The 115,343-nt window shown below is 33.9% G+C and carries 97 protein-coding genes and 1 pseudogene (2 of these 98 cut by a window edge); 57 read left to right on the plus strand and 41 right to left on the minus strand.

What is annotated here, in order from left to right:
- The 5 genes from mgtA to ACMDB5_RS09520 all read left to right on the plus strand — a co-directional run.
- A protein-coding gene (mgtA, locus tag ACMDB5_RS09500) for a magnesium-translocating P-type ATPase (protein ID WP_413998023.1) crosses the window boundary here: on the plus strand, nt 1–2,083 show its 3' portion. Its footprint begins 470 nt before the window's first position; 2,083 of the gene's 2,553 nt are visible here — the last part of the coding sequence; the start codon falls outside the window, past its left edge; the stop codon is at nt 2,081–2,083.
- A gap of 287 nt (nt 2,084–2,370) precedes the next feature.
- Nucleotides 2,371–3,711 (plus strand): TolC family protein, encoded by a 1,341-nt coding sequence (locus ACMDB5_RS09505; RefSeq protein ID WP_413998024.1) that lies wholly within the window; start codon nt 2,371–2,373, stop codon nt 3,709–3,711.
- 10 nt (nt 3,712–3,721) lie between these two features.
- The gene (locus ACMDB5_RS09510) at nt 3,722–4,984 is read left to right on the plus strand and encodes an efflux RND transporter periplasmic adaptor subunit (RefSeq protein WP_413998025.1); all 1,263 of its coding nucleotides are present in this window, start codon (nt 3,722–3,724) and stop codon (nt 4,982–4,984) included.
- A gap of 26 nt (nt 4,985–5,010) precedes the next feature.
- Nucleotides 5,011–5,772 carry an ABC transporter ATP-binding protein gene (locus ACMDB5_RS09515; protein WP_413998026.1) on the plus strand — a complete coding sequence of 254 codons (762 nt, stop codon included), beginning with the start codon at nt 5,011–5,013 and terminating at the stop codon, nt 5,770–5,772.
- Nucleotides 5,759–6,979 (plus strand): ABC transporter permease, encoded by a 1,221-nt coding sequence (locus tag ACMDB5_RS09520; RefSeq protein ID WP_413998027.1) that lies wholly within the window; start codon nt 5,759–5,761, stop codon nt 6,977–6,979. The genes ACMDB5_RS09515 and ACMDB5_RS09520 overlap by 14 nt, the downstream gene beginning before the upstream one ends.
- A gap of 122 nt (nt 6,980–7,101) precedes the next feature.
- Here ACMDB5_RS09520 and ACMDB5_RS09525 read toward each other — a convergent pair whose 3' ends face one another.
- Nucleotides 7,102–8,004, minus strand: a complete 903-nt coding sequence (locus ACMDB5_RS09525; RefSeq protein WP_413998028.1) for an HPP family protein — start codon at nt 8,002–8,004, stop codon at nt 7,102–7,104.
- A gap of 77 nt (nt 8,005–8,081) precedes the next feature.
- Nucleotides 8,082–9,329, minus strand: coding sequence for a hypothetical protein (locus tag ACMDB5_RS09530; protein WP_413998029.1), 1,248 nt, complete (start codon nt 9,327–9,329; stop codon nt 8,082–8,084).
- Nucleotides 9,330–9,486: 157 nt separating this feature from the next.
- Here ACMDB5_RS09530 and ACMDB5_RS09535 point away from each other — a divergent pair, with 157 nt between their 5' ends.
- The 3 genes from ACMDB5_RS09535 to ACMDB5_RS09545 all read left to right on the plus strand — a co-directional run bounded on the left by ACMDB5_RS09535 (nt 9,487) and on the right by ACMDB5_RS09545 (nt 12,918).
- On the plus strand, nt 9,487–9,840 hold the full coding sequence (locus ACMDB5_RS09535) for a hypothetical protein (RefSeq protein WP_413998030.1): 354 nt from the start codon (nt 9,487–9,489) through the stop codon (nt 9,838–9,840).
- 81 nt (nt 9,841–9,921) lie between these two features.
- Nucleotides 9,922–10,761, plus strand: a complete 840-nt coding sequence (locus ACMDB5_RS09540) for a hypothetical protein (RefSeq protein ID WP_413998031.1) — start codon at nt 9,922–9,924, stop codon at nt 10,759–10,761.
- Between the two features lie 159 nt (nt 10,762–10,920).
- Nucleotides 10,921–12,918 (plus strand): TonB-dependent receptor plug domain-containing protein, encoded by a 1,998-nt coding sequence (locus tag ACMDB5_RS09545; RefSeq protein ID WP_413998032.1) that lies wholly within the window; start codon nt 10,921–10,923, stop codon nt 12,916–12,918.
- Here ACMDB5_RS09545 and nadB read toward each other — a convergent pair.
- The 8 genes from nadB to ric all read right to left on the minus strand — a co-directional run bounded on the left by nadB (nt 12,915) and on the right by ric (nt 20,623).
- The gene (gene nadB, locus ACMDB5_RS09550; RefSeq protein WP_413998033.1) at nt 12,915–14,435 is read right to left on the minus strand and encodes an L-aspartate oxidase; all 1,521 of its coding nucleotides are present in this window, start codon (nt 14,433–14,435) and stop codon (nt 12,915–12,917) included. The genes ACMDB5_RS09545 and nadB overlap by 4 nt on opposite strands.
- The gene (nadA, locus tag ACMDB5_RS09555; protein WP_413998034.1) at nt 14,435–15,364 is read right to left on the minus strand and encodes a quinolinate synthase NadA; all 930 of its coding nucleotides are present in this window, start codon (nt 15,362–15,364) and stop codon (nt 14,435–14,437) included. The genes nadB and nadA overlap by 1 nt, the downstream gene beginning before the upstream one ends.
- 424 nt (nt 15,365–15,788) lie before the next feature.
- Complete coding sequence (locus tag ACMDB5_RS09560; RefSeq protein WP_413998035.1) at nt 15,789–16,223, minus strand: RrF2 family transcriptional regulator; 435 nt, start codon at nt 16,221–16,223, stop codon at nt 15,789–15,791.
- A gap of 107 nt (nt 16,224–16,330) precedes the next feature.
- Nucleotides 16,331–16,780, minus strand: a complete 450-nt coding sequence (locus tag ACMDB5_RS09565; RefSeq protein ID WP_413998036.1) for a CopD family protein — start codon at nt 16,778–16,780, stop codon at nt 16,331–16,333.
- Between the two features lie 50 nt (nt 16,781–16,830).
- Entirely contained in the window at nt 16,831–17,520 is a 690-nt protein-coding gene (locus tag ACMDB5_RS09570; RefSeq protein ID WP_413998037.1) for an anaerobic ribonucleoside-triphosphate reductase activating protein, read from the minus strand.
- On the minus strand, nt 17,501–17,668 hold the full coding sequence (gene nrdD, locus ACMDB5_RS09575; protein WP_413998038.1) for an anaerobic ribonucleoside-triphosphate reductase: 168 nt from the start codon (nt 17,666–17,668) through the stop codon (nt 17,501–17,503). Before nrdD ends, ACMDB5_RS09570 begins: the two co-directional genes overlap by 20 nt.
- A gap of 83 nt (nt 17,669–17,751) precedes the next feature.
- Complete coding sequence (locus tag ACMDB5_RS09580) at nt 17,752–19,857, minus strand: ribonucleoside triphosphate reductase (RefSeq protein WP_413998039.1); 2,106 nt, start codon at nt 19,855–19,857, stop codon at nt 17,752–17,754.
- A gap of 28 nt (nt 19,858–19,885) precedes the next feature.
- Nucleotides 19,886–20,623, minus strand: coding sequence for an iron-sulfur cluster repair di-iron protein (gene ric, locus ACMDB5_RS09585; RefSeq protein WP_413998040.1), 738 nt, complete (start codon nt 20,621–20,623; stop codon nt 19,886–19,888).
- A 313-nt stretch (nt 20,624–20,936) separates the two neighbouring features.
- Between ric and ACMDB5_RS09590 the strand changes: the two genes are divergently transcribed.
- From ACMDB5_RS09590 to ACMDB5_RS09665, 16 genes and pseudogenes are all read left to right on the plus strand, one after another.
- Nucleotides 20,937–21,371, plus strand: a complete 435-nt coding sequence (locus ACMDB5_RS09590) for a c-type cytochrome (protein ID WP_413998041.1) — start codon at nt 20,937–20,939, stop codon at nt 21,369–21,371.
- A 10-nt stretch (nt 21,372–21,381) separates the two neighbouring features.
- Complete coding sequence (locus ACMDB5_RS09595) at nt 21,382–22,803, plus strand: cbb3-type cytochrome c oxidase subunit I (protein ID WP_413998042.1); 1,422 nt, start codon at nt 21,382–21,384, stop codon at nt 22,801–22,803.
- A 105-nt stretch (nt 22,804–22,908) separates the two neighbouring features.
- Nucleotides 22,909–23,688, plus strand: a complete 780-nt coding sequence (locus ACMDB5_RS09600) for a CbbQ/NirQ/NorQ/GpvN family protein (RefSeq protein WP_413998043.1) — start codon at nt 22,909–22,911, stop codon at nt 23,686–23,688.
- A 54-nt stretch (nt 23,689–23,742) separates the two neighbouring features.
- The gene (locus ACMDB5_RS09605; RefSeq protein WP_413998044.1) at nt 23,743–25,518 is read left to right on the plus strand and encodes a nitric oxide reductase activation protein NorD; all 1,776 of its coding nucleotides are present in this window, start codon (nt 23,743–23,745) and stop codon (nt 25,516–25,518) included.
- Between the two features lie 8 nt (nt 25,519–25,526).
- Complete coding sequence (locus ACMDB5_RS09610; RefSeq protein WP_413998045.1) at nt 25,527–26,492, plus strand: DUF438 domain-containing protein; 966 nt, start codon at nt 25,527–25,529, stop codon at nt 26,490–26,492.
- A 24-nt stretch (nt 26,493–26,516) separates the two neighbouring features.
- Nucleotides 26,517–27,098: a cytochrome c oxidase subunit 3 gene (locus ACMDB5_RS09615; RefSeq protein WP_413998046.1), complete on the plus strand. Its 582-nt coding sequence runs from the start codon at nt 26,517–26,519 to the stop codon at nt 27,096–27,098.
- A gap of 3 nt (nt 27,099–27,101) precedes the next feature.
- Nucleotides 27,102–27,344 carry a cytochrome C oxidase subunit IV family protein gene (locus ACMDB5_RS09620; protein ID WP_413998047.1) on the plus strand — a complete coding sequence of 81 codons (243 nt, stop codon included), beginning with the start codon at nt 27,102–27,104 and terminating at the stop codon, nt 27,342–27,344.
- A gap of 101 nt (nt 27,345–27,445) precedes the next feature.
- Nucleotides 27,446–28,915: a copper-containing nitrite reductase gene (nirK, locus tag ACMDB5_RS09625; RefSeq protein ID WP_413998048.1), complete on the plus strand. Its 1,470-nt coding sequence runs from the start codon at nt 27,446–27,448 to the stop codon at nt 28,913–28,915.
- Between the two features lie 101 nt (nt 28,916–29,016).
- Nucleotides 29,017–29,340 (plus strand): annotated as a pseudogene (locus ACMDB5_RS09630) (c-type cytochrome); the annotation flags it as partial.
- A 55-nt stretch (nt 29,341–29,395) separates the two neighbouring features.
- The gene (locus tag ACMDB5_RS09635) at nt 29,396–30,142 is read left to right on the plus strand and encodes a formylglycine-generating enzyme family protein (RefSeq protein ID WP_414000375.1); all 747 of its coding nucleotides are present in this window, start codon (nt 29,396–29,398) and stop codon (nt 30,140–30,142) included.
- Nucleotides 30,143–30,270: 128 nt separating this feature from the next.
- A complete protein-coding gene (locus tag ACMDB5_RS09640) occupies nt 30,271–30,876 on the plus strand; it encodes an SCO family protein (RefSeq protein ID WP_414000376.1) in 606 nt (201 codons plus the stop codon).
- 7 nt (nt 30,877–30,883) lie between these two features.
- Nucleotides 30,884–32,143, plus strand: a complete 1,260-nt coding sequence (locus ACMDB5_RS09645; RefSeq protein ID WP_413998049.1) for an alginate export family protein — start codon at nt 30,884–30,886, stop codon at nt 32,141–32,143.
- A gap of 128 nt (nt 32,144–32,271) precedes the next feature.
- Nucleotides 32,272–32,400, plus strand: a complete 129-nt coding sequence (locus ACMDB5_RS09650) for a hypothetical protein (RefSeq protein WP_413998050.1) — start codon at nt 32,272–32,274, stop codon at nt 32,398–32,400.
- A 1,068-nt stretch (nt 32,401–33,468) separates the two neighbouring features.
- Nucleotides 33,469–33,807, plus strand: coding sequence for a hypothetical protein (locus tag ACMDB5_RS09655; RefSeq protein WP_413998051.1), 339 nt, complete (start codon nt 33,469–33,471; stop codon nt 33,805–33,807).
- An 88-nt stretch (nt 33,808–33,895) separates the two neighbouring features.
- Nucleotides 33,896–34,825 (plus strand): TerC family protein, encoded by a 930-nt coding sequence (locus ACMDB5_RS09660; RefSeq protein ID WP_413998052.1) that lies wholly within the window; start codon nt 33,896–33,898, stop codon nt 34,823–34,825.
- 11 nt (nt 34,826–34,836) lie between these two features.
- Nucleotides 34,837–35,082, plus strand: coding sequence for a zf-TFIIB domain-containing protein (locus tag ACMDB5_RS09665; RefSeq protein WP_413998053.1), 246 nt, complete (start codon nt 34,837–34,839; stop codon nt 35,080–35,082).
- 180 nt (nt 35,083–35,262) lie between these two features.
- On the opposite strand, the gene ACMDB5_RS09670 is transcribed toward ACMDB5_RS09665, so the two are convergent.
- The 9 genes from ACMDB5_RS09670 to ACMDB5_RS09710 form a co-directional block, all read right to left on the minus strand.
- Nucleotides 35,263–35,460 carry a hypothetical protein gene (locus ACMDB5_RS09670; RefSeq protein ID WP_413998054.1) on the minus strand — a complete coding sequence of 66 codons (198 nt, stop codon included), beginning with the start codon at nt 35,458–35,460 and terminating at the stop codon, nt 35,263–35,265.
- Nucleotides 35,461–35,512: 52 nt separating this feature from the next.
- Nucleotides 35,513–37,810 (minus strand): aminotransferase class III-fold pyridoxal phosphate-dependent enzyme, encoded by a 2,298-nt coding sequence (locus tag ACMDB5_RS09675; protein WP_413998055.1) that lies wholly within the window; start codon nt 37,808–37,810, stop codon nt 35,513–35,515.
- 26 nt (nt 37,811–37,836) lie between these two features.
- The gene (locus ACMDB5_RS09680; protein ID WP_413998056.1) at nt 37,837–39,972 is read right to left on the minus strand and encodes a beta-galactosidase; all 2,136 of its coding nucleotides are present in this window, start codon (nt 39,970–39,972) and stop codon (nt 37,837–37,839) included.
- Between the two features lie 18 nt (nt 39,973–39,990).
- The gene (locus ACMDB5_RS09685; protein ID WP_413998057.1) at nt 39,991–41,994 is read right to left on the minus strand and encodes an MGH1-like glycoside hydrolase domain-containing protein; all 2,004 of its coding nucleotides are present in this window, start codon (nt 41,992–41,994) and stop codon (nt 39,991–39,993) included.
- A 204-nt stretch (nt 41,995–42,198) separates the two neighbouring features.
- Nucleotides 42,199–43,701: a RagB/SusD family nutrient uptake outer membrane protein gene (locus ACMDB5_RS09690; RefSeq protein WP_413998058.1), complete on the minus strand. Its 1,503-nt coding sequence runs from the start codon at nt 43,699–43,701 to the stop codon at nt 42,199–42,201.
- Between the two features lie 21 nt (nt 43,702–43,722).
- A complete protein-coding gene (locus ACMDB5_RS09695) occupies nt 43,723–46,860 on the minus strand; it encodes a SusC/RagA family TonB-linked outer membrane protein (protein WP_413998059.1) in 3,138 nt (1,045 codons plus the stop codon).
- A gap of 48 nt (nt 46,861–46,908) precedes the next feature.
- Nucleotides 46,909–48,465 carry an aldehyde dehydrogenase family protein gene (locus ACMDB5_RS09700; protein WP_413998060.1) on the minus strand — a complete coding sequence of 519 codons (1,557 nt, stop codon included), beginning with the start codon at nt 48,463–48,465 and terminating at the stop codon, nt 46,909–46,911.
- A gap of 167 nt (nt 48,466–48,632) precedes the next feature.
- The gene (locus ACMDB5_RS09705) at nt 48,633–49,445 is read right to left on the minus strand and encodes a DUF1338 domain-containing protein (protein ID WP_413998061.1); all 813 of its coding nucleotides are present in this window, start codon (nt 49,443–49,445) and stop codon (nt 48,633–48,635) included.
- 955 nt (nt 49,446–50,400) lie between these two features.
- On the minus strand, nt 50,401–52,095 hold the full coding sequence (locus tag ACMDB5_RS09710; RefSeq protein WP_413998062.1) for a tetratricopeptide repeat protein: 1,695 nt from the start codon (nt 52,093–52,095) through the stop codon (nt 50,401–50,403).
- Between the two features lie 1,503 nt (nt 52,096–53,598).
- Between ACMDB5_RS09710 and ACMDB5_RS09715 the strand changes: the two genes are divergently transcribed.
- The 11 genes from ACMDB5_RS09715 to ACMDB5_RS09765 all read left to right on the plus strand — a co-directional run bounded on the left by ACMDB5_RS09715 (nt 53,599) and on the right by ACMDB5_RS09765 (nt 65,073).
- Nucleotides 53,599–54,660 (plus strand): helix-turn-helix domain-containing protein, encoded by a 1,062-nt coding sequence (locus tag ACMDB5_RS09715; protein ID WP_413998063.1) that lies wholly within the window; start codon nt 53,599–53,601, stop codon nt 54,658–54,660.
- On the plus strand, nt 54,660–55,079 hold the full coding sequence (locus ACMDB5_RS09720; RefSeq protein ID WP_413998064.1) for a hypothetical protein: 420 nt from the start codon (nt 54,660–54,662) through the stop codon (nt 55,077–55,079). Before ACMDB5_RS09715 ends, ACMDB5_RS09720 begins: the two co-directional genes overlap by 1 nt.
- Before the next feature lie 210 nt (nt 55,080–55,289).
- Nucleotides 55,290–55,463: a hypothetical protein gene (locus tag ACMDB5_RS09725; protein WP_413998065.1), complete on the plus strand. Its 174-nt coding sequence runs from the start codon at nt 55,290–55,292 to the stop codon at nt 55,461–55,463.
- 7 nt (nt 55,464–55,470) lie between these two features.
- Entirely contained in the window at nt 55,471–56,091 is a 621-nt protein-coding gene (locus tag ACMDB5_RS09730; RefSeq protein ID WP_413998066.1) for a hypothetical protein, read from the plus strand.
- A 1,055-nt stretch (nt 56,092–57,146) separates the two neighbouring features.
- Nucleotides 57,147–57,302: a hypothetical protein gene (locus ACMDB5_RS09735; RefSeq protein WP_413998067.1), complete on the plus strand. Its 156-nt coding sequence runs from the start codon at nt 57,147–57,149 to the stop codon at nt 57,300–57,302.
- Nucleotides 57,303–57,355: 53 nt separating this feature from the next.
- Entirely contained in the window at nt 57,356–58,162 is an 807-nt protein-coding gene (locus tag ACMDB5_RS09740) for an alpha/beta fold hydrolase (protein WP_413998068.1), read from the plus strand.
- Nucleotides 58,152–59,159: a ThiF family adenylyltransferase gene (locus ACMDB5_RS09745; protein ID WP_413998069.1), complete on the plus strand. Its 1,008-nt coding sequence runs from the start codon at nt 58,152–58,154 to the stop codon at nt 59,157–59,159. Before ACMDB5_RS09740 ends, ACMDB5_RS09745 begins: the two co-directional genes overlap by 11 nt.
- On the plus strand, nt 59,147–60,280 hold the full coding sequence (locus tag ACMDB5_RS09750) for a hypothetical protein (protein WP_413998070.1): 1,134 nt from the start codon (nt 59,147–59,149) through the stop codon (nt 60,278–60,280). Before ACMDB5_RS09745 ends, ACMDB5_RS09750 begins: the two co-directional genes overlap by 13 nt.
- Before the next feature lie 10 nt (nt 60,281–60,290).
- Nucleotides 60,291–61,592 (plus strand): amidohydrolase family protein, encoded by a 1,302-nt coding sequence (locus ACMDB5_RS09755; RefSeq protein WP_413998071.1) that lies wholly within the window; start codon nt 60,291–60,293, stop codon nt 61,590–61,592.
- 3 nt (nt 61,593–61,595) lie between these two features.
- On the plus strand, nt 61,596–63,788 hold the full coding sequence (locus ACMDB5_RS09760; protein ID WP_413998072.1) for a peptidase domain-containing ABC transporter: 2,193 nt from the start codon (nt 61,596–61,598) through the stop codon (nt 63,786–63,788).
- Between the two features lies 1 nt (nt 63,789).
- A complete protein-coding gene (locus ACMDB5_RS09765) occupies nt 63,790–65,073 on the plus strand; it encodes an HlyD family secretion protein (RefSeq protein WP_413998073.1) in 1,284 nt (427 codons plus the stop codon).
- 197 nt (nt 65,074–65,270) lie between these two features.
- Here ACMDB5_RS09765 and ACMDB5_RS09770 read toward each other — a convergent pair whose 3' ends face one another.
- A complete protein-coding gene (locus tag ACMDB5_RS09770; RefSeq protein WP_413998074.1) occupies nt 65,271–65,429 on the minus strand; it encodes a hypothetical protein in 159 nt (52 codons plus the stop codon).
- Nucleotides 65,430–65,942: 513 nt separating this feature from the next.
- Between ACMDB5_RS09770 and ACMDB5_RS09775 the strand changes: the two genes are divergently transcribed.
- Nucleotides 65,943–66,242: a hypothetical protein gene (locus tag ACMDB5_RS09775; protein WP_413998075.1), complete on the plus strand. Its 300-nt coding sequence runs from the start codon at nt 65,943–65,945 to the stop codon at nt 66,240–66,242.
- On the opposite strand, the gene ACMDB5_RS09780 is transcribed toward ACMDB5_RS09775, so the two are convergent.
- The 10 genes from ACMDB5_RS09780 to ACMDB5_RS09825 all read right to left on the minus strand — a co-directional run bounded on the left by ACMDB5_RS09780 (nt 66,239) and on the right by ACMDB5_RS09825 (nt 72,395).
- Nucleotides 66,239–67,489 (minus strand): type II toxin-antitoxin system HipA family toxin, encoded by a 1,251-nt coding sequence (locus ACMDB5_RS09780; protein WP_413998076.1) that lies wholly within the window; start codon nt 67,487–67,489, stop codon nt 66,239–66,241. The genes ACMDB5_RS09775 and ACMDB5_RS09780 overlap by 4 nt on opposite strands.
- A 51-nt stretch (nt 67,490–67,540) precedes the next feature.
- Complete coding sequence (locus ACMDB5_RS09785; RefSeq protein ID WP_413998077.1) at nt 67,541–67,777, minus strand: helix-turn-helix domain-containing protein; 237 nt, start codon at nt 67,775–67,777, stop codon at nt 67,541–67,543.
- Between the two features lie 377 nt (nt 67,778–68,154).
- On the minus strand, nt 68,155–68,958 hold the full coding sequence (locus tag ACMDB5_RS09790; protein WP_413998078.1) for a PRTRC system ThiF family protein: 804 nt from the start codon (nt 68,956–68,958) through the stop codon (nt 68,155–68,157).
- On the minus strand, nt 68,955–69,671 hold the full coding sequence (locus ACMDB5_RS09795) for a PRTRC system protein B (protein ID WP_413998079.1): 717 nt from the start codon (nt 69,669–69,671) through the stop codon (nt 68,955–68,957). Before ACMDB5_RS09795 ends, ACMDB5_RS09790 begins: the two co-directional genes overlap by 4 nt.
- Entirely contained in the window at nt 69,668–70,477 is an 810-nt protein-coding gene (locus ACMDB5_RS09800; protein ID WP_413998080.1) for a hypothetical protein, read from the minus strand. Before ACMDB5_RS09800 ends, ACMDB5_RS09795 begins: the two co-directional genes overlap by 4 nt.
- Nucleotides 70,478–70,632: 155 nt before the next feature.
- Nucleotides 70,633–70,809, minus strand: a complete 177-nt coding sequence (locus ACMDB5_RS09805; RefSeq protein ID WP_413998081.1) for a hypothetical protein — start codon at nt 70,807–70,809, stop codon at nt 70,633–70,635.
- Nucleotides 70,810–70,812: 3 nt separating this feature from the next.
- Nucleotides 70,813–71,031, minus strand: coding sequence for a PRTRC system protein C (locus tag ACMDB5_RS09810; RefSeq protein ID WP_413998082.1), 219 nt, complete (start codon nt 71,029–71,031; stop codon nt 70,813–70,815).
- Nucleotides 71,025–71,564, minus strand: coding sequence for a prtrc system protein e (locus ACMDB5_RS09815; protein ID WP_413998083.1), 540 nt, complete (start codon nt 71,562–71,564; stop codon nt 71,025–71,027). Before ACMDB5_RS09815 ends, ACMDB5_RS09810 begins: the two co-directional genes overlap by 7 nt.
- Before the next feature lie 36 nt (nt 71,565–71,600).
- Entirely contained in the window at nt 71,601–71,960 is a 360-nt protein-coding gene (locus tag ACMDB5_RS09820; protein WP_413998084.1) for a hypothetical protein, read from the minus strand.
- A gap of 45 nt (nt 71,961–72,005) precedes the next feature.
- Complete coding sequence (locus tag ACMDB5_RS09825; RefSeq protein WP_413998085.1) at nt 72,006–72,395, minus strand: single-stranded DNA-binding protein; 390 nt, start codon at nt 72,393–72,395, stop codon at nt 72,006–72,008.
- 554 nt (nt 72,396–72,949) lie between these two features.
- Between ACMDB5_RS09825 and ACMDB5_RS09830 the strand changes: the two genes are divergently transcribed.
- From ACMDB5_RS09830 to ACMDB5_RS09850, 5 genes are all read left to right on the plus strand, one after another.
- Nucleotides 72,950–73,399, plus strand: coding sequence for a T9SS type A sorting domain-containing protein (locus ACMDB5_RS09830; protein ID WP_413998086.1), 450 nt, complete (start codon nt 72,950–72,952; stop codon nt 73,397–73,399).
- Between the two features lie 140 nt (nt 73,400–73,539).
- The gene (locus ACMDB5_RS09835; protein WP_413998087.1) at nt 73,540–80,046 is read left to right on the plus strand and encodes an RHS repeat-associated core domain-containing protein; all 6,507 of its coding nucleotides are present in this window, start codon (nt 73,540–73,542) and stop codon (nt 80,044–80,046) included.
- A 2-nt stretch (nt 80,047–80,048) separates the two neighbouring features.
- Nucleotides 80,049–80,357 carry a DUF1493 family protein gene (locus tag ACMDB5_RS09840; RefSeq protein WP_413998088.1) on the plus strand — a complete coding sequence of 103 codons (309 nt, stop codon included), beginning with the start codon at nt 80,049–80,051 and terminating at the stop codon, nt 80,355–80,357.
- Between the two features lie 543 nt (nt 80,358–80,900).
- Complete coding sequence (locus ACMDB5_RS09845) at nt 80,901–81,482, plus strand: hypothetical protein (protein ID WP_413998089.1); 582 nt, start codon at nt 80,901–80,903, stop codon at nt 81,480–81,482.
- A gap of 168 nt (nt 81,483–81,650) precedes the next feature.
- On the plus strand, nt 81,651–82,172 hold the full coding sequence (locus ACMDB5_RS09850) for a CPBP family intramembrane glutamic endopeptidase (protein ID WP_413998090.1): 522 nt from the start codon (nt 81,651–81,653) through the stop codon (nt 82,170–82,172).
- Between the two features lie 295 nt (nt 82,173–82,467).
- Here the strand turns inward: ACMDB5_RS09850 and ACMDB5_RS09855 are convergent, their stop codons facing one another.
- The 4 genes from ACMDB5_RS09855 to ACMDB5_RS09870 all read right to left on the minus strand — a co-directional run bounded on the left by ACMDB5_RS09855 (nt 82,468) and on the right by ACMDB5_RS09870 (nt 86,317).
- On the minus strand, nt 82,468–82,674 hold the full coding sequence (locus ACMDB5_RS09855; protein WP_413998091.1) for an IS3 family transposase: 207 nt from the start codon (nt 82,672–82,674) through the stop codon (nt 82,468–82,470).
- A 272-nt stretch (nt 82,675–82,946) separates the two neighbouring features.
- Nucleotides 82,947–84,959, minus strand: a complete 2,013-nt coding sequence (locus ACMDB5_RS09860; RefSeq protein ID WP_413998092.1) for an ATP-binding protein — start codon at nt 84,957–84,959, stop codon at nt 82,947–82,949.
- Nucleotides 84,960–85,052: 93 nt separating this feature from the next.
- Nucleotides 85,053–85,316 (minus strand): hypothetical protein, encoded by a 264-nt coding sequence (locus tag ACMDB5_RS09865; RefSeq protein WP_413998093.1) that lies wholly within the window; start codon nt 85,314–85,316, stop codon nt 85,053–85,055.
- A 287-nt stretch (nt 85,317–85,603) separates the two neighbouring features.
- Nucleotides 85,604–86,317 (minus strand): LytR/AlgR family response regulator transcription factor, encoded by a 714-nt coding sequence (locus tag ACMDB5_RS09870; protein ID WP_413998094.1) that lies wholly within the window; start codon nt 86,315–86,317, stop codon nt 85,604–85,606.
- Nucleotides 86,318–86,416: 99 nt separating this feature from the next.
- Between ACMDB5_RS09870 and ACMDB5_RS09875 the strand changes: the two genes are divergently transcribed.
- From ACMDB5_RS09875 to ACMDB5_RS09905, 7 genes are all read left to right on the plus strand, one after another.
- Entirely contained in the window at nt 86,417–87,076 is a 660-nt protein-coding gene (locus ACMDB5_RS09875; protein WP_413998095.1) for a response regulator, read from the plus strand.
- Between the two features lie 124 nt (nt 87,077–87,200).
- Nucleotides 87,201–87,335: a hypothetical protein gene (locus tag ACMDB5_RS09880; RefSeq protein WP_413998096.1), complete on the plus strand. Its 135-nt coding sequence runs from the start codon at nt 87,201–87,203 to the stop codon at nt 87,333–87,335.
- 336 nt (nt 87,336–87,671) lie between these two features.
- Nucleotides 87,672–88,598, plus strand: coding sequence for an aminoglycoside 6-adenylyltransferase (locus tag ACMDB5_RS09885; RefSeq protein WP_413998097.1), 927 nt, complete (start codon nt 87,672–87,674; stop codon nt 88,596–88,598).
- Between the two features lie 630 nt (nt 88,599–89,228).
- A complete protein-coding gene (locus tag ACMDB5_RS09890) occupies nt 89,229–90,413 on the plus strand; it encodes a radical SAM protein (protein WP_413998098.1) in 1,185 nt (394 codons plus the stop codon).
- Nucleotides 90,406–91,422, plus strand: a complete 1,017-nt coding sequence (locus ACMDB5_RS09895) for an acyl-CoA thioester hydrolase/BAAT C-terminal domain-containing protein (RefSeq protein ID WP_413998099.1) — start codon at nt 90,406–90,408, stop codon at nt 91,420–91,422. Before ACMDB5_RS09890 ends, ACMDB5_RS09895 begins: the two co-directional genes overlap by 8 nt.
- A 13-nt stretch (nt 91,423–91,435) precedes the next feature.
- The gene (locus ACMDB5_RS09900; protein WP_413998100.1) at nt 91,436–93,628 is read left to right on the plus strand and encodes a peptidase domain-containing ABC transporter; all 2,193 of its coding nucleotides are present in this window, start codon (nt 91,436–91,438) and stop codon (nt 93,626–93,628) included.
- Between the two features lie 4 nt (nt 93,629–93,632).
- On the plus strand, nt 93,633–94,919 hold the full coding sequence (locus ACMDB5_RS09905) for an HlyD family secretion protein (protein WP_413998101.1): 1,287 nt from the start codon (nt 93,633–93,635) through the stop codon (nt 94,917–94,919).
- A 108-nt stretch (nt 94,920–95,027) separates the two neighbouring features.
- Here ACMDB5_RS09905 and mobC read toward each other — a convergent pair whose 3' ends face one another.
- From mobC to ACMDB5_RS09925, 4 genes are all read right to left on the minus strand, one after another.
- The gene (gene mobC, locus ACMDB5_RS09910; protein WP_414000377.1) at nt 95,028–97,010 is read right to left on the minus strand and encodes a conjugal transfer protein MobC; all 1,983 of its coding nucleotides are present in this window, start codon (nt 97,008–97,010) and stop codon (nt 95,028–95,030) included.
- A gap of 17 nt (nt 97,011–97,027) precedes the next feature.
- On the minus strand, nt 97,028–98,320 hold the full coding sequence (locus ACMDB5_RS09915) for a relaxase/mobilization nuclease domain-containing protein (RefSeq protein WP_413998102.1): 1,293 nt from the start codon (nt 98,318–98,320) through the stop codon (nt 97,028–97,030).
- On the minus strand, nt 98,311–98,697 hold the full coding sequence (locus ACMDB5_RS09920) for a plasmid mobilization protein (RefSeq protein ID WP_413998103.1): 387 nt from the start codon (nt 98,695–98,697) through the stop codon (nt 98,311–98,313). Before ACMDB5_RS09920 ends, ACMDB5_RS09915 begins: the two co-directional genes overlap by 10 nt.
- A gap of 284 nt (nt 98,698–98,981) precedes the next feature.
- Nucleotides 98,982–99,884, minus strand: coding sequence for a toprim domain-containing protein (locus ACMDB5_RS09925; RefSeq protein WP_413998104.1), 903 nt, complete (start codon nt 99,882–99,884; stop codon nt 98,982–98,984).
- 101 nt (nt 99,885–99,985) lie between these two features.
- Between ACMDB5_RS09925 and ACMDB5_RS09930 the strand changes: the two genes are divergently transcribed.
- The 3 genes from ACMDB5_RS09930 (at nt 99,986) to ACMDB5_RS09940 (ending at nt 102,497) form a co-directional block, all read left to right on the plus strand.
- Entirely contained in the window at nt 99,986–100,333 is a 348-nt protein-coding gene (locus tag ACMDB5_RS09930; RefSeq protein ID WP_413998105.1) for a hypothetical protein, read from the plus strand.
- Between the two features lie 319 nt (nt 100,334–100,652).
- Entirely contained in the window at nt 100,653–102,137 is a 1,485-nt protein-coding gene (locus ACMDB5_RS09935) for a MauE/DoxX family redox-associated membrane protein (RefSeq protein WP_413998106.1), read from the plus strand.
- A gap of 93 nt (nt 102,138–102,230) precedes the next feature.
- Nucleotides 102,231–102,497: a DUF6520 family protein gene (locus tag ACMDB5_RS09940; RefSeq protein WP_413998107.1), complete on the plus strand. Its 267-nt coding sequence runs from the start codon at nt 102,231–102,233 to the stop codon at nt 102,495–102,497.
- Nucleotides 102,498–102,554: 57 nt separating this feature from the next.
- Here the strand turns inward: ACMDB5_RS09940 and ACMDB5_RS09945 are convergent, their stop codons facing one another.
- From ACMDB5_RS09945 to ACMDB5_RS09955, 3 genes are read right to left on the minus strand one after another with little or no spacing between them, the layout of a single operon-like run.
- On the minus strand, nt 102,555–105,071 hold the full coding sequence (locus ACMDB5_RS09945) for an alpha/beta hydrolase family protein (protein ID WP_413998108.1): 2,517 nt from the start codon (nt 105,069–105,071) through the stop codon (nt 102,555–102,557).
- Nucleotides 105,071–106,453, minus strand: a complete 1,383-nt coding sequence (locus ACMDB5_RS09950; RefSeq protein WP_413998109.1) for a RagB/SusD family nutrient uptake outer membrane protein — start codon at nt 106,451–106,453, stop codon at nt 105,071–105,073. The genes ACMDB5_RS09945 and ACMDB5_RS09950 overlap by 1 nt, the downstream gene beginning before the upstream one ends.
- A gap of 12 nt (nt 106,454–106,465) precedes the next feature.
- Nucleotides 106,466–109,501 carry a SusC/RagA family TonB-linked outer membrane protein gene (locus tag ACMDB5_RS09955; protein ID WP_413998110.1) on the minus strand — a complete coding sequence of 1,012 codons (3,036 nt, stop codon included), beginning with the start codon at nt 109,499–109,501 and terminating at the stop codon, nt 106,466–106,468.
- Nucleotides 109,502–110,730: 1,229 nt separating this feature from the next.
- On the opposite strand from ACMDB5_RS09955, the gene ACMDB5_RS09960 reads away from it, so the two are divergent.
- The 6 genes from ACMDB5_RS09960 to ACMDB5_RS09985 all read left to right on the plus strand — a co-directional run.
- Nucleotides 110,731–110,973, plus strand: coding sequence for a helix-turn-helix domain-containing protein (locus ACMDB5_RS09960; RefSeq protein WP_413998111.1), 243 nt, complete (start codon nt 110,731–110,733; stop codon nt 110,971–110,973).
- A gap of 485 nt (nt 110,974–111,458) precedes the next feature.
- Nucleotides 111,459–112,451 carry a kinase gene (locus ACMDB5_RS09965; RefSeq protein ID WP_413998112.1) on the plus strand — a complete coding sequence of 331 codons (993 nt, stop codon included), beginning with the start codon at nt 111,459–111,461 and terminating at the stop codon, nt 112,449–112,451.
- Between the two features lie 224 nt (nt 112,452–112,675).
- On the plus strand, nt 112,676–112,903 hold the full coding sequence (locus tag ACMDB5_RS09970) for a hypothetical protein (RefSeq protein ID WP_413998113.1): 228 nt from the start codon (nt 112,676–112,678) through the stop codon (nt 112,901–112,903).
- Nucleotides 112,881–113,555: a hypothetical protein gene (locus ACMDB5_RS09975; protein ID WP_413998114.1), complete on the plus strand. Its 675-nt coding sequence runs from the start codon at nt 112,881–112,883 to the stop codon at nt 113,553–113,555. The genes ACMDB5_RS09970 and ACMDB5_RS09975 overlap by 23 nt, the downstream gene beginning before the upstream one ends.
- Nucleotides 113,556–113,721: 166 nt before the next feature.
- Entirely contained in the window at nt 113,722–114,234 is a 513-nt protein-coding gene (locus ACMDB5_RS09980) for a hypothetical protein (protein WP_413998115.1), read from the plus strand.
- 237 nt (nt 114,235–114,471) lie between these two features.
- A protein-coding gene (locus tag ACMDB5_RS09985) for a P-loop ATPase, Sll1717 family (RefSeq protein WP_413998116.1) crosses the window boundary here: on the plus strand, nt 114,472–115,343 show its 5' portion. Its footprint extends 760 nt past the window's final position; only the first 872 of its 1,632 coding nucleotides appear in the window; its start codon is at nt 114,472–114,474; the stop codon falls past the right edge of the window.

Here is a 115,343-nt window from a genome sequence, read left to right on the forward strand (position 1 = left end):
TCTTATTTTGGAATCAAAGGAATTGTTTGTTGATGAGGCCGCTTTTACGGGGGAAACTTTTCCTGTAGAAAAGAATGCGGGTGTATTAGCCAGAGATACAGTACTATCAAAGAGGAGTAATATGTTGTTAATGGGATCAAGTGTCATAAGTGGGAAAGCTACTGCATTAGTAACAACAACAGGCAAACAGACAGAATTTGGAAAAATATCGGCCAGTTTGCAGTCAAAAGCACCAGAAACAGATTTTGAGGCAGGGATACGTAAATTTGGTTACATGCTGATGGAAGTTACACTGATTCTTGTGATTATCATTTTTGCTATAAATGTATCGCTACACAAACCTATTCTTGATTCTTTTCTGTTTTCGCTTGCTCTAGCGGTAGGACTGACACCCCAGTTACTCCCAGCTATTATTAGTGTCAACCTTGCTACAGGAGCAAAATTGATGGCTAAACAACAGGTCATAGTAAAACGACTTTCCTCGATTGAAAATATTGGCAGTATGAATATTCTCTGTTCGGATAAGACAGGTACAATCACAGAAGGGAAAGTAAACTTGAAAGACACGCTGGATATTTATGGAAACCATAATGAGAAAGTATTGCGCTATGCATGGCTAAATGCATCGATGCAGCAGGGATTTAAGAACCCAATTGATGCCGCAATCAGTCTAGCTTATAATGAGCCGTCAAATATTTTTGAAGTACAATCTGAGATTCCCTATGATTTTATCCGAAAACGACTAACGATAATTGTTAGTACAGAAAATAGGAGTATGGCTATTAGCAAAGGCGCTTTGAACTCTATACTGTCTATATGTAGTCATGCGGAAATTTCAGAAGGAAAACTTTCGGACATATCTGATTCAGAGTCAGAAATAGTGGAACAATACAAACAGTTGAGTGAAGCTGGACTTAGGACTCTTGGAATTGCCTATAAACCCGTTGAGAATGCTGGAAATTTCACAAGAGTTGATGAATCCAATATGATTTTTCTAGGATTTATTACCTTATTTGATCCTCCGAAAAAAAATATAGAAGCAGTAATCCTTAAGTTGGAAAAATTAGGGGTGAAGCTGAAAATTATTACAGGAGACAATGCTCTTGTTGCAAAAAGTCTTGCCTTGAAGCTAGGTATGCAAGATCCAAAAGTGCTTATCGGCACAGAATTGCATAAAATGACTAAGGCGGCATTGACATACCAAGCAATACAGACAGATATTTTTGCTGAGGTTGAGCCAAATCAGAAAGAATATATAATCAGAACGTTAAAGAATGCTGGGAATGTAGTTGGATTCATGGGTGATGGTATAAATGATGCTCCGGCATTGCATGGCGCTGATGTAGGTATTTCTGTTGACACGGCAGTTGATGTTGCAAAAGAAGCGGCCGATATTGTATTGCTGAGTCAAGATCTGGATGTTTTGGCAAATGGTATCGTTGAAGGGCGAAAAACATTCACCAACACGATGAAATATATTTTTATGGCAACAAGTGCCAACTTTGGTAATATGTTCAGTATGGCGGGAGCTTCATTATTTCTGCCGTTTTTACCGCTATTACCCAAACAGATCCTACTGACCAATTTACTGACCGATTTTCCAGAAATGACAATAGCCACTGATAAAGTTGACGCACTTAATATAGAATCGCCACAGCGGTGGAATCTCTCCTTTATTAGAAGATTTATGATCGTTTTCGGCTTACTAAGTTCAGTATTTGATTTTCTGATGTTTGGTATTCTTCTATTTGTTTTTCATGCCAACGAAAAAGAATTCCAAACAGCATGGTTTATTGAGTCGGTAATTTCTGCAACACTGATAGTGCTTGTTGTACGTACTAGGCTTCCATTTTTCAAAAGTTTGCCGGGTAATTATCTATCAATTGCAACAGGGACAATAGTGCTTTTTGTTCTGTTGTTGCCACTTACGCCAATATCTGTATGGTTTGGATTTGTAAAACTGCCTTTTAAATTATACATCTGGATGGTTTTGCTGGTTATGGTATATATTCTGCTTGCTGAAATTATAAAACATAGGTTCTATAAAATACTTCTTAAGAAAAAAGAGGAAAATAAAAACTAAGCAATTAGAAATATAATATCGTGAGGATAGCATTCAAGGAACTAATTGTTTAGCTTTTTTCGAAAGTAAATCCCTGATTTATAGATGATAAGAACCTATGAAAGTCATGTTTGCTACTAAAATAATTTGTATATTTGAGATGCTTATTTGTTCAGAATTAGTTGATTATCAGTAATATATAAAACCCCATTTTTTAAAGCCAAATCTTTATTGTACGCTCAGAATACTATTATTCTTATCTAAGACTCAGGTTGCAATTTATTTTTTAATTTAAATTAAATACAGGTATGAAGTCATTTATGATAAATACTTTGATGGCGGTTTTGATTATTCATACAACGTATATTCAGGCACAAAATATTGATTTGGATCGATTACCCGAGCTATGGGATCTGGAGCAATGTATTGCTTATTCGAAGCAACAAAACATTCAAATTAATACATTAAGGTTAACAAGAAAATCGACTGAACAAGATTTGTTGTTGTCAAAGGCGGCTAAATATCCCAATTTTTCAGGAAATGCTACCCAAACATATACTAATACTAGAAATGCAGATTTAACAGTTGGAGGTTTTCAAACTCAATCTAGTTTAGCCGGAAATTATTCATTAGGATCGGCTATGGTTTTATATAACGGCGGATTTTTAAATAATGATGTAAAACAAAAAAAAATACTAACAGAATCTGCCGAGTATAATGCCCAAGCAGCAGAGAATGATATTACAATACAAATTACCCAAGCTTATTTGACGATTTTATTAGCAAAAGAAAACACTGTGTATTTGAATGAAATTGTAGAAACATCTACAGCACAGCTCAAACTGGGAGAACTAAAATACAATGCAGGAAGTATTGCCCAAAAAGAGTTTGTTTTATTAAAAGCCCAATTGGCTACAGATAATTACAATTTGATTACTTCTCAAAACAATGAACGCCAAAATATATTGATACTAAAACAGTTATTGCAGCTTCCCTCAGGTTATACATTAAATATTAAGACGCCAAATTCCTTGATTACTACTTTGCCGGTGATTGTATTAGAAGAAGCTCAGAGAATCGCATTAGAACAAAGACCGGAAATCAAAAGTAGTATATTAGAAAAAGAAGCTGCCGAATTGGAATTATTAAAGTTTAAAGCAGGGTTTAAACCTACACTTAATGCGAGCGGCTCTTTGGTATCTGGATATTCTAATAGTCAGAAAACGAATTATATTACACAGTTAGATAATAATTTTTATCAGCGTCTAGGTCTTTCGTTATTCATTCCCATATTTAATAATCGGACGGCAAAAACTGCTGTCGAAAAATCAAAGATTGCAATTGATCAATCCAAATTAAATTTAACAAATACGCAAACAATACTTTCCCAAAGAGTAGAACAGGCTTATATAAATGTGCTCAATGCGCAATCTCAGTATACTGCAGCCGAAGAACAATTAGAAGCCAATAAAGAGAATTACCGCATTACCAACGAACAATTAAGATTGGGCGGAATTAGTACGGTAGATTATCTTTTGCAAAAGAATCTATACGTACAGGCTTTTCAAAATTTTATACAAGCCAGATTTAATGCTGTGGTGAGTTTAAAAATATATGATTTCTATAAAGGTGATCCTATCAAACTTTAAATATATAAAAATGAAAAAAAGGAAATTAATAATCATTATCTGCGTCGGATTATTACTTATAGGCTGTATAGGGTATTTTATTTTTCATAAAGATGAAAATACGGTTGAACTAATTACTGAAAAACCTCATTATGGAGATATAGCAACGAGCGTGACTGCAACCGGAAAAATTCAACCTGTAGATACCGTAGCCGTAGGAACTCAGGTGTCGGGAACGATACAAAAGGTATTTGTTGATTTTAATTCAGTGGTCAAGAAAGGGCAGTTACTGGCTCAAATTGATCAATCGTTATTTATTGCACAAGTACAACAGGTTGCATCCAATTTGCAACTGGCAAAAAGCAATCTTAATTACCAACAATCTAATTATAACAGACAAACCCAATTATACAATGCCGGAGGAATCAGTAAAGCCGATTTTGAAATAGCCAAAAATCAGTATGAAGTTGCAAAAGACAATGTAAATAGTGTAGCTGCACAATTAAGATCAGTACAAAAAAACCTTTCATTCACAGAAATTTTCTCGCCAATTGATGGTACAGTTTTATCCAGAAAAGTAAGTGAAGGACAAACGGTAGCGGCAAGTTTAAATACGCCTACATTATTTAGTATTGCCAAAGATTTGACTAAAATGCAGGTTCGAGCATCGGTAGATGAAGCCGATGTTGGAAACGTAAAAGTTGGGGAAAGTGCTAGTTTTACAGTTGATGCTTTTCCTGATGATGTTTTTAAGGGAACTGTAATTGAAGTGCGCTTGCAACCCGCCATTTCGGCAAACGTAGTTACTTATACTACTATTATTAACGCTTCTAATGATGATTTGAAGTTAAAACCAGGAATGACAGCCAATATCGTTATTTATACCAATGAAGTAAAAAAAGCATTGCTTATTTCTGTAAAAGCTATGGCTTTTCAGCCGGATTCTACCTTAGGAAAGCAGTTTAAGGTAAAGAAAGTATCCTTAGAAAATAATAAAGAGAACAAAAGAAATCAAAAAAGAGCTAAAGGACAATCGGATGTAAATACAGCGACTATTTCTCATAAAGGAGCTATGGTATGGAAAAAAGTTGGAGATTCATTGATTCCTCAAAAAATAGAAATAGGGCTGGATGATGACATTAATGTGCAGATAGTAAAAGGGATAACGGAAAATGATGAAATTGTTACCGGGATAAATATAGGGAAGCAATCTAAAAGTTCGAAGGCAACGGATCAAAGTCCATTCATGCCAAAACGCGGTGGTGGTAATTCTAGATCGGGACGAAGACAATAGCATTTTTGGGTGCAAAATAAATTGTGATGGGAAAAAAAATTCTGGAAATAAAAGAGCTAAAAAGAGAGTTCATAATGGGATCCGAAATAGTAAGAGCCTTAAATGGGATTTCCTTTGATGTAACCGAAGGGGAGTTTTTGACCATTATGGGAAGTAGTGGTTCTGGAAAAACGACTTTGCTTAATATTTTGGGATGTTTGGATAAACCTTCTGATGGGGATTATTTATTAGATGAGGTTAATATGAAATCATTATCTAAAAATGAATTGGCGGCATTAAGAAATACTAAAATAGGTTTCATTTTTCAATCCTATAATCTATTGGCGCGGACATCTGCAATTGAGAATGTTGAGTTGCCTTTATTATATAATTCAAAAATACCAACGAAAGAGAGAAGAGAAAGGGCGATTAAAGCTTTAGAAGCCGTAAAACTAGCTGACCGCATGGATCATTTTCCTAATCAGCTTTCTGGAGGACAACAACAAAGAGTTGCCATCGCAAGGGCTTTAGTAAATGACCCAGTCATGATTCTAGCAGACGAAGCTACGGGTAATTTGGATAGTAGGACTTCCTATGAAATTATGGCTTTAATTCAAGAATTGAATGAGCAGAAAAAAACAATAATTTTTGTAACCCATGAACCGGATATTGCTGCATTTAGCAGTAGAACAATCACTCTTCGGGACGGGAAAATCATAAAAGATTTTAACAACCAAAACATAAAATCGGCCAAACAAATGTTAGCGGATTTTCATATAGATGACGATTATAAACATGAAAATAACTAATCTTTTTTTAATAGCTCTAAAGGCTTTACGACGCAATAAACTTCGTGCATTATTGACGATGCTAGGTATTATTATTGGTGTGGCAGCTGTTATTGCAATGGTAGCTATAGGACAAGGTTCTAAGAAAAGTATTCAAGATCAATTATCGAGTATGGGTTCGAATATGATTACGATTCGTCCCAATAGTAATGTTGCTGCAGGAGCGCGTTTGGATTTTTCCAGTGTACAAACCCTAACGCTTGCCGATGTCGAACTATTAAAAAAGGAGTCAAAATATTTAAATGCGATATCTCCGGCGGTATCAAGTAGAGGACAAGCTATCAATGGTTCGCTTAACTGGCCTACTTCTATGCAAGGAGTAGATATTGATTATCTAAAAATTAGAAATTGGCAATTAAAAGACGGAGCAGTTTTTAGAGAATCAGATATACATAGTGCAAATAAAGTTTGCTTGATTGGCCAAACGGTTGCAGATAATATTTTTCCGTATGGAGCAGATCCAATAGGGCAGATTATTCGGTTTAACAAAATTCCTTTTAGAATTATTGGAGTATTAGAATCTAAAGGAGAAAATGCATTTGGACAGGATCAAGATGATATTATTATTTCACCCTATAGCACTGTGCAAAAAAGGATTACAAATTCAATCTATTTGCAAAATATCTATGCCTCAACAGCTGATGAAAGTCAAACACAACTAGCAACGGATGAAATTGAGCAAATTATGCGTGCTGCACATAAATTAAAAACCAAAGATGAAGATGATTTTTCAGTTCGAACTCAAGCAGAATTAATCAATACCTATAGTTCTACAAGCCAATTATTAACGGTATTACTAACCGCAATTGCTGGGATCTCACTTTTGATTGGAGGAATTGGAATTATGAATATAATGTATGTTTCGGTTACAGAACGAACCAAAGAAATAGGATTGCGAATGTCTATTGGAGCAACCGGAAAAGATATTTTGTTACAATTCTTGGTTGAAGCGATATTAATTAGTCTAACAGGAGGTTTAATTGGAATTGGCTTAGGAGTTGTTGCTTCAGAGTTAATTCAATCCTTGTTGCATTGGCCAACATTGATTTCGGAATCTTCGGTAATCTTTTCATTTTTAGTGTGTGCCATTACGGGTATATTTTTTGGATATTATCCGGCATTGAAAGCATCAAGATTAGATCCAATTGAAGCTTTGCATTTTGAATAATAATGAGCTGAACAGCTAATGAAGTTCAAACCAGCTATGGTTGAACGATAATAAAATGGAAACCAATTGAATTGTATCTCAATGAATTTAATGACCAATTTATTTAGAAAAACGCGGTTTAACTAAGGCCGTACCTTATTGGTTATATATTCATTTGCGTTCTTGTAAATATATACTATACCAAACACTGAAATTGACATAATAAGCACTTGCCAATAAAAATAGTTATAAGATAATTTGTGCAAAGCCATAGGTAAGATTGCCATAGCATATGCAGGAGGCAATTTAAATTTAAATAGCTTTAGTATAAATGTTACTGCAACGATATCAATTAAAGCAACAATTACTAAATTATCAACAAAATAAAAAGTCTGAGTTCCTACAAATGCAGCCAAAAATAGGCATATTACTTGTTTGCGAAGCATCGAAAAATGATATGATTCTTTGTGTACAGACTCATAGCCTACAACAATTACTGGAGGTATAGCGGCCATAAACATCCATCCTATTTGTGAACAAATGATTATCCATATAGATATAAATACAACGTAAATTACACTATCCTTAGGTTGCTGCAATCTTGGCTGCAAATTTTCATTTTTTGAAGTGTCAATAAATTTTAAACTGATTGACAAAAGAAAACTAAGTACTAAAATTGAGAGAATAAATGCGAATGAGCTACAATTTGTTATAATAGGCAGCAATCCAGTAGCCAGTGCCGGAGCTAAATGACTCTTAAAAAGACGAAGTACAACTAGCATTAGAGGCAAAACCAGAATAAGTTTTTCTGTCAAACTGATATCTAATTTATTAATTAAAAACCCCAGTATGGCAGTGATAGAAGGTAAAAGAAATATATGAAGAGGTTTGGATAACCAAACTGGATTTTGATATATTAAGCAACCTATTGCCAATGCTGCCATTTCTGGCAGAATTATTTCTTTATCTTTGAAAATCAGAGAAGCAACAACCATTAGAATGATAATTGCATAGCCCCAAAATACCTTAAAAGATATTTTATCCATAATACAATAAAATTTGAAATCGCAAATTTAGTGTTTCATTTTATTGTAATAACAGTTTTGGCTTTTTTTTGGCTTTATTAAATTTTCAAATAGGATTTTGGATATTCTACTTTTAGTTTTTTTATGGTAGAAAAGGTTATAATACCGATTCCTAAAAACAACATTAATGCAATCAGAAAAAGTTGTTCATTCGCAAATGGAATCATGGTGTAGCTAAAGAAGGTTGTACCTTGAATGGCTAAGACAATTTCGTTTAAGAAAACGCCAACAGTAAAAATAAGTAAGCCGAATTTTATTCTTTTTGTCATTATAAAAAAGGGACTTACATAAATATAAAAAAGCAGGAATAAAGAGAATACAGCTAATAAAACCAAATGCAAATAAGCGATAACTATTGGTCTAAAACCAAATGCTAATTTGTTCAAAGAAGGATAGGTCGATCCCAGTTGTAGCAAAAATTTAATGCTCAAAGCTAAGCCGACAAAAAGCAAAATGTATTTAAGAATCGAGATCTGTTTTTTTAGAAAAGCTGTTGTGTTTTTTGAAATTATAAAAAAGAATTTAAACCAAGTATAAACCTGAATCGTGGCCGAAAAAACGGTAATAATGTACACCCAAAGTGGAAAGTTTAGCCAAATGATTGACAGAAAATAGGCCGGAATACAGGCTAATGCAAACAACTTAAATGTAGTTTCATAGAATGGATGGTCTTCTTTTTTGAGATTCATAAATGAAAAAAATAAACCCATGGCAGCAAAGAAAAACCAGCCATTGTATTGAAAATGCAGATAGAAATTAATAGCGGCCAAATGTAGATCTTGGGATGTGTTTTTTGTCACCATCATGTAAGCCAAATAAAAAGTCCCAAAAGAAGATAAAACGTTAAATAGAATTGCTGCTTTAAACCAGTTTTTGGACAGCAAATTATTATCAACTTGTATTAAATCCTTAAAATACTGATAGCCAAAATAACAAGAAACTACGATAGAAGCCGTTGAAAAAAAGATAGAAAAGGCTCCATATCCCTGAATAATAAAGGAAATAAGCATGCCATAGGAACAAACTAAATTTGCGATAATTGTTTTTGTATATTGATTTCCGGTAAAATCCACGATTTTTGTTTGAAGAAAGTAAACCATCAGTACCATTAAGGTATGAGTAATCCATCCAGCGAAGGCAAAATGAGAATGAGAATGTTGAAGATTTCTTTGGTTTAAATAAGGAAATTCAAATCCCATTTTGTAACGCATTATAACACCCAAAAAAGCTACAATACAAAGATTTAGCAATGAGAATTTGATCCAAAATTTAGAGTTAAAAGTCATTTTATAAATATTTTGTGTTGTATGATAGTATCATCTTGGATTCATTTATTTACTATAACAAACTTAGAAATTTGCAATTGCAATTAATATGATATAAATCATGGAAATTCGCATTTGACATTTGTATATTTGTGTTGTGAAAAAAATAGCATTTATATTGACATTATTCATACTTCTGAAACCAGTATTTCCGGTAGTAGAATATGTTGTTAATTACGATTACATATCAAAAGTGCTTTGCGTCAACAAGGAAAAACCAAAGCTTCATTGTGATGGGAAATGCTATTTGATGAAAGAATTGGTCAAAGCCTCAGACGCAACAAATTCTTTACCATCAAATAAGAAAAGCACAACTCCTGTGTTGGAAATATTGTTTTTTCAGGAAATCAATTCATTAGCTATTCAACCTATTTGTTTTGTCAAAAAACAAAAGATAAACGATGACTATTCAAAGCAATACTCTTATTTGAATGGGAATTCTGTTTTTCGTCCGCCTACCATTTTTTCTTAATTTTTCAAGTTTAAAATCCCTTTTTTTTCGATAAAAACCTATCGATTGGGATTCTATTGTCCAAATTTTAAAATTAACAAAATGAAATATTTAAGAATAATAACACTAGTTTTTTTATCCGTTTTTGCATCCTGTTCATCAGATAATGAAGTTCCCACCGTTCATGAATTAGACGGTTTGACCAAAATACAAGAAATTACAAATGATACCCATACTATAGAATTGTATTCTGCAACAGGAGTTTTGCAACAAGGACATAATGCTATTTCACTTCGCATTAAAAATAAATCCACTAATGAATACATAAAAAATGCAGCAATCACTTGGGCTCCTATGATGCATATGACTTCAATGCAACATGCTTGTCCGAATTCTTCCATTGAGAAAACAACCGGAAAAGAAAGTCTATACAATGGCTATATTATTTTTCAAATGGCCGAAAATGCTACTGAATATTGGACTCTAAGCCTGAATTACACTATTGACGGCGTAGATTACTCTGCAAGCAATCGAATTAGTGTTCCGGCTTCGGCTAAAAATAGAGTGACTTCTTTTACGGGAACTGATGGCAAGAAATATCTTTTAGCTTTAATTGATCCTATTTCACCAAAAGTGGCACAAAACGATATAACTGTTGGCGTTTTTAGAATGGAAAGTATGATGTTGTTTTCTGTTGTTGATAATTTTAAAGTGAAAATTGATCCAAGAATGCCAAGTATGGGAAATCACGGATCGCCTAATAATACCGATTTGGTACAATCGGTTTCCGATAAATTCTACCACGGAAAATTATCATTAACCATGACAGGATATTGGAAAATTAATCTGCAACTTTTGAATGATTCAAACGAGGTTTTGAAAGGGGAAACAATTACAGATGTAGTTCCTGCAAGCAGTATTTATTTCGAAATAGAATTCTAATTCCATTTTGTTTTTAATTGAAAAAGGTCAAAAAAGTAATCTGTTTTTTTGACCTTTTAAAACCAATTTATATGAAATAAGCATAACGGGATTCAATGCATACAGCAATGAAGACCTGATGCGAATTTCATATTCCAACAAAAATAATATTAGCTACATATGAAAAATATTTTTTTCCTGCTGCTTATTTCCTTTCTGAGCTCCACAATGCTTTTTGCCCAAGAGCAGTCCAAGGATTCTCTTGAACCAAAAGCGTTGGGCGAAGTGATTGTTATTGGAAAAAAAGCGCAATTATACCAAAAGCAGTCTAAATCTTTGGCTTCAATAGAGGAATATTTACAGCAATCCGGCAAAGTAGAAATGATTAAAAGAGGCGCATATGCCTGGGAACCTATTATCAACAGTATGGCTACCGAAAGAACTTTGATTACCATTGATGGCATGCGCATTTTTGGAGCATGTACCGATAAAATGGATCCAATTACTTCTTATGTTGAGGTTTCAAATCTATCGGAAGCAACTATTGTATCGGGACAGCAAGGAGGGAATCATGGAGCCACTATAGGCGGAGCTGTTGATTTAAAAAGAAATCGAAGTGGATTTACAGCTTTAGGCTGGGATACTTCAATAAATACCGGCTTTGAAACCAATGGCAAACAAAAAATTGTAGGAACATCGATAAATTATGGAGGAAGTTCCTTTTATTTAGATACCGATTTTATGTATCGAAATGCCGAAAATTATACTGCTGGAAACAAGCAGGTGGTTTTGTTTTCTCAGTTTAAAAAAATCAATATTTCGGCTACTTCGGGTTTTAAGTTTGATGAAAATAAACTCATTGAAGCTTCACTAATCTATGACAAAGCTACTGATGTGGGGTATCCGGCGCTTCCTATGGATGTTTCTTTGGCCAAAGCGGTAATCACTTCGTTGAAATTTGAATATATTCCAACAGATTCAAGCATAAAAAACTGGGAGACTAAAATGTATTACAACACTATAACTCATAGAATGGATGATACAAAACGTCCTTTTGTGCCCATTCATATGGATATGCCGGGATGGAGTGATACTTATGGTTTTTATTCCAAAGCAAAAGGAGTTTTTAAAAACCACCATTTTATGGCTGATTTGAGTTCTTTTTACAACCGCTCCATTGCCGAAATGACGATGTATCCAACAGATCCTAATGAGAATTTAATGTTTATGTTTACCTGGCCTGATGTGAGAACCTTATACAATGGATTGTTTGTTGAGGATAATATTGTCTTGAACTGTCATTCTAGTTTGAAATTTACCGCGAGTATAGCCAATCACTTTAACAAAGTGGCGAATCAATTGGGATTAGAAAGTTTACAGATCTTTTACCCCAATATGGAAGATAGTAAAAACAGATTGTTGAAAAGCATTTCTTCTAATTATATTGGTAGCCAAAACGGCGTTGAATATGGATTTGGTGTAGCTTATGGCGAAAGAGCGCCATCGGTTTCAGAAGGCTATGGGTTTTATTTATTCAATAGTTTTGACCGCTACGATTATATAGGGAATCCAGAATTGGAAAAAGAAAAATCAGCGGAAGGGAACCTTTTTTTTGGATATGCTACCAAAAAAAGCAGTGCCAGAATTTCGGCTTCTTATTTTCATATTTTTAATTATATCGTTGGTAAACCCGATGCCACTTTAATTCCGATGACCATCGGTGGGAGTGGGGTGAAAATTTACACGGCACTTGATTATGCTACTATTTTTAACACCGATTTAAACTTGGAATACCAAATTGACAGTCATTTTAAATGGAAAGGGCAATTGGTTTACAGCTACGGCGAAGACAATAAAAAGGAGAATCTGCCTTTTATAAGTCCGTTGCGCTATTCAGCGGCTTTGAATTATAAAAAAAATAAATTCTCATCGGAAATTTCGGTACAGGGAAATGCTGTTCAATCCCAATACAGCCCTTTATATGGCGAAGACCGCACTGCTGATTACGCCATTTTAAATCTGTCATCGAGCTATTCTTTTGCTATAGACAACAGCAAATGGAATCTAAGAACGGGGATTGAAAATGTTTTAGATCGCTATTATTCCACTTTTTCAGATTGGAATAACATTCCCAGAAAAGGGAGAAATTTTTTCTTGAATGTTACTTTTAGTTACTAAACTTTCATAAAACCACCACGATTATCAGTTCTTTCGATGGAATGCAGTACGATTAAATACCCAATGCTAATCATGTTTTGCAATTCATACAAACCGGTCTCTACTTGGTGGTTTTTGATTTTTTCTTTTAATTCTTCTTTCCATTGTAGCAGTTGTTCTTTGGCTTGAAGCAGATTATTGTTATTGCGGACAATTCCTGCGTTTTGTCGCATCAAAAGTTGTAATTCCGATTTCATTTGGGCAATATAAGCCGAATTGATTTCAGTATTTTCCACTGTTACCCAAGCTGCAACAGTAAAATTTAAATCTTTTTTCTCAAAAGCGTTATTCGCTAAATAATTATAAATTTTGTCCGAATAAACCAAGGCTTCCAATAAGGAGTTCGAGGCTAATCGATTTGCGCCATGCAAACCTGTTCGGGAACATTCGCCACAGGCAAATAAATTTTCAATAGAGGTTCTTCCGTTTTTGTCCACCACAATGCCACCGCAAAGGTAGTGCTGAGCAGGAACTACAGGAATCCAATCTTTGGCGATGTCTATGCCAAGGCTTTTGCAACGCTTATAAATCATTGGAAAATGCTTCATAAAGGCCTTCATATCCAAATGAGTGCAATCTAAATAAACGCATTGCTCAGTTGATTTTTTAAGTTCCAAATCAATACTTTGGGAAACAATATCACGAGAGGCCAATTCTTCTCTGGGGTCATAATCCAGCATAAACCGATGTCCGTTTTTGGTACGCAAATAGGCACCAAAACCTCGAACAGCCTCGGAAATCAAAAATGCGGAACCGGATGATTTATCGTAAAGCGCCGTGGGATGAAATTGGATAAATTCCATATCCTTGATTATTGCATTGGCACGACTTGCCATGGCGATACCGTCACCAGTTGCTATTGTAGGATTGGTTGTGTGTCCGTAAAGATGTCCAATTCCGCCGGATGCCAATACAGTGTGGTTTGATTGGAAAGTGATAATCTTCTTTGTTTTTTGATCTAAAGCATAAGCGCCATGGCAGCGATTGTTTTTGGTAATTAAATCAAGCGCAAAATGATGATCCAAAACACTAATATTTTTCTTTTGGTAAACTTGTTCCAGTATGGCACGCTCGATTTCAAATCCGGTTTGGTCTTTATGATGTACCACTCTGTTTTGGGAATGTCCGCCTTCTTTGCCTAAATCAAAGTTTCCTTTGGCATTTTTGTCAAATTTTGCGCCCCAGCTAATTAGTTCTTTTAGTCGTTTTGGGCCTTCGGTGACCACCATTTTTACTACATCGGCATTACAGAGCCCATCACCACAAATCAGAGTGTCCTGAATGTGTTTTTGATAAGAATCTTCTGTTTTATTAGTGACAATTGCAATTCCGCCTTGAGCGTATTTAGTGTTTGATTCGTCAGCCGTTGCCTTAGTGAGAATGGTGATTTTTTGATCAGGGAATCGATCTGCCATTTTTATGGCAAAAGTCAATCCCGCTACTCCAGAACCAATAATTAAGTAATTTGTAGTCATCATTATTTTGATAGTTCTAGCATGCGGTCAATGGGAAGTAAGGCTTTTTTTCTTAGATCTTCTGGAATATTAATCTGGGGAGTTTCATCAAGCAAACAATCATAGACTTTTTGCAAAGTATTCATCTTCATGTAACCACATTCGCTGCAAGCACAGCTATTGTTGTCTTGGGCTGGTGCCGGAATTAATATTTTATGGGGAACTTCTTGCTGCATTTTATGCAGAATCCCTGCTTCGGTGGCGACAATAAATTTATTGTTGGCATTTATTTTTACATAATCAATCATGCCCGCAGTCGAACCGATATAACTTGCCGTTTTCAAAATGTGTGTTTCTGATTCAGGATGTGCAATGATGCTGGCGTCGGGATGCAGTTTGTGAACTTCTATCAATTTGTCTAATGAAAAAGCTTCATGAACCACACAAGAGCCGTCCCATAGTAACATGTCACGGCCTGTTTTTTCAATAATATATTTGCCTAAGTTTCTGTCTGGCGCAAAAATAATTGGAGTTTGTTTTGGTACTGATTCTACAATTTTTACTGCATTGGATGAGGTGCAAACAATATCGCTCATTGCTTTAATTTCGGCAGAGCAGTTCACATAGGTAATAACAATATGATCTGGATGCTGATCAATGAATGTTTTGAACAAATCTGGAGGACAGGATTCGGCCAAGGAGCAGCCCGCTTTTAAATCAGGGAGAATAACTTTTTTAGTCGGGTTTAGTATTTTGGCAGTTTCAGCCATGAAATGGACTCCTGCAAAAAGAATAATATCCGAATCCACTTTCATAGCTTCTTGAGATAATCCCAAGCTGTCTCCCACATAATCTGCAATATCCTGAATATCGGATTCTTGATAATAGTGCGCCAGAATAACCGCGTTTTTTTCTTTTTTTAGTTTTACTATTCTCTCTTTAAGATTTTCCATTTCTGATTTTAAATTCTTTATTAGCTGTTATTCTTTTAAATTAAAAACAGTTTAAGTTGCTTATAATCAAAATAGTATTGCTTTTAAAATGCTGATGCATAAAAGCCGAAACAGCACCTGATTTATTTATCGCTATCTAACTTTTTTTGTTGTAAAATTAAACCTAAAGGGAAGTACTTAGTATGATAATTATCAGGTTTGTAGAGATTATTTTGCCGAAATTTATATTTTTTTTGGATAAATAAGCTCCATGAATAAACTAAAAACATAAAAGATTATCTTCTAGAAGTTGTTAAATCTTATTTGGGATTGAAGTGAAAACTGCAAAAGGAAAATAAAAGAGTTTAAAAGCGAAAATTCTTAAAGATATTTACTCAGATTGAAAACTTTAAGTCAATTTTCAATCTGAGTAATAAATTTAAAACTAATATCTTAGAAAAGTATCACCGGATTTAATGCCCAGCGCGAGTTCCTCAAGGGTTGTATTTTCTAGCATTGCTGCAAGACCGTTTCGTATTTCTTTGAATTTATCATGAACAGGACAAGGATGCTCTTCAAAACAATGGTTTAAACCGAGACCGCAACCGGTAAAAACGCGATCACCATCTATTGCTGTTACAATTTGAGCCAGTTTAATCTGGTTTATTTTGTCTCTCGGGATTTCAAATCCGCCACCAACTCCTTTAATGGAGTGGATAATGTTATTTTTGGAAAGTATTTGCAAAATTTTGGCAGTGAAAGCTTCGGGTGAATCAATCTTTTTGGCAATGTCTTTTAATCCGACTCTATTGTTTTGAAATGATTCCGATGCTATAAAAATAGTGGCACGAATGCCATATTCACAGGTTTTAGAAAACATAGTTGTTTTTTTTACAAATTTAGATAAATAAGTTCTTATTCCTTGTTGGATATGGGTATTGTTCTAAATTAAAATTTAAATAAAAAAAGAAAAAATCTAATGGCATTTTAAATCCCTCCAAAACGGATGAAAGAACCAAAAATGAGCATCAATACACTAATTATTGTGACTGATATTATATGAAAAGCCATTTCAGGCAATTTCTTTGGATTGTCTTTAAGTTTGGGTAACACCCGAAATTGGGCGCTCAATGCAAAGAGAACTATCAGCAATAATAAAAGTAATTTGGTAGAAACCACTCTCTCTAGCGGATTGTCAAAATGAAACCAATATTGAATGCTAATGCCATATTTATAAGCCATTATTACACCGGTAACAACCAGTAAAACCAAGGCTGTCATTCCTATAGGTTCATATTTTTTTTCATAGTTTAAAATAATACTTTGATTTTTCTCCTTGAGGGCTTGAGGCAAATGGCCCAGAGCAAGAACTAAATGGCCGCCGACCCAGACTGTGGCACTCAAAAGATGGATAATTAATAACAAATGATGGTTCATGTCAATTTTAATTTATTTTAGGACTATTTCTTGGCAATATTTTTCTTGAATCAAGCTCTTATTTGCACCTTAATCCCTGATGTAGAAAGCTTTTTATCATCTAATTCCCGATAGGAATAGTTTAATTTCTCTAGCGTAATAACATTGTTTACAAAATATTGTATGTAATAAATCCCGCTGTACTGTTTCTTTTCTAAATAAGCAATCATTGTTCGGAGTTGCTTTTCGGATATTAAATCAGAATGCACTGTGGTGCGAACTTCAAAAGGAATTCCGCTTTCAATTAATAAATCTAAGGATTTTTCAAACGGCAGAAAAAGTGCAGACTGAGTTATTTTTTCAAAGTCAGCAGGCATCGCTTTAAAATCCAAAGCCAGATAATCAATTAAATTATTTTCAAGCAATAGCCGTAAGATTTCCGGTCGGGAGCCATTGGTGTCAATTTTGACCAGAAAACCCATTTTTTTGACTTCATTAATCAAAGAAATAATGTTGCAGTGCAATAAACTTTCGCCTCCGCTAAAAACCACGGCATCCAGCAGATTTTTGCGCGAGTGGAGAAAAGAAATCACTTCAGCAATGGAAATACTCCCTTTTCCCAGTACAATTTCGGGATTATAACAATATAAGCAACGCATATTACAGCCTGCAAACCAAAGAATACAGGCTGATTTATGAGGGTAATCTAAAAGTGTAAATGGGGTTATATTGTAAATTGGTTTAGCTACACTTTCCTTCATGAAAATGGGTTCGTTGTTTGTGTTCTCCTTTTTTGCCTATGTTAAAACTTTCTACGGGTCTGTGATAACCCATTACACGGGTGTAGACCAGACATTTGGTGCGCAATTCTTGATTTTGATTTAAAATCTGATTGGTTGTTAGTTTCATATTTTATAGTTTTTTAATTATGAATTGTGTCAAATTAATCGCAAAGATCAATGTAACTAATTGGTATCGTACAGTTAGTGTTTTTAAATCTCAATAAATTTTGCTTTCTCCTGAATTATAATTTCATCACATTTTGGACAATATTCATGCTCGCCATTTAAATAGCCATGCAATGGACAAACACTAAATACAGGCGTTACGGTAATATAAGGCAATTTGAAATTAGTCAATACTTTTTTGACAAATTGCTTGCAGGCTTCCGGCGAACTGATTTTTTCGCTCATGTATAAATGGAGTACAGTTCCTCCGGTATATTTGCATTGTAATTCATCCTGTAAAAACAAAGCTTCAAATGGGTCTTCGGTATAATCTACAGGAATCTGGGAACTGTTTGTATAATAAATGTTTTCTTCTTGTCCGGCTTGGATGATATTGGGAAAACGTTTTTTATCTTCTTTGGCAAAACGGTAAGTAGTTCCCTCAGCCGGCGTGGCTTCGAGATTGTATAGATTTCCGGTTGCTGACTGGAATTCTTTCATTCGGCTGCGAATGTGTTTCAATACTTCAGCGGCAAATTCGATTCCCGTAGCAGAAGTAATTGTATCCTGATTTTCGGTAAAATTGGCAATCATTTCATTCATTCCGTTGACACCAATAGTGGAAAAATGGTTTCTGAAATGTTGCAAATATCTTTTGGTGTAGGGATACAAACCACGATCGTACATCTCCTGGATGAATACTCTTTTCTTTTCCAAAGTCGATTTAGAAATAAGCAATAATTTGTCCAGTTGAGTGTAAAACTCTTTTTTGTTTCCTTTGAAAATATAGCCTAAACGCGCCATGTTTATGGTAACTACACCAATGCTTCCCGTCATCTCAGCACTGCCAAAAAGACCATTGCCCCGTTTTAAAAGTTCACGTAAATCAAGTTGTAAGCGGCAACACATAGAGCGAACGGCATTGGGCTTATAGGCATTTGGATTTTCAACCTTAGAGCCATTTTCATCCAAAGTGTATTGGCTTCCGATGAAATTCTGGAAATAAGAGGAACCAATTTTGGCTGTATTTTCGAAAAGCAAGTCGGTGTTTTCTCCGTCCCAATCAAATTCTTCGGTGATATTTACCGTTGGAATAGGGAAGGTAAAAGGCTGTCCATTAGCATCGCCTTCGGTCATCACTGTGTAATAGGCTTTGTTGATAAGGTTCATTTCTTCCTGAAAATGCGCATATCGCAAGTCAGTGACTTTTTCCACACCGCGCTCTTTGGCACGTACCAAAAGAGAATAACTGGAATTATTTTCAAAAAAATGCAAATCGTTTTTTGTCGGAATCTGTTCTTTCAGATCATCGGGAACAATCCAATCTAGAGTGATATTCGTAAAAGGGGATTGTCCCCAGCGTGCCGGGACATTCAAATTGTAGACAAAACTGCGAACCGCTTTCAGCACTTCATCAAAAGTGAGATTATCAGCAAAAACATAGGGAGCCAAATAGGTGTCAAAGGAACTGAAAGCTTGGGCACCAGCCCATTCGCTTTGCAAAATCCCAAGGAAGTTCGCCATTTGTCCTAGCGCTTCCCTAAAATGCGAAGGAGCTTTGCTTTCAACTCGACCACGAACGCCATTAAAGCCATCATTGAGTAAAACGCGCAGACTCCATCCGGCGCAATAACCTGTTAAACAATCCAAATCATGTATGTGGATGTCCCCATTGCGGTGCGCATAGCCTTCCTCTTTGGTATATACTTTATCGAGCCAATAATTGGCAATTATTTTTCCTGCTACATTATTCACTAAACCAGCATTGGAATAGGAGGTATTGGCATTGGCATTGATGCGCCAATCGGTTTGCTCCACATATTCCTGAATGGTTTGCGTGCTATCTACATAGGTGGTGTCTTGATTTAAACCATCAATATGTTCGCGCTGCAACTTACGGCTATGTCGAAATAACATAAAGGAACGCATGACTTCGAAATGGTTTTTTTCGAAAAGTGCCTTTTCAATTAAATCTTGAATTTCCTCGACCGACCAGATTTCTTTGGAGTCTAATAGTTGGATTATATTTTCAAAAACACTTTCATCAAATACTATGTTGACACTTGAAAAGCTTTTTGCTATAGCATCCTTTATTTTAAAAGTTTCAAAGGGTTTGTATTCACCATTTCTTTTGATAACATATTTTTCCATTGATAATTAGTGTTTTTACATTAGTGATTTAATTTAACTCTTGGGCTGAAAATGTTTTTTCTAAAGCAACTGATTTTAGAAATAGAATATTGTTTTCTAGGTGGATGTGTTTGTGTAAATCCTGTTCGAATTCGTTCAGCATCGCAAAAGTTACTTGATAGGTATTACAAGCATCAGCCGGTGGCGTATAATTATTGGTCAAGGAAGCAATTTTAACAAAGCGATCCCCTTCGGCTTCATGCTCGTCCATCATCATGGCGATTGGGTTTTCTACAGTCCCAAAACCAGGTGCTTGAATCATTTGATGGTTCATTGTTGCATTTACCATTTTTTTGATAAATGGGAACAAAATCAATTCTTCTTTTTTCATATGCTGTGTCAATTCGCCAGCGCAACCAATGAATAGTTCATTGATCTCAAACAGTTCAGGATGATTTGCTCCATGAACCTTACACAGTTTATCTAAAAATTGTAATAAAACGGGTATTTTTTGCTCTACATAACGATGATGCGTTTTTTCGATATAATCAGCCAATAAATCCAAAGGCCATGATTTAAAATCAATTCCGGCATCATTTTTTGTTGCTAAAACAGTTTCTAATTGTTCTAATAATTCATCTGGAGTGATTACTTTTTTATCACATACTTCTTCAAGAGTGCGATTTCCTTTGCAGCAGAAATCGATCCCATATTTTGAGAATATTGCTGCAGTTCTAAAATCTTGGGCGACAAATTCGCCAATTGTTATTTTTCTAAAAGCTTCCATATTTTTTTCTTTAAGTTAGAATTCAATTACAAAATTACATTTTATTTTTAATAAAAGACAAATTTATCCTTAATTAAATTATTGGTTAAAAGTTTTTTATAAAATACTTATAATCAGTCTCGTTTTTGGGTTTTGTTTAGTTTTTATATTTTTAAAATTAGTAAATTTTTATTTTTTTTGAAGAAATTTAAAAATATGATTTATATCATGTTTTAACTTTTTATTTAGATCGTACTTTGCACAAAACAATAAAAGACTTTTTTGTCCTTTATTTGAAGTAAAACCTTTTATTAACAAAAAAAAACAGATACTTATGCTTTCAAAATCACAGGCAAGAGCATTTTTTTTAGGAGGAACGTTGGTCACCTTTTTAATTTTCATAGGGCTGACTATTTATTCGTTTATGCCGAGAAACGATCAAACAAATTACAGCGATATTACCAAAGAGGTTGTGAGGGGAAAAGAAATTTGGGAATCCAACAATTGTATGGGTTGTCATAGTATTATGGGAGAAGGAGGCTATTATGCACCAGAACTTACAAAAGTCTTAGAGCGCAGGGGAGAAGGCTATGTTAAGGCTGCATTAATGTCGCCAGTACCATGGGCGCCAAGAGGAAGAAAAATGGTTGCCTATAAAATGAATGAGGCTGATGCCAACGCGATGGTTGCTTATTTTAAATGGATTGGTAACCTTGACTTAAACGGATTTGACAGAGTTGTTTCACCGCTAGCTAAAGAAAATAATTAATACTAATATTATGAAATACAAATCACAAAAAGTAGCCTATTGGTTTTTTGCCTTGTGCATGCTTTTATTCTCATTGCAAATCGTTTATGGTTTTATAATGGGGTTTGACCGAATAGGAATACAAGGACTCCATGAAATAATCCCTTTTAATGTGGCAAGAGCCGTACATACTAATTTACTAGTGGTGTGGTTGTTAACCGGTTTTATGGGAGCTGCTTACTACATTATTCCAGAAGAGGCGCAACACGAATTAATTAGCGTAAAATGGGCCTATGTCCAGCTGATATCCTTAGCTGTTGTTGGTGTTGTCGCTATTGTTGGCTTTCACTTTAACCATTGGGAAGGAAGGAAATTCCTTGAGATTCCAAGAGAATTAGACTATTTGGTAGTTGTAAATGTTTTACTCTTTTTATTCCTAATTATAGGAACTCTTTACAAAGGGAAACAAAAAACGACAACAGCCATAGTGCTTGTCATGGGCTTACTGTTTGCAGCTTTGTTATATATTCCTGGAATGATTTGGTTTGATAGCCAGGTAATGGATTCATTCTTCCGTTGGTGGGTTGTTCACTTGTGGGTTGAAGGTGTTTGGGAATTGATTATGGGAGGTATTTTATCTTTCTTATTAATCAAATTAACAGGTGTTGACAGAGAAGTTATTGAAAAATGGTTGTATGTAATTGTTGGTCTTACATTCCTATCTGGAGTTTTAGGGACTGGTCACCACTACTATTACATTGGTGTAAATAAAATTTGGTTAATCGTTGGTGGTATTTTCTCTGCATTGGAGCCTTTGGCTTTCTTGGCTATGGCTTTATTTGCTGTAAATATGTACAGAAAAGGAGAAAAAAGCCATCCAAACAAGATTGCTTTATTCTGGACCATTGGTGCCTCTATTGTTTCTTTTATCGGAGCCGGATTGTTAGGTTTTGCACATACTTTGCCACAAACTAATCTTTACACGCATGGAACATTAGTTACAGCCATGCATGGTCACTACGCTTTTTGGGGAGCTTATGCTATGATTGTTTTAGCAATTATCAGCTATGCACTTCCTAATCTAACAGGTAGAAAACGCTACAATAGTACCCAAGGAAATTTGGCATTCTGGTTATCTAATATCGGGATGCTGGGAATGACAGTTGCTTTTGGTGTTGCCGGGGTAGTTCAGGTATACATGGAACGCAAGCTAAAAATGGAATTCATGGATGTTCAAAACGAAATCAGTATTCACTTTGTGGTGTTGCTAATTTGCGCTACGATGTTTACCACCGGAATAGCACTCTTTATTTACGATTTTGTTAAGTATGGTAGGCCAACCGATGAAGCCTTAGAAGAAACACATAATGAAAGCCTTTCTTCACCGGAAATAAAAATTGGACTTAATTATGTCTCCAAACAAAAAAATACAATTTCAGAAGAAATAAAATAGATCTTTAAATACTTTATTATAGCTGACAAGACTCATTACTATTGAATACGGCATTCTTTGTTGCCTGTAAACACTAGAATGAGTTTTGTTTTTAAAAATAAAATTATGTCAATACAAATTCCATATTACCACGCAGTAGGCAAAGAAAAAGAAGTCTTTGAACATGCCTACAAAAATAAAATTCCTTTTTTGTTAAAAGGGCCTACAGGAACCGGAAAATCCCGATTCATTGAACATATGGCACATGCATTAGACAGAAAAATCGTTACGATTAGCTGTCATGAAGAAACTTCTTCAACAGATTTGATTGGTCGTTTTATCATCAAAGGAGCCGAAACCGTTTGGTTGGACGGTCCATTGACAACGGCGGTCAAAGAAGGTTCTATTATATACTTAGATGAGGTTGCCGAAGCGCGTCCTGATGTCATTGTGGCGATTCACTCGTTGACCGATCACCGACGCGAACTTTTCATTGACAAATTAGGCGAAACCATAAAAGCACATGAGGATTTCATGTTGGTGGCTTCTTTTAATCCCGGTTATCAAAGAGGATTTAAAGAGCTAAAACCATCAACACGCCAACGCTTTATTGCTGTTTCTTTTGAATATCCGGAGGCAAAAGTTGAAATCGAAATTTTGGTTAACGAAACTCAAATTGACCATGATGTTGCCAAGAAATTGGTAGCAATTGGTAATAAAATCAGAAACTTAACTGAGTTGGGCTTGACCGAAACCGTTTCAACCCGATTATTGGTCGATGCCGCCAAAATTATTAATAGCGGACTCCCAAAAAGATTATCCGTTCATGTGGCGGTGGTAGAACCCTTAACAGATGATTTGCAAACATTGGGAGCACTGAAAGACTTGTGTGATTTAATGATATAATCGAGTTAGTAGTGGCAATTATTGTGTTGCCATTATTACCAAAAAATTAAAAAAATGGGATTTGAATTAGATGAATATTTAGTTGGTAAGTTTTTCAAGCAATTGAAGAAAAACAAGAAAATTGATCCCGAAATCTTAGCGAGAACCGTTAGTCTGAATGATATTAAACCGCGATTAACAATATTGGCAAGAGCATTAACCGGGAATCCTATTGATATTTTCCCGGCAGAAAGAGAAGGAGGTTATAAAAACAACAATTTTTTTCTCCCCATTTCTTTTGCCGAATTGCCAACTGCGAGTGAGAATATGACTTTTTATCTTTTCAGAATCTTATATCTCAGCGTGCAACAACGTTTGGATTTAAACTGGAAAGCCTCAGAAGCAGAACAATCCTTGGAACTTTCCCAACAAAAAGCATTGGAAACTTCCGATGAAATTTTGTCTGTTTTATTTAAAGAATTTTCAATTGATGAAAATTTTTATATCAAAGCAAAAAATCATTTTGCTCAAAAAACAACAGAGAAAATAGCTGCGGATTATTCTTGGTTGTACGGAAAATGGATGCAAAACGAGAATATTCAAAAGAATGATAAAGTGCTTGAAAATTTTTCGGATAAAACCAAAAAAGCAAATGAACATCAGCCTTCAACTACTTTAAAAGCAAATGCGGTAGAAGAAGTAGTTACTGTAGAACTAGACAAAAAGCAACAGGAAGACTATGTGATGTTGCACAATTTTGAGAAAGTGGAAACTGCCGAGGAATTCAGCGGTGTCTGGCGTGATTTTGACGGTTCGGATGAATTAGAGGAACATCAGGATGCATTGGAAGAGTTGAATATGAAATATACCGTTCGTGTTGATGATACGGCACATTCCGTTTATCAGGCAGATTTTATAGAAAACACCACCATTTCTGAAAGTGCCGAAGTGGATGCCAAGGGTTTTTACCTGATGTACGACGAATGGGATTTTGATAAACGCCAATACAAAGACAATTTTTGTAAAGTGTATCCGAAATCACAACTCAAAACAAATAGCAATTATTACAAAAATACGATTGCAAAGAATGCTTCCACGTTAATGGGCTTGCGCAAAATGTTGACGAGTGTGAATAATAAAATGCAACAGCAGAAACGCCAGACGCAAGGGGAAGAGTTTGATATCGATGCTATTACGGATTTGTTTGTGGATGTACATTCTAAACGCACACCGTCTGAGAATATTTATATTTCAAATCGAAAAAAAGAAAAAGATTTATCAATCCTCATTCTTTTGGATATCAGTCTTTCTAGCGATGGTTATGCCGCCGGAAACAGAGTGATTGATGTTGAAAAAGAAGTATCCATTCTTTTTGGCGAAATGTTGAACGAATTCAATATAAATTTCTCTATTGATAGTTTTTATTCCAAAACACGTAATTATTCGACTTACTTAACGGTTAAGGATTTTGACGAAAAATGGAATGTTGCCAAGCATAAAATTGGTGCCATAGAACCCAATGGTTATACACGAATTGGCGCTGCCTTGAGACATGCCGGTGCACGATTGGACAGCAGAAGCACAAAAAACAAATGGGTTATCCTGATCTCTGACGGAAAACCTAACGATTACGATAAATACGAAGGTAAATATGGTATTAATGACGTAAAACAAGCCCTTCGAGAACTCAATAACAGGAATATTAATTCTTATGCACTTGCAATTGAAGCACAGGCCAAATATTATTTGCCGCAAATGTTCGGGCAAAATCACTATCAGATTTTAACAACTCCAGTTGAGTTGTTACAGTCTTTAGTAAAATTATATGAGAAAATTAAACATCAAAAATAAGTAATAGGATGAATGAGACATCAAATACAACAATACTTCCTGAAGGACATCCGGTTCGGATTTATTTTCAGGAAAAAGAGATTATAAATACTCTTTTAGAAGAGTTGATAGCGGTAAAACCTTATGAGGAGTTCCAAAAATACACCAATATTTTTAACCAACTGCATGCAATCGAGAAGCGCTTTGCCCGAAAAGAAAACCAACTTTTTCCCTTTTTAGAGAAAAAAGGTTGGACAGGTCCTTCACAAGGAATGTGGTCTTTTCACGATAATCTCCGGGAACAGTTTCGCATGTTGCGTAAAAACATGGAGGATAGAGATTTTAGTATCATTGAAAATAATACATCTTACTTAGTAAACGGCATTTACCGATTAATGGAAGTGGAAGAAACGGTACTATTCCCAAATGCTTTGAATTTATTGGCTGAAGATGATTGGATAAAAATGCGCGTAGGCGAGGAAGAAATTGGCTGGATGTTGCCACAATCACCAGCTCCATATCCTAGTGTAGCTTATGTACATCCGAGCGTGGATTTCACTATTCGAGAAATGCCTTTTTCACTTGAAAACAGATCGCATTATGATGAGGGACACATGACGGTTGAGCAGGTGAATTTATTATTTAAAACCATGCCTTTAGACCTTACTTATGTGGATGAAAATGACAAAGTTATTTTTTACAATCGGGGAGAAGAACGTGTTTTCCCACGAAGTGCTGGTATTATTGGACGTGAAGTAAAATTTTGTCATCCTCCAAAAAGTGTTGGTACTGTACTTAAAATCTTGGAAGAATTTAGAAAGGGAACCAAAAGCGAATCTTCGTTTTGGATTAATTACAAAGACCGCCTTATTTACATCCGTTATTTTGCCGTGAGAGATGCTGATAAAAACTACAAAGGAGTAATCGAAATGTCGCAGGACATAACAGATATAAAAAAAATTGAGGGTGAAAAAAGATTGCTGGACTGGGAGTAAATTATTTTTTAAAGACACAACAAAATGAATACACTAAAAATCAATTATAAAAGCATCTATTATCCGCCAGGTGGGATTTTGATGTGGATTATTATTTATCTGGAACTGATAACTTTCGGAATGGCGTTGTTTGCTTTTGTTTATTACGGGAATCAAGAACCGGAGGTTTTTCACCAATCCCGTTTGCAACTCAATACTACTTTTGGGGCTATTAATACTGTTTTTTTGTTAACGAGTGGCTTTTTTATGGCCAACGCCGTTTATGAATTTAAAGAAAATAACATTAAAAAATCATCTTTTTATTTTAAACTGACGATGCTTGGAGGGCTGTTTTTTTTAGTTTTAAAAGGCGTTGAATACTATCATAAAATTGAATCCGGAATTTCATTAGAAACAAATATGTTTTTCAATTTTTATTGGATACTCACTGTTTTTCATCTAATTCATGTGATTATGGGATTGGTAATTTTAAGTTGGACTAATTATGGAATGACAAAGAAAAATTCTGATACCAGCGTTGAAGACATCGAAGCCTGCGCTGCCTTTTGGCATATGTGTGACTTAATCTGGCTATTGTTATTTCCGATTCTCTATTTAATATTTTAATCAATGAAAAAATCATTATTATTTACTTACGGATTTTTGATTTTGTTGACCTTAAGTACGGCTTTAATTTCAAATGCAAGTAAAATCTCGAGCCTTTTAGTGCTCTTAATTATAGGATTTTCTATTGCTAAATTCCTGCTGGTAGCTTTCCAATTTATGGAATTGAAGAAGGCAAATCCTTTTTGGAAGTTTAGCTTAAGTCTTTTTTTAGGTTTATTTTTTTTAGCAATTTTTTTATTGAAATAATGTAGTAAAAAAGTGATTAACATGACAAATATCATAATAAAAGACAAAATCATCCTTTAAATTTGTACTATAAATTAAGATAAATTTAACACCAAATAATCATGAAAACTAAATTTAAAATTGCTGCCGGAGTTTTGGTAGTATTAGCTATTGTGGTGGGATTGTTTTCTTTCAGAGACAATTCACCTAAAGACTATTCAAAAGTGCCTATTAAAGGACAAGCATCAGCAGAGCTTACAGCTCCTCCTTTTGTTCCTAAACCAGTTGGGAATCGAGAGGCAACAAAGCTTATCGTTAATATGGAAATCAAAGAGATCGAAGGTACAATGACTGATGGAGTAAAATACACCTACTGGACATTTGGAGGGTCGGTTCCTGGAAGTTTCATCAGAACCCGTGTTGGAGATGAGGTAGAATTTCATTTGAAAAATCACCCTGATAATAAACTGCCACACAACATCGATTTACATGCGGTTACAGGGCCAGGTGGTGGAGCTACTTCCTCATTGGTTGCGCCAGGGCATGAAAAAGTGTTTAATTTTAAAACCTTAAATCCTGGATTGTATGTGTACCATTGTGCTACCGCTCCTGTGGGTATGCACATTGCTAATGGGATGTACGGTTTGATATTAGTAGAGCCAGAAGGTGGTTTACCGCCGGTTGACAAAGAATACTACGTTATGCAAGGTGATTTCTATACCAAAGGGAAATATGGTGACCAAGGTCTTCAAGCTTTTGATATGGATAAAGCAGTAAAAGAAGATGCTGATTATGTTGTTTTTAACGGGAAAGTAGGAGGTATTGCTGGAGATAATTCACTTACAGCCAAAGTCGGAGAAACTGTCCGTATTTATATGGGAAATGGTGGACCTAATCTTGTCTCTTCTTTTCACGTAATTGGGGAAATATTTGACAAAGTACATATCGAAGGTGGAGATATGATCAATACAAACGTTCAAACAACGTTGATCCCTGCTGGAGGTGCTGCTATTGTTGAGTTCAAAGTTGATGTTCCTGGAACTTTTATTATTGTTGACCACTCAATCTTTAGAGCTTTCAATAAAGGAGCTATAGGAATGTTGAAAGTAGAAGGTTCTGATGATAAGAAAATCTACTCTGGTACAACCCAAGAAGGAATTTATTTAGCTGAAGGTGGTACTATTCAAAATATGCCAAAGAAAAATAAAACAGAAAAAGTTGCAAAAGTTAAAACTTTAGCTGAGCAAATTAAAGCAGGGAAAGATCTTTTTGCGGGAACATGTTTTGCCTGCCACCAATCAGAAGGGCAAGGTATACCTAGTGTGTTTCCTCCTCTTGCAAAGTCAGATTATTTAAATGCGGATCATAATAGAGCAATAAGAGCAGTTATTCATGGTTTAAGTGGCGAAATTACAGTAAATGGAAAAAAATACAATAGTGTAATGACCAGTCAAAACCTTACTGATGAGGAAATTGCAAATACACTGACTTATATTTATGATAGTTGGGGGAACAATAAAACTAGAGTTACTGCCGCAATGGTCAAAGCACAAAGAGCCAAATCAGCTTCTATTGCAGACAGCGGTCATTAAAAAAAATAGAATTAGCATTATTCAAATACAATAAAAAAAATAATATTATGAAAAAGTATGTTTTTGCAATCGCAATGATTGCATTGAGTTTACAAGGTTTTAGTCAACAAGCTGATAAAGGAAAAGGAGTCTATGCCAAAGTATGTATCTCCTGTCATCAAGCTAATGGACAAGGAATTCCGGGAGCTTTTCCTCCATTGGCAAAATCAGACTACTTAAATAAAGACGTTAACCGTGCTATTAAAGGAGTTGTAAAAGGATTATCAGGACCAATTACCGTAAATGGGGTAAAATACAATAGTGCAATGCCTGCTCAGGCATTAAATGACCAGCAAATAGCTGATGTATTGACCTATGTTTATGCTAATTGGGGCAACAAAAAAACGGTTGTTACAACAGCGATGGTAAAAGCCCAAAGAAAATAATAATTAAAAATTCAACACGATGTTTGCAATCCTTAAAATGAAAATAATTATACCAATGTTTTCTTTGCTAATAGCAGCATCTACGTTGGCTCAAGATTCTAAAATGGTTTCAATAAAAAGGGGGACTTATGTTCCCCTTTATGGAACCACAGATAAAAAACCGGTAGAAGTACAATCTTTTAAGATGGATGTTTATCCTGTTACAAATGCCGAATTCTTAGCCTTTTTAAAAAAATATCCACAATATAGTCGCTCTAAAATTATTGGACTTTTTACGGAAAAAAGTTATTTGAGCCATTGGGATAGTGATTTTAATTACGGAAAAAGCAATTTGAGTAATGCTCCAGTTACTAATGTTTCCTGGTTTGTTGCCAAAAAATATTGTGAATGCGAGGGGAAACGCTTACCTACGATGGATGAATGGGAATATGTTGCTATGGCAGATGAAAAACGAATAGATGCCAGAACCAAAGAATCGTACAATAAATATATCTTGTCTTGGTATGAAAAGTCTAAAACCTATGCTAATCCTGTAGGGAAAACATTCAAAAATTATTGGGGTGTTTATGATATGCATGGATTAATATGGGAATGGACTTCTGACTTCAATAGTATTTTCTTGTCTGGTGAATCCAGAAAAGACAAAGACACTGATAAGAATCTGTTTTGCGGTAGTGGTTCGATAAATGCAACTGACTTAATGAATTATGCTGCTTTTATGCGCTACGGCTTTCGAGCTAGTTTAAAAGCGAGATATACCACAAGAAACCTTGGTTTTAGATGTGCTGAAAACAGCAAATAACAAATAGTTTAATTTGTTTAAAAAATAAAAAAATGAAATCAAAAATTTACGATCCGAACGATAGCGAAGTGGTAAAGCAATACCAAAAAGTTAAAAATATAAAGGGACTGTTTGGAAAAATGTTTTTTATGGCATTAACCTTAATCTTCTTTTTATTGCAAGGCTGTAATGCTAATAAAAAGCCCGAAAGTGCAACAGGGGAGGACAAGGCGGTTTCCAATAAAAAAGCAGTTTCGGAATTGTCTATTTACAACCTTCCTTCTCAATGGACGAATCAAAACGGAAAAAATATCGAGTTGAAGGATCTAAAAGGAAAAGTTTTGGTCATGGTGATGATCTATACATCCTGCAAAGCTGCCTGTCCTCGCTTAGTGGCCGATATGAGAAATATTGAAGAGCGTTTGCCTGAGAATAGTAAAGGCAAGGTGCAACTGCTTTTAGTGAGTATTGATCCAAAAGTGGATACACCTAAACGATTAAAAGCATTTTCAATTGAAAACAAAATGGATGGCGATCAATGGACTTTCTTGCGTTCTACCGAAGAAAACACAAGAGAATTCGCCGCAGTATTAGCGATAAACTACAAAAAAATATCTCCAATCGATTTTTCTCATTCCAATATTATCAGTGTTTTTAATGGAGAAGGCGAACTAGCTTATCAACAAGAAGGCATTGGTGTAAATAATGACGGCACGATTAAAAAAATCATCGAAGAAGCCGAAAAACTTAATTAAATAAAACATGAAATCATTAAAAACGATTGGTTTATCATTACTAGGTATGATAAGCTTAACATCATATGCTCAGGAATTTGATGCCAATATTCAGCTAAGACCCCGTTATGAATACAGAAATGGATATAAAAGTTTAATTAAAGACACTGAGGATCCTACCTCTTTTATATCGCAACGTTCTCGTTTGAACCTAAACTTCAAACAAGAAAAGTTAAAAACAAAATTAACTTTGCAGAATATAAGGACTTGGGGAGATGTTACAACTACAAGCACTTCGGACAAAAACGGAATTGAGATATTTGAAGCTTGGGCACAATACGATTTTACTCCTAATTGGAGTACACGTTTGGGACGTCAGGTAATTTCTTATGACAACCAGCGTATTTTAGGGGAAATTGATTGGACACAACAAGGGCAAAGCCATGATGCTGCAGTAATCTCTTTTCATCCAAAGAACAATCAATTGGATTTAGGGTTTGCATTAAATGCTGATAAAGAAAATTTAGTAGCTCCAACCACGCCTTATACCACCAATTACAAATCTCTGCAATATGCTTGGTATCATACTACATTTAGTAAATTAAACACGAGTTTGTTGTTTTTAAATACAGGCTACGAATATGCCAAAACGCTTACAGATTTAAAAGTAGATTACAAGCAAACTTTTGGAACCTACCTTTCTTACAAGGACAAAAAATGGGATAGCGATCTAAGTCTATACGGACAATCTGGTAAAAGTAACAATTTAAAAGTGAATGCTTTTTATGCCGGAGCAAATTTTGGATATGCCATAACAACTCAGTTTAAAGCAGCATTGGGATATGAATTTCTTTCTGGAAAAGACCAAGATGATGCGAGTTCTGATTTAAAATCATTCACGCCTCTTTTCGGAACCAATCACGGATTTAATGGATATATGGATTATTTCTATGTAGGAAACCATCAGAACAGTGTTGGATTACAAGATGCTTATCTGAAATTAAACTACACCCAAAATAAATGGCAATTTGCCTTAATTCCACATTTATTTTCTGCTCCAAATACGGTTTTGGATGCCAGCAATAATAAAATGGATAGCTATTTAGGTACGGAACTTGATTTTACTGTAGCTTATAGCTTTCAAAAAGATGTTTTAGCTTCAGCTGGATATTCGCAAATGTTTGGTTCAACAACATTGGAAAGACTTAAAGGTGGAGATTCTAATAATACAAACAATTGGGTTTGGGTTATGATTTCTTTCAGTCCAAGATTGTTTACTGCAAAATAACTTCTCCAGGAATATTCAATACAAACCGTATAATTCTTTATTTATACGGTTTGTATTGTTTGTTTGCAATCTGGGTATACTAATTTAGCTTACAGTATGAGTTAAGAATAAAATCTTACTTTTAACTTATGGACCGAGAACGAAAAATTTACAATCCAGCTTTTAAAATAAAAGCTGTCGAATTAAGTAATGAAAGAACCAATATTTCAGAATTGAGCGAAGAATTAGGAATCAAAGTTACTTTGCTATACAAATGAAGAAAAGATTGCGAATAATTTGGAGAAGATAGTTTTCCAGGAAAAAGAAATTTAAAATTAACTCCAGAGCAGGAAAAAATTCGTGAATTGGAGCAAAAGCTAAAACATGCGGAATTAGGACGCGATATATAAAAAAAGTAATTGGCATTTTTTCCAAGAGCGGTCGATAAAATAGCGGTTCATTAAAAATCGTGAATCGATATTTCCGATTGAAAAAATGTGTAAGGTTTTAAAAATTGGTTCTAGCAGCTATTATAAATGGAAAAGCAAGCCTTTTTCCAATAGGTATTGAGAAAGAACGAGATAGAGCAACAAATAATAACGATTTATTTTACATCAAAACAATGCTCTTAATTACAAAACAAAAGAAGAATTTTATAAACAAAATAATATTTATAAACATGTCGCTTAACTTAGACTCTAAGTTTTGTTTGTATATCCAGAACGAAATAAATTGTTATTGTGGATGTAATAGCCTGACGGAACGCAGGAAGCGACCGTGTGAAGATGAGGAGCGAAACAGCAGAAAAAAGTAGCTACTGTTTTTAAAGCTGCTGTATTTTTTTGTGCAGTTTTTGTTTTCATATTTAGTGTTAAATTAATCTAAATTATTTATCTCGAAATACATATACATTAGTTTTTAATTACTTTTGCCGCATGAATCTTTGTCGAAAAAATTTAGTCAATAGCATTGTGCTCTTTCTGGGCATGTTACTGTGTTACAATATTTGTTTTCAACAAAGTAATACTTCTTCATTAATGGAGCTAAGCTCTGAAAATAGTTTATCTTATAATTTTGTTGACTTTGATTTTGACATAAACGAAGAATACCAAATTAGTTATGGAATTAAATTTTTCTTACTGGAGGAAAAGGGTACCCAACACAACCATTTTCATCACACTAGTAAAGCATCCCAACCTTTTTACTCCATTTGGCAACCGCCAAAGCTTAGTTAATATCCTATAATTTCTTGTTTAGAGTGTGAAAATTGTTTATTCACTCAAATAGCATTACGGTTCTGTACAGTAATGCTGAATAATTATGTTTATTAACTAAAATACATAAATATGGATTTTGACGACTTTTTGAAAAAAAAAGGCAAGCCTCATAAAAAACGTGCAATGCATAACTATTATCAAAATGATGGTTATAGATACAAGACCTATTCTAGCGGTCATGGAAGTTTTGACGTAATTGCGTTTATCAATAGTTTAAGAAACAATAAGAAACTCAAGATAGTTTTCCTTGTTGTTTTGATTCTTGTAATAGCTCTAGTAATTGGGATAATAACCATTTTCTTTTCTTTAATTTCATCGATAACCAATACTATTGCTCAAAATGGGGTTTCAGGAGTGTTTGATGAAGTAATTAATTTTCTAAACGAACGATTGAATGGTAAAGAATAGATAGTATTAATTTACGAAAGCGGGGAGAGGCTTATATGTTTTATTACATGGTAGTTTTGTTTTAATTAAATACTAAATTTAAAAATAGATGATAATAGATAGTTTTGTTTGGATTTGTTTTTTAGGGTTTGTCCTAGTAATGTTAGCAGTAGATTTAGGTGTTTTTCATCGAAAATCGCACGAAGTAAAAATTAAGGAAGCGCTTATTTGGAGCGCTGTATGGATATCCCTTGCCTTAATTTTCAATTATGGTATTTATATTTTCATGGGTAAAGAAAAAGCAGTTGAGTTTTTAACAGCTTATGTTATTGAAAAATCATTAAGTATTGATAATCTGTTTGTTTTTATTATGCTCTTTTCCTATTTTAATGTTGATAGAAAGTACCAGCACAAAATACTTTTTTGGGGGATTTTAGGGGCTTTAGTAATGCGTGCCATTTTTATTTTCGCAGGTGTAGCACTTATTAGTAAATTTCATTGGATTATATATGTTTTCGGCGCAATACTTATTTATACGGGTATTAAAATGCTCTTTCATAAAGACGATGAGATTCAACCGGATAAAAATCCATTGGTGCGGTTATTTAAGAAATTTCTTCCTGTTACAGAAGAAACACACGGAGGTAAATTTTTTGTAAAATTGAAAGGTCAAAGATTTGCAACACCACTATTTGTTGTTCTTCTTATTGTAGAATTTACCGATTTGATTTTTGCCGTCGATTCAATACCTGCAGTTCTTTCTATTACAAACGATACGTTTATTATTTTTACCTCTAATGTTTTTGCAATACTGGGTTTAAGAGCATTGTATTTTGCTTTGGCTGGAATCACAAAATACTTCTACTATTTAAAATATGGCTTATCGGCAATATTAGTTTTTGTAGGAATAAAAATGACATTTGTCGATTTCTATAAAATTCCAATTGTCTATTCATTAATGGTAATATGTGGGATATTACTTGTTTCTGTTTTGCTTTCTGTTGCTTTTCCAAAAAATAAAGATTTAATAAATAACTAAAATTGAATATTATGAATTGTCCAAGTTGTAAAGTTCCACTTGTTATGTCTGATAGACAAGGGATTGAGATTGATTATTGCCCGCAATGTCGAGGAATATGGCTAGATCGAGGTGAGCTAGATAAAATAATAGAAAGGTCAGGAAATGAGCCACTAAGCACCCCTCAGTTCAATAGACAAGCTTTTGAGAGTCAGCCACAGCATGGTTACTACAAGGAACATAAGAAAAAGCATTGGTTGAACGAATTGTTTGATTAATCCATTTTAATATCTTTTTTAATTCCGCATTATTTTGTTGAATAATGCGGTTTATCTCCTTTCATTTTATTTATCGAAGCCTAAGTGGAAAAACTGGTCAAATTGACCACCAGTTTCCAGTGTAAATTGACCAGCCAGAGAAGTACTCGCTGCTCTCGGAATCGCACTGCTTTTGTTATCTCAAGCAAAAGCAATGATTTTCTGAATATCCTCTTTGGTTTTTGGAATTACTACAGCCAATGGCATTTCCTTATAAGCACTCGCGTCTGTGGCGTATAACAAGCGCATCGTCTGATCGTAAAATAATTTACCCTCTGGTTGATTTTCTAAAGTTTTAAGATTGATAGTACTCTGTGAAAGAGAATTTTTATGTTTCATTTAGAATAAAATTATTGCTTAATCTAGTATTTTATAAATGGAAGATTGATTGTTATAGCTCGCTTAAAGCAATATCTAATAATTCAATCATCTCATCTGCATTTTGTTTATTGAAAGGCATTGGTGGTTTTATCTTTAATACATTATGTAAAGGGCCATCCGTACTTAGTAAAAAACCTTTTTCTTTCATTTTTTCGACAACTATATCAATTTCAGCAACAGCTGGTTCCATTGTAACTCGGTCTTTAACCATTTCCGCACCTATGAATAAACCGTGTCCACGAACATCACTAATAATAGGATATTTTGCCATTAATTTTCTAAGACCGTCCATCAGATGGTTTCCAACTTCTAATGCGTGTTGTTGCATCTCTTCGTCTTGAAGAACATCTAAAACAGCTAGTCCTGCCGTCATAGATACAGGGTTACCACCAAAAGTGTTGAAGTATTCCATGCCGTTATTAAAAGCATTTGCAATTTCATTTGTAACAATTACTGCAGCCAGCGGATGGCCGTTACCAATAGGTTTTCCTAAAACAACAATATCGGGAACGACATCTTGCAATTCGAAGCCCCAAAAATGGTCTCCAATTCTTCCAAAACCAACTTGAACTTCGTCGGCAATACAGATTCCTCCAGCAGCTCTAACGTGTTCATACACCGTTTTTAAATAATTTTTAGGAAGCGGAATTTGGCCTCCAACACCTAATAGCGTTTCGCAAATGAATACAGCGGGAGCTTTATCTTCTTTTTTTAAGTCTTCGATAATCCGCTTTACATCTGCAGCATATTTTTCTCCTGCATTTGTATCTCCATATTTATAAGGACCACGATATAAGTCGGGGTTAATTGCTTTATGAATCCAAGGCATTTTTCCGAAACCACCTTTACCATCAAATTTATACGGACTCATTTCCATAGCAACCGTTGAAGTACCATGATAAGCGTGATCAAGTACAATAATATCTTTTTGTTTGGTGAAATGGCGACTCATTCGAATTGCCAAATCATTAGCTTCACTACCCGAATTGACAAAATAACAAACACTTAAAGCTGCAGGTAAAGTCGCAGTAAGTTTTTCGGCATATTCAATAATAGTGTCATTAAGGTAACGCGTATTGGTGTTTAATTTAGCAATTTGCTTTTGCATTCTTCGAACAACAACAGGGTGACAATGGCCTACATGTGATGGGTTGTTCACACAATCTACAAAAGTTCGTCCTTTATCATCATAAAGATATTGCAGAGCGCCTTTGGTGATTTTTAATTTGTCTTTGTAACCAATACTTAAATTTCGACCAATGCTTTTCTGACGAGATTCTAATATATCAGCATAGTTTTCATCAGTGATTAATGCTGCAAAACCACAAGCTTTTCTAAAGGTATCTTGCGCTTTTATTGGATTAATTCGAATAAGTTGATTCAGCAATTCCCAAGCTGGCTTTTCAGTAAGAAAATGATGCTCGTTATTGCTGTCTAATGAAGCGTTGTAAGCAGACTGTGTCACACTAATACAAAGTCTCCCTGCAATTAGATAATACAACAAATCAACTTCTTGCTCCGTAAGGGCATACGATTTATGATAACCCTTTACAATTGATGCAGCAACAGCTAACGGGTCCTTTTGATGAAGCATCGCATAAGTACACGCAATCGCTAGATTGTTGATAAGCACTGTGTAAACCATATCTCCAAAATCAATTAGACCACTAATTTGATTTTCTTGAACTAGGATATTATAATCGTTTGCGTCGTTATGTATGTAAGCATGACGCAAAGTATGGATTAGGGGCAGTACTTCTGTGTCAAATTGCAATAAGAAATAGCTCGCGATTCGTCTTTTTTCGTGATCTAGAATGTATTTTAAATTTTCATTTGCTTCGCTAGCACAACTTATATCCCAAGTATAACGGCGGTGCATAGCAAGATGCGAAAAATCGCGAAGTTCATAATCCATATTTCCTAAAAAGGATCCTAGATTGTAAAACAACTCCTTTGATTTATTTTCTTTTTCTACCCAAAAAGTACCTTCTAGAAAATTGAGGATTCTTACATAATATATTTTTGAATCGGCCTCAATTTTTGTCAAAGCATCGCCTTGCGTGTTGATGCAAAACTGCTGAAATTCATTAGTAAGGCTACTTTTTGATAGGTGCTGAATGATTTTAACCTGCGCGTCTAAAAACGGGAAGGGATGATCTTCATTGGATATCTTTAGAATATACTTTTCGTTTGTATCAGTAGATAAAAGAAAATTTAACTCGTCATAACCATTTAAGGATTTTGCGGTTGTAGCTAGGCCGTAATGGTCTTTGGCTAATTGCTCAATAGTTTCTTCTGAAAAATTCATCAGTAAATTTTTAGTATTCGTTAATTTTATTTCCAAATTATGGCTTGTGCGGGCTGCAAAGGATTTTGCCCTACCAATATTTTACTTCCTTGTGGAATAGCAAGTTCGATAGGGTCGTTTGAATAATTAACTCCTACATAGAAGCCATCTCTCCATTCGACAAAAACACCGCTTGGTAAATTCTCAATGGCCACATTTGCTCTTTCATATACGCTGCGTACAATTTGTCTCTCTAAGTTTCCATCAGTACTTTCTGCACCAATGTAAGTTACTGTTCCTTTTCCTAACTTTCTAGTAACCGCGGCGGCTTTACCTTTATAAAATTGGTCTTCATAAGTGGCTAAAACTTCGGTTCCTTTTCTAGGAGATAACACATCTGCCCAAGTATTCCATTGAAAGTTATTGTTAGCTGCTTTTATATTTCCTTTCATATCTGTAACTAATACATCAAAAAAGTCAACATCAGCTCCAATTAAAGGTACGATTGGTGCACTCCAGTTGGCTTCAAAAAAATGCCCGTTTTTGTCTTTTTGTCCGGTTCTACAACTTAAAATCAAGTTACCTCCTTTTTCAACATACTTAGTCCATTTGTCCACTAATTTTTGATCAATAAGTTGATATGAACTAGCGACAATAAATGGGTAGTCATCAAAATTATCGTCCTCTTTAAGGAAATCCACCGGTGCTCCAGTAGATTTAATAGCTGAGGAATAAGTATTTCTATGTTTCCAAGTACTCCAATGTTTAGTTTGTTTGTGATTTTCTAAGTCCCAAAGATTTTCGTGACTCCATAAAAACCCTGTTTTTCTATTCGCAATTTTCTGCGGAAGAACTGCTTTAGGATTATACTCTTTACGCAATAGTTTCATGTCTTGAATAGATTGTACAAACTCTTTTCCACCTGTAGAAAGTGTCACTCCGTCATTACCCACAATACCTTCGTGATACATTTCGCTACTTCCTAATGGGTGTCTGTATCTGTAAGTACAAGTAAAAGCGCAACCACCTCCAAAGGCTTGCGAAAGCCACATGTGAACAGTTCCTGGTTGCAATTGAGGATTAATACCTGCCCAGTTTACTTGTCCTGGTTGTAATTCCATAATTCCCGTAACGCCACTGATTGAGCGGTAATAATCGTTTGCCTCATGAATTTTACTTGGATGTCCAATTCTAAAATTATCACCGCCTAAATTATTTTGACCACTTACTGGATACATTGTATAGGTGATGAAGTCCATTTTATCAGCTCTTCTTGGGTCTGAGTCATAAGTCACATTGGTGAAATTTGTAGTTATCCACTGTTTTGGATCTGTATATTTTCTCAATATTTCGGCTTGGTCGTTTAAGAAACTAGCTTGAGCATCGGCAGTGAATCGTTTGAAATCTAAAATCGTATGTGGACTTAACTTATCTTCAAAATAAACTTCGGTGTTAGGTAATACGATTTGTTCAAAGTTAGAATAACGTGTACTCCAGAAACTTCCAACCCATTCGGTATTCAATTTTTCAATAGTACCGTATTTGGCTTTTAGCCAAGTTTGAAATGCTGTTCTAGCAGAAGGACTAAAATCCTCGGTAGACAAAGGTTCGTTGTCAATTTGCCAACCTATAACATTCTTATTTTTACCGTATCGTTTTCCCAATTCAGCTACTACTTTCGCTGTGAATTCATGGTATTTTTCATTTGTTACTGAGATGTTTGCTCTATTTCCGTGTTGTCTTCGGTTCCCTTTAGAATCAACTAGATATATTTCAGGATATTTATCACCCATCCAAGCTGGTGGAGTAGGAGTAGGTGTACAAAGAATCACTTTCAAACCTTCTTTTTCGGCTATTGCCATGGCTTCATCTAGCCATTTAAAGTCATATTTACCTTCTTCAGGTTCCATATATGTCCAAGCAAATTCAGCGAAATGTGTGAATTCAAAACCTAACTTTTTAATGTTTTTCAAGTCACGATCCCATTGTTCTCTTGGCCATTGCTCAGGATAATAATACACCCCAATTTGCATTAAATCAGCTTTATCAAAAAATCGTTTCGGGTCTTTTTTTTCTGTTGCAGCTGCTTTTTTATTTTGCGCAACTACTTGAGTCGAATGGCAACTAAATACTAATAAAGTTAAAAATGTAAGTCTAGTTAGTAGGGAATTATAATTTATCATTTCTTAATCGTTTATTTTTTAGTTGTTTAAAAGTAGTAGTAGAAAATGAGCAGCTGACCAGCTAAAATTTTCTGCCTCTAATCCTTTTCCAGTCGTAGGATGGTAATTCTCTCTTATAGATTTTCCTTTTTCTAAAGCGCCTTCGGCGTTATGAACCAGTTTTTTTGTTAAGAGATTGGCTTCTGTTTTGTAACCGTATTTTTCTAGTCCATTAATACCAAAGTAAACTTGATCTAACCATATTGGACCTCTCCAATATCCATTAGCTGGATTGAATTTCGGATTGTTTTTAGCTAATGTTGGTAAAGGCACAAAGGTGTTGAAGGTGTTTGGATTAAGTAAATTATCTTTTATAGCCTTTGCTTGTTTGCTAGATGCTACTTTAGCCCAAAGAGGCAAGAAACCTTCGCAACCCATATCTTTTACGAATGTTTTTCCATCTAAAGAAGTGTCATAAAACCATCCTGTACTTGCATCCCAAAACTGCGTCTGAATTTGCTTTTTTAAGGTGCTACTTTCTGCTTTCCATTTTTTTTCATCTTTAGCTAGCTTTAAAACTTTAGCCATTTGACTCAAATAGTTTTTTTCAGCATAAAGGAAAGAGTTCAAATCCACACTTTCTTGATCTAACGAATAAGCATTTTCGGAATTTTTTAGTGCTTTGCTGTCGTCAAATCGCACTGCATTATCCATTCCGCTTTCCCATTTCCCAGCCACTAAAGTACCATCTGTAGACCCAAATTCACATATCCCGTCTTGATCGTGGTCGCGCTCTTTGTACCACCAAGCATGATATTTCTTTAATTTAGGATACATTTCTTTAATGAAATCCACATTTTTGTTTTGTTTGTAAATCTCCCAAACTGCCCAAGCAGCAAGTGGTGATTTGGTATTTCGATAATTATTAGGTTCAATCGAGGTATCTCTATAAATACAATCAGGAATAAAGCCATTAGGCTCTTGAAAGTCGAACATAGCTCGTACTTGGTTTTCGGCTAAAGCAGGGTCCACTTCTGCAATTGCTGTGGCATGTTTCCAGCTGTCCCAAGCCCAGAAACCATGAAACCATTCGTAATGATAGCTAGGAAATATGCCTGAGTTTTTTAAACCTTCGGCTGCGATACGAGTATTGTTTTGCAAAGTGAGTACTAATTTCGCAAGGAAAACTGAGTATTCAGAACCTTTGTATGACGGTTTCTTTTTTGCAATTAATTGCGATAGTTGATTTTCTTTTTCTTGTTGTGTTTGTTCTAAAACCGAATCAAATTTTAAGATAGAGATGCTTTCTTTTTCTTTTTTCCAGTCGTATTGCGGGAAAATAAAAGTTTGAGAAACTACTATTTCTTTAGTCTCATTTGGTTTTAATGCAATCTGAGAAGTCTTTGCAGTAAAGCCATTCTTTGTAACTTCTATTTTGTTGTTCTCATTAATAAACTGCACATAACCAATTGCGTTACTTTTTGACGAAACTATTTTTAATGCTTTATCTTCTACCGAAAACTGCAGATTGTCTAAATAAACTGCAGATTGAAAAGTAGGTGTGAACGAGATGCTTTTAGAAGAAGTATTTGTAATGCTCGTTTTTTGAATCGCGGTATGTCCAGATGAAAAAACCAGTTCTTGTTTGATGCTTAGTCTTTCATCTGAAAACGCCTGTTCTAAATGGCTATTGTAACTGTTCTGACTAATTAAAGCCGTTTTCCAATTGATCATTTCTTGTTGTTTGTCATCGATAAGATGTAAAGAAAGAAAGGAAGAACTCAACCAAACTCCATTTTGCTCAGTCATTAAAAATGGACCTGAAAATCCACCTTGAATACTTGAAGGCTCTAGCAATCCAAAGGCAAACCAAGCGCCCTTATCAGAAAAAGCCAATGATTTTCTATCCTTGGCATTTTCAGGGTTTCCTTTATAGTTTAGGTTGTTTTTACTTAATTCTAAGTTGCTAAATTTACTTTGGGCAAAACTAGCTTGCAATAGTAAAAAGAATAGAAGTATATAAAATGTTTCTTTTTTGTACATAATTATTTAATTTATTAATATAGAAAAGTAGCGCTCACTTGTCATTACAATATGCATTTGGTACAAGCACACAGTTTGAGCTAATTTATATTCTCCCGGACTAATTTTATTGGTAACATTAAAAAATGTTTTTCTTAAATTAAAAAGAATAGCCCAAGTATTATTCGGACTATTCTTTTGTTTTGAATCTATTTTTTGAATCTCTTAATTATTTTGCACTTCAGTTAATGGTACTGGATAAAAGTTGTTTTTTGCAGCGTCAAAACCGGTACGTCCAACAGCATCTAGAGCAGATTTTGTTTTTCCCCAACGACGTAGATCATAGAAACGGAAGTTCTCTAAAGGAAACTCAATGATTCTTTCATGCTCAATTTGTGCTTTTACAGCAGCATAAGTTGTACCACTCATAGCAGGCATGTCTGCACGAGCTCTCACTAGATTGATAAAAGGTATTGCTTCGCCTGAACGTTGTAATTCGTTTAAAGCTTCTGCCTTCATCAAAAGCACATTCGAATACCTCATTAAAGGAACATTTAATCCTAAAAATTCGGTGTCCATTTGCTCTTGAGTAGGAGGTAAATACTTACGGAAAACTGGCTTGTTAGCAGTTCCAAATTTGGCATCATATGTTTCACCAAAAATTCTAGGATTTGAGATATCATTAAAATAAGGATCTTTAAAGAAAATGTTACCATAAAGACGGCTGTCATAATTTCCTGTAGTTGCAATTTTACCTTCTTTTTTGAACTCATTCATCAACATGTCTGTTGGTAGAATTTCGTCCCAACCGCCTAATTCACTTGCAGCCATCCAGAAATGTAGCGCAGTACGGTAGAATGCACCGTTAGATGTGTTTTCACTAAATTGAAGTTCAAAAATAGACTCTTTTGAATTCTTGTTAGTACCATTAAATAAACTCACATAGTCCTTAACTAATTCATATCCTTGAACTTTTTCAAGAGCTTTAAGTGATTCAGTAAGATGGGTTTGTTTGTCCGCAGTTTCCTCATATGCTCTAGTCAAATAAGCAAATCCCAGGTAACTATTGGCAGCACCGCTTGTTGCACGACCCACTTTCTCAGCAGGCTGAGCTGCAGGAAGCACTTCAGCAACTGCTTTTAATTCGCTAACAATAAAATTCCAAGTTTCTACGCGTTCAGCAAGAGGAAGACTTATTTCGTTTTGATTAGTAATGTATTTAGTTCTTAATTTAATTTTTTCCCAGTTAAGTATTAATTTCAAATGATAGTAAGCTCTTAAAAATCGTGCTTCAGCAATAATTTGATTTTTATCAGCATCACTAATAGCAGTTGCAGGCATTTCTCCAACTTTAGCAATTACTTGATTTGCATTTGAAATACCACGATAATTTAATTGCCAATACGATGTTATTTGGCTATTCCCATTTGTATAAGTAAAATCAGCTAGTTCAACCCAATTTTGATAATTTAAGGCATCGCTACCTAATTTACAAATATCTTCACGATAGGCTTCTACAGGCCATTTTACTTCAGCAAAAGCATATTCTTCAACTGATCCCTCAAGGTAAGCGTAGGTCGAGGATAAACCAGCTTCGGCATCGGTTTTATTTCTCCAAAAAGTAGAAGAATTAAGTTGGTCTGGAGACTGTTGCTCAAGGAAATCATTACTACATCCTACCAGTGTAAAGATGCATAATACGGTAATAAAATTATATATATATTTCATAATTGTTTTTTTATAAGTTTCTTAAAATACGTATTGTACACCTACAATAAATGATCTTGTAAATGGATATACAAAACGGTCAACACCAGTATCTAGCAAGTTAGTTCTTGAGAACTCTGGATCTGTTCCTGAGTATTTAGTGATGGTGAATACATTTTCAGCACTTACATAAAATCTAAGTTTGTCGATTTTTGCTGCTTCTAATAATGAGCTTGGTAATGAATACCCTATTTGCAATTGTCTCATTCTTACAAAATTTCCGTTTTCAAGGAAACGATCTGACTCTCTGCTATTTCCATTTGGATCTCCAAGTACAGCACGTGGAATGTTGCTATTGTTATCTGGAGTCCAAGAATTAAGAGTTGAAGCAAGCATATTAGTTCCTGAGCTCATAGACTCGTAGAAGTAACGATTACCATTGTATAGTTTATGTCCGAAACCACTTCCAATCAATGTACTAAAGTCAAATCCTTTGTAGCTAGCCCCTAAAGTTATATTAGCTTCTACTTTTGGTAAACCTGTACCTGCATATTCTTTGTCATTCTCATCAATTAGTCCATCGTTATTTAAATCTTTGAATCTAATGTCACCTGGTTTAGCATTAGGTTGTATTAAATTCCCATTGCTAGTATAGCTATTCACCTCGTCTGTAGTTTGAAAGATACCATTGGCACGGTAAAGATAGAAAGAGCTTATTGGCGTTCCTACTCTTGCTTGAGTTGGGAAATGTTCTGTGTCAAATTTAAGTCCTTGTCCGTTAATAGCTTGGTCTGCATTTGCAAGACTTTCTACTTTGTTTTTAAGTGAGCTTATATTAAAGCCGACATTATATTTAAAATCATTACTTTGTTCACTATAATTTACTTCAAATTCAAGTCCGCTATTGCTTACTTTTCCAACGTTAAGAATTGGGTTATCAATACCAGCTGAAGGTGCTAATTTCTTTGTAATTAACAAATCATCAGTAACATTGCGATAGTAGTTTATCGAACCACTAATTTTACCATTTCTAAGTGTATAGTCAATACCTATGTTTTTAGAATCAGTAGTTTCCCATTTTAGGTTACGGTTTTCTAATGCAGTTGCAATACTTCCCGGCCATGGATTACTTCCTGTTCCTTGTACGTAACCAGAATTTAAGTAATTCCCGGAGTAAATTAAAGAGCTAGAAGTGTAATATCCTAAAGCAGCTTCGTTACCTAAACGTCCCCAGCTCGCACGTAGCTTAGCAGTAGAGATGATGAAATCTTCTGGATAAAAATCTTCTTTATCAATTTTCCAACCTAAAGCCACAGATGGGAATGCTCCCCAACGACTGTCTTTACCAAATTTAGATGATCCATCATAACGCAAAGTGGCTTGTGCTAAGTAACGATCTTTGTAAGAATAGTTGATACGACTAAAGTAAGAAAGTCTATTGTATTGGTATTTAGAACCGTCAGCTGAATAAGTTCCTCCTTTTCCTGCTCCAATCGTTTCAAAACCAGAGTCTAAAAATCCTGCAGGACGTTCCGTTGAAACAAGTTGACCGTCTACTACAGATTGGTCAGTCGTTTTTCCTTCAACTGTAATGTCATTCCAGTTAGAAGATGATGGATTGATGGTGCTACCTAATAAAAAGTCAATAGAATGTTCGCCAAATTTTTTATCCATCATTATGGTATTTTCGAAAATTTGCTCACTCCAGTAGGTTCTAACTTCTCTATGTACCGTATATTTTTCTGGCGCTTGTATGTTTGCGATAAAAGGCGCGTTATGTGCTGTGTGTTGTGAATTTAATTCGTGGTGAGAGTAGGCAGTTTTAAATTTCAACCAAGGTGCGATATTAGCAGTGATCGAAATATTCGCTGTTAAATCTTGACCTCTTAATTCGCCACTTCTAAAGCGCTCATCAGCTACAGGGTTTGTGTTAAATGGCAATCCGTTTTTGTTTGTTAATCCGTATCCGTAAGTTTCATTTGAATCCAATACAGGAACTAATGGCGATATTGCATACACTTCTTTCAATTGAAAGTTAGGTTGCTCACTTTTAGTCGATAAGTACGATAATTTAGTGTCGATGTCAAAAATCGATTTCTTAAAGCTTACTCTTGCACTTGCATTTTTTTGTCCAAAGTTATTATCGATGATAATTCCTTTTTCTTTAGCGTAATTACCATATAGAGCAAATTTAACCACTCCCTCGCGACCTTGAACACCTAAACCATAATTTTGTGCTAAACCAGAGCGAAAAACTTGGTCCTGCCAGTTTGTGTTAGCTGTTGTTGGTGCGTTGATATATGCAGGCAATGATACAGGTGTATTAGCATATTTATTGTATTCGTCATACATTCTTTTGTGAACTGTTTTATAACCCTCAGCATCTAATAACTCTATTCTTTTTGCTGTCGAAGTGCTATTTACAAAAGAAGTAAAATCAACTTTTATACCTTGTTTAAGCCCCGATTTTGTAGTAACGATAATTACTCCGTTTGCGGCAACTGATCCATAAATGGCAGCAGCTGCTCCATCTTTAAGTACTTCTATAGACTCAATATTTGTAGGATTTACTGAACTTAAAGATCCTTGAAATCCATCAATAATACATAAAGGTTCTGTGTTCCCGAATGTATTAATTCCTCTAATTTTTATTTTTACAGCAGCACCAGCAGCACCACCGCTTTTTTGAACATTTACACCAGCTACTAATCCTTGAATAGCCTCTGATGCATTGTTTGTAGCTCTGGTTTCAATACTTTCTTTCTTAATCGAAGATATCGCTCCAGTAACATTCCCTTTTTTAATGGAACCGTATCCTATGACTACTACTTCATTTAGTTTATTGTTTTCTTCCTCAAGTGTAACGTTTAACTCCGTTTTGTTATTTACACTTAAAGTAAGATCTAAAAACCCCATGTAGGTAAAATTTAAGATTGGATTTTTTAAATCAGAAGGGATTTTTAATGTGAATTTTCCGTTTTCGTCACTCGTGGTTCCAATACTCGTTGTCGCTACTATAATATTTACCCCGGGGAGTGTATTTCCTTTATTATCTGTTACTTTTCCTGAAATACTTTTTTGCGGTTGATTTTCTTGTGCAAAAGTAAAGTGTGGTTGACATAGAAACATCATTAAGAGTATGAAGTTTAAACCCTTAAATAATAAAATTCGTTTTTTCATCTGTAATAAATTTGGTTAATTATAGTTTTTGGTTGTTTATGGTTTATTTTATTGTAAATCAAATTTAATTCCTTGTGCCAATGGTAGGCTTGTGGTATAATTAATTGTGTTAGTTTGACGCCTCATATATATCTTCCAAGCATCAGATCCAGATTCTCTTCCGCCTCCAGTGTCTTTCTCACCACCAAAAGCACCACCAATTTCAGCTCCGGATGTTCCTATGTTAACATTGGCAATTCCACAATCTGAACCTACAACTGATAAAAATCTTTCAGCTTCACGTAAATTATTGGTCATGATAGCTGATGATAATCCTTGCCCAACTCCGTTTTGATATTCAAGTGCGTTATCAACATCTCCGCTGTATTTTATTAAATATAAAACAGGGGCAAAAGTCTCGTGTTGCACAATCTCAAATGAATTTTTAGCTAAAGCAATCGCTGGCTTAACATAGCATCCACTTTCATAGCCTTCTCCAGAAAGAACTCCTCCTTCAACTAAAATAGTTCCGCCTTCTTCAACTACCTTATCTAAGGCTGCGCTGTACATTTTGACCGCGTCTTTATCGATTAATGGACCTACATGATTGTTTTCATCTAATGGATTTCCTATTTTGAGTTGTTTGTATGCCGAGACAATAGCATCTTTTACTTTTTCATAAATACTTTCATGAATAATCAAGCGACGTGTTGATGTACATCGTTGTCCTGCAGTCCCTACAGCTCCAAAAACAGCTCCAATAACAGTCATATTGATGTCAGCATCAGGAGTTACGATTATGGCATTATTTCCACCTAATTCTAAAAGTGATTTACCTAAACGTGCAGCAACAGCTTGTGCCACTTTTTTCCCCATTCTGGTTGAACCTGTAGCTGAAATTAATGGAATTCGAGCATCTGAAGTCATCAATTCACCCAATTTATAATCACCATTAATCAAGCATGAAATTCCTTCTGGTAAATTATTTTCTTTAATAACTTGAGCTATTATGTTTTGACAAGCTATTGAGCAAAGTGGTGTCTTTTCTGAAGGTTTCCAAACACAAACATCTCCACAAATCCAAGCTAGAGCAGTGTTCCAAGCCCAAACGGCAACAGGAAAGTTAAATGCCGAAATGATACCAACAACTCCCATAGGATGATATTGCTCGTACATACGGTGTCCAGGTCGCTCAGAATGCATTGTTAAACCGTGTAGTTGTCGAGATAAGCCAACAGCAAAATCACATATATCGATCATCTCTTGTACTTCTCCATATCCTTCTTGCAGTGATTTCCCCATTTCATAGGAAACCAATTTCCCTAAAGCCTCTTTGTTTTGGCGTAATTTTTCTCCAAATTGGCGAACAATTTCACCGCGTTGTGGAGCTGGCATTAATCGAAATGTCTTAAAAGCTGCTGTGGCTGCTTGTATTGTTTTTTCGTAATCCTCAGCAGTCGACATTTTTACTGAACCAATAAGTTTTCCATCGACTGGAGAATAGCTTTCCAAGATTTCGCCATTTGCAAAATGATGTAATCCTGTTGAGGTTCCCTCATTAATATCCTTTACTCCTAATTGGGTTAAGGCTTCTTTTATTCCAAATTGTGACGTTGTTGTAATCATGTTTTTTATTTACAATTAAGCATAGTTTTGGTGCTAAAAAACTAGATTTTATCTGGTTTCTAAGTATGGCAAGTGATACGCTATAAGTTTTTTAGGTTATTTTTTAGCTTTATTAGAATCAGTAGTACTCAAATGTTTGCTATTATTAACTTCCGCTTATTAATTAGTTATTGATTTTGTAATTTAACGTCAGTGCTTTCAAAAATTTTATCGGCAGATGAGGCTATAAATCCCATATATAATTCTCCGTTGCTCATTGGGTAGCGAAGTGCAAATTCGTAATAACAAGATGGAATTTGCAAGATGCCTTCATCAAATTTTACGCTTTGCATGTCAGCTAGTGTACTTGACTGTTCTAATAATTGTTCAGGAGTACCTTTTATTTTTCCTCCTGATGCGTTTAGTTTCCATCCGCTATTTTCCAGAAAAGTATTCAAAGATTCTAAGCTATTAAAGTCTTTTAATGCATTTACGTTGATCGTAAAGTGATTTGCACGAAATCCATATACATACATCCAAGCAGCGTATTCTGATTCTTCTAAAAGTGAATTGTAAACAGCTACGGATTTGTTTTTCCATACAGCTCCACTTAATACTAATTCTGGATTATTGAATGTTTCTGCATCACAACTATCTAACACCTCTTTTACTGTAGTTTGTAATTGTGGTGAACATTTCTCTAATTCTAATTCTGAGATAAAAATTCTTGGAGCATTTTTGTCTGTTGAATGCTCATAGTGCTTTGCAAATAATTTTTTAGATTCGAAAATATACTCTCCTTTCTCTTCATAGCCAACTTCTAGAAAAAGTTTTTCTAACACATTAATCTTAACTCGTTTATCATTAAATGTTCGAATAGCGATATGGTCATTCTTAATTTCTTCTCCTTTTTCCTCTAATAAATCCTGAATTTTTTTAGCGGACGGCGTGATTTCAGCGTACTGTTCCCACAATTTTGAAAGTAATTTGGTTTTGTTCATTTTTAGCGTATTTAGTATGATGTTAAATGTAACTTTAGTGACAACTGTCTCACAATGGCACTATTTTAGTGTTATTATTAATTAACCATTTTAAGGTTTCTTTTATGTGGATTTTACATTTTATATAATTGATAAACAAGTGTTTGAATAGTAATATATCATTTCGATAGTACGAATTGTCTAGATAATTAAATCGTAAAAATTCAAGATACAAATGGTAGAATTTCTTAAATACTAATCCAATATTGCGGACTTGACTATTTTCTCCAAAACTTCCTTTTATAATAATGTAATGTGGATATGTCATTGTCACAAATCCAAAATGCATTAGAATAGAAAGCAATAAATTAGACGTTTTTAAGAACGTTTTTGATTTTTTGATTACCATCGTAATTTATTTGTTAGCAGAATTAGAATTCAATTTTAATTTAAGTTTTAGGCTCACAAATATTAAATTATTTCAAGATAAAACATCAAAAAGAAACTTTACTTGACCTTTACATTCTTTAAATAAACCATTATTTACAGTGGCCTTAGCAAAGAATTATGAGTGTAAGTAGTACATTTTTAGTATGATGGAGATTTTTTAAAAAAAAGACAGTTTTTATTCTTGTCAAAATAAAAATTCAATTACAGAAAGAATAAAGAGTATCTTAAAGTAAGAATATATTGTTGATTAGTTTGATATAATACTATCAATTACGAAGTTCTCGGTGAGAAAAGGAATCAAAATTTACAGTAAAAAAAGACCACACTATTCAAATTATATATTAACTCCTAATGAAGTGCATTAACAGATTAAAATAAAAAGGAGCACTTATAATGCAAAAAACAGTTGCAAAATTAATTTCGCAACTGTTTAATAATTTGACAATTTTTGTCTTATAAATTTTGTTAATGATTGAGGACAACGACAGAGCATAATATTTGAAGATGTCCAAGAAAGATTAATAGCCTAAATGTTTTCCAGATAAACAACCAAGTTGTCTTTGTTTTCTAATCCTAATTTTTTTCTTAACCTATGCCTACCAATTTCTACTGAATTAGCAGAGATATTATTAATATTTGCTATTTCTTTAGAGCTAAGTTTAAGTTTAACCTGTACAGCCAACTGAATATCTTTATTAGTTAAATTAGGATGTTTTTCTTTAATTCTAAATAAAAAATCACTTTGTAGGGTTTCTATGTTTGCATGAAATTGCTGAATATCTTCATTTAAATCAAATTTAAAAGTGTACTCGTTTATAAGCGCATTGATGTCTTGTTTAAGTACACTTAAATCGGTAAATTTTAAATTTTTTAAAGATTTTGCTAGATCCTTATAAATGTTAGTTCTTTGAGAAATGAACAAAGCTAGATTTGTAAGTTCCTTAGTTTGAAAATCCAGTCTGCGTTCTAAATTCTCCTGTAATAGAAATTGTGATTTTAGTTTTTCCTTTGAAAGTTTATGATTTTGTAGATAAATAGCTTTTTTCTTTTTTATATTATTCCACAACGAAGCTATTACTAGAATTCCTATAATTGCCAATAATAAAGAACCAATCAATAGGGATTTTCTTTTCTGTGATTCCAATTGACGTTGTTGCTCTAATAACTTGATTTCAGATTCGCGTCGTTCAGCCTCATATAAAATCCGCATTTCAGCCAACTTTTCACTTTTATTACTTGTGAAAACTTCAGATTTACCATTAGTATATTTTATATAAAAATTGAAAGCCTCCTTATAGTTATTTAATGCTAGATAATAATCGGACATAATCTTATCATTCTCTAAAACGAGTTCCTTTTTATTGCCTAATACTTTAATAATAGCCCTAGATTCTTCTAACAATGAATAGCATTCTTCATAATTTTTGAGTTTTAGGTGCACTATAGCAAGTTCTTGAAGAACATAAACTTTTTTGTTGTCATATTTAATTTTACTCTCAATATCTAGCGCAGACTCTAAGATTTTTTTGGCCAAATTGAGTTCATTAATTTTACGATAGCAAATGCCCATATTTTTCATAGTTTCTGCGATTCTGTCCTTATTATTAGAATCTTTTATGAGTTTTAAAGATTTTTTAAAAAAAAATAATGCCAAATTATAATCGCCTTTGGCATCATGAATTATTCCGATACTATTATAACTGTATGCAATTCGCTGCTTGTTGCCTATTTTTTCATGTATGATTAAAGCTTGAGTATGATATTCTAATGCTTTTTCATAATATCCAATGTCATAATACAACCACCCAAGTGTCCGTAAGGTAAAGGCGAGATCATAATCATTTGCAAGGGCTTTTCGTATTTCTAAGGATTTTAGTCCGTAATGTAAAGCTTTGTCATAGATATTATTAAACAAATAACCCTGACACAAATTTATAAGCGCTAAACCTTCTTGGTCTTTATTTTTAAACTCAATTGATAAACGTAAAGCTTCCGAGCCATATTTCAAAGTTTTATTAGGATCGATGGCCCAGTTTATCTCGGCAATTCTATTTAATAAAGACAGTTTTTTTTCTCCTTTAGAGGTCGGCAAGATTGTTAACAAACTGTCTAATTCAACCTGTGAATCACTAGGGTTTTCATCCCATATATTTTTCTGAGATTGGGCTGTAAAACAGACAAATATAAAACTAATAAGTAGGAGATGAAGGAGTTTTTTCATTGCAAGAAATTTTTAAAAATAGAGTTATACTCTTTATTATAATGCTTTTTAAAGCTTCAAATATCATCATTATTTATGTATTTAAGTTCAATAGTGTGGACTTAAAATAAGATAAAAACCCGATGTTTACTATTATGTTCATTGATATTATTGTAATTATATTTTATAAGTAGTTCATTTACTGATTTTTTGTCGAGTGCAAATTCCAGCTATATTGACCACCCAATTCCAATTTGAAATGACTACTGAATTCTATTAGGTATTGTTCGTGAAAATAAATGATAATTTGTTGATTTTTAACAAACGGATTTGTGTTTGAGATGGATTTTTTAATGTTTTTTATTGGTCAATTAAAATTGGGTGGTCAGTTTGATCGTTTTTTCCAATTATGTCGCTCGTATTGACTCAGTATGCTGATCAACATTTGATGTGTTATTTGCTGTCTTTCAAGCTTAGATAATAATCTGCTGAAATCTATAATCTGTTTTTTTGATTGTAAAATAATAAGTAGATAATCGGTAAAATATCGATTATCTACTCATATAGATACATGAAAATTTAAGGAAGAGTATTTCATTTACATATGGATAAGTCAAAATTATCGACTATATGGCAGCGTAGAGTAACTAAAAAAAATGAACTTAGACGAAAGATTGATATGGGTGTTTGGCTTTGTAAAGAGTTTTGTAGAATTGATAATAAAGAATACCTAAATAATATTTCAAGAAATGGAACTTAACTCAATATCAAATTTTTGTTTGCATAGCCACTATCTTAACTCAATTTTACTACCTGCTCTTTTAAAGACAGCATCATAAATTTTAGGGGCTTTTTTCATAAGTTAAAATTAAGATTTATTCTTAACTTATACTGCCTAATAAGTTGGCATGTCCAGTAAAGTCAATAAAAACAAGTGGTTAGTAAATAAAAGAAAGGTAATTACTTTCCGATGCAGAAATTAACAGCCCAGTGTTTATTGTGGTTTACAGACCTTGAGGTACAAATGAAGTACTAATCTGAACAAAACAACACGAAGTAAAAACAAACAAACTTTTATCTACTATTTCAATAGGACAATAGCCATTTGATAGTCTGCAGTAATATCTTTTCTAAGAACACATTAATCCAGTGGTTAATGCAAATTTATAAAAAAATATTATAAAAATAAAGTAGCTCGATTATAATATTAATGAATTAAAGGCTTTTGAGTTTTAAAGTTTCTTTTTAGACTTCTACTGGGAGAGAAAGAGGTTCTTCTCTAAATCGCTTCAAGCAAATGAAACCCGTGGTTTACAAAAATATATTTTTCAGGGTACCAACAAGGGTACCAGAACTTTCAGAAGAAGTTTGCCTTGTAAAGATATATAAAAATGCGACGTAGAATTTTAGAAATGTACAAAGAATGAATGTGAACACACAAAAATACTTTTTTTTTATAAAAAAAATATAGTTTTGTGTGTTTCTTGTTTTCTTTTTTTATATCTTTGAAAAAAAATAATTAAAATGAATATCGGAGAAAGAATAAAAGAGCTAAGATTGCAAAAAGGGTTTTCTCAAGAAGACCTTGCTGTTCGTGCTAATTTTTCAAAGTCATATATTCAAAAATTTGAAGAAGGACAAAGAGAAATTAAGTCTTCTCAATTGCTTCAACTGTCAACTGCATTAGAAGTTAGTATATCTGAAATAATCGCACCAACAAATTATGATTCAAATGAATTTGTCTTAAGGAATATTGAATTCAGAGAGGAGTTTAAGATAAATAATGTAGACCTTTTTGGGAAAAAGATTTTAGGAGATTTATATAAGAAATATTCGTCTTATAGTAAATTAGAAAAAATGATTAATCATGTTTTGGTATTCCAAAATCCTCTAAAAAATATAGATGTTATATCTAATAAGAAACAAGTAGAAGATATAGCGCTTTTTTTAAGAAAGAAATGGAAATTTGAAAATACTCCTATTTATGATTTAATCGGTTTTTTAGAAGATTTAGGAATAAAAATTTTTGAAGTTAACGAAGATGAAAGTTTTGCAGGATTTTCTTGTTGGGTAAAAAACACTCCAATAATTGTAATTAATATTACTAATACAGACATTCCTAGACGTCGATTTACCGTTCTTCACGAGCTCGCACATTTGTTATTGCCTTTTAATAAAAATGAGAAACCTGAAATTATAGAACGTTTTTGTGACCAATTCGCTGGCGCAATGCTTTTACCGAGTGAAATTTTAAAAACGTACATAGGCACAACAAATAGTATTACTTTGGAAGAACTTAAAAGAATAAAAAGTAAGTTCGGTATTTCAATTTTTGCAATATTAGTGAGGATGTTAAATTTAGATATTCTTACTTGGGAGAAATATAACATATGGAAAGAACAATATTACTCTTGGAGGGATAAAGAATGTGAATTCAGTGGTAGAGAATCTGTAAGTAGATTCAATTATTTAATAGCAAAAGGATTAAGGGAAAATTCATTTAGTAAAAGTGTTGCTAGTGAGTTATCTGGTATGCCAATATCTAAACTGAATAATAACTCATTTACAAAGGAATTTTTATTTTAATGATTGTATTAAACGACATAGAGTTAGTTTCTTTCATGCGTGCTTTAAAATTATTAAAGGACAGGGAATTTCTCATTTCTTATTTTTACATGGGTGGAAATTATTTAGATGGAATGGAAAAGCAATTACTAAGAATGCTTGATGAAAGTGGACAAATAGAAATTTTTGAATTATCAAATGACTTTTATTCTTTTTGTAATAACTGTGATAAAGAAAAATTAAGACTGGAAACTACGGATATATCTTCAGTATATTACGCTAAAATGAATAATCTTCCATTAGTCACAACATGTCAAAACGTTAAGAATTTTGCAGAGTTAAATAATGTAAAAGTACTTGGTATTGATGAAGCTCTTAAGTTTGTTAATTCTAGTCAAGATGCAATTAATTTTTTAAATAATATGATTAAAGTAATATAATAAAAATATACAGTACTAAAATAGAAAAGCCCAAAATCAACTAAGAAATTAGGCTTTGGTATTGAAGAATAAAATATTTTTTCTTCTTGATTTCGCACTTCAAAAGTAAAACAATTAAATTCTTCTACCAAGATTTTTTTCTTAAATCTGCGGGCTAATCTTTTACAGTTCTGTTTTATAATTAATTAATAATTTTTAAAACAGTCAATTATGGCAACGAATGCACCAAAAGACGGAAGTCGAAATGGAGCGGTTAAAGAACGCTCGCAAGTCCAGAATACTAAAACGGGTCTCTGGACTAAAAGGGATACCAATACTGGTAAATTTATGGATGTAAAAACATCTAGTCCTGAACCATTTAAAGGAATAAGAAAAGAAAAGTAAGTTTATTATGGAAGAAAAATTTGTACAAAAAACAGTAATTCTAGACCCTGAAAAAGGTTCTGGAAAAATTAAAGTTGAAAAACTTTGGGAGTTAATTGAGGAACATCCTTATAAAGAAGCTATTTATGAAGCCCTTGATATTGAAAAAATCAAAAATGAGTTTATATGTATTGATTTCATTGATACAGTGTATGAAAAGATTAAATCTTATAATGAAAAATATAAGAGATATTCGATTTTGGCACAAGTTAAGGATATTAACGTCCATCAGGAGGAGAAATTAGTTGAAGGGCAACTAGAGAATAATATAATCTTTCAGTTTGAGGAATATGTAGATGTTGATGAAATTAAGTATGACATGAAAGCAATTGCTAAATATGATTCTAAAAATACTTATTTTGATGAGTATTCTATGACAAAATTTGCAAATTACTTATTTGACAAAAGACAATCTCGACTCGTTAATTATAACCTTCAGCATTTTAAAAATTTGGCTAGAAATTCAGAAGAATTTAACAAGCACAGAAGTTATCGATTAGTAGAAAATGATGGTGAGTTTTTTCTAAGAGGAATAACATCAACGAAATATTGTGAGTATGGAGTAGACTGTAAATTCCAATGGCGTTGACCACCTCATTCCAATTTGAAATGACTACTTTATTCTATTAGGTGTTGTTCGTAAAAAGAAATGATAATTTGTTGATTTTTAACAAACTGATTTGTGTTTGAGATGGATTTTTTAATGTTTTTTATTGGTCAATTGAAATTGGAATTGGGTGGTCAGTTTGATCGTTTTTTCCAATTATAGGGTTTGTACTGAAAAAAATGTGGCATAGAAAGCTTTAAAAAATGATTTGATATATTTAAAGAAGAAATTCAACGCTTTATAAGTATTATTTCAACTCATTTTGATCAATTATGTTGAAAATCGATCTCACATCTGCAGAAGTGTGTTTTATGTTTTTCTTGGTCATTATATAATATAAAGTCCCGTTACGGTTTATGAATCTTTGGAAGGCAATCGTGACGCTTGCTTTAGCCTAGGGGAATTTTAAGTAAATCAATATTTGAATATTCTTAAACTCATAGAGTATATTTTTTGTTCCAAAAAAAAGTGCCTCTATTTTTTTTAGCCTCAATAGTGTAAATTCCAGTGGTATTGACCACCTAATTCCAATGTGGTACTTAAAGTTGTATGTGTTGAATTTAGAAAATCGAAAAGAAGGCATTTCTTCGCTCGTTAGTTAGTTGTCGGGTCTATTTCAAATTTTAAAAACATTGAAGAATTTAATAATCAATCTAGTTATAAAAATGTTGCTTAACTAATTGTACAGTTTTTGTTTGCATATCCAGCTTTGTCATAAATTTTTCGGACTTTTTTCATAAGTTAAAATTAAGATTATTTCTTAACTTTTTGTAATCGCTAAGTTAGCATGTCTATTCTTTTAGTATTGCAATTTCACCACTTTTTAGACGAATACTTTAACATACTTTGCTTAAAAACTGCCTCATTTGTTAAAGATTGGAATCGTTGTATTTGTATCTCATTTCTTATCTATAGTTTGGTTGTGGAATTATCTTATATTCGTTGTTTTTATGAAACTAAGTGCACGTAGAGGATTTAGAAGGGATGTTTGGGGATGATTTTGAAACATAAATTATTTAACCATAAAATTTAAAATTATGAAATTAAGTTTAGACGCTTTAAAAGAAAGAGCAGAAGCTATTGCTTCGGAAGAATTGTTAGGTACTATTTCAGGTGGTTTAGAAGAGGCCTGTCATGATGTGAAAATTAAAGATGAAAGAGATAAAGCTATTATCATTTGTGATAATATTTGATTAATTTTTTACTGTCTGAAAAATATTTTTCAGACAGTACTTTTATTTAAGCTATGAAAGCAATTATAATTTTATTTTTTATATGTTATGGGGCAACTTGTTTTGGTATTAATCCAAAAAAAGATTACATAGGAACACCTAAAGAATACCAAATTAACTACGAAGAAATAAGCATAAAGAATAAAGATATAGAAATTTGTATTTGGATTTCTCAGCCAAAAGAAAATTTAATAAACAATAAAAATATTAAAACAATTATACTTGCTTATGGAGATTATGGAAACATGTCCTACTATTTACCCTATATAAACTTCTATACAAAATTAGGTTTTAGAGTGGTATCATTTGACTATAGAGGTTTCGGGAGAAGCTCACCAGTTTTTATAGATCAAAATATCCTTTTTTATGATGAGTTTGCTGTGGACTTGAAAAATGTAATTTCTTATTGTAAAAAAAAGATTAAAATCGAAAAAATTGGAATAGTATCTCTATCAATGGGTACCATTTTGACTTGTATAGCCTTGCAAAATGAAAGGATTGAGTTTATAATAGCAGAAGGTTGTGTTTATAACGTTTACGACATTGTAGAAAGATTAAAAAAAATAAAAAATAAACAAATAACACTAAAAAAAAGTTATGACCTCCCTAGAAAATGGAGTTTGATCAAATCGAGAATGTTACTTTTAGTAGCAAATAAAGACAGTATAACTACTTATGAGGACTCACAAAATATAGTAATTCAGAATCCAAAAAAGAGAAGTTTATCCATATATGATGGTGATCATTTAAGTATATTAAATAACTTAAAAAATTTCGAGTTTTATGAACAACAAATTAATCATTTTTTAAATGACAAATAAATTTTTTTTCAAAAAATACATATCAATATACAGAGCATTAGATAAAGTATGTATTGGTTTTGTAGGTAATAATGATTATTTAGAAGTAGAAAACAATTCGATAAATTACAAACTTCTTGAAAATATGTTAAAGAATGGCATATCAAATAAAGATTTAAAAAAATTCCCTTACAATGAATTATATAAAAAAGGATTTATTGAAAATGCGAACACTACGTCCAAAGTTAGAAGCGAACTTTATTTAAATTACTTATTAAGTATTAATAATTGCGAAGGTTCGAAAGAAAGAGAAATATTAATATTTGGAGCTGGAGCAGGTGGAAGTTCATTAATATATCTTTTAGCTCAATTTGGGTTTAAAAACATTAGTATAGTTGATTTTGATGATGTTGAAGAAACTGATTTGTTTAGAGTTATGACTTTTGATAAGTCTGATGTTGGAATGAAAAAAATTGATTCCTTGAAAAGAAAAATAAAACAAAATTTCTCTATAAATATCAAAGTTTATAACGAAAATTTATTAAACAAAGAAGAATTAAGTAACTTGATTACAAATATTAATCCAGATTTTATTGTTAAGGCCTGTGATCCAAAAGGATTATTTTTGACTAATTTAAATGAAATATGCTTTAGAAATAAAATACCCTATATTATGATGGCTTATTCCTATGAATTTATAAAAATTGGGCCCATTTATGTGCCTAGTATAACTTCGTGTAATGAATATCTTTCAACTTATGCTAAAGATAAGTATGGAGAGCACTATAAAATTGAACATTTTGAAAGAATGTTTGGAGAATATCTTATTCATCCATCTATTTCGTTTAATATTAATATTTTATCATCATTAGTGTTTAAAGAAATTCTTTTTTTTCTACTGGAGCAGTTTCAATATTGCCAAACTATCGGAAGACTAATGGTCTTAAATCCATTAACATTGGAAACAAAAAGTATATTCATTAAATGTAAAGATGATTGTAGAATATGCAAAATATAATTAGTGTAAATCAAACCAAAATAATTAACACAATCAAACTTCTTATTTACAAAGACAGTCCAAGTTTGTTAGAAAAAATAGATTTTGATAATGATGAAATCTTTTTAGAGCCTTTGCTTTTTTCTTACTTCAACTCAAAGAAGAGAAATATGTTTTCAAATGAGCTTTTAGAAGAGATATTGCAAGGATTTTTTGTAGAAAAAGGAGAACCAAAAACTAATCGTTCTTTCAATAAAAGTAATATTGCCTATATTCCAAATGTTGGCTATTTCAAGAAAGGGTTGAAAAATATACAAGAACCTATATTAAAATCAATAGATTTTGAAATTTTAAAAGAAATTCACCCTACACAAGAACCTTATTTCAGAGAATTCTATAAAGGACACATTGTTAAAGACAATCCTTTATATAAATCTGTCTGGCAGGACAAACATAAAGAATTGGAGAAAGCCATATTAATTATTAAAGAATATTTGCCAGATTTTTATCAAGAATTGGCTTTTGCTAATAGAAAAATCTATCTGCATGATAATCCTAAAATTTTAAACTTTACAACGGTCGAAACTTTGGGGATGTTGTATTTATATGTTTTAGGAGAAAATAATCTTATTTATTTTATTGAAGAATTAATACATCAAGGTTCCCATAATTTTTTATATTATGTTGTACACAATAGAAAGGATTATTTCAAAATTGATGTCGATAATATATTAATGAGAGGTTTAACTAAACAAGAATGGGATTATAGGAATGTTTATGGTGCTTACCATGGATTATATACTGTTGCCAAAAGAGTGGAATGTTTTGATATTTTATTATCTAAAAGTGTCTTTACAGGCAAAAAAAAACATGAGCTATTAGGGAGATTAGCAGATCAATTTTCACGATTTAGAACTGGATTAGAGTTGTTAAATTTTGAAGAAGTATTCACCAAAAAAGGTCAGGATTTCTATTTTGAATATGACACCAAGTGTCAAAATATTTTAAATAAATACAAAATATTACCTACTATTTTTGATTTAAGTAATAGAGATCTAGATTTTAGGTATGATGATTTTTGCAAGTTAAATCCAATTTCAGAATTTTATAAAAAAGAAGAACAAGGAATTTTTAATTTTTAACAAATACAAAATGAAATATATTTTAGTTTTTATTGGTTTATTCTCCACTCAAATTTTATTTTCACAGAAAACACAAGTTGATTATTTATTGTCAAATGTATCTGTAATTCCTATGAATAAAGAAGTTATTTTAAAAAACAGGGATATTGCTATAAAAAATGGCATAATTGTTAGTATTACGGACTCCAAAAAAGGAATTTTTGATGCTAAACAAACAATAGATTGTACAGGGAAATTTATTTTGCCTTCATTAGGTGATGCTCATGTACACTTACCTGGTAATGAGAAAGATTTAGAAAAATACTTAACTCTAAACCTCATTAATGGAGTAACTAAACTACGTTCGATGCGAGGAGATGATAAACATATTGAATGGAGAAAAAAATACAATACAGAAACAAGTATATACCCAAAAATGTATTTATCTGCAACACCAATTCATCGAAGCCAAGATTTCAGTAATGAGCAATTATTTCAATATGTAAAGGATATAAAAGAAAATGGCTTTGATTTTATTAAAGTATTAAGCGTAAAAAATCAAGATGTATTTATGAATCTTGATAAACTTTGTAAAGAGAATAATATAAAAATGGCGGGACATTTTCCAAGTGAACCAAAAGGGTTAGTTATTTCAGATGATATAATTTTTAATTCAAATTTAAACTCAATAGAACATCTCAGTGGTTTAGTTGGCGATCCAATTTTTTTTGAGAGTAGAATAACATTAATGAAAAATAAAAGCATTTTTTCCTGTCCTACTTTAAGGTGGTATGAAATTGCTTATGGACAATTTGATATTAATCTTATTCAAAAGCAAAAAGGAATTGAGTATATAGAAGAGAAAACCGTTGCTGAATGGGCGGACAAAACTATAAAATATAGAGAAAAAATAGGTGAAAAAGCACTTAATGAAGAGTTAGCTTTTTATGCAAAAGAAATTGATGAACGACTAGAAGTGATAAATAGACTAAATAGGGAAGGTGTTAAATTGTTATTAAGCCCTGATAGTAGTTCAAAATTCATAGTCCCTGGATTTGGTATGATGGATGAAATCAAATTATACAAAAAAGCGGGGTTGTCTAATTATGATATTTTAAAAGCTGGAACAATAAATTTCGCAAATTATTTCAATGATGCAACTACAGGAAGTGTAGAAGTTGGTAAAAAAGCAGACTTTTTATTTTTGAATGAAAATCCATTAGAAAATATAGTAGCAGTTGGACAAGTTGAGGGAGTATTCTTTAATAATAATTATTTAAATAAACAGAAACTAGAGGAGTTAGCTGCTTCTGTTTTGTCAAATAAAAATTAATAGATGTTAAAAAAAGAATTTACACATTTTAGACAATTGGATTACAGAGATTGTGGTCCAACTTGTTTAAGGATGATTGCTAAACATTACAATAAAACTTTTTCGAGAGAGTTCTTAAGAGACAAAGCTAGTATTACCAAAATAGGTGTTACTATGGCGGGCATTGCTGAGGCTGCTGAGGCTATAGAAATGCGTACACTGGGTATGCGAATTTCAATCGAAAGTTTGGTTACAGAAGCACCGGTGCCTTTTATTGTTCCTTGGCGACAAAAACATTTTGTAGTAGTTTATAAAACTACCAAAACAAAAATTTTTGTTGCCGATCCAGCGCAAGGATTATTGCAGTATTCACACGAAGATTTCAAAAAAGCGTGGACAAACACTAATGATGACACCGGTTTTGTGTTATTGCTAGAACCCAATGCACAGTTTTATGGGTTAGAGGAAGACAAGGACAAAAGCAAAGGATTTTCGTTTTTGATTCCCTATTTCAGACCGTATAAAAAACTAATTAGTCAGTTGTTTATAGGTTTATTGGTAGCAACCATTATTCAGTTTATCTTGCCGTTTTTGATGCAATCAGTGGTGGATATAGGGGTGAATCATCGTGACATTCCTTTTATCTACTTGATTTTGATTTCGCAATTGGTCTTGATATTGTCTCAAACCTTGGTTAGTATTTTTAGGGAATGGTTGCTAATACATATTACGAGCCGTTTTAACATCAAAATGATTTCGGATTTTTTGTTCAAAATGTTGAAGCTTCCTGTTTCGTATTTTGAAACAAGAAACACGGGTGAGCATTTGCAGCGCATTACCGATCATACCCGTATTCAAAACTTTGTTTCGTCATCGACTTTGAATATGGTTTTTTCTATGGTAAGTTTTGTAATCTTCAATGGTATTCTGGCATATTATAATCTAAAAATATTTATTGTTTTTATTGTTTCGGCAGTTCTTTACGTGAGTTGGACTTTCTTTTTCTTAAAGAAAAGAGCGGAGTTGGATTATAAACGTTTTGACGAAACTTCACAAAGCCAGACTTCTTTAATACAAATAATTAATGGTGTCAAAGAAATAAAAATCAATAACTCTCAAAGGAAAAACCGCTGGAAATGGGAGTACACACAGATAAGTTTATTTAAAACTTCATTAAGTACGTTAAAGGTGGCGCAATACCAATCCATTGGAGCAACTTTTATCAATGAATTGAAAAACATTGCGATTATTTTTCTTTCTGCTAAAGCAGTTGTTGATGGTGAATTGACGCTCGGAATGATGGTGACGATTCAATATATTGTAGGTCAGTTGAATTTACCTTTAGGGAATTTCGTTGCATTTATACAAACTTGGCAAGATGCAAAAATAAGTATGGAGCGGCTGTCGCAAGTGCACTGCAAAGAGGACGAAGATGATTTTAAGTTGCATAAAGTTAAAGAATTAACCGAGAACAAAACCATTGAGATTGTAGATATGTCCTACAGATATGGCGGAAAATCGACACCTTTTGTTTTGAAAAATATTAATTGTAGCATTCCAGAAGGCAAAACCACTGCCATAGTGGGTGCCAGTGGTAGCGGAAAAACAACTTTAATGAAGTTGTTGCTGAAATTTCACGAGCCAACGAAAGGTAGAATCAATATAGGATCAGTCGATTTAACGCATATTAACAATGATTATTGGCGTTCTAATTGTGGTGCCGTTATGCAGGATACTTTTATGTTTAATGATACTATTGGTGGTAATATCTCTGAATCTGAACAAAATGAAATTATTGATAGAGACAAATTAAACAATGCTGCATTTGTTGCCAATATGGATGATTTTATTCAAAAATTGCCAAATAAATACAATACGGAATTGGGCACATCAGGTATTCGATTAAGCGGAGGTCAGGAACAACGAATTATGATTGCGAGAGCAGTATATAAAAATCCTCTTTATGTTTTCTTCGATGAAGCAACATCGGCACTTGATGCTAATAATGAGAAAGTAATTATGCATAATTTAGATAATTTTTTAAAAGAAAAAACAGCAATAATTGTTGCACATCGTTTAAGTACTGTCAAGAATGCAGATAAAATAATTGTGTTAGAAGACGGTGCAGTTGTAGAGCAAGGTACACACGAAAATTTGACTGATCTAAAAGGTAAATATTATGAGCTAGTCAAAAATCAATTGGAATTAGGAAATTAGTATGGAAGAATCGAATGACGGATTAAAAATATATAGTGAAGAAGTAAGAGATGTTCTTTCGGATCCACCTAAAGCTATTTTAAGATGGGGAAATACATTATTGCTGGGTTTTGTGATTGTATTGTTACTGTTATCTTGGATTATTAAATATCCTGATATTGTTTCAACGGAAATTGTAATAACAACTACAATTCCTCCTGAAAAATTAGTAGCCAGAACTTCAGGAAAGATAGAAACTTTGTTGGTTAATGACAAAGAGATTGTACAAGCGAATAGTTCTTTGGCAATCATTCAAAACACAGCAAGTTATAAAGACGTCTTTTTACTGAAAAGTATTGTTGAGTCCTATTCAAACGGGAAGGGTTTTGATTTTGGTAAACTGAAAAATGCACAATTAGGAGATATAGAAAGTACATACGCACAGTTTCATTCGGCTTATATTGCCAATGAATTAAATACAGTATTGCAACCTTTTCAAGTAGAGGGCAATGCTCAGAATTCTGAAAATAGTCAAATTAGAGAGCGATTAAAGATCTTACAACAGCAAAAAGAACTTAATGAAGTTGAATTGCAATTGCAAATAAATGATGTAAACAGATATGAAACTTTACTCAATAAAGGGGTTGTTTCGATCCAAGATTTTGAGAATAAAAAATTGGAATATCTTCAAGTTGAGAAGGGTTATAAAAACTTGTTGAGCAGTATCTCACAGTTAAAATCAACTTTGATTGATAATAGCAGAACAAGTACGAGCACCAAAATTAATGGAACTAAAGAAGAAGTAAACTTAGAGAGCAACAAAATGCAATCCTTTTATCAATTGAAAAAAGTAATAAAAGATTGGGAATTAGCCTATGTATTAAAATCATCCGTTTCCGGTAAAGTCTCTTTTTTACAAATTTGGACCGAAAATCAAACCATAAATGCGGGTGACAATGTTTTTTCTATAATTCCCACATTAGAGAAAGGATATATTGGAAAATTAATAGCTCCTGCGTTGAATTCTGGAAAAATAAAATTAGGGCAAGATGTAAATATTCGATTGGCAAATTTTCCGGACAGAGAATTTGGTATTCTTAAAGGCAAAGTTGAAAACATTTCTCTTGTACCAGATAAGAATGGTAATTTATTGCTAGATGTTGCATTGCCAAGAGGATTGGAAACTTCTTACCATAAAACAATCGCATTTCGACAAGAAATGATAGGAAGTGGTGAAATCGTTACTGAGGACTTAAGATTGATTGAACGTTTGTTGTATCAGTTTCGAGATCTTTTTAAAAGATAAAACATTGTCGAATTATATTTTTGATATGTAATATTATTCTTCACTTTTATGAGGTGGTCAATATAGTTGGAATTTGCACTAAATATAAAAAGACCTTCAAATTGAAGGTTTCTTTTTTTAACCCGGAGTTTGAGATGGATCACTACTTTTTGGATACGTTCTCTCCTCTTGGAATTTACCATCTTGTTTGTGAATAATCAAATTTTAATTACCGTTGTGATTTTTGGCAATTTCGATTGTTTTCGGCGTAACTTCGGCTTTGGTGCTTCCCACTGTTGAAGCAGTTGTTCTCCTTCGGATTTAGCTTGCCAGCCATCGTCTGTTTTTGTGACGTGATACGTCTTTCTTTGAGTCATAATTGTTTATTTAGTAGTTATTTGGACATGCTAACTTAGCCATCACAGGAAGTTAAGATATAAATCTTAGTTTTAACTTATGAAGCAAGTACGCAAAATTTACGACAAAGCTTTTAAAGAGAAAGCGGTGCAACTGAGTTATGACAGAACAAACATGTCAGAATTTGCAAGATAATTAGGAGTAATAGCCCTGTAATTGTATAATCGGCGCAAAGAGTTTGAGGAATTTGGAGAAGGTGGTTTTCCTTGAAAAGTAAATTTAAAACTAACTCCTGAACAAGAAAAAATTCATGAACTGGAGAAGAAACTCAAAGATGCCGAGTTAGAGCGTGATATATTAAAAAAAGCAATCAGCATTTTTTCTAATAGCGGTCAATGATTTATAGTTTCATTAAAAACGATGAACAACTATTTATGATTGAAAAAATGTGCAAAGTTCTACAAGTGAGCAGTGGAAGTTATTGCCGATGGAAAAAACAAAGAATTACAGCTAGGCTTCAACGAAAAATTGCCATGAAAGAACAAATAATATCAGTTTCTTTTGAATCCAAGCAACGCTACGGAAGTCCCAGAATAACATTAGAACTTTATAGTTTAGGTTATAAAATTTCAAGACCCGAGAGCTTTGCTCGAACTGGCGAAGCAATTATCGTGGCAAAATATATGAGACAATTAGGCTTGCGAAGTAAATTAAGCAAGAAATTCAAAGTAGCAACCAATTCTAATCATATTTATTTAGTCGTCGAAAATGTATTAAATAGGGAGTTTTCCGTGAATATGTCATCAAAAGTATGGGTTTCGGATTATTCCTAAAAATTAAATGCTTTTTCCATTAATTCCTGTTCAGCCCTTGAAATACCAATATCTTTTGCTACTCCTTTCCAATCACTTACTACCGTTCCAACTTGATCAATTATATGATCCATCTGGAAATTATTTAATCTGAAATATTCGCCTACACTTTTAGCTAAGTTGAAATCTAGATTGTTATTATCGGTATCGATGTTTAATGCTAAACCATCTTTGTCAATTGATGGATTAAGATCATAAGCGGGAGATAATATCCAACCGTCTTTGGTTAATATAAAACCATGGTTCCGTAAATGGTCATCTGTGTTAGAAATCGCTATGTTAAAGATTATTCTACGCCACAATTGGTGTAAATTTGCTTCTACATTAGCACCGTGGTTGCTAATGAATTCTGCTATATCCAAATAACTTGCATGGTTGTCGCGTATTGTATCTTCATTGTTACCAGTCATCGTCATCGCCGATGCGAAATGAATTCTTTCTCCGTTTTCTCTGTCAAATCTTTTGGTAAAAAAAGTATTATGATTACCCAATATTCTTTCTACACGACATGGAGCCATTTCAATTTTGGCACTTATTGCTAATTTATATGCAAGAAATTCCCAAGCTCCTTTGTCTATTGTATCTGTCTTGGATGGGAATTTTGCAATCCAGAGGCTTTTATCTGTGTCTAAAATATTGGCTTTTGGTCTCGCTCCACCCAATGATGAACCCGGAGCCATTAGCACGGATAACCATCTGTTTACCTCTTCGTTTTGGGAATCGTTTTCAAAGATATATGCTGCGTTTTGTAATTCTCTAATGGATGACCAAGGCGGTGAGGAAGCGTTTTTATTATTGTCTAAAAAATCTCCATTAGGATCAGTCTTAAACCGCAGTGCGCCCATACGACTTTCGTCATATACACCTAAAAGGAAATCGATATCGTAGAGTGTTTTAGATTTTTCTTTGTTTTCTTTTGCCCATTGTGCTTCTCTACGTTTCATCAAAGTGCGCCCCCAAGTATCGGGCATACTATCTAGAAATATTCCGAAGTTTTCTTTTTGGTTTGGGTATTGTGGGCCACCATATAATTGTATGTCTGGGTTTAAAAGAAATTTTTGTTCTGTTTTTAACCAGTCTCTATCGTATTCAAAGCTGAATGCTTTTTTTCCTTTGGCTTGTTGCGCAGACAAAACTCCAATTATTTTAGGCTCTTGTATTCCTTGCCAATGTGCATAAACATATATGTTGGTTTTGTTGTTAGACATCTTCAATAATTTGTTTTTAGAGTTTTTAGACTAAGTTTTGGTTGACAAATACTATTTTAACAATTCTAGATCTTGGAGTTTTCTTCCTAATTCGTCATCCGCAGCTAGTTTTAGAAAATCATCTTGAAGACCTAATACTCTTAGTACGTTAAAATAAGCACCAATAGCTACACTAGGGGAACCTTTTTCTATTTGATATAAAGTAGTCCTAACAATGTCTGCCCTTTCTGCTACTTGTATAGCAGTTAGTTTTCTTCTTTTCCTAGCTAATTTTATATTCTCTCCCATCTGCTCCAGTGTCATTAGGTGCTTAGGAAATAGGGTTTGCTTTTTTTTGCTCATTTCATTAATGTTCATTAATATAAACAAAATTAGTCTTTTTGTGCATAATAACAAACATTTTTAACTTTGTTTGCTTGTCTTTAGTATTATGTCATATTTAATATTTTGTAAAATAGTATGAATTTTTAAAAAATGATCTGCAAAAAATGTACTGATTTAAACGACAACTAAAAGAATGCTTTAGTTTCAGTAACAGTAATTAATATTAACCGCCCTCTTGCATGAACAGCCAAGGGAGGATGCTCTGTGCAAGTGGGCGCATCCGCTTAATACGCCCCGCAATAGTCCTGACCAAAGGAAGGTATATTGCGGGGCGCGGCGTTTCAGTTCAAGGGTATGGGCTGTGACCTGAAATCCGTAAGATTGAGAAAGAAGCCCCTATGAGGTGTCATACCCTCACGAAATAGTCTCCATAAGAGTGAGGCACCTATACTTGCAAGTGTAGAGTTGATAAACAAATCTTGTTTCCCTAATGCCTCAGCAAGAGAACAACTCGGTTCGTTATTGTCATTTTTCGCCTGCAATAGTTCCTTGAATTCTTCTGTTACAAAAGGAAGATTGCTTACAGTCCTGTATAATTTGGAGGTCGGCTGTTTGATTTCCCCAATAGTGGAGAGAAGGAGTTGACCACTATTTTTGGTATTGCCAAAATCCATCCAATAGAGTGCCTTATTTCGTTCGTAGGATTTGTGGTTTTCGACGCTTTGCAGGCTAGTTGCAATATCAAAACGTGCAATTACACTATCCACACAACTGATGTAGATATTTGCTTTACCTTGGTTGGGCAGGGATTTCAGATTGGAAGAATTGAATTGTTGCGTTACCGCTTTCCAATTTGTTCCGAAAAAACGGTTAGTGCGATTAATAAGAGCTACCACTTTGAATAGACCTACTTCAGTATCGGCAAAAAGTTGTCGTCCCTGATTGGCTGTAGTAACCATGTCATCATCGTAAAGATTGAGTTGGAGACCTGTATGCCCAAGGGAAATCAAGCTGTGATTCATTCGTGCAAGTTCGGTGAGCATTCTGCTTCCCGTACCTCCGGCACCGATAAGGTTTACAGTTAGTGGATTGGTTGGATTAATGAGATAATTGTCTGCAAAATGCATTGCTTTTTTAGTGTTCATGATAGGAGTTCTTTAATAGTGAGACCAGTTTTTATCAGGGACTTCATGGGGAATATTTTTCGACTGTTTATAAGATTTTGCCACAGTTGTATTATGTTTCCTTTTATAGGGCTTCTATTCATTATGAGGTGGCTGAAATTGCTGTTGAAAAAATAATTTTCCCATTGTATGATGAACTCTTCCAATAGACAATTTGACTTTATGTCGATGGGTACTGTACCCATACAAACTTTACCATCTTCATAGGCATTAAAAAAAGGGGCATGATATAATGACGTTTTTTCGTTTATTTCAATATCGGAATCCATAGCATAAATCCATAGTGCATTTTTGGATGCTTTCCATAGTAGTGGAGGCAGAGATGCCTTGCCGTTTGGAATACCCAAAGCCTCAACGAAAAACAAATTAGTATTTTGAGCAGGGGTGTACCATAAGGCATAACCATTATGGTCGGGATTGATGTACAGTACGTTTTTGGGAAGCAGTCCTGAGGGTTTTAAAAAATTGCGTTTGAGTTCTTCTGAGGTATCAAGGGCATTGGCAAGGTTCGTGCTTTCACTTAAGCTCAGTGGATGTGCATTTATGGGATAACCATTTTTGTCCATATCGTAGGCTTCCACATAAATGCTCTTATTGGATGTGTTTTGCTGATACACGACGAATGCCTTTACAGGATTGTATAATGTTCCAAAATCGTTGGTTATGTCTTTCATAGTATTTGATTTAAAAGGGTACAGAGGTCATTAATCAGAGGAAAGATGCGGTATTCAAAATCTAATCCCTCAATGGATGGATTGTTTTGCGCGTCATAAATCTGCGTAAGTGTAGGCTGTTCCATTTCGGAACATTCGTTGAACTCATCATTGATCATTCGGGCAATGTTATCATAAAGTGTTCCCTCGGTTTCAGCTACAAATGAAATGTACTGTTCTGCCCTTATGATACCATCATCTTCATCTAATTCCGCATTGGAAGTATTGCGAAAGATGTTGTGCTCGGGATAGTCCTGTAACAATGAGTACGCTTTTTTGGCTACGCTGAGGCATTCTCTGTCAAAAGAACCGTTTTGTTTGTGGCTGTCAATTCGCTTTTCAAATAGGTTGAGATGATAAAGATTGAACATTTTGCGATACATTATATCTCCATAATGGGATGCTTTGTTTAGTTCTGAATTAGCGTTGTTTTTTTCGTCTGTTTCATCTTCTTCCCAACTTTCCGTAAGCCAATCCTGCATACATTCATAGTAGTAGGCTAGTGCTCTGTAATTGTCCCTATAATAGGGAATCCCTGCAATATGGTACAAGTAAGCAAAGACAGATAGTAATAATTCTGCATTCTGTTTTTGTTTCCTATCCTGTAACAGCTTGTACAAGGGGAGAACAGGTATATAGTACAAGGTCATGTCTGTGTTGTAGCTATGGTGGGTGGCAATTTTTACCGTTTTTTCATCAAGAAGGATTGCTAGTTCGATGTCTTGTCCCCTTGCGCTTAATTCTTTTTGTGCGCAGTGGTGTGCCAATAATATATTGTAGGGATAGGCTTTGTCAGCCAGGTCATTTATTTTAAAACCATACAGTCTTGTGAGAATTGAAAGAGATTTAAAAAACTCCTTTTGAGTACTTGCTTTTTCGGGCAGGTTCTGTCCCTTTTCAAATAGAGGGAGGAATTGTTGTCTCAAAAAACCATCGGTAATTGTTCGATTGGAGCGGACTTTGGTCGATTTGTTTTTAGCTGTTCTGCATCGGGCAGACGGTTGAGGTCGCTTGCGAATTTTCCTAATTGCTGATAGAGTTTCCATTGTTTTTTATTTTTGGGCAGAATGAGACTGTCTGTTGTGGTTTTCGTTTTCATGGCTTATCCTTTAGTACCTATTTGGGCGATAAACTTGTATTGTAGTTCATCGTTATTGATGATAGGTCCCTCTATGGTTGCCGTGGTAAGGATAGGGTAGGTCTGTGCATAGAAATTCAGTACTGCCTCCGGACTGAATGTCGGGCAGGGGTCGGCGAGTTTGATGTCCTGTTCCTTTTCTTTAAAGGAAAATATTCTTTCTAAATGTGTGGCTGTTAGCATGGCTCTTCGGGTTTGGGTTCGTTGAATAGGTCAGGAGCGAACTGTTTTGAAAGTTCCATCCTGCGGTTGCGGATTATTTCTGTTTGTTCGGGATAAAGTTCTGGCTGCGGTACTTTTAGCCAAGCTTCCTTAAATTTGCCCTCTGCTTCAAGTTCGTCCACTTTTTTCATCGCTTCATCATATTTTTTTTGTTTGTCGCTTTTGTCCTTGTCTACTTTGGAGGCATTATCCTTTTCCATTTGGGAAGCGATTTTTGCTTGTTCTTTTTGTTTTAAGAAATGTTCCATATTGGCAAAGAGTTGGGCAGTTTCTGTTATAGGTTCGCTGATGGCTTGAAAAAATCCATCATCTAGTTCCTGTGCCGTTCCTTTGAGTAAAATCGGCGGTACTTTTCTACATGCAGTATCTCCTATAGCATCATTAAAGAACAGTACGGATACGATAAGTCTTTCGGCTGTTTCTTTAGCGATATTTATTGTCCAATTCCCTGCTATTTGCAGGGCTATAATGGATTTAAAAAAATTGGTTTCCATTGTTTTAAGTTTTAGTTTATTTTATTTTCAAAACATTTATTCAAATACACTACGGTAAATGCTGTAGCAGTATTCTTCAAAGCAAAGCCAGCACATAAAAGTGTAATGAGGGGTTTTAAAGCGGTTTGGTATGGTTTCGCCTAGAGAATCTTCGAGATCATTTTTAATGTTTTCTAGCTCCTCAAGATGAGCTATATAAAAAGATTTACAGTCAGCGTGATAAATGAATTCACTTATCATACCGCAGATGCAACCGCTTTGTTGCAAGTCTTGTAAAAAAGATTTTAACTGCTGTTTTTTTGTGCCGTTGTAACTTTCTATTTTTCTCAAGATTATTTTGTTAAATACCTCACTTACGGCATAAGTATGGTAGGCTGTTTTTTTTAAGGCTTTCATAATATGTATTTTTGGCGTTGATGATTTTTAGTTTGGCATATAGATTTAAAAAGGCAGGTCATCAGGATTTTCTAATGGCTTTTGCTGTTGTTGACTAGCTGTATTATCAGATGGCTCTGTTTTTTTGGCAAAGACCAAAATTTTTATGTTGTTGGTGTGAAAAGTCAGACTTCCGATTGGATTGTCTTGGTTGTTACTATATACATTTAATCCAATTCGCCCAGAGAGTTGTACCAATGCCCCTTTTTTGAGCCATTCGGCTGTTTTTACGCTTAGCCAGTAAGAGCAATTGATGTAGGTAACAATTTCCCTAAGTTGAGTGCTGTCCTTTGGCTTGTAGCTGTCATTGATGGCAATACTGAAATTGACCACTTGTTTGTCGTTGCCCACTTTGTGAACCACGGCATCTGCTGTAATACGTCCTGTAATTTCCATGATGTAAAATTTTAGTGATTACTATTGTTTTGATTTCTTCCACAGTCCCCTCAAAAAATATTTTCAAAACGAAAAACGGGGAAAAAGAAAGCAAGAATCAAGTGACCAGCTAGCGGATGCGGAGAGCTATAAGTCCCGAAGGGTGGTGAAGCGTAGCGGAACCATTATGCGCATGCAGCATACGGCGGTCACTATCTTAGCTGCCCTTTTAGTCCGTTTCGAGTGGAAATTACTATAGTAATAATATGGTCTATAGAAGTTGCTAATTTTAGGAAAAGCAAAGTGGCACATTATAAAAAAGTAAATGTAAAACCAGTAACAGATGTATTATTTCATAGGTAATCCATTTAGAGAATTAAAAATTATAAAAGTTTAGAATAGGTACTATTATGGATGTTTAATTTTAACATAGTTTACTTAAAAAAGACATCATTTGTTAAAGGATAAAGCTGAGTAAATGTGGACTTGGTTTTTATTTATAATTTCGTGTTAAATCTTCATTTTTGTTTGTTTTTAAATAAAAAAAATCTTACAAGATCAACTATCTTAAGCCTATGAAACATTATTTACTATTCCTGCTGTGTGGATTTTCCTTAATAACTTCAGCACAAAATAAAATTATTTTTAATTATGATATCGCTGGAAACCAAGTGAAGAGGGAGCTAGTGTGTATTAGCTGTCGAACAAGCGAAGGACAAGTTGTTAAAGATGCTAAAACGCTTATTAAAGAAGATTTGATTAAAAGTGAGGTTTCAGATCAAATTTCCTATTATCCAAATCCTGTGAAACAAGAATTGTATTTGAGTTGGGAACTAGTTAATAATACTGCTGTTTCCTCTATACAATTGTATTCTGTGTCAGGGCAATTATTGCAATCATTTACAAAAACAAATAAAATTAATGTGCAAACAATTCCTTTTGTGACATACCCTAGGGGTGTTTATATGGTTGTATTGTTTTACAGCAATGGAGAACAAAAATCAATTAAAATTATCAAACAATAAAGATTTTGTTATGAAATGAACATAACTAAAATTCGATGCAACTACGAAGTAATCACAGGATTTTTTTAAAATTAATTCAGTGAATTAATCGCCAATAAAATAAGCAAATTCCACATTATATTAAAAAAGATGATCTACATATGAAACAGCTTTACACTCTGATTACACTTTTTATTACACATTTACTTTTTTCACAAAATTTTACAGATACTAAAGGCGAATTACAAATTTCGAATTCGGGTACGGCAACTTATAATTTGCCCATTGCTATGCCACCAAGTATAAAGAATGTTGCACCAATAATAAACCTCACTTATAGTAGCGGTATAACAGGAGGATTGGCCGGACAAGGCTGGAATATCAATAGTATTTCAACCATTAGTCGTATGGCTACCAGAAGAGATATTGATGGTTTTGTAGATGGGGTCGATTTTGATGACAATGACAAACTGGCTCTTGATGGACAGAGATTGTTATTAAAGACAGGAACGTATTGGGCGGATGGTTCTACTTATGAAACAGAATACAAAAGCAATACAAAAATTGAATTGAAGGTTGAAAACGGTGGGGCTTCCACTTTTTTCATAGTAACGAGCCCCGATGGATCTAGAACTTGGTATGGATCAAAAGGATCGGGTAGTTATCAAAATGCCACATCGGTAAACGCTTGGTATATAGTTCGATTTGAAGATGCTAATGCAAATAACATTGAATATAATTATAGCAATGTGGTTTATAAAAGTACAAACCAACTCTATATCAATAATATCACTTTTAGTGCAAATCAAGTCGCTGGTATAGTTTCCCAGAATAAAATAGTGTTTAATTACAGAGACGCCAAAAGAGTAGAAAGAGATTTTATAAAAGGAGATCCAATTTATGCGACAAAAATTCTGGATAACATACAAGTGTTGACTGATAATGTCTTATTTCGTAAATATCAACTAACACAAATGGAAGATCATAACTTGGGTTATGAAAGGGTTACTAAAGTGCAAGAATTTAATGCGCAAGGTGAAGCTTCCAATCCGGTGATTTTTGATTATATAAATACTTCTAATTATAACGCTACTGAAAGAAAAATAAAGAGCTATACAAACAATCTCAATTTTAATCAAGCCAGTTTAGCAGGTGATTTTGATGGAGATGGAAGGTTGGATTTTGTAGCTGACTATAAATTTTTTTCTAATTTATTTAATGGAGATAGTGGTAATAGTCCTATAAGTATCGAAGGATTATCATATTTATACAAGTCGCCCATTACAACTTTAACGAATGGAAAACTTAATCAATATAATTCTATTGTTAATCTCAAAACGGAATCATTAAATAGTTTGAGTTTTGATGTTTTTAGTTTAAAAAACAATATTTTTGGATTGGATTATAATAAAACTATTCAGATTCCTAATACTGCTTATTGTAATTCCCATTGTCTACCTTCTAAATGCCCTTCCGATGTATATCTAAGATATTTAAATGAATATATAGAAGGAGACTTTAATGGAGATGGTATTTCGGAACTTTTAATACTCAGTTATGAACAAAGTCAGAATTATACAACAGACAGTGCGAGTAGTCCTTGTGTTTTTACATCAGTTTTTGAAGATACCCCAGATGTATGCAGATTGTTAGATTTAAATCCGAATAGTTCAACGAATTATGGAGAAGCTGGTTACGCTGGTCTCGATGGTATTTATTTTTCAAGTAAGGAAAAAAGGTTCGTCGCAGATTTTAACGGTGACGGTAAATCAGATATTTTAAATATAAATAGTGACAGGGCCTATAAGATAATTAGTTTTAAACAACTTACTGTAGCACCTTGGGTTCAATTAGAAATCATTGGTCAAGGAACCTTAGATAAATATTCTTATAATAAACAAATTCTTTTTGGCGATTTTAATGGAGATGGAAAAACCGATATTATGATTCCGGACACCGAAGGAACGGGACCAGGACAAACTTTGTGGCATACTTATTATGCTAATCCCAAACCTGCCGGAGGAGAGTTTTTTGTAAAAGAAAGTCAAAATATTGTTGAATATTGGCCTAATACAGGTACTTATTACTCTTCACAAACACATTTCAGTAATTATTACGCTATAGATATAAACGGTGATGGAAAATCAGACGTAGTAAGGGTGTGGAGAAAATATTATAAACCCAAATGGACAATTAATGACCATGATACCCAGTGGCAAGTAACTGCCTTTACTAATAATATTGGATATGTCGCAAGTTCTAAGTTTTTGCAAACCTATGATTCAGGAATTTTTGACTCCAAATCACCAGATATACCGATTCCCGTAACTTCTAATTACAAATATCATGGAGCAAACAGTGAATTGGTGATTGTGAGAGGTCATTATAATCAAATTGAATATTATCAATTCAAAGAAGATGTGGCTGTCAATAATAGATTAATCTCAGTGACAGAATCCAACGGCAACATCAAGCAAACAATTGAGTACGCTCCTATGGAAGCTGTTAATGGAGGACAGGGAAATTCAGCTACCGATTTTTACTCTTCGAGTAATACTGCTATTTATCCTGATATAGAAATGATTAGAAACCCGTCGAGTTATTTGGTTTCAAAACTCACAGCTACCATTAATGGCGTTTCCAAATTTCAAGATTTTAAATACCGAGGCTATGTTTCCAATTTCAATTATGGAACGGTAGGTTTTACCAAAACTTCCAGAAGCAGTTGGTATACCTCGGAATCGGATCCAAAAATATGGATAACCCAATACAATGATCCCAGTCTTAGGGGGGCTAATACCATAACATGGTCCAGCACCAATCCTTCGACAGTGTTTTCAGCCGTCCCGGATAATTTACTGAGTACTAAAACTAATGTGTTTGCTACTTATACAAACCCTACTTCAAAAGTGTATAACGTATTGCTAAGCAAGCAAACCACACTGGACGCAATTACAGGGATAAAAACGGAAAGCAATTTTACTTATGACGGTGTAGTAAATTCCCCTAGTTATTATGGATTGCAAACCCAAAGTGTTGCAAATCAATATAGCGGGGCAAGTTTGCAGGGAACCACAACTACAACCACTACATACGAAAACAACCCTATAGGAACTGGCACCAGCTATTATATAGGAAGACCAAAGACTACGAACACATCAACAAACATATATACAGGAGATACCCGTACTTCTGGCGAAACCTATACCTATACAGGGACAAACTTAACCAAGACCGAGAAAACGGGCCATGATACCTATCCAATTATTGAGGATATGACCTATGATACAGTGGGTAATTTATTGACTAAAACCGTTTCTGCTCCTGCTGCACCAATTGCTATAGCAGCAAGAATCATTACCGATGAATATGATGCCAGCAAACGTTTTGTCATCAAGAAAACCGATCATCAGGATTTTGTAAGCAATTTTGTTTACAACACGCTTGGGCAAGTAACAAAATCAACCAATTATTTGGGTGTGATTAGTGATTATGTTTTTGATAATTGGGGAAAACTGACTCAAACAACTACCACAAATGCGTCGGCAACGCCACTGGTTACCACAATCAGCTATGCTAAATTGGGCGATGGAGGTTATACCGTTAGCAGTCAAAATACGGTGGGTGACAATGCCAAATCCATCACTCAATACGATGTTTTAGGTAGAGAAGTTATTAAAACCACCAAAGGTTTTGGGGTCAATTCCTTAATATCTAAACAAGTGGTTTATGATGCCCTTGGCAGAAAACTAAAAGAAAGCGAACCCTATGTTTCCGCTCCAAGCAAATGGACATCTTACGAATACGACTACCTGCAACGCCCTACCAAAGTTACTGCTTCGACAGGACGAATCCAGACATTGAGTTATTCAGGCTTGACAACCACAAGTGTGGACGACGGCAAAACTACAACTGCTACTGTGGATGCACTAGGTAACAAAATACAAACCACTGATCCGGGTGGGACGATTAATTTTACTTATTATGCCAACGGTCAACTGAAAGAATCTAATTATGAAGGTCATAAAGTGACGATTGCAATTGATGGCTGGGGTAATAAGATCTCTACTACTGATCCTAATGCGGGAACTTATACCTATAGCTATGATGCTTTTGGGCAAGTCGTAAACGAGACCACACCCAAAGGATCAACATCAATGACTTATGATGCTTTTGGTAAAATGATTAAGAAAAAAGTAGAGGGTGATGGTGCCGATTTTGAGACGGATTACGTCTACAATGGTTTTGGACAAATAACATTAGAACGTAGTAAAAAAGCAATAGGAACACCAATCGATAGTTTTACTTATGGTTTTGATAGTCTAAAAAGAGTAAACACGATTACTGAAAGCAATGTTGATTTTACCCAAACCAAAACGATAACTTATGATACCTACGGAAGGGTGGCTACGGCCACGAATGCTACCCAGGAACTAACGACGGGCTTGAGTACATCCATAGTGTCCAAAAATAATTACAATACCTATAACGGTATTATGGATAAAATGACTGATGCTAATGATGCTGTTCTTTGGCAATTGACAGGAGCCAACGAGAAAATGCAATCACTAACCGAAGTATTGGGTAATGGGGTAACCATAACAAATAGCTATACAACTGATAATTATTTTGCTTCACAAAAACATGCTAAAAACGGAGTGTATGTGTTGTATAATACCTATGATTTTAATGCGGTAAAAGGAACACTCAACAACCGACAAAATCTGGTATTGGGTACAAATGAAATCTTTACTTACGATATTCTGGATCGCTTGACTCAATGGACAAACCCATTGACTGGAACTTTTGATACTAATACCTATGATGCTAAAGGAAGGATAACAAACAATAACAAACTAGGAACGGTAAACTATAATACGGATGTAACTACAGGAATTTATCGAAAAACTTCAATAAACTTAACCACTGAGGGTAATACTTATTACAGTAATCTACCAAAACAAACGGTAAGTTATACAATGTTTAAAAGTCCTATCACGATAAACGAAAGTGAAAAGGGAGCGACTAGTTTTGTTTATAATTCCCATTTGTCAAGACAAAGCATGAAGTATGGATATCAAATGCCAGCAGGGATTTATACCAAAACTAAAAACTATACCGATGACGGTACGGTAGAGATTATAAAAACACCTACTACCATAACCATACGAACCTACATTGGAGGCGATGCTTATACCGCTCCATTTTATGTAGATAAGATTAAAACACTTAGTAACGGCGCGGTAGTCGATAAAAAGTACTATTTACATCGTGATTACTTAGGGAGTATTGTTGCCATTTCTGATGAAACAGGTGTAGCGGTAGAAAGACGTCAATTTGATGCTTGGGGTAACTTGGCCAACCTACAACAAAATGGGATTGAAGTAGTTTTACCAACAGATGGTACTGCGACTAAGTTGCTTATGCTTGACCGAGGCTATACTAGTCATGAGCATCTGTCTGAGGTTGGACTGATCCATATGAATGGACGCTTGTATGATCCTATATTACGTTCTTTTTTAATGCCGGATAATTTCATACAGCAACCTGAAAATACACAAAACTACAACCGCTACGCCTATGTCCTTAATAATCCGTTAAAATACACAGATCCAAGTGGTGAATTATTTGGGATAGATGACTTTGCGGCTGCACTAATAATTGGAGCTGTAATTTCAGCATTGACCTACACCACGATTGCAGCACTTGCAGATGTCCCTTTTACTGTAGGAGGGCTGCTTAAGGCTACATTTATTGGAGCTGCAAGTGCTGCGGTCACCTTTGGAATAGGGAGTGCTTCCTCAGCAATGTTTACAGATTTTTTCTCTAAAGCTGCATTTCAAGCAGTTGCACATGGAACTTTTCAAGGAACTATGACGGCGATTTCTGGCGGTAAGTTCTTTAGTGGTTTTGCGGCTGGTGCATTGAGTAGTATTGCCGCAAGCTTATATTCGGGAGGTGCAAGTATGAGTGAAGTTGGAAAAAATGGTGTAGCTTTGTCAGGTACAGGTTTTAACAGCATAGGCGATAATCTAGGAGATGTGGGAATGATAGCCTTTGGTACTGTTTCAGGCGGTGCTGGCGCTGCTTTGACTGGTGGGAATTTCTGGCAGGGTGCAGTAACGGGGCTTGTAGTTAGTGGGCTCAATCACGCGATGCATAAGATGAGTGAGCCAGATGATATTGTACGTATCAATACAAAAGACAAAACAGCGACAGTAGAAAGAACAGGGGATGATTATGACAGAATTTTTGTTAATGGTAAAGAGATTATGGCTACTCCTAGAGGTGCTTTAGCGGGAGATTTAAATGATAATGGATTTTCTGTATCTATGAAAGGTCCTCAAGGAGTTGGAATGGGATTGACGGATTTAGCTTTAGATGCTTTTAATTTAATAACTGGTGCAGGGGAATTAAAGATGGGATTAACTAAATTATCAAAAGCAAGTTTAGGATTAAAAGTTGGATTAGGTGGTTCTAAAACAACTTTACAATCATCCGTTTTTTATACTAGAACTTTAGGAATAAATGCTACAATGCCTTTTAGATTACCAACAATCATGGGTGTTCCTACAAATAATTTGGGTCTGTTTTTAGGAAGAAATGCAGCTGTTTTTGGAGGTGCTAGAATGACTGCTGGAGGATATGGCATTTTTAATAAAAATTAATTATGAATACGATAGAAAATGATGTGTTAATCTTTTTTAAAAAATCTCTAAGCAATAAATTGACATTATCTTCGAACTTGACAGATTTTTGTAAAAATGAAGATGATGCTTTTTATCTCTTTCTTGAATTTTTCGAAGTTTTTAAAATAGAGAAAGGAAATTTAGATGTAGATAAATATTTTTACTCTAAATCAAGTTTTTGGGACATGATTAGATTTAAAAAAGTAAAGCAGGAGGAGAAACCAAAGATAACAATTAAACATTTAATTAAAGTTGCAGAGAAAAAAGAATGGTTTGATCCAATAGAATGACACAAAAAAAAACAGGCAAAATTTGCCTGTTTTTTTGTTTTTATAAAGTTGCTACATTTTTAGCGAAGAAGTCTTTAAATTTTTTATTGGTCAGCATTTTATCAATAAGTTTAAAGATGGTTGTTTTGTCTTCTTCGAGTTGTTGTAAAAGTTGAATTTGTTTGATGGTGCTGTTACCTTCGATAACGATTATATCTGCAAGAACATATATTATGACAGCAATTCTTGCTGATGTTCCCTTTACGCTTGGAGGTTTGGCTAAAGCTACTTTCATTGGAGCGGCAAGTGCAGCGGTAACTTTTGGTATTGGTAGTGCTTCCTAGGCAATGTTTACGAATTTTTTCTCCAGGGCTGCTTTTCAAGCACTTGCGCACGGAACTTTTCAAGGAATGATGTCCGGCATACAAGGGGGGGCTTAGTAGTATTGCAGCAAGTGCTTGGATTGGTGGTGAAACCAATAGTTATTATGAAAGTGTAGATAGAATTTTTACTACAACGCACCAAGGTATTAGTGGAGCTATAGGAGCAAATAATACAGTTGGCATGATAGCCTTTGGTACTGTCTCTGGTGGTGCTGGAGCTGCATTAACTAGAGGAAACTTCTGGAAGGGAGTAACTACAGGATTAGTGGTTAGTGGACTGAATCACGCGTTTCATCAACAGCCAGATCCTAATAAGGAATTAGCAAGAAGGATTGCAAAGCAATATGGTGGGAATGCAGGTGAAATTCGTGAATGGTTAGATAACCATCCATTTGAACTTACTCATGAGGGTGTTAAATTTAAAGGATTGGATTTAGAAGCAAAATACATAAATAAACCAGGCACAAATGTAAAAAATGCAATTAATCAGACGCCTCAAATGATAGCTGAAGAATTGGGTACAAAGGCATTAGATTTCATATTTAGAGGAGGTCCAGTTGGACAGCTTTTAAGCGATGGTGGTCTGGCAAATAATCCGTCACCTTCAGATATAGCTCAACGTCAAATGAGAATAGAAGGAGCAAAAAATGCTTTAATCAGGCATGTTTTTATGCCACAAGGACAACAAAAACCAAGTATGAATAATGGATTTAATCCTCATTCGGGATATAGCAGATATAACTTGTTTTATAAAGCAAAATAAAGAAACATAAAAATGAAAAAATTTTATTTGTATATCATTTGCATAATGATTGTTTCGTATTTCGACATGAAGTACAATTTAAAAAGTATTTTGCTTTTTACGTTTTTTGTAATATCGTTACCATTTTTTAATGATACAAAAAGTTATTTCAGAATTCCATCTTTTAAAATGGATAAAATATTTGTTGTATATGTATTAATGTTTTCTTTAAGTTTTACCTTTTTTTTTAGTTTATTACCATTCTTGATTTTTAGAGATTACAGCGTTGATAAAATAGAAAATTATACTAATTATGGTATTTTAAAGGTTTTGTTAGTGTCTCCACTATTGGAAGAATTAATTTTTAGAGGAAGTTTGTTACCCTTATTGTTAAAAACAGAATCGCCAAAAAAAGCGGTTTTACTATCCTCATTAGGGTTTTCCTTGGCTCATTATCTTTCTGGTTCAAGTTTATTTGCGGCTTTTGTATTAGGGGTCTTTCTTGCGTATGTTTATTTAAAAACAGAAAGTGTGTTTTTATGCTTCATAGCACATGCTTTAAATAACTTTTTGGCTTTAGTTTTTTCCTCTTTTTTAATTTCCACATTAAATATTAAAGAGACGAGTTGTTATCTATTAACAATTATAATCATAAGTAGCATAATAATGTTATTTTCATCGTTTAAGATTTATAAACAAAACAAAAATTGAATTATTAAGAAATGGACACAAATAAAAAATCTCAAAACAGAAATTGGTTGAAAACAATAGTTCATTTTTTGTTTAGGCTGATTCTACGGTTTTGAAAGGGTATCTTAAACTAACTGAATCTTCCACTCGAAGTAAAAAAAAACAGGCAATTTGCCTGTTTTTTGCGTTTTATGAAGTTGTTACATTTTTAGCGAAAAAGTCTTTTAAATTTCTTTAGGGTTAAAAAAGTATCACACACGTTACTAATGTTCAACAACTTTATACTGGATATGTAAATAAAAAACTACACATTAAGTTAAGCTACATTTTTGTAATTAATTTGATTATTAAATTCTTTAACAGTTGCATGCTTCAAAGAAGGCGATAGCGAACAGGCGAAGCAATACCTCCTTTTTCTGTTGTACCAAACTGCAATATATTCAAAGATTTCCAGTTTCATTTGTTCTTCAGAAATCAGTTTGTTCCCATAAACTAATTGTTTCGCCAGTTCGCTATTGTTCATGTCATCTGTACTCCTGACATTACTTAAACTCCAGCCTATAATTTTTCTGCCTTACAAATCCATGAAAGTCATCAGATATATAAATCCTTCTTTGGTTTGGATATATGTGATATCCGAGACCAATACTTTTAAAAATCTACATTATAACAAAAACTCTGTTTATACATTTTAGACAACTAACCAACCTTAAGAAATCAATTGTAGATACTAATGAAATGATCTCATACAGCTAATTATTTTTAAAAAAATATTCTTTTTTTTTAATTCATAGTTTAAATAATAATTTCGATTGTAGTACCTTCTCCATTTTTTGAATTAATTTTTAGTTCACCATTTAGTACTTTAGTTCTTTCTTTGATGTTTTTCAATCCAATACCTTGTTTTATCTTTTCTGTATTAAAGCCAATACCATTATCCCAAATTCGGATTGTTATTTTATTCCCATTTTTTAAAAGGATTATAAAGCATTTTTTTGCTTTTGAATACTTATTGATATTTTGGAGAGTTTCTTGAATAATACGATAAATATGTATTTGTGAAGCACTGGGAATTGCTGACCAGTCGATATATTTATCAATTGTAATATCAAATTTTGTTTTGAATTTATTTTTCTGTGATTCTACTAAATTGGTTATTATTTCGGGTAAATTGTTGTCTTTAAAAAGGAGATTTTGCGTTAAGTCATGAGAAACTTTTCGTATTTCATTTTCTGTGTTTTCAAGTTCTTTTACCAATAATGCCTTTTGGTCTTCTTGGTCTGGCTTTAATTGCATTAAATTGAATCGAGTAGTGAAAATACTATTTACTATGCCATCGTGTAATTCCATTGCTATTCGGTCTCTTTCTTCCTTGCGGACTTCTTCGGTCTCCGCTTGTTGTTTTAGCATTAATTGGTATATTTTTTCATTGGCTTTTTGTTGTTCCTGTGTAAAAAGCAATTCCTTATTTTTTGACCTAAGCCGGTATATCGAGAATAAAGCTATTAAAAGAATAAAAATAACAATAGACGCAATAATTATATAAGTATTACGCTTTGATAACCTTTCATTCTTCTCTTCTATTAGATCTGTTTCAAAGGCGATTCTTGCAAATTTGTTACGGGTCATTCTTTCTGCTTCTTGCAAACTGTCATTGACTTTGAAGTACAAATTGGCATAAATTTTTTTATTCTTTGTGTCATTTTCAGTTAATAATTTTAATGAATTAAGAATATCGTAATTACTTTTTAGATCCTTTGATAAAGCATACCCCTCTTTAATGTACTTTAAAGCTGTAAGGGTATCTTTTTTATAGAGGTAATACTCTGCAATTGATATTTTACTTGCCAGAATCCCAGGTGTTATATCAAGGCTATCTTGAATTCTTAGCGATGTAAAAAGCATTTCCTTAATACCTCTGTTATTGCCAGATTTCATTTGAGAATAAGCCAGATTATTGAGAAGCATTGCATATAGTTTTGGCTGATTTTGTTTTAAATCTTTTGTTTTTAAAGCCTTTTTGTATAGGTCTATTGCTTTTGGATAATTTCCCATTTTTTCATAAACCCTACCCATATTATTATTAATAGATGCTCTGGATTTTAATACTCTTTCTTGAGAATAGCCTTCACTTTCTAGTTTATGCAGCTGTTTTAGTGCTAAAACAAAATATTCCAAGGATTTTATATAGTTGCTTAATTCTTTTAGTGAAAGTGCTAGTAAATTGTAGCTCTCGTAAATTAACCTTGAATTATTGGTTTTATTAAGTAATCTCAATGCGTTTACCGTTTCAATTTCACTTTCAGTAAAATTCCCAGCATCAAATAATATTCCTGCTTTATATAAAGTTGTTCTGCCTAAATTTAAAGTATCCTTGATGTTTTTGTATAGCTTTTGTGATTTATTATAGTAGTAAAATGCACTATCCAATTGTGTAACATCATCATAGTAATCACCTAAATAGTATAAAGATTTTGCTATATGAGAGCTATCATTTTCTTTAACAGATAATTTATAGACAGTACGGGTTACATTTAGTGACTTATCAAGTAAATTAAGATCATAATATTGAAGTGCAATTTTAAAGTAGAAATTTCTCTTCACAGAATCATTTTTGAATGATGGTAATTCCTTGCATAAGGAATCTAAATATTTTTCCTTTAGCTTGTCATCTAATGATTCTGATTTGTTATTTTCTAAAAGCCTTGAAATATCCTTTTTATTGCCATTTTTAAATTTTTTTCTTTGACAGGACGTAATAAGCAACAAGAAAGTAAGCAGTACAATTATTCTTAACTTTGTTTTCAATTTATAGTGAGATTTTAAATCTGACCAAAAATAGGATTAAAAACTAGACAATAAGTTTTAAAAACGTATTGTCTAGTTTAATATTATGTTTTTTTATTCTCTGACTTTATCCTTGTCATCCTTCCCAATTTCTTGAATGTCCGTGGTCCTAGGTGCCAGGCTATCTGCAGGTATTTCTGAGAATTGATTTTGATTTTCCGAATTGATTTTTTTAATGTCTTGCATACTTTCAGTAGAACAAGAAGAAATAGTAACAACAATAGACATGCAGCCTATTATAAATAATAGCTTTTTCATAAAAAATGATTTAAAAATTTTAAATAGTTTTCTTAGCAACTCTGTAAAAGCAGTTGCCATTTTTTGTAGAAAAAGCTGGGAAGTAGCCATTCTGTAGTATTGAGAATGACACTACTTTTAAAGCAGATTTTCCCCATCCTCAATATTTATTTAGAAGCTTCTGTTGATCTAATCGATTAGAATCAGGGGCAAATTAACTGACTAAAATCTGTTTAATTTTTAAAATTGGGCATGGTATAGTGAACCTCTTCACTAGGATAGTGAGAGGGGTAATCATCATGGTGAAAGCTTCGGTTTTAAATGATCAAAAGGGAAAGAGTTTGTTGTTGACTGACAAAAAAGAAGAGTTAAATATTGATTTTTCGTATTATCGCGTCTACATTGTCTCGATAGTTTAAAGAAAAAGGTAGTATTTCATTATAGTTTAGATAGCATTTTGATTTGCTAAAATGAATTCTTGAAACGTGGTTAATGTTTACGATATAACTTTTGTGGATGCGTAGGAAGTAAAATGGCAGTAAACTTTCAAAATGCTTTAATGTTTTGTAAGCATTAACAATTTTGTTGTTTTCTAGTTTTATATCGGTTGTATTATTATCTGCTTTTAGGTATACAATACTTTGTAGGCTAACAAATTGATAATCGCTATATGATTTAATGCATATATTAGAAACGATATTTGGTGGTGTTCTTTTTTCAAACTTGAAAAGACTTTTGCCTAATTGATGCAGACTTAGCGATTTTACAACATAATCTGAAAAGCCGGATTGCATGGCTGCCAAAGCATAATCTGAAGATTCTGCCACTGCAATTAAATAGGGTATTGTTTCTACATATTGAAATAATTCGGCTATTGTTTCCAATAGCATATTTCTTTCATTAGTTTCGGTTGGAATTTTTACAATAGCCAGTTGTGGTTTTAGTTTTATAATTTGATTTACCCCTGATTGATTATCTTTGGCAATTCCAGCACAGAAATAATTGGGAAAATTTTCGAAAAGTTCTAGTGTTTCTTTGGTTGTTTGATTGTTTTCGTCAATTATGATAAATGAAAACCGCATTAGGAATTATTGAATTAATTTCCTGCAATTTATAGAAGCCAATTTTTTTTCTGGGGTTGCAAAACTGCCTATTTTGTTAATATTTAATTTGAATAATTCATGAATATACTTTTAGTTGATGATCATCCGATGACCGTTCAAGGATATGAAAATGCACTCATGAAATGCGGATTGGAAAAAGTCCATTTAAACTTTCAAAAGGCTTACAGCTGCGAAGAAGCTTACCATAGCATTATGAAGGCTAGCTCGGCGTCTCCTTCTTTTTTTGATTTGGCGATTATCGATAGGGGATTACCTGGTTATGAAGAGCAATCTTTATCGTCAGGAGGTGATTTGGCCCTCTTTATTAGAAAAGAAATGCCTGGTTGTAAAATCATCATGGTGACGGCTCATACGGAGATCATTATCATTTATGAAATTTCAAGAAAAATACAACCAGAAGGATTAATTATTAAGAATGATATAACTCCCGATAATATTGTGGAGATAGTAACTGATGTAATGAAAGGCAATAAGTATCAAAGCCCTTTAGTAAAAAAATGTATTACTGATATATGGAAGAGGGAATTGATGGTTGAAGATCATAACCGACAAATCTTAATGTTTATGTCGAAAGGTTTTAAAATTAAAGAGTTAGAGAAAATTATCAATATCTCAGGGAGTGCCATCCAGAAACGAATTATCAAGATGAAAATTGCTTTTGATGTAACTGAGGACTCCAGTTTGGTTAAAGAAGCAATTAAACAAGGCTTTGTTTAATATTTCGTAATTTTAACACAGTTTACTTAAAAACTGCCTCATTTGTTAAAGGTTGAAAATGAGATATTAGATTCAATAAACAAGTCATTATTTTCGAATAATTATATTCAAAATTGATTTTTTTATGGAAAAAAGACCGCTTACTATTATAATGATTTACTCAATTATTTTTATTGGAATAGCTTTTTTAAATTCAGTGCAAGTAGAAAGGCATGCTGAAGCAGTGGGGAAATTTCGTAAAGGAAAAATTGCGGCTTAAGTTGAAGTATATATCAATAGGTTTTAAGTAGTTTAGGTTGAGTGATTTAAATTTGTATAGGTGATATGCAGATACAATTGCTAAAATGAAAATGCTAATGATTTAGCTAATAATTCCAGTTTGGTTAAAAAAGGAATTAAGTAAGGCATTATTTAGTATTCCGTAATTTTAACATATTTTGCTTAAAAACTACAACATTTGTTAAAGGTTATTGCCTCTCTATCTTTATGTTATTTCTTACTTATACTTTTATACTCTTTTTGCAATTTATAGATTCGATTTATAAGTTGTATAAAATAGTATAAAGAGTAATAAAGAGTAAAGGGAATTAAGCCAATGGTAAAAGCAACGGTTAAAAAACTGAAATTGTTAAGTGAAAATAGTGACGATATTTATGGAACTATAGTATTAGGCTCAATAACCGCAAAAGATGCCTTTCCAAATATTAATGTTTTCTTTATTACTAAAAATCCGAAAAAGTATTTATCTGAGAATGACAATTGGCTTTTAGAAATTGGTACACCAATTTCTAAATTGAACATGAGTAATGCTGTTGAAAATGTTATGATCTCAAGAGTAATGTTATTTAATTGTGTGATATTGGATATAATACCAATAGATTATTCCGAATTAAAGAAGGCAAGTCTATATTTTAACTTGAAGAAATATAATCTTGGTGGAATTATACCTAAAAATGTTAACTCGGAAATAAATAATCGATTGAGAACTTTTTATCATTATGTAAGGAATGAACATGCTATCATTTACGACAAAGGCAATGTTACTTCAATTGTAAATGAAATTTCTAATTATTTTGATGACCAGCAACACAATGCTTTTCTTTATCAAGTTGACAAAGAAAAATTCTATCAAAACTATAATGAATTTTGGCAATCGGCATTTAAAGCAATCGGGTTGGTTGTTGGAAATGAGTTGTATTATGGAATTACAATTTATGAGAATATTTTAAAAAGAAGACTCATTGAATTAATAGAATGGTATATGTTTTCTTTTGAAAATACAACCAATCTTCTTTGTAAAGGTAAAGGAGTTTATGAATGGGCAAACGAAAATATAAAATCCAAGTTAAGAAAGACATTTGTTTTTGATGATAAGAAGAATTCATTTCAATCAATAGAAAATACAATCTTGCTGTATATGGAATTGAGTCATAAAATTATTGAAAAATATAAATTTCATCAGAATGAAATCCTTGAAAATAAAGTTTCAAACATTATTATTGAATTTAGAAACAGGATTTAAAACGAAAGATGATTACCAATGAATATAAGTAAAATGAATCTTGCTTAATTTTCTGTTTTTTATAAGTTCGTACTTTTGATTTAATGGATGATTTCAATTTAGCTGAAGAAGAAATTAGCGAGGATTTGTAAAGGATACTTCTTTAATTGTTAACACTTTTTGCTTAAAAACCGCCTCATTTGTTAAAGTTCGTTCTTGCCATATCTGCGTTTCACTTCTTATTTATACTTTTAATATAGAATTATCTTACATTCATTGTTGCTAAAAAACCAAGTGCACGTGGTAGATTGAATAAAATGATTGCTTCGGTAATTTTATAAAGTAAAAAAAATATTTATTAATAATCTAAAAGAAACAGAAAAGATGAAAAAGCAAGTAAAGAAACATTTTTTAACTAAAGCAGAATCCTCAGAGAATTTAAGTTTAATTTTTGACGCTTTAAATAAAAGTCAAATGAAAACTATAATCGGAGGACAAGATCTTAGTGTTGATGATGGGGAGGGAGGATATACTAAAAATGGTATATACTATAAATCCGTTTACTCCGAAAGCACTTATGTTCGCTCTTAAAAATAATAATAACTTTTATTAACACGGATGAGTATTTGTTCGTGTTTTTTTATTTAATCTATGAGAACTACAAATTTAGTCGTAAAAGTAGCTAGTCGTTGCAATCTTAATTGTACTTATTGTTATATGTATAATATGGGGGACGACAGTTATAAGTTGCAGCCAAAATTTATGTCAAAAGACATAGTTGAAGCAATGTTGTTAAAGATAAAAAATCATTGTTTAAGAAATAAATTAGAAAGATTTTTAATTATTTTTCACGGCGGGGAACCCCTCTTGATTGGAAAAGATTTTTATCTTGATTTTATTGAATCTGTAAAAAAAATTATTCCTAAACATATTGAAATTGATTATTCAATGCAATCAAATGGTGTTCTTTTAGATAATGAGTGGTGCAAACTGCTTAAACGTTTAAATATTCAAATTGGCATTAGTCTTGATGGAACTCCGAGTTCTAATAATCTAAATAGGGTATACCATAATGGTAAAGGTTCCTATGATGAAATAATTAATGGATTTAATATAATGAAATCCATTTATGGAAAAACATATTCAAATTCTCTATGTGTAATAGATACCAATGAAGTTCCATTTGATGTATATACACATTTCAAAAATTTGGACGTTCATTCGGTTAGTTTTTTATTTCAGGATTTTAATTACCTTACCGCGACTAAAGAGTCAGTCCCAAAAATAGGGGATTGGTTAATTGAACTTTTTAATTCTTGGTATGAAGACAAGTCGGATTCAAAACCAATTATAAAACCTTTTGACGAGCTTATAGGTTTAATTTTAGGAAAAAACAAGGGGTCTGAAATCTTTGGAAAAGGCATTAACGATACGCTAGTCATAGAAACTGATGGTAGTATTGAAACGGTTGATACACTAAGAATTTGTGGTAATGGTTTTACAAAGACTAATTATAATGTTTTGAATGATGAATTGAGTAGTATTTTTGAGGGAGACCAACTTGCAAAGTTATATTATAATGCACATAATGAATTATCTTCTGTTTGTGAAAAATGTCCGATAGAATCTATATGTGGAGGGGGCTATTTAGGGCATAGATACTCTCAAGAAAATAAGTTTGATAATCCTTCCATCTATTGTAATGAAATAGTGAAAATTATATGTCATATTCAAAACAAAATATTGGAAAATATTCCAAAAAATATAATAGAAAAAACAAAAATTGAACCATTAAATTATTTTGAAATAATAAAACAAATTACCATAAATGTTTAAAAAAATCATATTGTTATTGTTACTTTTTTTTCTACAAATATTTACATTAAAAGTCTATTCCCAAAAAAAAGATTTAGTTTATATAAGAAAAGTTGGGTTTAATAAAAATGAAATAAGATTAGAAAATGACACGGTTGTGTTTTTAAGTTCTCAAATTGACAATAATGTAGCAAAACCAATCATTGTTTTTCTTCAGGGCTCAATGCCAATACCTTTGATTTATTTAAAGAATGGTGTGGCTAAAACTATATTACCATTTGATATAGAGCAATATAGAGATGAATTTAATTTTGTGTTAATTTCAAGAAAAGGAATACCCTTGGTACTGGAATATGAAAAACACAAAACTGGTTTTTTAGATGAAAATGGAAAATCGTTTCTATATTATGAAAAATATAATAATCTCAAATATAGAACTAATCAAGCCAAAGCTGTTATAGAATTTTTGTATAATCAACCCTGGGTTAAAAAAGAGGCTGTTTTTGTAGTAGGTCATTCCGAAGGATATAGAGTGGCTGCAAAATTATCTGAAAATAATAAAATAATTAAAAAACTTGTTTGTATGTCTGCCGACCCTTTTAATAGGACTACAGAGGAAATTATTAAGGAGCGGATTCTATCTTTTAATCACTCTAGCGACTCAATTTTTCAATCAAATATTAATGTTTTATTAGAAGATTATAAAAATATTGGAAATGATATCGAAAAGTATAATAAGAATATAGAGTTGTATAATTGGATGAGCTACAACAGTGAACTTGCTTTTGAAAGTTTAAAAAAATTTTCAAATCCAATACTTGTTGTTTATGGGACAGATGATGTTGCTGCATCAGCACATGGTGATTTGTTGCCTTTTTTGTTGAGAGATAATGATCTAAAAATTAATGCTTATCCAGATTTAGATCATAATTATTTTAAAAAAAAATATGATAAAAGTGGAAATTTAATTGAAGAATCCTATCATTGGGATGATGTTTTTAAAGATGTTGTAAACTGGTTACTTTTTTAAAATAAGTCTAGTAATGACAAAGTTCCCTATTTACATGCAAGCAGATTCCAAAGACTGTGGTCCTACTTGTTTAAAAATCATTGCCAAGTATTATGGTAAAACAATAAAAATTCAAGAGTTACGTAATTTTAGCGAAACCACACGCGAAGGCAGTAATCTGTTGTTTTTAAGCGATGCCGCCGAGAAAATAGGCTTTCGTACATTAGGGGTGAAACTTAATCTAAAAAGTATAGAAGAAGCACCATTACCTTGTGTATTACATTGGAATAATAATCACTATGTTGTTTTGTCCAAAATTAAGAAAGGTATTTATTTTGTTTCAGATCCCGGCTTTGGGTTGATCGAGTATAACCAAAAGGATTTCATTAAATTCTGGATTGGCAATAATGCAGATGAAGTAACTGAGGAAGGTATTGCTTTATTACTGGAGCCAACACCAAAATTCTTCCAATCCAAATTTGATAAAGAAGAAAAGAGAGGCTTGGGTTTTGGTCTGTTATCTCAATATGTATTGCGATACAAGTCCTTTTTGATCCAGTTAAGTGTTGGTTTGTTTGCCAGTAGTTTATTGCAGCTTATTTTTCCTTTTTTGACGCAAAGTATTGTGGATGTAGGAATTCAAAATCAGAATATTCATTTTATCTATTTGGTTTTGTTTGCGCAATTGTTTCTGTTTGCTGGAAGAACTGGATTGGAACTTATCCGAAGTTGGATACTATTACATCTTTCTACTCGAATTAATATTTCCTTGATTTCGGATTTTTTTATTAAATTAATGAATTTACCCATCTCTTTTTTCGATGTGAGGATGACAGGGGATATTATGCAACGGATTAATGACCACCGTCGTATTGAGAGAATACTTACAACTTCATCATTGAATGTGTTGTTTTCGGCTATCAATATGTTTATCATGGGTGGGGTTTTAGCGTATTATAATTTACAGATATTTTTTGTTTTTTTTGCCGGTAGCTTATTGTATTTCGGTTGGATAACCTTATTTTTTAAACGTAGGGAAGCCTTGGACTACAAACGATTTGCAGAAGTTTCTCAAGAGCAAAGTAAAGTAATGGAACTCATCAATGGCATGCAGGAAATAAAATTGCATAATGCCGAGAAACAAAAGCGTTGGGGATGGGAATATGTCCAAGCGAGATTGTTTCGAGTTTCAATAAAAGGTTTGGTTTTGGAACAAACGCAAACCATTGGTTCGTCTGTAATTAACGAACTAAAAAATATTTTTATTATTTTTCTCTCTGCAAAATTGGTAATTGACGGTCAAATTACTTTGGGAATGATGTTAGCGATTAGCTCTATAGTTGGGAGTTTAAATGGTCCTATTATGCAACTTATCGAGTTTGTGCGTGAGGTACAAGATGCTAAAATATCATTGGCACGTTTATCTGAAATTCATGATAAAGAAGATGAAACGCAACAAGAGATGCATCAAACTCATGATATTCCAAAAGATGAGGATATTAAGATAGAAAATCTTTCCTATCGTTATTTGGGTTCGGATATTCCTGTTCTGGAAAACTTAAACTTGACCATTCCTGCCCATAAAGTGACTGCTATTGTCGGGGTGAGCGGTAGCGGAAAAACCACCTTAATGAAACTATTGCTTAAATTTTACGATCCTGACAAGGGCCAAATTAACTTAGGGAATACCCAACTTAAAAACATAGCTCAGAAATCCTGGCGTGCAAATATTGGTGCGGTTATGCAAGAGGGGTTTATTTTCAATGACACTATTGCTAATAATATTGCTGTAGGAGTAGATAGTATTAATAAAGAAAGATTGATTTATGCCGCTGATGTTGCCAATATTAAAGAATATATTTCGGTTTTGCCTTTGGGTTACAATACCAAAATTGGTTCGGAAGGAGTAGGGATGAGCACAGGACAAAAACAGCGATTACTTATTGCCAGAGCAGTGTATAAAAATCCTGAAATGCTGTTTTTTGATGAAGCTACTTCAGCATTGGATGCTAATAATGAAAAAGAAATAATGGGTAAACTTGATGTTTTTTTTAAGAATAAAACGGTTGTTGTAATTGCCCATAGATTAAGTACAGTGATGAACGCTGACCAAATAGTTGTACTTGATAAAGGAAAAATTATCGAAATAGGGAGTCATTCTGCGTTGGTAGAGCAAAAAGGGAATTATTTTGAATTGGTTAGAAATCAATTGCAACTAGGGAATTAATAATATGGCTGAAAATAGTACTACATTCGAATTGAGAAGTGAGGAAGTGCAAGATATACTTACACGTGTTCCACATTGGATGATACGCTGGGGAACGGTTTTGATTTTTGGAATTATCATGATGCTTTTCTTTACGGCATGGTTTCTTAAATATCCAGATGTTATTACAACACAAATTATCGTCACTACAAATATTCCACCTGAAAAACTGGTAGCCAAAACATCTGGAAGAATTGAAGCTATTCTGGTCAAAGACAGGATAAATATATCTAAAAACACACCACTTGCCGTTATTGAAAATTCATCTAATTACAGAACCGTTTTTTTTCTAAAAAGTATTATTGATACTATTAACATCGATAGAGAAGAATTCCCTTTTGATAAATTGAAATCGGCACAATTAGGTGATATTGAAAATGCTTTTGCCGTTTTTCAAAAAGAGTATTCGGCAAATAAATTAAATAGAAAATTACAGCCTTATAAGGTAGAAGGTATTGCAAATAGTATAGAAGCTATTCAATTAAAGGAAAGGTTGAGCTTACTTGAATCACAAAAAAGTATCAACCAAAAGGAATTAGAGCTTGGCAAACTTGATTTAGAACGTTATCAAGGCCTTTTTAGTAAAGGAATTATCGCCTTACAAGAATTAGAAAAACATAAATTAACCTATTTGCAATCTGAAAAAGGATATAAAAGTTTGTTAAGTACAGTCTCGTCTTTGAAATCATCATTAAACGAATTAAACAGAAGTAGTAAAGCCACCGAAATAAATGAAAGTAAAGAGAATGTAAACCTAGAGCGCAATGTTATACAAGCCTTTTTTCAACTCAAAAAAGCTATTAAGGATTGGGAATTAAATTATGTTTTACGTTCTTCTATAAATGGAAAAGTTTCTTTTATACAGATTTGGACAGATAACCAATCTGTTACAGCTGGAGATAATGTTTTTTCTATTATTCCCAACAATGAGAATGGATACATTGGTAAGGTGAAAGCAGTAGCCTTAAATTCAGGTAAAATAAAAGTGGGTCAAATAGTTAATATTAGATTAGCTAATTATCCTGAACGAGAATTTGGAATCGTGAAAGGAGTCGTAAAAAACATCTCATTAATTCCCGATACAGCTGGGAATTTATTAATTGATGTTAGTCTGCCAAAAGGAATAGAAACTTCATATAAAAAGCGAATATTTTTTCAGCAAGAAATGCAAGGTACGGCCGATATTGTTACTGAAGATCTACGATTGATTGAACGTTTGTTGTATCAATTTAGAGATGTTTTCAGTAGGTAATTGCTATTAATTTATGCTTTTTTTATGAGTAGACTTTTTTAACTTGATAATCATTTGTTATTTAATTGGATGCAGTTTAGTTTTTGTTTTTCTAAATAAAAGATAGAATTATTTCTTTAACACCAAATGCGATAATGCGGGATCATTCAATAGGCTTTCTATTTCAGAATGAATAATGTCCTGAATATCCTGTTTAACCTGCAGGTAGTTTCGTTGCACCATGTTGTTATCCAGCTTGCGGATTACGGGAATTTCTTTATAAGAATCTTGTTCTTTTTTTAGTGCTTGATGGTCATTGAGTATTTCACAATGGAAAGCTTTCAAATGAATTTTGCAGTCTGGATCATCAGCAACCATACCCACAAATTCTCCAGAGCTTAAAGAAGAAATCTTAGAAGGTGGTACGGCATATTCAAGCTGTTTGGATCGGCTAATCGATGAATCCCCGCTGTTGATAGAAAGGCTTTCTCTATCCTGCATAATCTTTCCAAATCTTTCTGATAACTGTTTTGCCGTATCGCCCGTAACCTGACCGCTAACTATGTTTCCGGTGATGTTCATGATTACTTCAGCCTGTTCACGACCATAATCTTTTCGTAGTTGACTGAAGTCTTGAATTCCTAAACAAGTTGCCACTTTATTGCTCCGAGCCGTGGCAATTAGGCTATCCATATTGTTGAGATATATCGTCGGAAATTCATCAAATATCAGACTACTTTTCTGTTTGTCTTTTTGGTTAACCTGTTTTAGCAGACGGCTGACATAGAGTGATAAAACGGCACCGTAAATTTGAATTTTTTGGGGATTATTTCCCATGCATACAATCTTGGGTTCCTGAGGATTATTAATATCTAAATTAAAGTCATTTCCTGATAATACGTAATAGAGTTGGGGAGAGGATAATCGGGCCATTGCAATTTTTGCGGAAGAAACTTGACCTTCCAATTGTTCCATGACATCGTTGAGGTAGGCATTTACAAAAGGATTGATCAATACCTCAATTTCTTTTTCGGTTCTAAGTAAGGTAAATAGATTGTCATAGTCTGTCTGCATCAGTTCGATGACATGGGGAAGGGTACAGAATTGGCCTTCCTTGTATTTTTTTAAATACCAAATAATAGCGGTCAGGAAGTTAATAGGAGATTCCACAAAGAAATCTCCCTGACGTTTGATCCATTCTCGGTTCAATCCCATTAGGATTGTACGTGCCGATTCTGCCGCATCGGTAATATCTGTCATGGCAGATGGCTCTAAAGGATTGCAACGATGGGTTCGGCTTAAGTCATCAAAATTAATGACATAAAATTTAGGTTCTATAGGGTATAGGTGTTTGTATTTCAGCCAAGTGTTGTATGCTATTTTAGAAAGATCGTCAAACTTAAAATCATAGACGAACATGGTAAAGCCTTTACGGATATGCTGAGTAATTACATGTCGTATTACAAAGTAGGATTTGCCGGAGCCAGGAGTACCCAAAACCATCAAAGCACGGAACGGATTTATGATGTTTATCCAACTGTTGCGCAGTTTCTCCTTTAAATGATATTGTGCAGGTAAGTTAATAGAGTATTCATTTTCGAGTAGTCTTTCTTCCTGCGGAAAAGTTTCGTTTTCAGTATTAAAAATATCTTTGCTGTTCAGTCTGTTTTTAATAATTCGTGAAAGTAATGTACCACCAGAAAGGATCAACAAAAAACCAATGGAGGTAATGGTACTATATACAATTGCTCCTTCTATTATTTCTATTTTTAGGAATAATGAAAAGTAGCTAATAAAGTAAATTAGAAAACCTGTTATTATGTAAGTAAATGCAGTTTTATAATTCAGTTTCTCTTCTTTTCGTCCTTTGGCGCCCATAAGTGAAATGAGAAGAAAGCCTAATGCGAATAATTTTGATTTATGGAAATTATTGAACAATCCGGTATTGTAAATGTTACCCAAAATGCGATCGCTGAATTCGCTCCTGAACCCCCAATAGTGAAATGCCGCATAGCAGTAATAGTAAAAATGTAACATTAAAATAATGATGCTAATAAGTCTGGTCATATCCAGAATCTTTCTCAGTGCTTGTTCGTTTTCTCCAGTCTGCATCGCCATAAATTGAAAGTTTATTGATTGTCGGAAAGTCCTTTTCTTTTCTTCTTTTTTCTTTTGGTTTTTAGTTGGTTTGGCAAATAATCAGATGCCTGTTCGGATTGCATCAACTGACCCAATGCTTTTCCTAGATCGAGAACTGCAAGGGAAGTAGAAGTTTCTTTCCATTGGGAATCTTCAGAACGGAACAGCTGCGGACCGGTTCTTGATTTTTCAGTTTGACCAGCTATTTTTTGTTCGCCACTGCTATTTAATTTACAGCGCTGCTGAATGGCTTTGGCACTGTATTGCTTTCCCAAAGCACTGCCGTTAAAAACGCATTTTGTTCTATGGTCAACATAAGTGATCCCATATAAAAGGCCTTCACTATTCTGACGAAGGATAGCGTTGATGCCTTCTTTTTCCAATGCTTTTAAAATTTCTTGAATAGATAGCTTTTTCTTCGCTAATAAAATTATATCAATCGCATTTTTTATCTTGGCTTTATGAGGGATTCGATTGTGCTCGTTTTGGATAAATTTTTCTTCCAGAAACTTTAAAGTTGGTTTATTATAAAAATCACTTGCCTTAATTGGTACACCGACAGGCTTTCCATTTCTATCTAGTATTCGGTATACCAATCCTTTTGCTTGAAATATTCTTGAATTTTCACTTCCCCGATCTGCATAAACATTGTATAGCTTTAGTACGGCATTCAGTTCTGGAAGGCTTGTATATTTATAGGATGAAAGCACGGCGCCCAGCACATTTTCGATTGCTTTTTTTGACTGGATCCGGCCATATTGAATCGTGCCCGTGACAATGGGTCGGAGTTCAAGATCCTGATTTTTCCGACGTCCTTCGGCAACTACCAGACCAAAGTTTTTTTCAATTTCTTTCCTTGCTATTTCAGATTGGTTGCGACCGATATTTTGCATATCAATCCTGCTTCCGTCTTCTCTTACTTTTATAGAAATAAGGTGGATATGTGGATGTCCTGAGTCATGATGTTGGTACACCAGATAAGGTTGCTGTCCAAAGCCTATTTTCTCCATATAAGTATTGGCAATGTCCATCAGTTTCTCTTTGGATAATGTTATTTCTGAAGGATCAAAATTTAATGAAATATGTACACTATGACGCTTTACATTATCATTTAAACTAGCTTGTTTTAGCAATCTGTTTAGTTTTATGTTGAGGTTCATTTTATCCACATCGACAGGATAATTTCCTTCACCAATACATTCAGCCACACCCTGCTTTACCTTGTTTTCATTATAATTAAAAATGCCGTGTATCGAATGTCCTGTCTTTATGATTACAACCATTTTTCTGCTATTTTTTGAATGTGTTTTTTGGTCTCATCTACCTTATTCAAAAGAATTTTTCTATCAAGTTCATAGCTGATAATCCATTCTTTAATTTCGGGGATTTGCTGAAGGCTATGTAGTTTTTTGACTGCTTGGTTTAAGTTGTTTCCTAGGGCGTTCAGTTCAGCCCGCAACCGTATTATCTCTGTCATTAATTCGTCAAGCGATTGGTTGCGGTAATTTATTATAACAGTTTTGTCCAAGAGTTTTTTACGGGCATATTCGCTCAGTTTTCGGCAAGTCGATTTACTAAATTTACTAAATATTTTTTGGTATTCGTCAGGCTTCAAACGCAAGTGAAGCCATTTTGTGCGGTTCTTGTTTTGCTCTTCCATCATCTCTTATTTTGCGTATTAATTTCGCTTTCTTTTTGGTATTTGTGAACTCGTAAGGTTTCATTTTGTTGCTTTCAGGCACTTTTATCCTTCCAGTATCACTGCCCACGAGTTCCGAGTGATAGGGCAGCCAGATTCGGTTGTGATACAACCGGACATCTGGCCGATTGCAGGAACGTTGCAATCTTTTAGCTAATTTTAATGTCAATCCCAATTTATTGAGTTTCCTATACTATAAATTATTTTTTCAAGAGATAATTTAAGACCAAACTGGAATAGGAGTACTATATGTGTTTTTGCTCGAAATGCTTTTTTTCTAATTTTCCGAAATTCATAAACCAATCATTAAGGTCTTTATAGTTTTGATAGAGGGAACTTTCATCTCTGTATTTAGTACTCAGAGAAAGGGCACTGCTAGTGTAGCTTTTTCCTGTTTCATCTCGGTCGAGATAAAGCCGAATCGATTGATGATTTTCCATAAAAGGACGTGCTCTTTCGAAAAATGAAACGGAATTTAAAATGACAAAATCCTGACCCTTTTCGGGAAGGTTTTTGGTCATCGCTTTAAAGGATAGGAAGTCAATAAAGCCTTCAAAAACAAGAACTTCATCACTGCCATTTTCGAAGGTAGTTATAGCCTTGGGAGAACTACATGTTTTGAAATAGGGATTGCGAATTTCAAAGCCGTCTAAATCATTTTTGAAACCAATTCCAAAATAGGAGTTACTATTTAGAGAATAGCTAAGTTCCCTGCAAAATTGTTGGGCAATTTCTACTGGAACTCTTCGTTGTTCGAGATAGCGTAAAAGCGAAGAGGAGGTAAGTGGGGTATCTTTCAGTATTTTAATTTTATGTTCGTGTATAACACTGTCATTTTTAGCGTAAATTATTGGCTGTTGAAGAGATAGATTGCCATTTAAATTTTGCAGTAATTCAGCGATGGTACAATCGAAATATAATATTCCAAAATCAATAAGGTTGCCGCCTTTTCCTATTCCGTGGTCGTACCAACGATTTAATCTGCGATTAATCTTAAATGAAGCCTCTTTTTCAACCCTTAAAGGAGATAAATACCAATAGTCATTGTTTCTTATTTTAATGGGTTCAAAGCCTAAAGACGATAAATATTGAATCATATCTAATGCTTTGGCTTGTTCTATTGTAAAGCTATTGCTGCTGAAATTCATAACACTCATTTTATCAGGTTCATAATTCAGATTTCGATTACTAAAGTAAAGAAGCTAATGTCCTTGTCCAATCCTCATCATATTTTGACTAGGATAAATTGATGCAAGCTTCCTATTTTTGGATTAGTAAATTATTAATTAAAAACGGGAAGATTATGCTAACAACAAATGATGTAGCCAAGGTTTTTGATACTATATTAAGTATCCCTGGCATGAATGAATTAGTGAAGATTGATTTGAAAATCTCGCGGAAAAATGTGCTTTTATTAAACCATGTTATTGAACGTGGATTATCGGCTAAAGAAGATGAAAAAGGATCCAGTCTTTTGACAAGCATTCCAGAAGAAAATCTACAGGAATTAAAACTGGTAGGAGAGGAGTGTCTTCAGAAAGCCGGACTTATAGAATTAAGCGAAAAATTAAATGCTTTCAGTGGGACCAATAAGTAGAATACATTGTATAATTAAAAGCAAATGAATGCCAAATGAACTGATGAAGTTTATTTGGCATTTTAGTTTTATAGATTCTTTTTTGTCGCAATCTTCTTTTGTTACTTCATTATTTATGAAAAATGGCTTGATTTTGAACATTTTTGGCTTGATTTTGATAACATGTTATAAAAAAAACAACTTTAATTTTGGTAAAGCAATAATAGTTAATGTTTTAAATATAATGAAGGACTACTAGTATATCAAAATTTGGATGAGAGCTTCTCTAATATTCTGGAATTTTAGAATCCAATTCGTTTAACTCAAAATGATAAGTGATATGAAATTAAATGAGACAATTAAGAGTAGAATTATAGAAACAATTTGCTTGTTATACATACTGCTATTTGTCTATGCGGCAGTGAGTAAGCTGTTGGATTTTGAAAACTTTCAGGTCCAGTTGGGGCAGTCGCCTTTGTTGAGTGCTTTTGCTGGACCTGTATCTTATATAGTTCTCGGAATTGAGTTTATTATAGCTGTGGGGTTGGCTATAAGACGTTTTAGGTTAGTGTCTTTATATGCTTCGTTCGGACTCATGACTATGTTTACCACTTACATCATTATAATCTTAAATTTTAGTCCTTTTGTCCCATGTTCCTGTGGAGGTATCCTTGAAAAATTGTCATGGAAGAATCATTTGATTTTTAATGTCACTTTTGTCTTGCTGGCAGTCACTGGTGTCTTTTTAAAATCAACAGTAAGTAAATATACGATTAGGAAGCACGTCTATTGTTTACTGTTATGTCTAACTGGCGGCACGGTCTTGATTACTGTACTCTTCATATTGTCAGAAGATATGATGCAGCATCGAAACAATTTTACTAGAAGATTTCCACACCATCCAGTAGAGAAGTACAAAACACTTGACCTTAAGCATAGTTCGCATTATATTGCCGGAATGGGTGGAGGAAGAATCTATCTCAGTAATCATAATTCGCCACTAACTGTTAGCGTGTTGGATACTGTATTGCAAAGTCGACAAGATTTTTCTATCAAAGTGCCTGATCCCGACCGCCTGTACAAGACGTTAAAAGTAGTGGTGCAACCTCCGTATTTTTATTTGGCTGATGGTACGGCACCATTTATATACTGGGGACATGTGCGGGATTGGAAAGCTAGCATTTGGACGGAAGGAACCGCCTATTTTAATGCATTTGTTCCTATTGATAGTGGTAGTATTGCAATCAGGGCATTGAGTAGTACTACTAAAGAACAGTTGTTAGGCTTGCTTAGTAGGGGAGATAGTACGATAGTCAAGCTCAATGATTCGCTATTGGAAAAACAGGTCGATGGTATTTTTGATACGGGTGGTATGCTGAATTATAATGCAACACTTGACAAGTTGGTTTATACATACCGGTATAGGAATACTTATTTTTTGACCAATAGCTCGCTTGAAGGAAAGCAGATAGGTCACACCATTGATACCACAAGTCGTGTACGAATAAAAGTCCAATATGTGGAGTCGATCAAAGGAAGTAAGATAGCATCGCCAGCTAGGGAGGTGAACAGACTGACAGCAATCTACAAGAACTATCTGTTTGTCAATTCAGCCCAGATAGGGCAGTTTGAACCCAGAGAAATGTGGAAGAAGGCATCAATTATTGATGTTTATGATTGTACGGATTTCAGTTATGTGTATAGTTTTTACCTGCATGATAGGCAGCAAAAAAAGATGCGCGACTTTCAGGTGATGGATAACAAAATCGTTTTACTGGCTGGCTCCCATTTAGTAGTTTATAAAATGAGAAAAGAGATACAATAAACAGTGAGAGATTGCTGTAAAATATACTGCGCAGTATCAGGGAAAAGACCGAAAACCTGGAAAAGAGTAGGTTAATAACTTAATTTTTATATTATGAAAAGTAGATTTTTTAAATCAGTTTTGCCTATGCTGGCTTTTGCTTTTGCAATTTTTGGTGCATTTGCTTTCAACACTCCAGCAGAAAGCCGCAGTGCTACACAATTTATCGGACATATTAAGGTAAATAATGATGAATGTACTGAAACCGACGAGTTGTGTCAGGACGTTGATAATAATGTTCCTTGTACGCAAGGCAGCGAACAACTTTACAAAATGGTAGGAGGAACTTCCTGTCCAGATGAGTTGTGGCGTATTCTCTAGTTTTTAATTAATTTAAAAGTCAATGCCGGAGCCTTGGAGGTTACCGGCATTGATTTTTTATTTTTTTAGGTATTTCCTGAACCAATTGCGAATGTGAACTGACAAGTCTGAACGTGCCTCGAGGTTTTTCAATACATGCCCTTCATCGGGATATACTAAGAGGATATTTTCCTTCTTTAGCCGTCTTAAAGCCAGATGCAATGCTAGGCTTTGTTTCCAATCTACATTCTTATCTTTCATACCAGTCCAGCTTAGCAAAGGAGTATTGATATGAGCCGCATGAATGACGGGGGAATTATCTAAGTAATTTTGCGTTCTGGAGAAAGGGTCTTTACCCAAGCGGTATTGCTGGGTTTCGAACTTGTCAAAACGCACATTACCACTTGAAGTTCCCAAGCTGAGGTAACTACTGATGAGGTCGGTAACAGCAGCACCAGAGACAGCTGCGGCAAACAAAGCTGATTGGGTAACAGTGAATGCAACCTCATAACCACCAAAAGAGTGCCCTATTAGTCCTATTCTGTTTTTATCTACTTTGCCTTTTTCTATTACTGCCCTTACAGATGCTTCTATACAGACCACAGCTGATTTTCCGGGATTTCCGATTTCATATATAATATCGGGAAGTAACACAAAATAGCCATCATTGGTATAGTTGGAAGGAACAAATCCAGAATTATCGAACATAGTAGGATTGTAGTAGGTGTGTAAGGTAGCTGACTGTTTTTCATAGACTTTGACTATCATAGGGTAGTGGTTTCCTTCCTTGTAGTTTGTAGGATAAAGAAGCACTCCTGATAGTTTTTTTCCAGTTGGATTGCAGTATGTTATCAGTTCTGCCCTATTTTGGGCATATTTTAGGGAATGCTTATTGGACTGGAAAACTGTGACGGGTTTTCGCTTTTGATTTGAAAGACAGAGCAATTTTGGAGGTAAGATAGCCGATTGTTCCATAAACATGTAGGTTGTTCCATCTGCAGTTGCTTGCAAACGGTCGATCTTACTGTCTTTAAATATCAATTTGGTAAGTCCTTTGTTTTTGTTCCAGATAAAGTAGCCGCTTTTCATATTTGTATCTATTGCTTTTAGAATAATGTCCTTTGACAGGTCAATAGTTCTTGATTTGAAATCAGCCGGATGTGAAGAACCGTCCTTGCGATACAGCTGTTCGTATACTTCATAACGCATGTCGTTTTCGTGGCCATTGGTTATCCTTTGTTTATGCAATCCATCGGGACTTAGTAGCCACACATCATGTTCATCATAAAGGATCAGCTTCTGGTTGTCTGAGGACCAACCGCTACTTTTGAAAGTAGAATCTATAGCTATAATTTTAGTTTTTTTTTCATTCCAGATATCGTAAATGTACCATCCATCTTTACGGGGATAGCTGATGTATCTACCATTGGGAGATGAGGCCATTGTGAATGGTGCAGTTGATTGTTTCGAGAGAAAGGGTTTTTGATTTCCTGTTAGGATGTTGGTAATGTAATAATCCACTAATTGATCGCTTTCATCCTTTTTTATGTACTGAGCTGGATCGTATGAAAGGGCATATTTTCTATCGGAGGTTAACTCTACAGAAGGTCTCTCGTTGGTGCCGAGCATGGTGATTTTTTCGGTATTGGTATGCCAAGCTACCAATTTTGGTAAGTGTCCTCCGTGACCATAAGTCCTTTGAACTGGAAATTCGAAAGGGGTTTCCGTGTCCCAAACTTCTACTAAGCTTGGGCTTTTGAGCTGTGGCTGCGGTTCATTTACGTAAAAGAATACCACTGATCCTGTGTCATCAAGTAGCAAGGGCGAAACTATACTTGAAATAATCTCATAGCCGTTCAACTGTTCTGAGTGTGTTCTATTTAGGATCTTTAGGTGACTAGTTGAAACGTCATACAGGCATACCGTGTTATTTGCTAGGTTGCTACTTGTTATTCCATTTTTTTTTATAAAGGCGAGGCTAGTTCCTGCTGCATTCCATACCGGTAATAGGAAACTTGAATGAACATCTTTTGCAACGGAGGTTTCTTTCCAATTGTTGGCATTCAGAATAGAAATAAACCCCTTACCAATGACGGCTAAGCGTCCGTTGGAAGCCTTTTTGAAACTAGTAACATTTGAGATTTTCTGCTTTATTTGTGCGCTGGAATAAATAATTAAGTCATTAGCAGAGCTGCCTTTTTGTATTGTGATGAGATTATCTTCTAAAAACTCGTACTGTATTACTTTTTCTAACCATAAGGTAGTTGCGGTTTTTAGATTGAGTAAGATTATGCCTTTTCCGGGAACGTCAGCGACTAATTGTTTGCCATCAGAAGCGAAAACAGCTTTGATGGCTAAAGGGAAATTGAATGTTTGTCCCGTACGGATGTTACGGACAAAAGTAGTGTCCTGTCCGCTATCGTAACGTATGGCATAGGAGACCCATTGGCCATTGGGCGAGAGAAGTTCCTCTTGCAATGTCCCCCATTTTGGATAGTCGGCAGTAGTTATTTGTTGCAATGAGGTTTGTGAAAAAACTAAAAATCCCCATAAGAGCCCAAGAACAAGAAGAATATTTCTATTGAAAGTTTTCATTAGTATCCTTGATTTTGGGGTAGCAGGTTGCGGTTAAGGCTTATTTCGGATTCTGGGATGGGGAGTAGGATATCTGTTTCGCGCCACCCTGGCTTGATGTTTTTTAAGCTCTGGCTTAACATTCCAGTACGTTTAAGGTCAAACCAACGATGTCCTTGTTCGGTAAAGAATTCAAAACGACGTTCGTTGATTATGGCAACTATTAATGCTGCTTCCGTGTTGGCCGTTGTGTTGTTCAAGCCTGCGCGGTTACGTACCTTATTCAAATCCAATTGTGCCCCGATGATATTACCTATTCTAGCTCTTGCTTCTGCGCGAATGAGATATTGTTCTGCCAAGCGAAAAAGAATCGTGTTTTCTACCGAAGTTCCCGTATTGGTCGTTTTTTTGTATTTGAATGGCTGGTACCAGCTATTACTTCCAGAGGTAACGGTTTTAATCCAGAGTGTTTTTCGAAGATCAGCCGTCTCAAAAGCATTGTGTAAATCTAGTGATAATGTGGCTTTTGAAGGCGGGCCACTTGTGAAATTGAAGTTCTTGGCATCAACCGTGTTCACCCCCACAATTCCTGGATGTAAAGACCAGATTATTGCTGAACTGTTGTTCAGGAATTCTAAGGCAGGGTCGTTGACCCAGATATATTGTGGATTATTGATTACGGCTGTTGCCGCTGCCTCAGCTGCTGTATAATTCTCTGTATATAGGTTTGTCCTAGCTAACATCGCCTTTACTGTACCCTTATTTGGGCGTACTCTTCCTTTGGTGGGGTAGTTGTCGGTTAGCAGTTCTTCTGCCAAATTAAGGTCGGTTATAATGGCTGCCCACACCTCTTTTACAGGAGTTTTGCTGATGCTTTTGTTAATAGCATAGTTTGTGGACGTTACATAGGGGATATCACCGTGCATATTGACCAGAAATGAATGTAGATAAGCCCTTAGGAAGATTGCCTCCCCTAGTACCCTATTGTGTTCTATTCCAGCAATGCTTTTAGTGCTTTTGATTCCCTCAATCAAGCTATTTATAGCATAAATCTGGCTATAGGCGGATTTCCAGAGCCTAGATAAATAGGGGGTGGAAGGGTTTATTGTGTGGTTGTTGTAAGCTTGTATGTTGACATTGGTACCATAGAAAGTGAGATCATCGGCATAGTTAGCCAATAGTGGAGTAAGGCTGGTAAGGCTACCTGAGGACACACCTTCGTCCCTGATTCTAGAATAGATGTCTGAAAGAGCTGCATTGGCTGTGCTCAGATCGTTGAATACAGACTCGCTTGTCAATTGGTTTTGTGGCATATCGATCTCGGTAAAGCTTTCACAAGAGCAAAGAAGTATTACAGTGAAAGCAAGAAGGACATGTGCTATTGTATGGATGTATGTTTTCATTGGTATGATTTTTTAAAAGGTTAACTGTAAGCCCAAGGTCAGTTGTCGCAATGGTGGGAGATAACTGAAACTTCTGTTTTCGGGATCGGGTCCCTTGTATTTTGTGAATGTTAAAAGGTTTTGTCCTTGGAGGTATATTCTGATTGTAGATCCTTGTAATCCAACGCTTGGGATGGTGTATGCTAGGCTGATGTTTTTAAGCCTGATGAAGGACGCATCTGTAATTATGGCATCACTGCTTATATAGTTGTAGAAGGCTGCCGTTGCTGGTGCATTGGCACCGCTTGTATACTGCTGAACTGTGGCTGTGGTGCCGTCTTGTGGCCAGTGGTTTAGCACTTCGATAGCTTGGTTGGCCATGGATCCGGTAATAGGAAAGGCAGAGAGAATCGTGTTACCCTTTTGCTTTACAAACTGGAACGAAAAATCTAATGAGCAGTTTTTATAGGATAATTGGTTAGATAGGCCACCGAAAAATTCCGGACTGCTATCAAGGAAAGCTTTTCTATCTTCGGTGTTGGTTATCAGTCCGTCACCGTTATAATCTTTAAACGTATAATTTCCGGTATTTGGGTCAATTCCGGTATAATGATACAGTTTGCGGATGTTTAAAGATTGACCAATCACAAAAGTGTTGGCATAAGGTGATGCCTCGAGGTCAGGATAAGAGAGCAGCCTATTTTTTGGTATGCTAAGGTTTAGTGATGTGGTCCAGTTGAAATTTTTAGATTGGAAATTCGTTGACCTAAAGTCTAGTTCAAAACCAGTATTCTCTACTGTAGCATCTAAATTGGCCTGATAGGTAGGGAAGCCTGTCATGCCGGGTAGTGGAACTCCGACCAATTGGTTGGATGAGCTATTTTTGAACCACGCTGCAGTTAAGAATATCTTGTCCTTGAAGAAGCCCAGTTCGAATGCCACTTCTAGTTTTTTATTGGTTTCCCAACCAAAGTTGGCATTGAAGAGTCTTGATGGCTGAATGCCTGCAATGCCATCATAGAGATTGGCGGTTGTGGTATAGGTGTCGAGGAATTGGTAGTCGCCAATCTGGTCATTACCTGTAATGCCGTAGCTAACCCGAAGCTTGCCAAAGCTAAGTGTGTTTTCAATCTTTTTTATCAAGGTTTCCTTTGAAAAGATCCATGCGAGACCAATGGCACCAAAATTTGCAAAACGTTTTCCTGGGCCAAACCTGCTGGAGCCGTCGTGACGGCCTGTGAGGTTTAGAATATACTTTTCGTCCCAGATACCATTGATACGTCCAAACACTGCATTGTATCGGTAGTCAGTAATAGCATCATTGAGTACGATAATGGTGGTGGCGGCAGCAATGCTATTGATGAGGTCATTGCTTGCAAATCCTATGCCACGTAAGGCCAAGGTTTGCTGTTGCTGGTTTTGGAATGTTGTTCCCGCCAGTATGTTTATGTTTATTCGATTGAATTTTTTTTTCCAATCCAACTGCGGTTCTATGATCCATGAATTTCTGGAGCCTTTGTTATTAAAGCTATGGGAGTCGGTACTATCGTAGCCATCAAAAGGATTGTACATTGTGCTGGGTTTTGTTCTAATTTCTGAGAAATTAGTACTGTTGTAACCTAAGCTTGTTTTGAATTCCAATTGAGAGAAAAGCTTGTAAGATAATAGTGCATTGGAGATTAGATTTTGTGACCTGTTGCTATACATCGCTTTTAGGAATCCTAGTGGATTATCGAATGTACCGTTTTCCCAGTTGAGGTTTCCTTCATTGTCATTGAGGGCTGGGGCATTGGGCGGAAGTGTATAGGCATAACGAGTGAGGTCGATGCCAGGTAGTTTGTTGTTGTCGGTAGTATAATCTGTAGATAAAGATATTTTGAAACGTTCGTTTTCAGAACGATGGCTAAAAGTACTGTGTATAACTCCTTTTTTGTAGTGTGCATCACCAGGTGATACGGTGGTTTCGTGGCGGTAAGTAGTACTTACCAGAAACTGGGTATTAGCTGAGCCGCCTGATACCGATGCCTGCATGTTGTTAATGAAGGCGGTACCACCTATAAGTTTCTTTTGCCAGTTTGTATATCTTGACCGATTCCAGGTACCGTTGATGTCGTATGCAGTTGCAGGGTATGTTTGGATGCCGTCATTGGCGAACGCTTCCTGACGCATGGACAGGTATTGCTCTGTGTTGAGCAGATTGACCTTACGAGTGACCTCACCGGTAGTGGTGTACGCCTGGAAGCTAAAGCGGGTAGTGCCTGCCTTGCCTTTCTTGGTAGTAATTAGTACGACACCGTTAGCAGCACGGGCCCCATAGATTGCCGTAGCGTCGGCATCCTTTAATACCTCAATACTTTCGATATCGGCAGGGTTGATGCTGTTGAGTGGTGTAACCAAGCCAGGCATGATGCTATTGGTAAAATCAGCAACACCTAATGATTGGGAAGGATAGGGTACGCCATCAACAATATATAAAGGATCGTTACCCTCGGCACGGATGGAATTGGTACCACGGATTTGTATGCTGAATGAACTGCCAGGTGTGCCTGTGGCTTGGGTTATGTTTACTCCAGACATTTGCCCTTGAATAGCGGCGAGAGGGTTGTTGACTGGTTGCGTTTCAATATCTTTTGCCGTGATTCTGGCAATACTTCCCGTGCGTTCACTCTCCTTTACCGAATAATAACCAGCATTGATTTTGACTTCTTGAAGCGCAGTGGCATCTTCTTGTAGTAGAACATTAATAATTTTACGGCCCTTTATTGCTACATAATTAGTCTTGTAACCCATAAAGGAAAAGACCAGCGTATCTGTAGCAGAAGCGTTTATTAGATATTTTCCATCAAAATCAGTAATAACGGCGGTATTCGTTCTTTTTATGGTGATAGTTACTCCTGGTAATGCGCCATTAGTATCTGAAACCGTTCCGCTAACTTGGTGGGTTTGTAGTTTAAATTTTGAAATACCTATGCCGCTGTGGGCTAGGACAGGGTTTAAGAATAAGTGCAACCCTAAAATAAGGGAATACACCATTGTCCTTATCACCTTGATTAATGAAATATTTTTCATAATATTGGTTTAGTTTAATGAAACGTTAGTTTTATTGGATTTTGGCTCTCTATTTAGTTTGACGACAGGAGTAGAGAGTCTTTTTTTGTGTTGAGGTACCGAGGCACTTCGTTTTTTTGATTTTTATTCTGTCATAGGCTATTCTGTTGTCTGTTGTGGGTTTTCTGTTATGAGTTGTTATTGCTACTAAATATGCTACACCCGTAATAATAAATTTTAATTAATGCGCTGTTTTTAGTTCTTTAAAAACTTCCGCAATCATAAATCCAAAGGCATATAAGAGTTATAAATGCTAGTATTAATAAGGCTTGTATTTGTCTGTAATATTTCATCTTCACAATTTTTGTAGGTTATTAAGTATTCTGTTATGGGATGTCTGTTATGGGATGTCTGTTGTCTGATCACTGCCTTCTGAACTCTGACCACTGCCTTCTTTACTCTTGAATCTTTCTTCTTTCTTCAATGCTATTCACTTCTCACCACTCACTATCATCCTGAGCTTGTCGAAGGACACTATTCACTAATAAAACATCCTGCACCTGTAATACTAAATTCAAATTAAATTATGTGATCTTTTGCTCAAAGAATCTTGGCGGTGCAGGTGTTTTTTAGCAGTAGTACAAGTTTATTTCATCATAGGCAGTTATTTAGTTATGAGTTTATGGTGGATTTCCGTCACTTCGAGTGATTTTATAAAATAGTGATAGCATTTTTATAAAATAGTATCGAGAAGGCGGTTATCGGTTTAAAATTGGCATAGGTCTTGCACACCAGTTTAGAAAAGGCCGTTTTCCAGACTGAGATTGTTGTGGTTTAGTGACAGTAACCACGGTTAACGCTACGGCGTTGGTTTTTTAAGGAGGTAGCTTTATTTTGTTCATAGGCGTGGTTGTTTTAGCGGTTAGTTTACTGCGAGACTATGAAAACGATGAAGAGGCGCTAAGAATGAAGTTGAGTAATGCCAAAATATTGGCCATAAAAAATGGCATGGAACTCAGCTTACTGCCTTAGAGGTACTGGTATACCGGGGAACAATAAGTGAGCCCACGCCATGGGACGTGAGCATCGTACTTATCATTTCGTTCCTTTTAAAATTACCAGTTTTCTAAGACGAAATTCAAAGCGAATGCTTCAATGTTGTATTTGAAGAAACGCAAATATATTAATTCAAATACAAATATAACAAAAATATTTAACCAAACATATATGTGTGCTTTTATTTTATAATAATGATAGAATTTTATGATGTGGAAAATGAAGAACAAAATAAAGTAATTGTTAAACTTGGTTTGACTATTAGAAAAATTAGAGAAGAGTCTACAGCCTTTTCTCAAGATAAATTAGCTTTGGAGGTGGATTTATCAGAAAATCAAATACGTAGAATTGAAAAAGGTCAAACAAATCCAACTATAAAAACATTGCTAAAAATTGCTAAAGTATTGAAAGTAGATATTAAAGATTTATTTAGATAGTTAATTAAAAAGATGCCTAAAGACTGCCCCCAAAAAGTTAGACACTTATTGGGGGCATTTTTATGAAAAACACTTTATTATGGTATTCAATTCCGGAATTACGTACTATACTATTTGCATCTAACTCCATAAAAATATGGGTTTGACACTTAATCAAATTTATAGTAACTATGGAATGGTATGAAATAATAGGGGTAATTGTAGTTTGGCTTCTAGGTCTTTACCTGAGAGAAAAGTTTTATGAGCATATGAAAAACAAGCATCTTAATGATAGCTGGAAGAATAGAAAGAAATGAGATATACAGGGAGCAGTCATTTTTGTTTATTAAATAAAAATATTGAGTTTACTTCTAATGCTTTCTAGTTGTTAAAAATAATAAGAAAAAACCGATTTATTGACTACAAAAGTCGTGAAAAGATGTATATATTTGATGTTATTTACTAGTTACCTGCAATTTTAACGTAGACTCAAGAACCTAACTACTATGAATGACATCCTTTATTATCCATATATAAATCTGCCCAGAACAGATTGGACTTTAAGAAGTTTACTTTACTACGACACAGTTGGATCAATAGTGCCAAGAGAATACATTAATAACCCAGAAAATCAATTCGACCCGTTTATGCTTGAGTTAGTTCAAGCGGGATTGGTAAATCCAATAGACCCTATGATTTCACTGAAAAATCCTTTTGAATTTTCAGCGAACTTTAGGAATTATGTTTTAAAACATGAGAAACGTCTAAAGAAAAGATCGCAAAGCGCAAGAGTCAATCAAGCGATGCTTAACAATCAAAAATTTTCAGGAATTAACATACATGGAGAGAAATTCGAGAGTGAAATTTTTTATTCACTTCAGCAACTCGGTTTGGCAGAGCATCAATATGGGAATTGGTTCAAAGTTGAGAAAACAGTAGCTAATTTATTAATGAAATCTTTAGCAGGTCAATTAAGTGCTGACTTGGAAATGTTGCCAACGACAGACCAGATTGGAATAACTGCATACTTGACGCAACGAACTGAGTCAATTAATAAAAGGAATACAATTCTAAAAGAACTAATCCCATTTCCTGAAAATATAGATTTAAACAGGCTGAGACGATTTAAAGATAAACATGGAGATTTGCTTAATGCGTTCAAAAATAGAATTGAAATAATTACTCTTGACAAAAATGTCAAACAGGATTCTGCGCAATTTGGAGAAATCCTAAATGAATTAAATATTCGAAAAGAAGAACTTACCGCAAAAATGAACGAGAGCCAATTTGGAAATATTTTATTTGGAACTGTTTGTGGTCTTTTAAGTGGTGCAATAGGATTTACAGCCTCTGAAAACACATTAGTAGGAGTTGCAAGCGCTCTTCCAAGTTTAGCAAATGCAACTCATTCAGCCCTGAAAATTGAGCGAGCCGAAAATATTTTCGATCAATCAGGGATGAAATATTTAGCACTGATTGATAAACGTCTTCGAAGATAAAAACTGCAGGTAACAGCCGTTTGGAGAGATTGGGGTTTTAGGCTTAATTTGAAGTTGGTTTTGTAGCTGGAAAATTTGTGTTTAACCGAAAAATCTCGCATCTTTATTCCCCAACCTCGCCAAGCGCCAGAACGTTATGTGCCATTTAACCTCAAAACCGTAAAAAAACCACACTTATAACACATAATTACGTAAATATCGCGATTGAAAAACTAGTCAAGAATTTGGGAACTAGTACAGGAACAATTACTGCAATTGTCTCCTTATTTGCTATGGGATTTGGTGTAGGAATTTATTACAACAATAACATAAGAAATATCGAAATTCTTGAAATACAGAAAAAAAATTTCATAGAAATTCAAGCTATTCAAACACAATTACAATTAATACAAATTGAAAATAAAGACCTAAATTTAAAACTCACTAGCTATGAAAAAAACGAAAAAAAGTGAGCCAATTCAAAATGATTTTCAAATCGTTAAGAAAAATCTTGAATTACTAAAAAATGAAGAAACAGAAAATAGAGCAGAAGTTTTAAATGAAACTGCTAAAAAATTTGACGAAATAATTAAATTTTTTAAAGGAGCAAAAAATCTCGTTTTCAGCCTATTCACTGTATGTGTTATTTTACTTATTTTACTAATATTGTCTTTTGTGTTTAATGATAAAATAAATCATTTAAATACCGAAATAGAAGACATTAAAACAGATACAATAGCAAATCAAATATTGGGAGTTAGACGTGTATTGCTTCCTGATTCAACTTACACAACAACATATGATTATAGAACAAGAAACAACAAAGTCATAAGTTATAATGATTTATTAAAAGAAATTGATAGTTTAAGATTAACTAACGAAAAAAATGATTCAAAAATAAGTGCTTTGGAATCAAAATTATCTACACAAAATAATAAAGTTAAATTAGCTGAAAATTATTATGACATTAGATTTTGGAAGTCAATAAAAATTAAAAAAAAGGATACAACTCATTACATAAATATTGAATCGAAAAAAATTGATTCAGCCTTTATTTTATTAGATACTTACAGAAAAAAAATGTTTTATAATAAGGATACAAAATTATGGGAAATAAGTCAGTAGTAAAATAAACGGCACATAACAGCCGCTACAAGATATTTGGGCATTTGGCTGAATTTAAAGATGGTTTTGTACTTGGAAAATTTGTGCATAATGGAAAAAACTCGCATCTTTAATTCCCAACCTTGCCAAGCGCCAGAACGTTGTGCGACATTTAACCGAAAAACTGATGAAAAAAGAATTTTACTTAATGATTTCGATTCTTTTTTTGAATTGTAACGGAATTTCAAAACAAGAGAAAAAGGATTTTGAAAAAGCCAAAATTAGCGATGAAATGTTTACTCAATATTCTGAATTTGAAAACTTATTCGTTTGTAAAGACAGTGTTGAAAATTTTGATAATGGATATTCGAAAATTGAATTAAATAATGAAAATCTAAAAATATTAAACTCCAAAAATGATGGTTATGAATCAACTGAAGTTGAAATTGAAATTAAGAAAAACTTAAAAATTGACACTGTTAAATATTCTTATACCGACGATGTTGAAGATGGCTCAAAAACAGAATATGAAGTAATTGAGGCTAAAATTAATATTAACAAAAATCCATTTGAACAAAATTCAAAACAAATCATTGTATCTTATTTATTGAAAATTAGAGAAACAAATATCCCGAGTGAATTTTGGAGGTTCAGAAAAGAAACTGAATACTATTTTAAAGGGAAAATTGAATGTAAATAAATAAACGATCGCACAACAGCCGTTACAAAATACTTGGGCATTTGGCTAAATTTGAAGATAGTTTTGTATTTGGAAAATTAGTGTTTAATGGAAAAAACTCGCATCCTTAACCACAATCATCTTGTAGCGCCAAGACGTTATGTGCAATGTGTTAACAACTTATCTAATAACTTGACGCTCTTGAGTAAATATTCTTCGTTTAAAATTCTCAAATTGTTTTACTAAAATTATTTAAGAATGTCAAAATACAAAATCAAGAAAAGTCAGTTGATTGGTTCGCCTGACGCCGAAACAGACGAATTACTACTTTCAGCTTTCATTTCAATAGATAATTTAGAAGAAATTCTTGAGACAAAAAATCAAAAATCAATTCTTCTGGGGCGCACAGGAAGTGGAAAAAGTGCAATAATCAAATATTTGGATGATAAATGTGAGAATGTAAGGCGAATAGATCCAGAATCTATGTCGTTACGGTTTTTAAGTAATTCAACGATATTAAGATATTTTGATTCTATTGGAGTAAATTTAAATTTGTTTTATAAAGTTCTTTGGAAACATGTTTTTATAGTTGAGCTTTTAAAAATGTATTTTGATGAAACTTCTGCATTCAAAAAACAATCATTTTTTGAACGATTAAAGTCAAGTATTGTAAATGGGAAAAAATTGAATCCCAGAAAAGAAAAAGCTATAAAATATATGGAAACTTGGTCCAATGATTTTTGGCAACAGACTGAATTACTAGTAAAAAGTTTTGAAAAAAATATTCAAGAAAAATTTATTGCTTCTCTCAACATTGATGCAGACGCAATCAAATTTGGATTTGCTGATGAAAAGTTTCGAAATGAAAATTTTATCTATGAGGCGAAACATAAGGCTGAATCAATTATTTCCAATTCTCAAGTACTAGAGCTTTTAGATATAATGGATATTATGAAGGATGATTTATTTATTGATCATCAACGTAAATATTATATTGTTATTGACGATTTGGATACTGAATGGATCGAAGATTCACTTAGATTAGAATTGATTGGGGCAATGGTGGATGTAATTAAAGAATTTAGGCAACTTCAAGGAATTAAAATTGTCATTTCTTTAAGAGAAAATTT

The sequence above is a fragment of the Flavobacterium sp. W1B genome, from assembly GCF_047344965.1.
Lineage (GTDB): Bacteria > Bacteroidota > Bacteroidia > Flavobacteriales > Flavobacteriaceae > Flavobacterium.

Excerpts from the sequence above, each read along its gene's own strand:
- ACMDB5_RS09670 (WP_413998054.1), bottom strand. The coding sequence starts at position 35,460 with ATGAAACATAAAAATTCTCTTTCACAGAGTACTATCAATCTTAAAACT.
- ACMDB5_RS09675 (WP_413998055.1), bottom strand. The coding sequence starts at position 37,810 with ATGAATTTTTCAGAAGAAACTATTGAGCAATTAGCCAAAGACCATTAC.
- ACMDB5_RS09785 (WP_413998077.1), bottom strand. The coding sequence starts at position 67,777 with ATGGGAGAGAATATAAAATTAGCTAGGAAAAGAAGAAAACTAACTGCT.
- ACMDB5_RS09650 (WP_413998050.1), top strand. The coding sequence starts at position 32,272 with ATGGACCGAGAACGAAAAATTTACAATCCAGCTTTTAAAATAAAAGCT.
- ACMDB5_RS09885 (WP_413998097.1), top strand. The coding sequence starts at position 87,672 with ATGGTAAAAGCAACGGTTAAAAAACTGAAATTGTTAAGTGAAAATAGT.
- ACMDB5_RS09610 (WP_413998045.1), top strand. The coding sequence starts at position 25,527 with ATGAATGAGACATCAAATACAACAATACTTCCTGAAGGACATCCGGTT.
- ACMDB5_RS09755 (WP_413998071.1), top strand. The coding sequence starts at position 60,291 with ATGAAATATATTTTAGTTTTTATTGGTTTATTCTCCACTCAAATTTTA.
- ACMDB5_RS09760 (WP_413998072.1), top strand. The coding sequence starts at position 61,596 with ATGTTAAAAAAAGAATTTACACATTTTAGACAATTGGATTACAGAGAT.
- ACMDB5_RS09680 (WP_413998056.1), bottom strand. The coding sequence starts at position 39,972 with ATGATAAATTATAATTCCCTACTAACTAGACTTACATTTTTAACTTTA.
- nrdD (WP_413998038.1), bottom strand. The coding sequence starts at position 17,668 with ATGAAACTAACAACCAATCAGATTTTAAATCAAAATCAAGAATTGCGC.
- ACMDB5_RS09940 (WP_413998107.1), top strand. The coding sequence starts at position 102,231 with ATGAAAAGTAGATTTTTTAAATCAGTTTTGCCTATGCTGGCTTTTGCT.
- ACMDB5_RS09705 (WP_413998061.1), bottom strand. The coding sequence starts at position 49,445 with ATGAACAAAACCAAATTACTTTCAAAATTGTGGGAACAGTACGCTGAA.
- ACMDB5_RS09975 (WP_413998114.1), top strand. The coding sequence starts at position 112,881 with ATGAAAAAAACGAAAAAAAGTGAGCCAATTCAAAATGATTTTCAAATC.
- ACMDB5_RS09665 (WP_413998053.1), top strand. The coding sequence starts at position 34,837 with ATGAATTGTCCAAGTTGTAAAGTTCCACTTGTTATGTCTGATAGACAA.
- ACMDB5_RS09905 (WP_413998101.1), top strand. The coding sequence starts at position 93,633 with ATGGCTGAAAATAGTACTACATTCGAATTGAGAAGTGAGGAAGTGCAA.
- ACMDB5_RS09955 (WP_413998110.1), bottom strand. The coding sequence starts at position 109,501 with ATGAAAAATATTTCATTAATCAAGGTGATAAGGACAATGGTGTATTCC.
- ACMDB5_RS09960 (WP_413998111.1), top strand. The coding sequence starts at position 110,731 with ATGATAGAATTTTATGATGTGGAAAATGAAGAACAAAATAAAGTAATT.
- ACMDB5_RS09515 (WP_413998026.1), top strand. The coding sequence starts at position 5,011 with ATGGGAAAAAAAATTCTGGAAATAAAAGAGCTAAAAAGAGAGTTCATA.
- ACMDB5_RS09635 (WP_414000375.1), top strand. The coding sequence starts at position 29,396 with ATGTTTTCTTTGCTAATAGCAGCATCTACGTTGGCTCAAGATTCTAAA.
- ACMDB5_RS09695 (WP_413998059.1), bottom strand. The coding sequence starts at position 46,860 with ATGAAAAAACGAATTTTATTATTTAAGGGTTTAAACTTCATACTCTTA.
- ACMDB5_RS09620 (WP_413998047.1), top strand. The coding sequence starts at position 27,102 with ATGAAAAAATCATTATTATTTACTTACGGATTTTTGATTTTGTTGACC.
- ACMDB5_RS09715 (WP_413998063.1), top strand. The coding sequence starts at position 53,599 with ATGAATATCGGAGAAAGAATAAAAGAGCTAAGATTGCAAAAAGGGTTT.
- ACMDB5_RS09865 (WP_413998093.1), bottom strand. The coding sequence starts at position 85,316 with ATGGCAACTGCTTTTACAGAGTTGCTAAGAAAACTATTTAAAATTTTT.
- ACMDB5_RS09840 (WP_413998088.1), top strand. The coding sequence starts at position 80,049 with ATGAATACGATAGAAAATGATGTGTTAATCTTTTTTAAAAAATCTCTA.
- ACMDB5_RS09895 (WP_413998099.1), top strand. The coding sequence starts at position 90,406 with ATGTTTAAAAAAATCATATTGTTATTGTTACTTTTTTTTCTACAAATA.
- ACMDB5_RS09540 (WP_413998031.1), top strand. The coding sequence starts at position 9,922 with ATGAAATATTTAAGAATAATAACACTAGTTTTTTTATCCGTTTTTGCA.
- ACMDB5_RS09605 (WP_413998044.1), top strand. The coding sequence starts at position 23,743 with ATGGGATTTGAATTAGATGAATATTTAGTTGGTAAGTTTTTCAAGCAA.
- ACMDB5_RS09820 (WP_413998084.1), bottom strand. The coding sequence starts at position 71,960 with ATGAAAGCCTTAAAAAAAACAGCCTACCATACTTATGCCGTAAGTGAG.
- ACMDB5_RS09795 (WP_413998079.1), bottom strand. The coding sequence starts at position 69,671 with ATGAAAGACATAACCAACGATTTTGGAACATTATACAATCCTGTAAAG.
- ACMDB5_RS09925 (WP_413998104.1), bottom strand. The coding sequence starts at position 99,884 with ATGAATTTCAGCAGCAATAGCTTTACAATAGAACAAGCCAAAGCATTA.
- ACMDB5_RS09900 (WP_413998100.1), top strand. The coding sequence starts at position 91,436 with ATGACAAAGTTCCCTATTTACATGCAAGCAGATTCCAAAGACTGTGGT.
- ACMDB5_RS09745 (WP_413998069.1), top strand. The coding sequence starts at position 58,152 with ATGACAAATAAATTTTTTTTCAAAAAATACATATCAATATACAGAGCA.
- mobC (WP_414000377.1), bottom strand. The coding sequence starts at position 97,010 with ATGCAGACTGGAGAAAACGAACAAGCACTGAGAAAGATTCTGGATATG.
- ACMDB5_RS09570 (WP_413998037.1), bottom strand. The coding sequence starts at position 17,520 with ATGAAGGAAAGTGTAGCTAAACCAATTTACAATATAACCCCATTTACA.
- ACMDB5_RS09655 (WP_413998051.1), top strand. The coding sequence starts at position 33,469 with ATGGATTTTGACGACTTTTTGAAAAAAAAAGGCAAGCCTCATAAAAAA.
- ACMDB5_RS09845 (WP_413998089.1), top strand. The coding sequence starts at position 80,901 with ATGATAGCCTTTGGTACTGTCTCTGGTGGTGCTGGAGCTGCATTAACT.
- ACMDB5_RS09505 (WP_413998024.1), top strand. The coding sequence starts at position 2,371 with ATGAAGTCATTTATGATAAATACTTTGATGGCGGTTTTGATTATTCAT.
- ACMDB5_RS09870 (WP_413998094.1), bottom strand. The coding sequence starts at position 86,317 with ATGCGGTTTTCATTTATCATAATTGACGAAAACAATCAAACAACCAAA.
- ACMDB5_RS09590 (WP_413998041.1), top strand. The coding sequence starts at position 20,937 with ATGCTTTCAAAATCACAGGCAAGAGCATTTTTTTTAGGAGGAACGTTG.
- ACMDB5_RS09880 (WP_413998096.1), top strand. The coding sequence starts at position 87,201 with ATGGAAAAAAGACCGCTTACTATTATAATGATTTACTCAATTATTTTT.
- ACMDB5_RS09725 (WP_413998065.1), top strand. The coding sequence starts at position 55,290 with ATGGCAACGAATGCACCAAAAGACGGAAGTCGAAATGGAGCGGTTAAA.
- ACMDB5_RS09835 (WP_413998087.1), top strand. The coding sequence starts at position 73,540 with ATGAAACAGCTTTACACTCTGATTACACTTTTTATTACACATTTACTT.
- ACMDB5_RS09930 (WP_413998105.1), top strand. The coding sequence starts at position 99,986 with ATGCAAGCTTCCTATTTTTGGATTAGTAAATTATTAATTAAAAACGGG.
- ACMDB5_RS09950 (WP_413998109.1), bottom strand. The coding sequence starts at position 106,453 with ATGAAAACATACATCCATACAATAGCACATGTCCTTCTTGCTTTCACT.
- nadB (WP_413998033.1), bottom strand. The coding sequence starts at position 14,435 with ATGATGACTACAAATTACTTAATTATTGGTTCTGGAGTAGCGGGATTG.
- ACMDB5_RS09690 (WP_413998058.1), bottom strand. The coding sequence starts at position 43,701 with ATGAAATATATATATAATTTTATTACCGTATTATGCATCTTTACACTG.
- nirK (WP_413998048.1), top strand. The coding sequence starts at position 27,446 with ATGAAAACTAAATTTAAAATTGCTGCCGGAGTTTTGGTAGTATTAGCT.
- ACMDB5_RS09750 (WP_413998070.1), top strand. The coding sequence starts at position 59,147 with ATGCAAAATATAATTAGTGTAAATCAAACCAAAATAATTAACACAATC.
- ACMDB5_RS09945 (WP_413998108.1), bottom strand. The coding sequence starts at position 105,071 with ATGAAAACTTTCAATAGAAATATTCTTCTTGTTCTTGGGCTCTTATGG.
- ACMDB5_RS09825 (WP_413998085.1), bottom strand. The coding sequence starts at position 72,395 with ATGGAAATTACAGGACGTATTACAGCAGATGCCGTGGTTCACAAAGTG.
- ACMDB5_RS09530 (WP_413998029.1), bottom strand. The coding sequence starts at position 9,329 with ATGACTTTTAACTCTAAATTTTGGATCAAATTCTCATTGCTAAATCTT.
- ACMDB5_RS09520 (WP_413998027.1), top strand. The coding sequence starts at position 5,759 with ATGAAAATAACTAATCTTTTTTTAATAGCTCTAAAGGCTTTACGACGC.
- ACMDB5_RS09790 (WP_413998078.1), bottom strand. The coding sequence starts at position 68,958 with ATGAACACTAAAAAAGCAATGCATTTTGCAGACAATTATCTCATTAAT.
- ACMDB5_RS09615 (WP_413998046.1), top strand. The coding sequence starts at position 26,517 with ATGAATACACTAAAAATCAATTATAAAAGCATCTATTATCCGCCAGGT.
- ACMDB5_RS09545 (WP_413998032.1), top strand. The coding sequence starts at position 10,921 with ATGAAAAATATTTTTTTCCTGCTGCTTATTTCCTTTCTGAGCTCCACA.
- ACMDB5_RS09740 (WP_413998068.1), top strand. The coding sequence starts at position 57,356 with ATGAAAGCAATTATAATTTTATTTTTTATATGTTATGGGGCAACTTGT.
- ACMDB5_RS09525 (WP_413998028.1), bottom strand. The coding sequence starts at position 8,004 with ATGGATAAAATATCTTTTAAGGTATTTTGGGGCTATGCAATTATCATT.
- ACMDB5_RS09815 (WP_413998083.1), bottom strand. The coding sequence starts at position 71,564 with ATGGAAACCAATTTTTTTAAATCCATTATAGCCCTGCAAATAGCAGGG.
- ACMDB5_RS09935 (WP_413998106.1), top strand. The coding sequence starts at position 100,653 with ATGAAATTAAATGAGACAATTAAGAGTAGAATTATAGAAACAATTTGC.
- ric (WP_413998040.1), bottom strand. The coding sequence starts at position 20,623 with ATGGAAGCTTTTAGAAAAATAACAATTGGCGAATTTGTCGCCCAAGAT.
- ACMDB5_RS09565 (WP_413998036.1), bottom strand. The coding sequence starts at position 16,780 with ATGAACCATCATTTGTTATTAATTATCCATCTTTTGAGTGCCACAGTC.
- ACMDB5_RS09805 (WP_413998081.1), bottom strand. The coding sequence starts at position 70,809 with ATGAAAACGAAAACCACAACAGACAGTCTCATTCTGCCCAAAAATAAA.
- ACMDB5_RS09730 (WP_413998066.1), top strand. The coding sequence starts at position 55,471 with ATGGAAGAAAAATTTGTACAAAAAACAGTAATTCTAGACCCTGAAAAA.
- ACMDB5_RS09720 (WP_413998064.1), top strand. The coding sequence starts at position 54,660 with ATGATTGTATTAAACGACATAGAGTTAGTTTCTTTCATGCGTGCTTTA.
- ACMDB5_RS09660 (WP_413998052.1), top strand. The coding sequence starts at position 33,896 with ATGATAATAGATAGTTTTGTTTGGATTTGTTTTTTAGGGTTTGTCCTA.
- ACMDB5_RS09710 (WP_413998062.1), bottom strand. The coding sequence starts at position 52,095 with ATGAAAAAACTCCTTCATCTCCTACTTATTAGTTTTATATTTGTCTGT.
- ACMDB5_RS09765 (WP_413998073.1), top strand. The coding sequence starts at position 63,790 with ATGGAAGAATCGAATGACGGATTAAAAATATATAGTGAAGAAGTAAGA.
- ACMDB5_RS09980 (WP_413998115.1), top strand. The coding sequence starts at position 113,722 with ATGAAAAAAGAATTTTACTTAATGATTTCGATTCTTTTTTTGAATTGT.
- ACMDB5_RS09890 (WP_413998098.1), top strand. The coding sequence starts at position 89,229 with ATGAGAACTACAAATTTAGTCGTAAAAGTAGCTAGTCGTTGCAATCTT.
- ACMDB5_RS09600 (WP_413998043.1), top strand. The coding sequence starts at position 22,909 with ATGTCAATACAAATTCCATATTACCACGCAGTAGGCAAAGAAAAAGAA.
- ACMDB5_RS09560 (WP_413998035.1), bottom strand. The coding sequence starts at position 16,223 with ATGTTTTCTAAAACCTGTGAATATGGCATTCGTGCCACTATTTTTATA.
- ACMDB5_RS09770 (WP_413998074.1), bottom strand. The coding sequence starts at position 65,429 with ATGACTCAAAGAAAGACGTATCACGTCACAAAAACAGACGATGGCTGG.
- ACMDB5_RS09510 (WP_413998025.1), top strand. The coding sequence starts at position 3,722 with ATGAAAAAAAGGAAATTAATAATCATTATCTGCGTCGGATTATTACTT.
- ACMDB5_RS09810 (WP_413998082.1), bottom strand. The coding sequence starts at position 71,031 with ATGCTAACAGCCACACATTTAGAAAGAATATTTTCCTTTAAAGAAAAG.
- ACMDB5_RS09645 (WP_413998049.1), top strand. The coding sequence starts at position 30,884 with ATGAAATCATTAAAAACGATTGGTTTATCATTACTAGGTATGATAAGC.
- ACMDB5_RS09965 (WP_413998112.1), top strand. The coding sequence starts at position 111,459 with ATGAATGACATCCTTTATTATCCATATATAAATCTGCCCAGAACAGAT.
- nadA (WP_413998034.1), bottom strand. The coding sequence starts at position 15,364 with ATGGAAAATCTTAAAGAGAGAATAGTAAAACTAAAAAAAGAAAAAAAC.
- ACMDB5_RS09775 (WP_413998075.1), top strand. The coding sequence starts at position 65,943 with ATGAAAGAACAAATAATATCAGTTTCTTTTGAATCCAAGCAACGCTAC.
- ACMDB5_RS09780 (WP_413998076.1), bottom strand. The coding sequence starts at position 67,489 with ATGTCTAACAACAAAACCAACATATATGTTTATGCACATTGGCAAGGA.
- ACMDB5_RS09915 (WP_413998102.1), bottom strand. The coding sequence starts at position 98,320 with ATGGTTGTAATCATAAAGACAGGACATTCGATACACGGCATTTTTAAT.
- ACMDB5_RS09875 (WP_413998095.1), top strand. The coding sequence starts at position 86,417 with ATGAATATACTTTTAGTTGATGATCATCCGATGACCGTTCAAGGATAT.
- ACMDB5_RS09580 (WP_413998039.1), bottom strand. The coding sequence starts at position 19,857 with ATGGAAAAATATGTTATCAAAAGAAATGGTGAATACAAACCCTTTGAA.
- ACMDB5_RS09850 (WP_413998090.1), top strand. The coding sequence starts at position 81,651 with ATGGATAAAATATTTGTTGTATATGTATTAATGTTTTCTTTAAGTTTT.
- ACMDB5_RS09735 (WP_413998067.1), top strand. The coding sequence starts at position 57,147 with ATGAAATTAAGTTTAGACGCTTTAAAAGAAAGAGCAGAAGCTATTGCT.
- ACMDB5_RS09830 (WP_413998086.1), top strand. The coding sequence starts at position 72,950 with ATGAAACATTATTTACTATTCCTGCTGTGTGGATTTTCCTTAATAACT.
- ACMDB5_RS09640 (WP_414000376.1), top strand. The coding sequence starts at position 30,271 with ATGGCATTAACCTTAATCTTCTTTTTATTGCAAGGCTGTAATGCTAAT.
- ACMDB5_RS09855 (WP_413998091.1), bottom strand. The coding sequence starts at position 82,674 with ATGAACAATAGCGAACTGGCGAAACAATTAGTTTATGGGAACAAACTG.
- ACMDB5_RS09685 (WP_413998057.1), bottom strand. The coding sequence starts at position 41,994 with ATGTACAAAAAAGAAACATTTTATATACTTCTATTCTTTTTACTATTG.
- ACMDB5_RS09920 (WP_413998103.1), bottom strand. The coding sequence starts at position 98,697 with ATGGAAGAGCAAAACAAGAACCGCACAAAATGGCTTCACTTGCGTTTG.
- ACMDB5_RS09700 (WP_413998060.1), bottom strand. The coding sequence starts at position 48,465 with ATGATTACAACAACGTCACAATTTGGAATAAAAGAAGCCTTAACCCAA.
- ACMDB5_RS09595 (WP_413998042.1), top strand. The coding sequence starts at position 21,382 with ATGAAATACAAATCACAAAAAGTAGCCTATTGGTTTTTTGCCTTGTGC.